The 113,452-nt window shown below is 70.3% G+C and carries 105 protein-coding genes and 1 riboswitch (2 of these 106 only partly in view); of the genes, 61 read left to right on the top strand and 44 right to left on the bottom strand.

The genetic code is table 11. From position 1 onward, the window contains the following. From MRBLWH7_RS08290 to MRBLWH7_RS08330, 9 genes are all read left to right on the top strand, one after another. On the top strand, window positions 1-80 hold the end of the coding sequence (locus tag MRBLWH7_RS08290) for a PTS sugar transporter (protein ID WP_342001020.1). It extends 274 nt beyond the left edge of the window; only the last 80 of its 354 coding nucleotides appear in the window; the start codon falls outside the window, past its left edge; it ends in the stop codon at window positions 78-80. A gap of 42 nt (window positions 81-122) precedes the next feature. Then, on the top strand, window positions 123-401 hold the full coding sequence (locus MRBLWH7_RS08295; protein WP_342001023.1) for an HPr family phosphocarrier protein: 279 nt from the start codon (window positions 123-125) through the stop codon (window positions 399-401). A 2-nt stretch (window positions 402-403) separates the two neighbouring features. Then, window positions 404-2,059: a phosphoenolpyruvate--protein phosphotransferase gene (gene ptsP / locus MRBLWH7_RS08300; protein ID WP_342001026.1), complete on the top strand. Its 1,656-nt coding sequence runs from the start codon at window positions 404-406 to the stop codon at window positions 2,057-2,059. A gap of 45 nt (window positions 2,060-2,104) precedes the next feature. After that, window positions 2,105-3,664 carry a PTS mannitol transporter subunit IICB gene (locus MRBLWH7_RS08305; RefSeq protein ID WP_342001029.1) on the top strand — a complete coding sequence of 520 codons (1,560 nt, stop codon included), beginning with the start codon at window positions 2,105-2,107 and terminating at the stop codon, window positions 3,662-3,664. A gap of 149 nt (window positions 3,665-3,813) precedes the next feature. After that, the gene (locus MRBLWH7_RS08310; protein ID WP_342001032.1) at window positions 3,814-4,251 is read left to right on the top strand and encodes a PTS sugar transporter subunit IIA; all 438 of its coding nucleotides are present in this window, start codon (window positions 3,814-3,816) and stop codon (window positions 4,249-4,251) included. Then, window positions 4,251-5,414, top strand: a complete 1,164-nt coding sequence (locus tag MRBLWH7_RS08315; RefSeq protein ID WP_342001034.1) for a mannitol-1-phosphate 5-dehydrogenase — start codon at window positions 4,251-4,253, stop codon at window positions 5,412-5,414. The genes MRBLWH7_RS08310 and MRBLWH7_RS08315 overlap by 1 nt, the downstream gene beginning before the upstream one ends. A gap of 152 nt (window positions 5,415-5,566) precedes the next feature. Continuing rightward, entirely contained in the window at window positions 5,567-6,922 is a 1,356-nt protein-coding gene (locus tag MRBLWH7_RS08320; protein ID WP_342001036.1) for an NAD(P)/FAD-dependent oxidoreductase, read from the top strand. Further along, complete coding sequence (locus MRBLWH7_RS08325; protein ID WP_342001038.1) at window positions 6,919-7,929, top strand: bile acid:sodium symporter family protein; 1,011 nt, start codon at window positions 6,919-6,921, stop codon at window positions 7,927-7,929. The genes MRBLWH7_RS08320 and MRBLWH7_RS08325 overlap by 4 nt, the downstream gene beginning before the upstream one ends. Further along, window positions 7,926-8,882, top strand: a complete 957-nt coding sequence (locus MRBLWH7_RS08330; RefSeq protein ID WP_342001041.1) for an SDR family oxidoreductase — start codon at window positions 7,926-7,928, stop codon at window positions 8,880-8,882. The genes MRBLWH7_RS08325 and MRBLWH7_RS08330 overlap by 4 nt, the downstream gene beginning before the upstream one ends. Before the next feature lie 152 nt (window positions 8,883-9,034). Here the strand turns inward: MRBLWH7_RS08330 and MRBLWH7_RS08335 are convergent, their stop codons facing one another. The 10 genes from MRBLWH7_RS08335 to MRBLWH7_RS08380 form a co-directional block, all read right to left on the bottom strand. Further along, a complete protein-coding gene (locus MRBLWH7_RS08335; RefSeq protein ID WP_342001043.1) occupies window positions 9,035-9,961 on the bottom strand; it encodes a hypothetical protein in 927 nt (308 codons plus the stop codon). A gap of 249 nt (window positions 9,962-10,210) precedes the next feature. Beyond that, window positions 10,211-11,326, bottom strand: a complete 1,116-nt coding sequence (locus tag MRBLWH7_RS08340; RefSeq protein WP_342001046.1) for an adenosine deaminase — start codon at window positions 11,324-11,326, stop codon at window positions 10,211-10,213. A 90-nt stretch (window positions 11,327-11,416) separates the two neighbouring features. Continuing rightward, window positions 11,417-12,709 (bottom strand): thymidine phosphorylase, encoded by a 1,293-nt coding sequence (locus tag MRBLWH7_RS08345; protein ID WP_342001049.1) that lies wholly within the window; start codon window positions 12,707-12,709, stop codon window positions 11,417-11,419. Next, window positions 12,706-13,107: a cytidine deaminase gene (locus tag MRBLWH7_RS08350; RefSeq protein WP_116194095.1), complete on the bottom strand. Its 402-nt coding sequence runs from the start codon at window positions 13,105-13,107 to the stop codon at window positions 12,706-12,708. The genes MRBLWH7_RS08345 and MRBLWH7_RS08350 overlap by 4 nt, the downstream gene beginning before the upstream one ends. Before the next feature lie 96 nt (window positions 13,108-13,203). Beyond that, window positions 13,204-14,484, bottom strand: coding sequence for an ABC transporter permease (locus MRBLWH7_RS08355; RefSeq protein WP_342001055.1), 1,281 nt, complete (start codon window positions 14,482-14,484; stop codon window positions 13,204-13,206). After that, window positions 14,481-15,848 (bottom strand): ABC transporter permease, encoded by a 1,368-nt coding sequence (locus MRBLWH7_RS08360; protein WP_342001067.1) that lies wholly within the window; start codon window positions 15,846-15,848, stop codon window positions 14,481-14,483. The genes MRBLWH7_RS08355 and MRBLWH7_RS08360 overlap by 4 nt, the downstream gene beginning before the upstream one ends. Next, window positions 15,845-17,359, bottom strand: coding sequence for an ABC transporter ATP-binding protein (locus tag MRBLWH7_RS08365; RefSeq protein WP_342001080.1), 1,515 nt, complete (start codon window positions 17,357-17,359; stop codon window positions 15,845-15,847). The genes MRBLWH7_RS08360 and MRBLWH7_RS08365 overlap by 4 nt, the downstream gene beginning before the upstream one ends. Before the next feature lie 112 nt (window positions 17,360-17,471). Further along, window positions 17,472-18,617 (bottom strand): BMP family ABC transporter substrate-binding protein, encoded by a 1,146-nt coding sequence (locus MRBLWH7_RS08370; protein WP_342001081.1) that lies wholly within the window; start codon window positions 18,615-18,617, stop codon window positions 17,472-17,474. Between the two features lie 178 nt (window positions 18,618-18,795). Then, entirely contained in the window at window positions 18,796-19,911 is a 1,116-nt protein-coding gene (locus tag MRBLWH7_RS08375) for a mannose-1-phosphate guanylyltransferase (protein ID WP_342001082.1), read from the bottom strand. 100 nt (window positions 19,912-20,011) lie between these two features. Continuing rightward, window positions 20,012-21,175, bottom strand: coding sequence for an endo-1,4-beta-xylanase (locus tag MRBLWH7_RS08380; protein WP_342001085.1), 1,164 nt, complete (start codon window positions 21,173-21,175; stop codon window positions 20,012-20,014). Window positions 21,176-21,583: 408 nt separating this feature from the next. On the opposite strand from MRBLWH7_RS08380, the gene sdhC reads away from it, so the two are divergent. The 7 genes from sdhC (at window position 21,584) to trpS (ending at window position 28,475) form a co-directional block, all read left to right on the top strand. Continuing rightward, on the top strand, window positions 21,584-22,015 hold the full coding sequence (gene sdhC, locus MRBLWH7_RS08385; protein WP_310289241.1) for a succinate dehydrogenase, cytochrome b556 subunit: 432 nt from the start codon (window positions 21,584-21,586) through the stop codon (window positions 22,013-22,015). Then, window positions 22,015-22,464: a succinate dehydrogenase hydrophobic membrane anchor subunit gene (locus MRBLWH7_RS08390; protein WP_342001092.1), complete on the top strand. Its 450-nt coding sequence runs from the start codon at window positions 22,015-22,017 to the stop codon at window positions 22,462-22,464. Before sdhC ends, MRBLWH7_RS08390 begins: the two co-directional genes overlap by 1 nt. 44 nt (window positions 22,465-22,508) lie before the next feature. Further along, complete coding sequence (gene sdhA, locus MRBLWH7_RS08395; protein ID WP_342001095.1) at window positions 22,509-24,332, top strand: succinate dehydrogenase flavoprotein subunit; 1,824 nt, start codon at window positions 22,509-22,511, stop codon at window positions 24,330-24,332. Further along, window positions 24,332-25,132, top strand: coding sequence for a succinate dehydrogenase iron-sulfur subunit (locus MRBLWH7_RS08400; protein ID WP_342001098.1), 801 nt, complete (start codon window positions 24,332-24,334; stop codon window positions 25,130-25,132). The genes sdhA and MRBLWH7_RS08400 overlap by 1 nt, the downstream gene beginning before the upstream one ends. A 74-nt stretch (window positions 25,133-25,206) precedes the next feature. After that, window positions 25,207-26,529, top strand: a complete 1,323-nt coding sequence (locus tag MRBLWH7_RS08405; protein WP_342001102.1) for a YihY/virulence factor BrkB family protein — start codon at window positions 25,207-25,209, stop codon at window positions 26,527-26,529. 41 nt (window positions 26,530-26,570) lie between these two features. Beyond that, entirely contained in the window at window positions 26,571-27,437 is an 867-nt protein-coding gene (locus MRBLWH7_RS08410; protein ID WP_342001105.1) for an exodeoxyribonuclease III, read from the top strand. Between the two features lie 30 nt (window positions 27,438-27,467). Then, the gene (gene trpS / locus MRBLWH7_RS08415) at window positions 27,468-28,475 is read left to right on the top strand and encodes a tryptophan--tRNA ligase (protein ID WP_342001107.1); all 1,008 of its coding nucleotides are present in this window, start codon (window positions 27,468-27,470) and stop codon (window positions 28,473-28,475) included. Window positions 28,476-28,794: 319 nt separating this feature from the next. Here trpS and MRBLWH7_RS08420 read toward each other — a convergent pair whose 3' ends face one another. Next, window positions 28,795-29,424, bottom strand: coding sequence for a hypothetical protein (locus tag MRBLWH7_RS08420; RefSeq protein WP_342001110.1), 630 nt, complete (start codon window positions 29,422-29,424; stop codon window positions 28,795-28,797). A 422-nt stretch (window positions 29,425-29,846) separates the two neighbouring features. On the opposite strand from MRBLWH7_RS08420, the gene MRBLWH7_RS08425 reads away from it, so the two are divergent. After that, entirely contained in the window at window positions 29,847-30,413 is a 567-nt protein-coding gene (locus MRBLWH7_RS08425) for a GNAT family N-acetyltransferase (RefSeq protein WP_342001112.1), read from the top strand. 41 nt (window positions 30,414-30,454) lie between these two features. Beyond that, window positions 30,455-31,315 carry a DNA-formamidopyrimidine glycosylase family protein gene (locus MRBLWH7_RS08430; protein WP_342001114.1) on the top strand — a complete coding sequence of 287 codons (861 nt, stop codon included), beginning with the start codon at window positions 30,455-30,457 and terminating at the stop codon, window positions 31,313-31,315. Window positions 31,316-31,321: 6 nt separating this feature from the next. On the opposite strand, the gene glpK is transcribed toward MRBLWH7_RS08430, so the two are convergent. Both glpK and MRBLWH7_RS08440 read right to left on the bottom strand, forming a co-directional pair. Further along, window positions 31,322-32,860, bottom strand: a complete 1,539-nt coding sequence (gene glpK / locus MRBLWH7_RS08435; protein WP_342001116.1) for a glycerol kinase GlpK — start codon at window positions 32,858-32,860, stop codon at window positions 31,322-31,324. 74 nt (window positions 32,861-32,934) lie between these two features. Then, window positions 32,935-34,662, bottom strand: a complete 1,728-nt coding sequence (locus MRBLWH7_RS08440) for a glycerol-3-phosphate dehydrogenase/oxidase (RefSeq protein ID WP_342001120.1) — start codon at window positions 34,660-34,662, stop codon at window positions 32,935-32,937. 91 nt (window positions 34,663-34,753) lie between these two features. Here MRBLWH7_RS08440 and MRBLWH7_RS08445 point away from each other — a divergent pair, with 91 nt between their 5' ends. From MRBLWH7_RS08445 to MRBLWH7_RS08475, 7 genes are all read left to right on the top strand, one after another. After that, window positions 34,754-35,713 (top strand): sugar-binding domain-containing protein, encoded by a 960-nt coding sequence (locus tag MRBLWH7_RS08445; protein WP_342001123.1) that lies wholly within the window; start codon window positions 34,754-34,756, stop codon window positions 35,711-35,713. Between the two features lie 330 nt (window positions 35,714-36,043). Then, on the top strand, window positions 36,044-37,081 hold the full coding sequence (gene ribD / locus MRBLWH7_RS08450) for a bifunctional diaminohydroxyphosphoribosylaminopyrimidine deaminase/5-amino-6-(5-phosphoribosylamino)uracil reductase RibD (RefSeq protein WP_342001126.1): 1,038 nt from the start codon (window positions 36,044-36,046) through the stop codon (window positions 37,079-37,081). Next, window positions 37,081-37,797 carry a riboflavin synthase gene (locus tag MRBLWH7_RS08455; protein WP_342001129.1) on the top strand — a complete coding sequence of 239 codons (717 nt, stop codon included), beginning with the start codon at window positions 37,081-37,083 and terminating at the stop codon, window positions 37,795-37,797. The genes ribD and MRBLWH7_RS08455 overlap by 1 nt, the downstream gene beginning before the upstream one ends. Beyond that, complete coding sequence (ribA, locus tag MRBLWH7_RS08460; RefSeq protein WP_342001132.1) at window positions 37,794-39,068, top strand: GTP cyclohydrolase II; 1,275 nt, start codon at window positions 37,794-37,796, stop codon at window positions 39,066-39,068. The genes MRBLWH7_RS08455 and ribA overlap by 4 nt, the downstream gene beginning before the upstream one ends. After that, window positions 39,065-39,541, top strand: a complete 477-nt coding sequence (gene ribH / locus MRBLWH7_RS08465; protein ID WP_342001135.1) for a 6,7-dimethyl-8-ribityllumazine synthase — start codon at window positions 39,065-39,067, stop codon at window positions 39,539-39,541. The genes ribA and ribH overlap by 4 nt, the downstream gene beginning before the upstream one ends. A gap of 50 nt (window positions 39,542-39,591) precedes the next feature. After that, entirely contained in the window at window positions 39,592-39,945 is a 354-nt protein-coding gene (locus MRBLWH7_RS08470) for a Fe-S protein (RefSeq protein ID WP_342001138.1), read from the top strand. A gap of 226 nt (window positions 39,946-40,171) precedes the next feature. Beyond that, window positions 40,172-41,653 (top strand): MFS transporter, encoded by a 1,482-nt coding sequence (locus tag MRBLWH7_RS08475; protein WP_342001141.1) that lies wholly within the window; start codon window positions 40,172-40,174, stop codon window positions 41,651-41,653. A gap of 172 nt (window positions 41,654-41,825) precedes the next feature. Here MRBLWH7_RS08475 and MRBLWH7_RS08480 read toward each other — a convergent pair whose 3' ends face one another. Genes MRBLWH7_RS08480 through MRBLWH7_RS08495 form a run of 4 tightly spaced genes read right to left on the bottom strand, consistent with a single transcriptional unit; the run spans window position 41,826 to window position 45,247 of the window. Next, entirely contained in the window at window positions 41,826-42,608 is a 783-nt protein-coding gene (locus tag MRBLWH7_RS08480; RefSeq protein WP_342001142.1) for a hypothetical protein, read from the bottom strand. 4 nt (window positions 42,609-42,612) lie between these two features. After that, on the bottom strand, window positions 42,613-43,440 hold the full coding sequence (locus MRBLWH7_RS08485; RefSeq protein WP_342001143.1) for an ABC transporter permease: 828 nt from the start codon (window positions 43,438-43,440) through the stop codon (window positions 42,613-42,615). After that, on the bottom strand, window positions 43,437-44,309 hold the full coding sequence (locus tag MRBLWH7_RS08490) for an ABC transporter permease (RefSeq protein ID WP_342001145.1): 873 nt from the start codon (window positions 44,307-44,309) through the stop codon (window positions 43,437-43,439). Before MRBLWH7_RS08490 ends, MRBLWH7_RS08485 begins: the two co-directional genes overlap by 4 nt. Continuing rightward, window positions 44,306-45,247, bottom strand: coding sequence for an ABC transporter ATP-binding protein (locus tag MRBLWH7_RS08495; RefSeq protein WP_342001146.1), 942 nt, complete (start codon window positions 45,245-45,247; stop codon window positions 44,306-44,308). Before MRBLWH7_RS08495 ends, MRBLWH7_RS08490 begins: the two co-directional genes overlap by 4 nt. A gap of 151 nt (window positions 45,248-45,398) precedes the next feature. Here MRBLWH7_RS08495 and MRBLWH7_RS08500 point away from each other — a divergent pair, with 151 nt between their 5' ends. Both MRBLWH7_RS08500 and MRBLWH7_RS08505 read left to right on the top strand, forming a co-directional pair. Beyond that, window positions 45,399-45,614 carry an AsnC family protein gene (locus MRBLWH7_RS08500; RefSeq protein ID WP_342001147.1) on the top strand — a complete coding sequence of 72 codons (216 nt, stop codon included), beginning with the start codon at window positions 45,399-45,401 and terminating at the stop codon, window positions 45,612-45,614. A 26-nt stretch (window positions 45,615-45,640) separates the two neighbouring features. Then, window positions 45,641-47,629 carry an ABC transporter ATP-binding protein gene (locus tag MRBLWH7_RS08505; protein WP_342001149.1) on the top strand — a complete coding sequence of 663 codons (1,989 nt, stop codon included), beginning with the start codon at window positions 45,641-45,643 and terminating at the stop codon, window positions 47,627-47,629. 250 nt (window positions 47,630-47,879) lie between these two features. On the opposite strand, the gene MRBLWH7_RS08510 is transcribed toward MRBLWH7_RS08505, so the two are convergent. Beyond that, on the bottom strand, window positions 47,880-49,760 hold the full coding sequence (locus tag MRBLWH7_RS08510; RefSeq protein WP_342001151.1) for a phosphoenolpyruvate carboxykinase (GTP): 1,881 nt from the start codon (window positions 49,758-49,760) through the stop codon (window positions 47,880-47,882). A gap of 116 nt (window positions 49,761-49,876) precedes the next feature. Between MRBLWH7_RS08510 and MRBLWH7_RS08515 the strand changes: the two genes are divergently transcribed. Continuing rightward, window positions 49,877-51,313, top strand: a complete 1,437-nt coding sequence (locus MRBLWH7_RS08515; RefSeq protein ID WP_342001153.1) for a helix-turn-helix domain-containing protein — start codon at window positions 49,877-49,879, stop codon at window positions 51,311-51,313. A gap of 46 nt (window positions 51,314-51,359) precedes the next feature. On the opposite strand, the gene MRBLWH7_RS08520 is transcribed toward MRBLWH7_RS08515, so the two are convergent. Then, window positions 51,360-52,439, bottom strand: coding sequence for a winged helix DNA-binding domain-containing protein (locus MRBLWH7_RS08520; protein WP_342001154.1), 1,080 nt, complete (start codon window positions 52,437-52,439; stop codon window positions 51,360-51,362). A gap of 82 nt (window positions 52,440-52,521) precedes the next feature. Between MRBLWH7_RS08520 and MRBLWH7_RS08525 the strand changes: the two genes are divergently transcribed. Genes MRBLWH7_RS08525 through MRBLWH7_RS08535 form a run of 3 tightly spaced genes read left to right on the top strand, consistent with a single transcriptional unit; the run spans window position 52,522 to window position 53,927 of the window. Beyond that, on the top strand, window positions 52,522-52,662 hold the full coding sequence (locus tag MRBLWH7_RS08525) for a hypothetical protein (protein WP_342001155.1): 141 nt from the start codon (window positions 52,522-52,524) through the stop codon (window positions 52,660-52,662). A gap of 6 nt (window positions 52,663-52,668) precedes the next feature. Continuing rightward, window positions 52,669-53,340, top strand: a complete 672-nt coding sequence (locus tag MRBLWH7_RS08530; protein ID WP_342001157.1) for a VOC family protein — start codon at window positions 52,669-52,671, stop codon at window positions 53,338-53,340. 44 nt (window positions 53,341-53,384) lie between these two features. Further along, complete coding sequence (locus MRBLWH7_RS08535; protein ID WP_342001159.1) at window positions 53,385-53,927, top strand: putative immunity protein; 543 nt, start codon at window positions 53,385-53,387, stop codon at window positions 53,925-53,927. Between the two features lie 182 nt (window positions 53,928-54,109). On the opposite strand, the gene MRBLWH7_RS08540 is transcribed toward MRBLWH7_RS08535, so the two are convergent. From MRBLWH7_RS08540 to MRBLWH7_RS08555, 4 genes are all read right to left on the bottom strand, one after another. Continuing rightward, window positions 54,110-54,478 (bottom strand): hypothetical protein, encoded by a 369-nt coding sequence (locus MRBLWH7_RS08540; RefSeq protein WP_342001161.1) that lies wholly within the window; start codon window positions 54,476-54,478, stop codon window positions 54,110-54,112. A gap of 75 nt (window positions 54,479-54,553) precedes the next feature. Beyond that, window positions 54,554-54,760: a dodecin family protein gene (locus MRBLWH7_RS08545; protein WP_342001163.1), complete on the bottom strand. Its 207-nt coding sequence runs from the start codon at window positions 54,758-54,760 to the stop codon at window positions 54,554-54,556. 94 nt (window positions 54,761-54,854) lie between these two features. Then, entirely contained in the window at window positions 54,855-56,324 is a 1,470-nt protein-coding gene (locus MRBLWH7_RS08550) for an NAD-dependent succinate-semialdehyde dehydrogenase (RefSeq protein ID WP_342001977.1), read from the bottom strand. 157 nt (window positions 56,325-56,481) lie between these two features. Next, a complete protein-coding gene (locus MRBLWH7_RS08555; RefSeq protein ID WP_342001165.1) occupies window positions 56,482-58,395 on the bottom strand; it encodes an FAD-binding monooxygenase in 1,914 nt (637 codons plus the stop codon). 164 nt (window positions 58,396-58,559) lie between these two features. Between MRBLWH7_RS08555 and MRBLWH7_RS08560 the strand changes: the two genes are divergently transcribed. After that, window positions 58,560-59,270, top strand: coding sequence for a helix-turn-helix domain-containing protein (locus MRBLWH7_RS08560; protein ID WP_342001167.1), 711 nt, complete (start codon window positions 58,560-58,562; stop codon window positions 59,268-59,270). A 41-nt stretch (window positions 59,271-59,311) separates the two neighbouring features. On the opposite strand, the gene MRBLWH7_RS08565 is transcribed toward MRBLWH7_RS08560, so the two are convergent. Continuing rightward, window positions 59,312-59,620 carry a hypothetical protein gene (locus MRBLWH7_RS08565; protein ID WP_342001169.1) on the bottom strand — a complete coding sequence of 103 codons (309 nt, stop codon included), beginning with the start codon at window positions 59,618-59,620 and terminating at the stop codon, window positions 59,312-59,314. A 151-nt stretch (window positions 59,621-59,771) separates the two neighbouring features. Here MRBLWH7_RS08565 and MRBLWH7_RS08570 point away from each other — a divergent pair, with 151 nt between their 5' ends. Beyond that, complete coding sequence (locus MRBLWH7_RS08570) at window positions 59,772-61,424, top strand: thiamine pyrophosphate-binding protein (RefSeq protein WP_342001171.1); 1,653 nt, start codon at window positions 59,772-59,774, stop codon at window positions 61,422-61,424. Window positions 61,425-61,618: 194 nt separating this feature from the next. Here the strand turns inward: MRBLWH7_RS08570 and MRBLWH7_RS08575 are convergent, their stop codons facing one another. The 10 genes from MRBLWH7_RS08575 to MRBLWH7_RS08620 form a co-directional block, all read right to left on the bottom strand. Beyond that, window positions 61,619-62,380 (bottom strand): enoyl-CoA hydratase-related protein, encoded by a 762-nt coding sequence (locus tag MRBLWH7_RS08575; protein WP_342001173.1) that lies wholly within the window; start codon window positions 62,378-62,380, stop codon window positions 61,619-61,621. Window positions 62,381-62,390: 10 nt separating this feature from the next. Then, window positions 62,391-63,587 (bottom strand): 1,2-phenylacetyl-CoA epoxidase subunit PaaE, encoded by a 1,197-nt coding sequence (gene paaE / locus MRBLWH7_RS08580; RefSeq protein ID WP_342001175.1) that lies wholly within the window; start codon window positions 63,585-63,587, stop codon window positions 62,391-62,393. Further along, window positions 63,587-64,084, bottom strand: a complete 498-nt coding sequence (gene paaD / locus MRBLWH7_RS08585; RefSeq protein ID WP_342001979.1) for a 1,2-phenylacetyl-CoA epoxidase subunit PaaD — start codon at window positions 64,082-64,084, stop codon at window positions 63,587-63,589. The genes paaE and paaD overlap by 1 nt, the downstream gene beginning before the upstream one ends. Window positions 64,085-64,203: 119 nt before the next feature. Next, window positions 64,204-64,968: a 1,2-phenylacetyl-CoA epoxidase subunit PaaC gene (gene paaC / locus MRBLWH7_RS08590; RefSeq protein WP_342001982.1), complete on the bottom strand. Its 765-nt coding sequence runs from the start codon at window positions 64,966-64,968 to the stop codon at window positions 64,204-64,206. 56 nt (window positions 64,969-65,024) lie between these two features. Next, complete coding sequence (gene paaB / locus MRBLWH7_RS08595; RefSeq protein WP_342001176.1) at window positions 65,025-65,330, bottom strand: 1,2-phenylacetyl-CoA epoxidase subunit PaaB; 306 nt, start codon at window positions 65,328-65,330, stop codon at window positions 65,025-65,027. Further along, complete coding sequence (gene paaA / locus MRBLWH7_RS08600) at window positions 65,327-66,337, bottom strand: 1,2-phenylacetyl-CoA epoxidase subunit PaaA (protein WP_342001178.1); 1,011 nt, start codon at window positions 66,335-66,337, stop codon at window positions 65,327-65,329. Before paaA ends, paaB begins: the two co-directional genes overlap by 4 nt. A gap of 158 nt (window positions 66,338-66,495) precedes the next feature. Further along, the gene (gene paaI, locus MRBLWH7_RS08605; RefSeq protein WP_342001180.1) at window positions 66,496-66,921 is read right to left on the bottom strand and encodes a hydroxyphenylacetyl-CoA thioesterase PaaI; all 426 of its coding nucleotides are present in this window, start codon (window positions 66,919-66,921) and stop codon (window positions 66,496-66,498) included. Next, a complete protein-coding gene (gene paaZ / locus MRBLWH7_RS08610) occupies window positions 66,918-69,053 on the bottom strand; it encodes a phenylacetic acid degradation bifunctional protein PaaZ (protein ID WP_342001182.1) in 2,136 nt (711 codons plus the stop codon). Before paaZ ends, paaI begins: the two co-directional genes overlap by 4 nt. After that, complete coding sequence (locus MRBLWH7_RS08615) at window positions 69,053-69,973, bottom strand: 3-hydroxyacyl-CoA dehydrogenase family protein (RefSeq protein WP_342001184.1); 921 nt, start codon at window positions 69,971-69,973, stop codon at window positions 69,053-69,055. Before MRBLWH7_RS08615 ends, paaZ begins: the two co-directional genes overlap by 1 nt. After that, entirely contained in the window at window positions 69,970-70,707 is a 738-nt protein-coding gene (locus MRBLWH7_RS08620) for an enoyl-CoA hydratase/isomerase family protein (protein WP_342001186.1), read from the bottom strand. Before MRBLWH7_RS08620 ends, MRBLWH7_RS08615 begins: the two co-directional genes overlap by 4 nt. A gap of 113 nt (window positions 70,708-70,820) precedes the next feature. Here MRBLWH7_RS08620 and MRBLWH7_RS08625 point away from each other — a divergent pair, with 113 nt between their 5' ends. After that, a complete protein-coding gene (locus MRBLWH7_RS08625) occupies window positions 70,821-71,429 on the top strand; it encodes a TetR/AcrR family transcriptional regulator (protein ID WP_342001188.1) in 609 nt (202 codons plus the stop codon). 316 nt (window positions 71,430-71,745) lie between these two features. On the opposite strand, the gene MRBLWH7_RS08630 is transcribed toward MRBLWH7_RS08625, so the two are convergent. Then, entirely contained in the window at window positions 71,746-73,128 is a 1,383-nt protein-coding gene (locus tag MRBLWH7_RS08630) for an MFS transporter (RefSeq protein WP_342001190.1), read from the bottom strand. Between the two features lie 122 nt (window positions 73,129-73,250). Here MRBLWH7_RS08630 and MRBLWH7_RS08635 point away from each other — a divergent pair, with 122 nt between their 5' ends. The 15 genes from MRBLWH7_RS08635 to MRBLWH7_RS08705 all read left to right on the top strand — a co-directional run bounded on the left by MRBLWH7_RS08635 (window position 73,251) and on the right by MRBLWH7_RS08705 (window position 86,854). Then, window positions 73,251-74,801, top strand: a complete 1,551-nt coding sequence (locus MRBLWH7_RS08635) for a fumarylacetoacetate hydrolase family protein (protein WP_342001192.1) — start codon at window positions 73,251-73,253, stop codon at window positions 74,799-74,801. Next, the gene (locus MRBLWH7_RS08640) at window positions 74,798-75,487 is read left to right on the top strand and encodes a GntR family transcriptional regulator (protein ID WP_342001195.1); all 690 of its coding nucleotides are present in this window, start codon (window positions 74,798-74,800) and stop codon (window positions 75,485-75,487) included. Before MRBLWH7_RS08635 ends, MRBLWH7_RS08640 begins: the two co-directional genes overlap by 4 nt. A gap of 59 nt (window positions 75,488-75,546) precedes the next feature. Continuing rightward, entirely contained in the window at window positions 75,547-77,079 is a 1,533-nt protein-coding gene (gene hpaE / locus MRBLWH7_RS08645; RefSeq protein WP_342001197.1) for a 5-carboxymethyl-2-hydroxymuconate semialdehyde dehydrogenase, read from the top strand. 44 nt (window positions 77,080-77,123) lie between these two features. Then, window positions 77,124-78,284, top strand: coding sequence for a 3,4-dihydroxyphenylacetate 2,3-dioxygenase (gene hpaD, locus MRBLWH7_RS08650; protein ID WP_342001199.1), 1,161 nt, complete (start codon window positions 77,124-77,126; stop codon window positions 78,282-78,284). A gap of 149 nt (window positions 78,285-78,433) precedes the next feature. Next, a complete protein-coding gene (locus MRBLWH7_RS08655) occupies window positions 78,434-79,219 on the top strand; it encodes a fumarylacetoacetate hydrolase family protein (protein WP_342001209.1) in 786 nt (261 codons plus the stop codon). Then, window positions 79,204-80,007 (top strand): HpcH/HpaI aldolase/citrate lyase family protein, encoded by an 804-nt coding sequence (locus MRBLWH7_RS08660; protein WP_342001211.1) that lies wholly within the window; start codon window positions 79,204-79,206, stop codon window positions 80,005-80,007. Before MRBLWH7_RS08655 ends, MRBLWH7_RS08660 begins: the two co-directional genes overlap by 16 nt. 58 nt (window positions 80,008-80,065) lie before the next feature. Beyond that, window positions 80,066-80,860 (top strand): transglutaminase family protein, encoded by a 795-nt coding sequence (locus MRBLWH7_RS08665; RefSeq protein ID WP_342001213.1) that lies wholly within the window; start codon window positions 80,066-80,068, stop codon window positions 80,858-80,860. A gap of 67 nt (window positions 80,861-80,927) precedes the next feature. Beyond that, window positions 80,928-81,491, top strand: coding sequence for a hypothetical protein (locus MRBLWH7_RS08670; protein ID WP_342001215.1), 564 nt, complete (start codon window positions 80,928-80,930; stop codon window positions 81,489-81,491). A 76-nt stretch (window positions 81,492-81,567) separates the two neighbouring features. Then, entirely contained in the window at window positions 81,568-81,948 is a 381-nt protein-coding gene (locus MRBLWH7_RS08675; protein WP_342001217.1) for a YciI family protein, read from the top strand. Beyond that, window positions 81,948-83,018 carry a DUF6596 domain-containing protein gene (locus MRBLWH7_RS08680; protein WP_342001219.1) on the top strand — a complete coding sequence of 357 codons (1,071 nt, stop codon included), beginning with the start codon at window positions 81,948-81,950 and terminating at the stop codon, window positions 83,016-83,018. The genes MRBLWH7_RS08675 and MRBLWH7_RS08680 overlap by 1 nt, the downstream gene beginning before the upstream one ends. A gap of 105 nt (window positions 83,019-83,123) precedes the next feature. Next, entirely contained in the window at window positions 83,124-83,978 is an 855-nt protein-coding gene (locus tag MRBLWH7_RS08685) for a transporter substrate-binding domain-containing protein (protein WP_342001221.1), read from the top strand. A 22-nt stretch (window positions 83,979-84,000) separates the two neighbouring features. Continuing rightward, window positions 84,001-84,846 (top strand): amino acid ABC transporter permease, encoded by an 846-nt coding sequence (locus tag MRBLWH7_RS08690; protein ID WP_342001223.1) that lies wholly within the window; start codon window positions 84,001-84,003, stop codon window positions 84,844-84,846. Further along, entirely contained in the window at window positions 84,843-85,577 is a 735-nt protein-coding gene (locus tag MRBLWH7_RS08695; protein WP_342001225.1) for an amino acid ABC transporter ATP-binding protein, read from the top strand. Before MRBLWH7_RS08690 ends, MRBLWH7_RS08695 begins: the two co-directional genes overlap by 4 nt. A 153-nt stretch (window positions 85,578-85,730) precedes the next feature. After that, window positions 85,731-86,210 (top strand): MarR family transcriptional regulator, encoded by a 480-nt coding sequence (locus tag MRBLWH7_RS08700; RefSeq protein WP_342001227.1) that lies wholly within the window; start codon window positions 85,731-85,733, stop codon window positions 86,208-86,210. Next, on the top strand, window positions 86,207-86,854 hold the full coding sequence (locus MRBLWH7_RS08705) for an NAD(P)H-dependent oxidoreductase (protein ID WP_342001229.1): 648 nt from the start codon (window positions 86,207-86,209) through the stop codon (window positions 86,852-86,854). The genes MRBLWH7_RS08700 and MRBLWH7_RS08705 overlap by 4 nt, the downstream gene beginning before the upstream one ends. A gap of 2 nt (window positions 86,855-86,856) precedes the next feature. Here the strand turns inward: MRBLWH7_RS08705 and MRBLWH7_RS08710 are convergent, their stop codons facing one another. Both MRBLWH7_RS08710 and glyA read right to left on the bottom strand, forming a co-directional pair. Further along, the gene (locus MRBLWH7_RS08710; RefSeq protein ID WP_342001231.1) at window positions 86,857-87,738 is read right to left on the bottom strand and encodes a bifunctional methylenetetrahydrofolate dehydrogenase/methenyltetrahydrofolate cyclohydrolase; all 882 of its coding nucleotides are present in this window, start codon (window positions 87,736-87,738) and stop codon (window positions 86,857-86,859) included. A gap of 151 nt (window positions 87,739-87,889) precedes the next feature. Next, window positions 87,890-89,164, bottom strand: coding sequence for a serine hydroxymethyltransferase (glyA, locus tag MRBLWH7_RS08715; RefSeq protein ID WP_342001232.1), 1,275 nt, complete (start codon window positions 89,162-89,164; stop codon window positions 87,890-87,892). A gap of 38 nt (window positions 89,165-89,202) precedes the next feature. Next, window positions 89,203-89,287, bottom strand: a riboswitch (ZMP/ZTP riboswitch). 58 nt (window positions 89,288-89,345) lie between these two features. Here glyA and MRBLWH7_RS08720 point away from each other — a divergent pair. The 5 genes from MRBLWH7_RS08720 (at window position 89,346) to MRBLWH7_RS08740 (ending at window position 96,254) form a co-directional block, all read left to right on the top strand. Next, on the top strand, window positions 89,346-90,974 hold the full coding sequence (locus tag MRBLWH7_RS08720) for a beta-N-acetylhexosaminidase (RefSeq protein ID WP_342001233.1): 1,629 nt from the start codon (window positions 89,346-89,348) through the stop codon (window positions 90,972-90,974). Window positions 90,975-91,001: 27 nt separating this feature from the next. Beyond that, the gene (gene nagA / locus MRBLWH7_RS08725) at window positions 91,002-92,138 is read left to right on the top strand and encodes an N-acetylglucosamine-6-phosphate deacetylase (RefSeq protein WP_342001234.1); all 1,137 of its coding nucleotides are present in this window, start codon (window positions 91,002-91,004) and stop codon (window positions 92,136-92,138) included. Between the two features lie 314 nt (window positions 92,139-92,452). Further along, the gene (locus tag MRBLWH7_RS08730; RefSeq protein WP_342001236.1) at window positions 92,453-94,345 is read left to right on the top strand and encodes a sigma-70 family RNA polymerase sigma factor; all 1,893 of its coding nucleotides are present in this window, start codon (window positions 92,453-92,455) and stop codon (window positions 94,343-94,345) included. 56 nt (window positions 94,346-94,401) lie between these two features. Then, window positions 94,402-94,866 (top strand): YrdB family protein, encoded by a 465-nt coding sequence (locus MRBLWH7_RS08735; RefSeq protein WP_342001238.1) that lies wholly within the window; start codon window positions 94,402-94,404, stop codon window positions 94,864-94,866. Beyond that, on the top strand, window positions 94,863-96,254 hold the full coding sequence (locus MRBLWH7_RS08740; protein WP_342001240.1) for an FAD-linked oxidase C-terminal domain-containing protein: 1,392 nt from the start codon (window positions 94,863-94,865) through the stop codon (window positions 96,252-96,254). Before MRBLWH7_RS08735 ends, MRBLWH7_RS08740 begins: the two co-directional genes overlap by 4 nt. Window positions 96,255-96,276: 22 nt before the next feature. Here the strand turns inward: MRBLWH7_RS08740 and MRBLWH7_RS08745 are convergent, their stop codons facing one another. From MRBLWH7_RS08745 to MRBLWH7_RS08770, 6 genes are all read right to left on the bottom strand, one after another. Beyond that, window positions 96,277-97,056 carry a glucosamine-6-phosphate deaminase gene (locus tag MRBLWH7_RS08745; RefSeq protein ID WP_342001242.1) on the bottom strand — a complete coding sequence of 260 codons (780 nt, stop codon included), beginning with the start codon at window positions 97,054-97,056 and terminating at the stop codon, window positions 96,277-96,279. A gap of 8 nt (window positions 97,057-97,064) precedes the next feature. After that, a complete protein-coding gene (locus MRBLWH7_RS08750; protein ID WP_342001244.1) occupies window positions 97,065-98,018 on the bottom strand; it encodes an ROK family protein in 954 nt (317 codons plus the stop codon). 43 nt (window positions 98,019-98,061) lie between these two features. Next, window positions 98,062-98,904: a carbohydrate ABC transporter permease gene (locus MRBLWH7_RS08755; RefSeq protein ID WP_342001246.1), complete on the bottom strand. Its 843-nt coding sequence runs from the start codon at window positions 98,902-98,904 to the stop codon at window positions 98,062-98,064. Next, window positions 98,901-99,866 (bottom strand): sugar ABC transporter permease, encoded by a 966-nt coding sequence (locus MRBLWH7_RS08760; RefSeq protein WP_342001248.1) that lies wholly within the window; start codon window positions 99,864-99,866, stop codon window positions 98,901-98,903. Before MRBLWH7_RS08760 ends, MRBLWH7_RS08755 begins: the two co-directional genes overlap by 4 nt. A gap of 87 nt (window positions 99,867-99,953) precedes the next feature. After that, on the bottom strand, window positions 99,954-101,222 hold the full coding sequence (locus tag MRBLWH7_RS08765; protein WP_342001250.1) for an extracellular solute-binding protein: 1,269 nt from the start codon (window positions 101,220-101,222) through the stop codon (window positions 99,954-99,956). A 136-nt stretch (window positions 101,223-101,358) separates the two neighbouring features. Beyond that, complete coding sequence (locus MRBLWH7_RS08770; protein WP_342001252.1) at window positions 101,359-102,558, bottom strand: ROK family transcriptional regulator; 1,200 nt, start codon at window positions 102,556-102,558, stop codon at window positions 101,359-101,361. A 219-nt stretch (window positions 102,559-102,777) separates the two neighbouring features. On the opposite strand from MRBLWH7_RS08770, the gene MRBLWH7_RS08775 reads away from it, so the two are divergent. Continuing rightward, window positions 102,778-104,973, top strand: coding sequence for a L,D-transpeptidase family protein (locus MRBLWH7_RS08775; protein ID WP_342001254.1), 2,196 nt, complete (start codon window positions 102,778-102,780; stop codon window positions 104,971-104,973). A gap of 85 nt (window positions 104,974-105,058) precedes the next feature. Here MRBLWH7_RS08775 and MRBLWH7_RS08780 read toward each other — a convergent pair whose 3' ends face one another. Continuing rightward, window positions 105,059-107,272: an NADP-dependent isocitrate dehydrogenase gene (locus MRBLWH7_RS08780; protein ID WP_342001256.1), complete on the bottom strand. Its 2,214-nt coding sequence runs from the start codon at window positions 107,270-107,272 to the stop codon at window positions 105,059-105,061. A gap of 146 nt (window positions 107,273-107,418) precedes the next feature. Between MRBLWH7_RS08780 and MRBLWH7_RS08785 the strand changes: the two genes are divergently transcribed. The 6 genes from MRBLWH7_RS08785 to MRBLWH7_RS08810 form a co-directional block, all read left to right on the top strand. Continuing rightward, entirely contained in the window at window positions 107,419-107,871 is a 453-nt protein-coding gene (locus tag MRBLWH7_RS08785) for a GNAT family N-acetyltransferase (protein WP_342001258.1), read from the top strand. A gap of 176 nt (window positions 107,872-108,047) precedes the next feature. Next, window positions 108,048-109,016, top strand: a complete 969-nt coding sequence (locus MRBLWH7_RS08790) for an acetylxylan esterase (protein WP_342001261.1) — start codon at window positions 108,048-108,050, stop codon at window positions 109,014-109,016. 49 nt (window positions 109,017-109,065) lie between these two features. Then, window positions 109,066-111,543: a glycoside hydrolase family 2 protein gene (locus MRBLWH7_RS08795; protein ID WP_342001262.1), complete on the top strand. Its 2,478-nt coding sequence runs from the start codon at window positions 109,066-109,068 to the stop codon at window positions 111,541-111,543. A gap of 124 nt (window positions 111,544-111,667) precedes the next feature. After that, complete coding sequence (locus tag MRBLWH7_RS08800; RefSeq protein WP_342001264.1) at window positions 111,668-111,844, top strand: hypothetical protein; 177 nt, start codon at window positions 111,668-111,670, stop codon at window positions 111,842-111,844. Further along, complete coding sequence (locus tag MRBLWH7_RS08805; RefSeq protein WP_342001269.1) at window positions 111,841-112,755, top strand: BadF/BadG/BcrA/BcrD ATPase family protein; 915 nt, start codon at window positions 111,841-111,843, stop codon at window positions 112,753-112,755. Before MRBLWH7_RS08800 ends, MRBLWH7_RS08805 begins: the two co-directional genes overlap by 4 nt. 252 nt (window positions 112,756-113,007) lie before the next feature. After that, a protein-coding gene (locus MRBLWH7_RS08810) for a DUF559 domain-containing protein (protein ID WP_342001270.1) crosses the window boundary here: on the top strand, window positions 113,008-113,452 show its 5' portion. 449 nt of this gene lie beyond the right edge of the window; the window shows 445 of its 894 coding nt (coding positions 1-445); the start codon lies at window positions 113,008-113,010; its stop codon lies beyond the right edge, outside the window.

A 113,452-nucleotide genomic window follows, 5' to 3' on the forward strand; every position in this document is an offset into this window, starting at 1 on the left:
TCGCGCTGGTCCGCGCCGCGATCGGGAGCCCCGGGGGGCCGCTCCCGGCCGCGGACGCGGCACCGCCGCCCACCCACTGAACTTCACCACGACGAACAAAGACCAGACAGAGAGGTCACGACATGCCACCCATCTCCCGCACCGTCCGCATCGGATCGACGCACGGTCTGCACGCGCGTCCGGCCAAGCTGTTCGCGCAGGCGGCGAAGGATGCCGGCATCCCGATCACCATCGCGAAGGATGCGGGAAGCCCGGTCAACGCGGCGAGCATCCTCGGCGTGATCGCGCTGGGCGTCGAGCAGGGCGACTACGTGACCCTCACCGCGGACGGCGACGGCGCCGAGTCGACGCTCGACACGCTTGCGGAGCTGCTCACCACCGACCACGACGCGGAGGCCTGAAGATGACCGAACTCCGTGGCGTGGGAATCGGCCTGGGCGTCGCTCAGGGACCCGTCGCACGCATGGCCGAGCCGGCGCCGCCGCCCTCGGACGCTGCCAGCACGCTGGGCGTCGAGGACGAGAAGTCGCGGGTGGCGGATGCTGTCGCCACCGTCGCGCGCGAGCTCGAGGCCCGGGGGCTGCAGGCGGGCGGCGCCGCGCAGGAGGTGCTCGAGGCGCAGGCGATGATGGCGGAGGACCCGACGCTCGCCGACGAGATCGGCGCGCGTCTGGCGCAGGGCAAGACGGGCGAGTTCGCGGTGTTCGACGCCTTCGCATCGTTCCGCGACCAGCTCACGGCGATGGGCGGCTACCTCGGCGAGCGCGCGGCGGACCTCGACGACGTGGCGCAGCGTGTGATCGCCCGGCTCCGCGGTGTGCCGGCTCCGGGTGTGCCGGACCCCGGGCATCCGTTCGTCCTCGTCGCGAAGGACCTCGCGCCGGCCGACACGGCACTCCTCGACCTCGACAAGGTGCTCGCCCTGGTGACCACGGAGGGCGGGCCGACCTCCCACACCGCGATCCTCGCGCGGGAGAAGTCGATCGTCGCGATCGTCGGTGCCACCTCGGCGACCGGGCTGCGCGACGGCGAGACCGTGATCGTGGATGCCGCCGCCGGTGTCGTGACGACCGAACCGACCACCGCCGAGCTCGAGCGGGCGCAGAACCGCGCCGACGCCCGCGCCGCGCAGGCGTCGGCGCCGATCACCGACGGCGCGCTCGCGGACGGCACCCCGATCCCGCTGCTGGCGAACCTCGGCAACCCGGAGGGCGCGACCGACGCGGTCGCACTGGGCGCCGAGGGCGTGGGCCTGTTCCGCACCGAGTTCCTGTTCCTGAGCTCGAACCAGGCGCCCACCGTCGAGCAGCAGCGCGAGGCGTACACGAAGCTGCTCGCCGCGTTCCCGGGCAAGAAGGTCGTCGTCCGGGTGCTGGACGCCGGCGCCGACAAGCCGCTCGCGTTCCTGAACGACGCGCACGAGGAGAACCCCGCGCTCGGGCTCCGCGGCATCCGCGCCCTCCGCGCCAGCGAGGACATCCTGCGCGAGCAGCTCACGGCACTTGCCGAAGCGGATGCCGCCACCGACGCCGACCTCTGGGTCATGGCGCCGATGATCGCCACGGTCGAGGAGACGGAGTACTTCGTCGACCTCGCGCGCGACTACGGCATCAAGACCGCGGGCGTCATGGTGGAGGTGCCGTCCTCGGCGCTGCTCGCCGATCGCATCCTGGTGGACGCGGACTTCGCCTCCATCGGCACCAACGACCTCACGCAGTACACGCTCGCCGCAGACCGACTCCTCGGGTCGGTCGCGTCGTTCCAGGACCCGTGGCACCCGGCGGTGCTGCGCCTGATCCGCGAGGTCGGCGAAGCCGGCGCCGCGAACGGCAAGCCGGTCGGCATCTGCGGTGAGGCGGCGGCAGATCCCCTGCTCGCCGTCGTGCTCGTCGGCCTGGGCGCCACGAGCCTGTCCATGGCACCCACGGCCCTCGCCGACGTGCGGGCCACCCTTCTCCAGCACTCCATCGCCCAGGCACGCGACATCGCCTCGGCCGCACTCGCCGCGAACGACGCGGCATCCGCCCGGTCCGCAGCCCAGCAGGCGGCCACCCGATAGGCCGTCGTGACGGCCTGGACACCCACACACAAGGGAGACAGCAAAATGACAACGGCGTCAGTGCCCGCTTCGGGCACCAGCAGGGCGCGAGTCGGAGTCCAGCGCTTCGGCACGTTCCTGTCCGGCATGATCATGCCGAACATCCCCGCGCTCATCGCGTGGGGCATCTTCACCGCGTTCTTCATCGCGGTCGGCTGGACCCCGGTCCCGGCGCTCGCGACGCTGGTGGGTCCCTTCATCCACTACCTCCTGCCGATCCTGATCGCGTATACCGGCGGCAGCATCATCTACGGTGTCCGCGGCGGCGTGGTCGCCTCGATCGGAACGTTCGGCGCCATAGCCGGGTCGGATTACCTGATCGCCCAGATCAACGCCGACCTGCCGGCGGACAACCAGCTGGGCCAGGTGCACATGTTCATCGGCGCGATGATCATGGCCCCGATCTGCGCCTACACCATGCGGTGGCTGGACAGCCTGTGGGAGGGCAAGATCCGTGCCGGCTTCGAGATGCTCGTGAACATGTTCTCGGCGGGCATCTGGGGCTTCGTGCTCGCGATCATCGGGTTCTACCCGATCGCGTGGCTCGTCAACGGCATCATGCAGGTGCTGAGCAACGCGGTGGACTGGCTCGTCTCGATGAACCTGCTGCCGCTCACGAGCATCATCATCGAGCCGGCGAAGGTGTTCTTCCTGAACAACGCGATCAACCACGGCGTGCTCACGCCGCTCGGCATCCAGCAGTCCGCCGAGACCGGATCGTCGATCCTGTTCCTGCTCGAGGCCAACCCCGGCCCCGGCGTGGGTCTGCTCCTCGCGTTCACGTTCTTCGGCATCGGCGCCGCGCGCGCCTCCGCCCCGGGCGCCGCGGTGATCCAGTTCTTCGGCGGCATCCACGAGGTGTACTTCCCGTACGCGCTGATGAAGCCGATGCTGATCCTCGCGCTGATCGCCGGCGGTATGACCGGCGTCACGACGAACATGCTCCTGGGCGGTGCCCTCCGAGCCCCGGCCGCACCGGGCAGCATCTTCGCGGTGATCGCCCAGGTCGCGAACAACTCCTATGTCGCCGTCCTGCTCTCGGTGGTGCTGGCGGCCACCGTGACATTCCTCATCTCGTGGGTCATCCTGCGTGCTTCGCGCAAGCGCGACCTCGAGGCGATGGCGGCGACCGACGACGCTTTCGGCGCGGCGATCACGCAGACCGCGGCGGCCAAGGGCAAGTCGTCGGCGGCACTGGACGGCCTGCGCGGCGGCGCGGCCACGAGCGCCGACGGCGGCATCGAGCCCGCGACCATGACGGAGCGCGAGATCCACAACATCGTGTTCGCGTGCGACGCGGGCATGGGTTCGTCGGCCATGGGCGCGAGCGTCCTGCGCAACAAGATCAAGAAGGCGGGCATCGAGGACGTCACGGTCACCAACAAGGCGATCGCGGCCCTGGACGCGTCGGCCGACCTGGTGATCACGCAGAACCAGCTCACGGATCGCGCACGGCAGAAGACGCCGAACTCGGTGCACGTGTCGGTCGACAACTTCATGAACTCGCCGCGATACGACGAGGTCGTGGACCTTGTCCGCACCCAGCACGAGGATGGAACCGCGTAGCTGAGACCGCGGTGGGGCCGGGCGGGCTTTCAACGCCCCCGGTCCCACCGCCCTCGGCACAGCCGCGCCCCGCTGCTCGGAACGGGCGGCGGGTCGCGGCATCCGTATCTCCTCCGGCGACACAGACGAACGACGAGAAAGGCGACAACATGGCACGCGAGGTTCTGAGCATCGGCCAGGTGCGCATCCACTCCGGGAGCGCTTCGCGCGACGAGGCGATGCGGGAGGCGGCGGACATCCTGCAGTCGGCGGGCGCCGTCACCGGCGCCTACTACGACGCGATGCTCCAGCGCGAGCAGACCGTGTCGACGTACATGGGGAACGAGCTCGCGATCCCCCATGGCACCAACGAGACCAAGGGCGAGATCCTCGAGTCGGCGCTGTCGGTGGTTCGCTACGACGGCGGCGTGGACTGGGACGGCAACCCCGTGACCTTCGTGATCGGCATCGCCGGCAAGGGCGACGAGCACCTCGAGATCCTGTCGCAGATCGCGATCCTCTTCTCGGACGAGGACGAGGTCGAACGGCTCAAGACCGCCCAGACGCCGGAGGAGCTGTTCGGCCTGGTGTCGGCGGCGGGCGTCTGATGAAGGCCGTCCACTTCGGGGCCGGCAACATCGGGCGAGGGTTCGTCGGGCTGCTCCTGCACGAGGGCGGGTACGAACTCGTCTTCTCGGACGTCGCCGCACCGCTCGTCGACGCGATCAACCACGTGTCCCGCTACACGGTGCACGAGGTGGGCGAGGGCGGTCGCGACACGCTCGTCACGGGCTTCACGGCCATCAACAGCGCCGAGCACCCCGACAAGGTCATCGACGAGATCGCCGGGGCGAACGTCGTCACGACGGCGGTGGGGCCGACGATCCTCAAGTTCGTCGCGCCGCACATCGTCGCCGGGCTCGCCCTGCGCGACCCCTCGAGCCCGCCGCTGCAGATCATGGCGTGCGAGAACGCGATCAACGCCACCGACCTCCTCCGTGACGAGATCAAGGCGCTCGCCGGCGACGCGTGGGACGCGCTCTCATCACGCGCGGTGTTCGCCAACACCGCCGTCGACCGGATCGTGCCGGCCCAACCGGAGGGCGCAGGCGTCGACGTCACCGTCGAGCCGTTCTTCGAGTGGGCGATCGAGCGGCCGCCGTTCGGCGACGACCCGCCGAACATCCCCGGCGCCCACTTCGTCGACGACCTCGCGCCGTACATCGAGCGCAAGCTCTTCACCGTCAACACCGGGCATGCGGCCACGGCGTACTTCGGCGCTCAGGCCGGAGTCGAGGCGATCGCCGGCGCGCTGGCCGATCCGGCGATCGCGTCGCGGGTCGAGGCTGCTCTGGAGGAGACGTCGGCGCTGCTGGAGGCCAAGCACGGACTCGACGCCTCGTCGCTCGCCGACTACCGCGCGACGATCCTCGGTCGCTTCCGCAACAAGGCCCTGCCCGACACGGTGTGGCGCGTCGGCCGCCAGCCGCTGCGCAAGCTCTCACGACACGAGCGGTTCGTCGGCCCCGCAGCCGAGGCCGCAGAGCGCGGCCTCGGGGTGGACGCGCTGGTCGCCGCGATGGGCGCGGCTCTCGCTTTCGACGACAGCGAGGACGCCCAGTCGGTGGACCTGCAACGGATGCTGCGGGAACAGGATGCCGCGTCGTTCACCGCGTCGGTCACGGGCCTCGAGCCGCAGCATCCGCTCTTCCCGAAGGTCGAGGCGATCGTCGCGGCCCGGCAGGCGGAACTCGGCAGCGCGAACGGGTAGATTCCCGCAGACGACGCTCGTGAGGTCTCTTCGTGTGAGGCGACGGTGGAATTTCGGTTAATTCCGACTAACGCTTAGGGTTGCTCTCGAACCTGGGGTCGGCACCGTCGCGCCGACGACACGACGATGTGTGGAGACGGAATGAAGGACGCATGAGCGCGCACCGCTATGCCATCATCGGCGCCGGTCCGTCGGGCCTGGCCGCCGCACGCGGACTCCAGAGGGCGGGGATCGCCTTCGACGGCTACGAGGCGTCGCGCGGCGTCGGCGGGCTCTGGGACATCGAGAATCCGCGCTCGACGATGTACGAGTCGGCGCACCTGATCTCGTCGCGCACGACCACGGAGTTCGCCGAGTTCCCGATGCGCACGACGGCCGACTACCCGGGCCACCGCGAGCTCATCGCGTACTTCCGCGAGTTCGCCGACCATTTCGGGCTGACCGACCTGTTCCGGTTCGGCACGAAGGTCACCTCGCTCGAACCCGCAGACGACGGCGGTTGGATGCTGCGCGCCGACGCACCTGACGGCACCCTCGAGCACCGCTACGCCGGCGTGATCCTCGCGAACGGCACGCTCGCCGAGCCCAACGTCCCGGCGTTCCGCGGCGAGTTCACCGGGGAACTCCTTCACACCAGCGCCTACAAGTCCGCGATGCAGCTCACCGGCAAGCGGGTGCTCATCATCGGCGCCGGCAACTCGGGCTGTGACATCGCGGTCGACGCCGTGCACCACGCGGCCTCCGTCGACATGAGCGTGCGCCGCGGCTACTACTTCGTGCCGCGGTACCTGTTCGGCAAGCCGTCCGACACCCTCAACCAGGGCAAGCCGCTCCCGGCGCGCATCAAGCAGTTCGTCGACACGCGCGTCCTGCGTGCGTTCACCGGCGACCCCGTGCGGTTCGGGTTCCCCAAGCCCGACTACAAGATCTACGAGTCGCACCCGATCGTCAACACGCTGATCCTCAACCACCTCGGCCAGGGCGACCTGCGGATCGTCCCCGACATCGACCGCTTCGACGGCCGCACGGTGCACTTCCGCGACGGCTCGTCGGGCGAGTACGACATCGTCCTCCTCGCGACCGGCTACAAGCTGGACTATCCGTTCGTCGACCGCGCCGCGCTGGAGTGGTCGGGCATGGCGCCCCACCTGTTCCTCAACACCTTCACCCCGACGTTCAACGGCCTCTACGTGATGGGCATGATCGAGGCATCCGGAATCGGCTGGCAGGGCCGCTACGAGCAGGCCGAGCTCATCGCCGCCTACCTCGCCGCGCTCGAGCGCCACCCCGATCGCGCCGCCGCCTTCCGCGCCCGCGTGACCGGCGAGCCCTGGCCCGACGTGACGGGCGGCTACAAGTACCTCGGCCTCGAGCGCATGTCGTACTACGTCAACAAGGACGCGTACCGCAGCGCCGTGCGCACCGCCACCGAGGCACTGAAGACGGATGCTGCGGCCCGAGGTCCGCGACGCGGCCGCGGCACCGCGCGCAGGAAGGTGACGGCATGAACCCCGACGACGTCGTGCTCAACTTCAATCCGGGCACACTCGTGATCCTCAACGTGGTGCTCGGGCTCATCATGTTCGGCATCGCGCTCGACACGACGCTGGAGGACTTCAAGGTCGTCGCGCGCAAGCCGAAGCCGTTCGTCATCGCGATCCTCGCGCAGCTCATCGTGCTGCCCGCCGTGACGTTCGCGCTGACGCTCATCCTGCCGGTCACGCCGTCGATGGCGCTCGGCATGATCCTCGTGGCCTGCTGCCCGCCCGGAAACATCTCGCAGGTGCTCACGCATCGCTCTGGCGGCAACGTGGCGCTCTCGGTGTCGATGACCGCGGTATCGAACGTGATCTACATCTTCGTGCTGCCGCTGTCGGTCGCGTTCTGGGGATCGCTGCACCCGACGGCGCGCGACCTGCTGGTCGCCGTCGAGCTCAACCCGTGGACGATGTTCGCCGACATCCTCCTCATCATCGGCGTGCCGTTCGCCCTCGGACTGTTCATCCGCCATCGCTTCCCTGCTTTCGCGAAGCGCGTGCAGCCGTTCGTGAAATGGTTCTCGCTGCTGGCGCTCGTCGGCTTCATCGTCGCCGCGCTCGCGGGCAACTGGGCGTACTTCGTCGCGTTCCTCGGCATCATCGTGCTGGTGGTCACGATCCACGACGCCGTCGCCCTGGCGATCGGCTACAGCACCGCGGTCGTCGGCGGCCTGGGCACCCGCGAGCGCAAGGCGATGACGTTCGAGGTCGGCATCCGCAACGCGGGACTCGGCCTCGGCCTCGTCTTCGCGTTCTTCGGCGGCCTGGGCGGCATGGCGATCGTCGCCGGCTGGTGGGGCATCTGGGACATCATCGCGGGGCTCGTCGTCGCCGCGCTGTGGGCGCGGCATACGAAGAGGCGCACGGGGTCGGCCAAGGGCGATGCATCGCGCCGCGCGCTGCGCGCGGCAGCGGCCGACGGCGGGCCAGGATACGCGACGACCGACTCCGCCGATCCCGCGGAGCCCGTCGCATGAGCCATCGCGTCCTCATCACCGGCGGCTCCGGCTTCCTCGGATCCCACGTCGCCACCGCCCTCGCCGCCCGCCCCGATGTCGGACTGGTCGTGGCCGGCGACGTACGGCGGCCGCAGCATCCCATCGACGGAATCGTCTACGACGACTGCGATGTGACCCGCCCCGAGGGCCTCGTGCCGCTGCTGCGCCGGCACGACATCGACGTGGTCGTGCACCTCGCCGCCATCGTCAACCCCGGGCGCGACCACGCTCTCGAGTACCGGGTGGACGTCGACGGCTCGCGCCACGTGCTCGAGGCGTGCGTCGAGGCGGGTGTGAGACGAATCGTCGTGTCGTCGTCCGGCGCCGCGTACGGGTACCACCCCGACAACCCCGAATGGCTGCGCGAGAGCGACCCGGTGCGCGGCAACGACGAGTTCCCGTACTCCCAGCACAAGCGCCTCGTCGAGCAGCTGCTCGCCGGCCACCGCTCCGCGCACCCCGAGCTCGAGCAGGTGGTCTTCCGGATCGGCACGATCCTGGGGCCCACTGTGCGGAACCAGATCACCGCGCTCTGGGACGGCCCCGCCCTCCTCAAGGTGCGCGGCTCGGAGTCGCCGTTCGTCTTCGTGTGGGTCGACGACGTCGCGGCCGCGATGGCGCGTGCCGCGACCGACGGCCCGGCAGGCGTGTACAACGTCGCCGGCGACGGGCGCGTGACGGTGCCCGAGATCGCCCGGCGCCTCGGCAAGCCGGTCGTGACCATGCCCGCCGGCGTGCTCGGCTTCCGCCTCCGGGTCGGACGGATGCTGCGCCTCACCGTCCACGGACCGGAACAGGTCGGATTCCTCCGCTACCGCCCCGTGCTCGCGAACGCGCGCCTGAAGGACGAGTTCGGCTTCACCCCCTCGAAGACGTCGTCCGAGGCCTTCGAGGCCTACCTCGCGTCGCACCCCGGCGTCGCCCGCCGCTGAGCGCCTGGTCGCCCCGTCTCACAAACGCATCCCTGAAGGCCTCTCGCCCTGCATATCCGGGACCTGCGCGGGGATGGATGCCGGGGCCACACCCCGCGTGTCTCAGAAACACACGCCGACGCGTACCCCGCCCTGCAAATGTGAGACCTGTGTCAGTGGGTGGCGCCCGCGCGCTGCAGAGCGGCTCGCACTTTGCCGACGGCCGCACCACCGTCGCCGTCGAGGTGGTGGCTGAGGATGCGGACGAGGTGCCAGCCGTTGTCGCGCAGATCGTCCCAGCGATCGGCGTCGCGCGCGAACTGCTCGGCGCTCTCAGCGTGGCCGCGCCCGTCGTACTCGATCGCGATGCGCAGGGCGGGGTAGGCGAGGTCGACCCGGGCGATGAATCGCCCGTCGGCGGCCACGACGTCGACGTTGAGCTGCGGCTCGGGCAGTCCCGCGCGCACGAGCACCAGCCGCAGCCTGGTCTCCCGCGGCGACTCCGACCCGACCCGCACGAGGTCGACGACACCGGCGAGGGACTGGCGGCCTAGGAAGGCGACCTCCGCCCGCAGCTCCTCGATGGTCGCGAGCCTGCGCCGTCGGGCGACGAGGTAGTCCGCGGCGGCGACGAGGTCGTCGGCGTCCCACAGGGCCCCTGTCTGCACCCACGCGCGCGCCGGGTGCTCGAGGGGAAGCCCGAACGCGCTGGTGCGAGCGGGCGTGCGAAGGCCGAGCCGATGACCGACGACGCCCTTGGTCCGCGGGGGGCTCGCAGGGCGGTACACCGACACGTGGACCACCGGCGTCCACCCGTCGGGAGCCGGTGCCCCGCGCAGCACAAGCGCCGTCTCGTGGCTGAAGAACTGCCCCGGGCGCAATCGCACCGCGTACTGCTGGCACATCCGCTTCAGCAGGTCCCGGTCCGACGGCTTCCGCGTCGGGTCGTCGCCCGGCAGCGCCCGCTGCCGCACGCCGTGGAACGGCTTGTCGTAAGATCCCCCGGCGAGGGCGCCCCTCCCCAGGCCAGCAGCTCGGCCCTGGGAGACCGAGAACGGCTCGAAGCCGAACGGATGCGCGGGGCTTGGCGAGGTCGTCACCCTCTCGAGCAAACCGCACCACGTCGGCGCGCCCTGGAGTTATCCACAGCCGAGCTCGCCGGGTGGCTCCGCAGGTCTTACAAACCCACCCGCGCCGCCCTCAAACCCTGCATTTCTGAGACACGGAGAGGGACCGATGCAGCGAACCGCGGCATCCGTTCCTCCCGGGTCTCAAAAAAGCCACACCGGAGAGAGCAGCGACCTGCGATTCTGGGACGCAGATCGAGACGGGAGCGGCGCGAGGGCGGGCTACGCGTCGAAGCCGTCGGCGATGAGGTCGATGAGCTCCTCACGCTCCTCCACGGGGAGGAAGGCGCCCGCCGCGGCGTTGAGCTGGAAGGCCTCGAGGTCGTCGAGGCCGTACTCGAAGGTCTCGGCGAGGAGCGCAAGCTCGCGCGTCAGCGACGTGCGGCTCATCGTGCGGTTGTCGACGTTCACCGTGACCGAGAACCCGAGCTGGTAGAGCAGGTCGAAGGGGTGGTCCTCGAGGGTCGAGCCCCAGCGCTCGATGGCGCCGGTCTGCAGGTTCGACGAGGGCGAGAGCTCGAGCGGGATCTCGCGGTCGCGCACCCAGCGCGCCAGCTCGCCGAACTGGACGAGCACCTCCTCACCGGCGCGCGAGACGACCTCGAGGTCCTCGGCGAGGCGCACGCCGTGGCCGAGGCGCAGGGCGCGGCCGTCGATGAGGGCCGAGCGGATCGAGTCGAGGCCAGCCGCCTCGCCGGCGTGCACGGTGACCGGGAAGAACTCGGAGGCGAGGTAGTCGAACGCGTCGCGGTGGTTAGAGGCCGGGAAGCCGTCTTCGGCGCCGGCGATGTCGAAGCCCACGGCGCCGCGATTGCGCCATTGCACCGCCAGTCGCGCGATCTCGAGCGAGCGGTCGGCGTGGCGCATGGCCGTGATGAGCTGGCCCACGCGGATGTCGTGCCCGCTGCGCTCGGCCGCGTCCTCGCCCTCCTCGATGCCTTCCTGAACGGCGGCCACGACCTCGTCGAGCGACAGTCCGCGCCCGAGGTGCTGCTCCGGCGCCCAGCGCACCTCGCCGTAGATCACGCCGTCGGCGGCGAGGTCCTCGACGAACTCGCGCGCGACGCGTGTGAGCCCCTCGCGAGTCTGCATGACCGCCGTGGTGAGGTCGAACGTCTTCAGATACTCGACCAGCGAGCCCGAGTCGCTCTTCTCGGCGAACCAGTCCGCGAGATCGTCCGGGTCGGACTCGGGAACCGCGAGCCCGATCGCGTCGGCCAGCTCGATGATCGTCGCGGGACGCACGCCGCCGTCGAGGTGATCGTGCAGCGAGACCTTGGGCAGGCTCCGCAGCGAGACTCCGTCGAGGATAGCGTCGCCGTGCTGGTCGATGGGCATGAGTTCTCCTCGGTTGCGGTCGCAAGTTGGGGTGTGGACGGATGCTGCGGCCCGGGCGCCGCGTCGGGTCCGGCGCGGGACTGCCCCAGCCTAGGCCGTGATGCGTTCCAGGACGAGAGGAGTGCGCTCCGGTGCGTCCGGGCCGATCTCCCACGCGCCGTCGAGGGCCTCGAGAGCGCGGTCGAACCGGGAGGCATCCTCGCCGAGCAGGGTGAACAGCGGCTGACCGGCGGTCACCCGATCCCCGGGCTTCACGTGAAGGTCGATGCCCGCGGCGTGCAGCACGGGGTCCTGCGCTCGCGCGCGTCCGGCGCCCAGGCGCCACGCGGCGATGCCGAAGGGGAGCGCCTCCATGCCGGTGACGAAGCCGCTCTCGGTCGCGGTCACCGTGTGGGTCTCGTTCGGGGCCGGGAGCGCAGCATCCGGGTCCCCGTCCTGCGCGATGATCATCGCGCGCCAGGCGTCCATCGCGCGGCCGTCCTGCAGTGCCGCCTCCACATCGGCGTCGGGCCGGCCCGCGAGCGCCAGCATCTCGCGCGCGAGCGCCACCGTCAGTTCGACCACGTCGGCGGGGCCGCCGCCGGCGAGCACCTCGACCGACTCGCGCACCTCGTTGGCGTTGCCGATGGCGAGGCCGAGCGGGGTGTTCATGTCGGTGAGGAGGGCCGTCGTCGAGACTCCCGAGTCGGTGCCGAGGGCGACCATCGTGCGGGCGAGCTCCCGCGCACGGTCGGCGCTCTGCATGAAGGCGCCGGAGCCGAACTTCACGTCGAGCACGAGCGCGTCGGTGCCCTCGGCGATCTTCTTGGACATGATGCTCGACGCGATGAGCGGGATCGCCTCGACCGTGCCGGTGACGTCGCGCAGTGCGTAGAGCTTCTTGTCGGCCGGCGCGAGGCCGGAGCCCGCGGCGCAGATGACCGCGCCGACGCCCTGCAGCTGCGCGAACATCTCGTCATTGGACAGTGCGGCACGCCAGCCCGGGATCGACTCGAGCTTGTCGAGCGTGCCGCCGGTGTGGCCGAGTCCGCGGCCCGACAACTGCGGCACCGCGACACCGAAGCTCGCCACGAGCGGGGCGAGGGGAAGCGTGATCTTGTCGCCGACGCCGCCGGTCGAGTGCTTGTCGACCGTCGGCTTGCCGAGCCCCGAGAAGCTCATCCGCTCCCCCGACGCGATCATCGCGTCGGTCATGACGCGGATCTCGTCGCGCGTCATGCCGTTGAGGAGCACCGCCATCGCGAAGGCGGCCATCTGCGAATCGGCGACGTAGCCGCGCGTGTAGGCGTCGACCATCCAGCGGAGGGCGGGCTCGGGGACCGCCCCGCCGTCGCGCTTCGCGCGGATGACGTCGACCGCGTCGAACGCCTCGACAGCGGTCATCGCGCCGCCTCCTCGAGGTCGCGCGGGCCGAACGCGTCGGGCAGCACCTCGTCCATGGTGCGGATGCCCGACACCGTCTCGAGCAGCATGCCCGGGATCGCGAACTCGTACAGCAGCTGCCGGCAGCGGCCGCACGGCATGATCGTGTCGCCGTGCCCGTTGACGCACACGAACGCCACGAGGCTTCCGCCGCCCGAGTTCGCGAGTTCGCTCACGAGACCGCACTCCGCGCAGAGGCTGATGCCGTACGACGCGTTCTCCACGTTGCAGCCCGTCACGATGCGTCCGTCGGTCACGAGGGCGGCGGCGCCGACCTTGTAGCGCGAGTACGGGGCGTACGCCCGCTGCATCGCATCCGTCGCCGCGGCGCGCAGCTCATCCCAGTCGATATCGGTCATGAGCGCGCTCCGTTCGCGGGGGTTCGGGTATCAGGAGGGTCGACGGATGCCGCTCCCCGGCAGCCGTCGGCCTTCATCGGCACAGCAGGCACGGCGTCATCCCTTGACGTACGGTTTGCCCGCCGCCGCGGGACCGCGGATCTGCCCGGCGAACCCGGCGACGGCGATGATCGTCACGACGTAGGGCAGCATCAGCATGAACTCGCTGGGGATCGGCGTCCGCAGCACGGTCAGGAGGTTCTGCAGGTTCGTCGCGAAGCCGAACAGCAGCGCCGCGAGCGTCGCGCGGATGGGGTCCCAGCGGCCGAAGATGACCGCCGCGAGGGCGATGAAGCCGAGGCCCGCCGTCATCTCCTTGGTGAACTGACCCACCGAGACGAGGGTGAAGTACGCGCCGCCGATGCCGGCGATGGCGCCCGCAAGCGAGACGTTCCAGAAGCGGCTCGTGTTCACCTTGATGCCCACGGTGTCGGCGGCCTGCGGGTGCTCGCCGACCGCGCGGAGCCGCAGGCCCCAGCGGGTGCGGTACAGGCCCCAGGCGACCACTGCGACCGTGATGTACATGAGGTAGACGATGAACGTCTGGTTGAACAGCACCGGTCCGATGATCGGGATGTCGCTGAGCAGCGGGATCTCCCACCGCGTGAAGCGCACCGGGCGGTTGAGCTCCGCCTCGTTCGGCACGAGCAGCGCGCCGTAGAGGAAGCCGGTCAGGCCGGTCACGAGGACGTTGAGCACGACACCGACGATCACCTGATCGACGAGGTACTTGATGGAGAACGCCGCCAGCACGAATGCCACGAGCACACCGCCCACCATCGCGCCGACGAGGCCGACGAACGGGTTGTGGGTGATGCTCGCGAGCAGGGCGGCGCTGAACGCGCCGAACAGGAACTGCCCCTCGATGGCGACGTTCACGACGCCGACCCGCTCGCCGATGACACCGCCGAGCGCACCGAAGATCAGCGGGACCGACAGCGACAGCGCGCCGAACAGCAGGCCGGTGACGGGCACGAGCCCGCCGGCGGCCGCCCACACGAGGAACGCGAACACGGCGAGGAGGCTGAACACGATCGGCAGCCAGAGGCCGGTGCGGCGATAGTTCGCCGAGTCCCAGAACGCCCAGAGTGCGAGGAGCACGAGGACGCCGACCAGGATCCAGCAGGTCACGGCTGTCGGGACGCTCACGTTCGGCAGGGCGATCGTCGAGGTCGGGTCGCTCAGCCGGAAGGTGCTGATTCCGTTGCGTGGGACGAAGAAGAAGAGGAGCGCGAGCAGCACCGTGGCGATCGCCAGGGTCACCGGCAGCTTGAAGTGACGCACCTTCACGGTCGCCAGCTGGATCGTCCCGTCGGGAGCAGGAGCGAGCGCGGTCATGCGGACACCGCCTTCTTCGCAGCCTTGGCTCTCGCCTTGGCGGCCTTCTCGGCATCGGTCTTCGGCAGGAAGAAGATCGTGCGGATGAGCGGCGGCGCCGCGATGAACAGGACGATGAGCGACTGCACCACGAGCACGATGTCGACGGGGATGCCCTGTGAGGCCTGCATCGTGAACGAACCGGCCTTCAATGCACCGAACAGGATGCCGGCGGCGAACACGCCCCATGCCCGGCTGCGGCCGAGGAGGGCGACAGTGATGGCGTCGAAGCCGATGCCCGCGTCGATGTACCCGTCGAAGCCGGTGGTCACCGAGCCCTGGATCTGGTTCATCCCGGCCAGACCCGCGAGGCCACCGGCGAAGAGCATCGCGTAGATGTACATCCGCTGCACCGAGATACCGGACGCCCGCGCCGCGTGCGGGTTCTCGCCGACGGCCCGGAGGCGGAAGCCGAGGCTCGACCGCTCGACGAGCCACCACACGAAGACGGTCGCGGCGATCACGATCACGAAGCCCCAGTCGAGGAGCGGGAAGCGGGGTCCGAGCAGGTCGGGGAACTGCGCGTTCGCCGGCGTCGCCGCCGAGATCGGCTGATCGCCCGCGGGGCGCTGCAGGATCCCGGGGGTGCGCACCATCCACGTCACGAGGTAGAACGCGACGTAGTTGAGCATGATGGTGAGGATCACCTCGTGGGCGCCGGTGCGTGCCTTCAGGACACCCACAATGCCACCCCAGATCGCACCGCCCGCGATGCCCGCGGCGAGCGTGAGAGGCAGCTGGAGGAACATCGGCAGGTTCAGGTTGAACGTGAACAGAGCCGCCGTCGCGCAGGCGATGAGGATCTGTCCGCGGCCACCGATGTTGAACAGGCCGACGCGGAACGCCAGCGCGACGCCGAGGCCCGCGGCGATGAGCGGCGCGGCGAAGCCGAGGGTGTTGGTCAGCGGGCGGATCTGCGTCGCGAAGTCGTTCGCCCGAGGGTTGAAGATCGCCCCGCGGAAGAGGGCCTCGTAGCCGCCGTACACCGCGTTCCAGATGGCCCCGAGGGTGTCGGCAGGCCGCGCGAAGAAGTAGCCGGACGCCGCCTGAACCTCCTCGTCGGTGAGCGCCATCAGGATGCCGCCGACGATCATCGCGACCACGATCGCGAGCACGGTGGTCACCCAGTTGCTGCGCAGCAGCTCTTTAATGAAGACGTTCTGGCGCGGCGGCGGGGGCACCTCGCCGTCGACGGCACCGGGCGCATCGGGTGTCGGTGCGGGGAGGTCCGGCGAACCCGTGAGCGGGCCCGACACCGGCGGGAGCTGATCTGCGGGCAACCCCTTGAGCGGTTCGCCGCTCGCAGCGGGGTTCTGGTCGTTCACGCGACCGCCTCCTCGGACTTCTCGCCGGCCATCATGAGGCCGAGAACATCTCGGGGCGTGTCGCCGGGCACGATGCCGACGATCGCTCCGCGGTACATGACCGCGATGCGGTCGGCGAGAGCCGCGACCTCGTCGAGCTCGGTGGAGACGACGACGACCGGGATGCCGGCATCCCGCGTCTCGACGATGCGCTTGTGGATGAACTCGATCGAGCCGACATCGACGCCGCGCGTCGGCTGCGCCGCGACGAGCAGCTTCAGCTCGCGGCTCATCTCTCGGGCGATCACGACCTTCTGCTGGTTTCCGCCTGACAGCGTCCCGGCGGGGACGTCGGGCCCCTGAGTGCGGATGTCGTACTCCGAGATGCGGGCCTTGGCGAAATCATCGAGCACACCGCGGCGAATCGTGCCGCCCGACACGAACGCGCTGTCGCCCGATCGATCGAGGATGAGGTTCTCCGCGACGGTGAAGGTGCCGACGAGGCCGTCTTCGGTGCGGTCCTCCGGGACGAAGCCGACGCCCTCATCGAGGATGCCGCGCACGCTCTTGCCGACGAGCTCGACGCCGCCGAGCTCGATGGAGCCGCTCACCCGGTCGCCCAGGCCGACCATCGCCTCGATGAGCTCGGTCTGGCCGTTGCCCTGGACGCCGGCGACCGCGAGGATCTCGCCCGGGCGCACATCGAAGCTCACGTCGTCCACGACGACGGTGCCGTTTGCGGTGACGACGCGGAGGTCGCGTACTTCGAGGCCGCCCTCGGCCAGCTTCGGCGGACCCTTGTGAACGGTCAGCTCGACCGCGCGGCCCACCATGAGTGACGCCAGCTCCGCGTTCGATGCGGTCGGCGACGCCTCACCGACGACCTTGCCGAGCCGGATGACCGTGATGCGGTCGGCGACGGCGCGGACCTCGCGCAGCTTGTGGGTGATGAACACGATCGACGTGCCCTCGTCCCGCAGCTGCTTCATGATCGCCATCAGCTCGTCGGTCTCCTGCGGGGTGAGCACCGCGGTGGGCTCGTCGAACACGAGCACCTTGGCGTCGCGCGAGAGCGCCTTGATGATCTCGACCCGCTGCTGGACGCCCACAGGGAGATCACCCACGATGGCATCAGGATCCACCTCGAACCCGAAGCGGTCGGCGACCGAGCGGACGTGCTGGCGGGCCCTGGCGAGGTCCAGGGCGCCGAGCGCCTTGGTGTTCTCATGGCCGAGCATCACGTTCTCGGCGACGGTGAAGACGGGGATCAGCATGAAGTGCTGGTGAACCATGCCGATGCCGGCGTTCATCGCGTCACCTGGGCCGCGGAAATGCTGGACCGCGTCGTCCAGCAGGATGTCGCCCTCATCGGCCTGGTAGAGGCCGTAGAGCACGTTCATGAGCGTGGACTTGCCGGCGCCGTTCTCGCCGAGAAGAGCGTGGATCTCACCCGGCTGGACCACGAGATCGATGTGGTCGTTCGCGACGAGGGACCCGAAACGCTTCGTGATCCCACGGAGCTCGAGCTTCATATCTGCACCTTATATATGCGGTCGGGCGCGGCGCCATCACCGGGCCGTCGGGTCGGAAGAACGCGGCCGGGTGGAATCGTCCACCCGGCCGCGTTTCGTGTCTCCTGCTGCCTTACGGCGAGCTGGGCGAGGTCACCTCGAGCTCACCCGAGATGATCTGCTCCTGCAGGGCGGCGAGCTCGTCGAGCAGGCCCTCCGGGAGCTCCGACTCGAACGAGCCGAAGCCCGACAGGCCGACGCCCTCGTTCTCGAGCGTGCCGATGTAGGTGGTGACGTCGAAGTCACCGGTCGCCGCCTCCATGGTCGCCGCGTAGACGGCCTCGTCGATGCGCTTCATGATCGAGACCAGCACCATGTCGGCGACCGAGGGGTCGGCGGCGGCGAGGTCGGAGTCGACACCGAGCATGACGGTGCCGCTGCCCGCGTCGGTGATCGCGTCGCGCGCGCTCTGGTAGATGGGGCCTCCGACCGGGAGGATCACGTCGACGCCCTGGTCGAGGATGCCCTGCGCGGTCTGCTTGGCCGTGTCGTTCGCGGCGAAGCCACCGGTCATCGAGCCCTCTTGCGCGTCGACGTCCCAGCCGTAAGTCTCGACCGCTGCGCCCTTGTCTTCGTTGTACTTCTCGACGCCGTCGATGAAGCCGTCCATGAAGATCGTCACGGGCGGGATCGGGATGCCGCCGAAGGTGCCGACCTTGTTGACGCCGGCCTGCTCCGACCACGCGGCCGCGGCGTAGCCGCCGAGGTACGCGGCCTGGACCGTGTCGAACAGGAGGGGCTTGATGTTCGGCGCGTCCGTGGTGCCGTCGCCGGTCTCCTTGCCGTCGTCGCCCGTCGCGCCGCTGTTGTCGGCGCGGTCGTCGATGATGGCGAAGTTCACGTCGGGGTTCGCGGTCGCCGATGCGACGGTGTCGGCCGAGAGCTTGAAGCCGACCGAGACGATGAACGTGCAGCCCTCGGCGATGAGATTCTCAAGGTTCGGGGCGTAGTCGTTGGCCGAGCTGGACTCGACTTCGATGGCCTCGACGCCGAGCTCCTCCGCGGCGCGATCCATGCCCTCCTTGGCGGACTGGTTGAACGACTTGTCGTTGAAGCCGCCGTCGTCCGACACGAGGCAGGGGGTGAAGCCCTCGACGACGTCGACGGCGTCTCCCGTGGATTCCGTCTCCTCAGGGGCGGAGCCGCAGCCGGCGAGGGCGATCAGCATGCCCGCGGCGACGGTGACGCCGACGAGCTTCTTGGTGCGTGAGATGGTCAACTCAGCCTCCACTACGTTCCCCCCGCGTCCTTCACGGGGACTGCACAAAGTTACCCAGTGTGACGACGCAGTTGCATGCGCGGCCGCCCCTTGGACCCGAATGGTTACAAAGACGCAATATCCCGCTCGGATGAGCAGACGATCAGGGAAAACGGATGCCGCGGGCCGCAGCATCCGTTCACAGAACCTCGCCGCGCCCGCTGAGCTTGAGGGCGTCGACGACGCCCTTCACGCGCTGCGCGTGCTCGCTCGTGGTGACCAGGAGCGCATCCTCGGTGTCGACCACGACGATGTCGCGCACGCCGATGAGGCTGATCACGCGTCGCGTCTGGCTCACGACGATGCCGCTGGCGGCGTCGGAGAGGATGCGGGCGTTCTCGCCGAGGATGGCGAGGTCGTTCTTGCGGCCATGGGAGTTGAGCTTGGCGAGGCTCGCGAAGTCCCCCACGTCGTCCCAGTCGAAGTGCCCGGGGATGACGGCGAGGCGCCCCTTCGCGGCGGCGGGCTCCGCCACCGTGTAGTCGATCGCGATCTTCTTGAGCGTCGGCCAGACCCGGTCGACCACCGGTCCGCGCTGGTCGCGGTCGTCCCATGCCTCGGCGAGGTCCATGAGGCCCGCATAGAGATGAGGCTCGTTCTCGGCGATCTCGCCGAGCAGGACGTCGGCGCGCGCGATGAACATGCCGGCGTTCCACAGGTAGTTGCGGTCGGCGAAGTACTCCTTCGCCGTCTCGAGGTCGGGCTTCTCGACGAAGCTCTCGACGAGCGCCGCCTCCGGAGCCCCCTCGACCTTCAGCGCGTCGCTCTTCTTGATGTAGCCGAACCCGACCGACGGCTCGGACGGCTGGATGCCGATGGTGCAGATGTAGCCCTCGCGGGCGGTCGCGACGGCCTGGTTCACCGCCCACTCGAACAGCTGCGGCACGCGGATGACGTGGTCGGCGGCGAACGAGCCGATGATCACGTCCGGCTCGCGGCGCGAGAGGATCGCGGCGGCGAGGCCGATCGCCGCCGTCGAATCGCGGGGCTCGGACTCGAGGAACACGTTGCTGTCGGCGATGCCGGGCAGCTCCTTCTCCACCGCAGCCCTGTGCGCGCGGCCTGTCACGACCGCGATGCGGTCGGCGCCGGCGAGAGGCTCGAGCCGGTTCCAGGTGTCACGCAGCAGCGTGTTGCCCGAGCCGGTGAGATCGTGCAGGAACTTCGGTGCGTCGGCGCGCGACAGCGGCCACAGCCGGCTGCCGATGCCGCCGGCGGGGATCACGGCGTAGAAGTCGTCGATGGGTCCGGACATGGCACCAGGTTATCGGGCGGGATTTCGAAGGGATGGCGAACATGTGGCCGGGACGTGACGACGGCGGCGAGCCTTCGGCCCGCCGCCGTCGCGGTCGCGCTCAGCCCCGTCGCGGCGAGGTGCCCGGTGTCGCGTCGCGCAGCGACTCGAGCATGGCGTCGAAGGCGGGCTTGGGCGAGAAGTCGTCTTCGAAGATCGTCGCCCACCCCTCGCCGGGGAAGACGTCCGGAACCCACGAGTTCGCATCCGGGAAGCCCCACACGGTGAAGGAGGAGCAGGCGGGCACGTTGAGGCACGCCTCGAGCATCGCGTCGTAGCGTTCTGCCTGCACGGCGACCTGCTCGGGCGTCGGTCCCGTCTCGCCCGGCTGCAGCGGGATGCGCACGTCCGCCTCCGTCACCGCCACCTTCAGTCCCAGTGCGGCGAAGCGCTCGAAGTTCGCCTGGATGGAGGTGTCGAAGCCGTAGAGCAGGCTGAGATGGCCCTGCGCACCGAATCCCCCGAGGGGAACGCCGTCGGCGAGCATGCGCTGCGCCAGCTCGTAGTACGCATCCGTCTTCTGGTTGATCCCCTCCGCGTTGTAGTCGTTCAGGAACAGGGTCGCGTCGGGGTCGGCCTCGTGCGCCCACCGGAAGGCGTCCTCGAGGAGTGCGACCGGGTCGGCGGCGCAGGCCTTCAGGAAGGGATTGGCCTCGGTGCGCAGCCGAACGCCGCCAGCGTCCCACGTGTCCTGGAAGATCTCGTTCGCGACATCCCACTCGTAGATCTGGCCCTTGAAATGACCGACGACGGTGCGGATGTGGTCCTCGAGAACGGCGCGCGCCTCGTCGCACGTCCACGTCTGGCTCGCGTCGCGCACCCACGCCGGGTTCTGGCTGTGCCAGAGCAGGGTGTGGCCGCGGACCTGCTGGTGATTCGCCTCGGCGAAGGCGACCAGCGCGTCGGCGGACGAGAAGTCGTAGACGCCGGGAGCGGGGTGGACGGCGTCCCACTTCATGTCGTTCTCGGGCGTCACGGACGAGAACTGGGCGCCCAGCACCCGCTGCAGCTCGGTGGGCGACGCGGGGTCGTAGGCGAGGAGGTCCCGCTCACCCCAGACGGCGCTGCCGATGGCGAGGTCGCGCGGGGCCTGATTTCTCAGGGCGTCCTTGTCGGCGTTGCTGAATCCCGGGGGCGCGGCGTTCGCCGCGGTGGCGGCGCAGAGCGGCAGAACCAGGGCTGCGGCGGCCGTGGCCACCAAGAGCGATCGGATCGATCGGCGCATGGAGTACTCCTGACATCATCGTCGTCGTGCATATGCCGCCCATCGGCGGTACATATGTTTCTTTGCCCAACAAAAGCTAGGCGCGTGAGTCGACGCGGGCAAAGAGTTTCGAGGGGTTTTCCACGATCCGCGCATGCCGGCGAGGGCGGCGGTCACCGAGAGCCTTCGGGTTCCGCCGCGACGCCGCACGAACCGCAAGAACGTCGGTTCTTTTCAGACGCGAAGATCCCTCCGGATGGAGGGATCGTAAGGGTGGCCTTCGTCGCCTGCCCGCGAAATGCGGGAATAGGATGGACGCAGCGCCCGCGTGACGCCGACGGCCCGAAGCCACGATGACGGGCCCTCTTCGGGGGCCGTCCTCGCAGTCCGAGGCCAGCCCCATCGTGTTTCGATCCAAGGAGGACGGACGTGTCTGCACCAGCACGCGTCACACCGTCGGTATCCGAGACCACCTCCCGAGTTCCCCGCGGCACGCTGTACCGCGGGAACGAAGGCATGTGGTCGTGGGTGCTGCACCGCATCACCGGCGTCGCCATCTTCTTCTTCCTGCTCGTCCACATCCTCGACACAGCACTCATCCGGGTGTCGCCCGAGGCGTACGACGCAGTGATCGGCACGTACAAGAACCCGGTCATGGCCCTGGGAGAGGTCGCCCTGGTCGGCGCCATCGCGTACCACGCGTACAACGGCCTGCGCATCATCCTGGTCGACATGTGGTCGTGGGCTACTCGCCACCAGCGCCAGCTGTGGTGGGGTGTGCTCGGGCTGTGGGTGGTGACGATGCTCGGCTTCGTCCCGCGTCACCTCATGCTCGCCTTCGCTCCGGGAGGGGGCCACTGATGACCGCCATCGCCGATCCGCGCGCACCGCGCGCCGCCGTCCGCCGCCGGGGCGCCAACCTCGAGAAGTGGGGCTGGGTCTACATGCGCGCCTCGGGCGTGCTCCTCGTGGTCCTCATCTTCGGGCACCTCTTCGTGAACCTGATGGTCGGCGAAGGCATCCACGGCATCGACTTCGCGTTCGTCGCCGGCAAGTACGCCACGCCGTTCTGGCAGTGGTGGGACGTGCTGATGCTGTGGCTCGCGCTGATTCACGGCGCGAACGGCATGCGCACCATCGTCAACGACTACGTGACGCACGCCGGCACGCGCCGTGTGCTGGTCTGGGCGCTCGGCCTCGCTGCCGCGTTCCTGATCGTGCTCGGCACGCTGGTCGTGTTCACGTTCGATCCGTGCATCGGCTTCGACCGCGACACCGCGTCCGACGTCATCATCGGAATCTGCGCCTAAGCGTTCGGGCGACCCCCGAGCATCGACCATCGAAAGCACACAGCGTGAGCACTGAGACCACCGCCAGCTACGTCAAGGACGGCGTCCACTACCACCAGTTCGACATCGTCATCGTGGGCGCCGGCGGCGCCGGCATGCGCGCCGCCATCGAGGCGGGCCCCGGGGCGAAGACAGCCGTCATCTCGAAGCTGTACCCCACCCGTTCGCACACCGGCGCGGCGCAGGGCGGCATGGCGGCGGCCCTCGCCAACGTCGAAGAGGACTCGTGGGAGTGGCACACCTTCGACACCGTCAAGGGCGGCGACTACCTCGTCGACCAGGACGCGGCCGAGATCCTCGCCAAGGAGGCCATCGACGCGGTCATCGACCTCGAGAACATGGGCCTGCCGTTCAACCGCACACCCGAGGGCAAGATCGACCAGCGCCGCTTCGGCGGTCACACGGCCGACCACGGCAAGACGCCCGTGCGCCGTGCCTGCTACGCCGCTGACCGCACCGGCCACATGATCCTGCAGACGCTGTTCCAGAACTGCGTCAAGCTCGGCATCAACTTCTTCAACGAGTTCTACGTGCTCGACCTGATCACCGTCGGCGACGGGAAAGACAAGCAGATCGCGGGCGTCGTCGCCTACGAGCTCGCCACGGGCGACCTGCACGTCTTCCAGTCGAAGGCCGTCATCTTCGCGACGGGCGGCTTCGGCAAGATCTTCAAGACGACCTCGAACGCACACACGCTCACCGGTGACGGCGTCGGCATCATCTGGCGCAAGGGCCTCCCGCTGGAGGACATGGAGTTCTTCCAGTTCCACCCGACCGGCCTCGCCGGGCTCGGCATCCTCCTCACCGAAGGCGCCCGCGGTGAGGGCGCGATCCTGCGCAACGTGAGCGGCGAGCGGTTCATGGAGCGCTACGCGCCGACCATCAAGGACCTCGCTCCCCGAGACATCGTCAGCCGTTGCATGGTGCAGGAGGTCGCGGAGGGCCGCGGCGCCGGTCCGCACCGCGACTACGTGCTTCTGGACTGCACCCACCTGGGTGCCGAGGTGCTCGAGACGAAGCTCCCCGACATCACCGAGTTCGCCCGCACGTACCTGGGCGTCGACCCGGTCGTCGAGCCGGTGCCCGTCATGCCGACCGCGCACTACGCGATGGGCGGCATCCCGACCAACAACGACGCGCAGGTGCTGAGCGACAACACGACGGTCGTCCCCGGGCTGTATGCCGCCGGTGAATGCGCGTGCGTCTCGGTGCACGGCTCGAACCGCCTCGGCACGAACTCGCTGCTCGACATCAACGTCTTCGGCAAGCGCGCCGGCCGCAACGCGGTCGCATACGTCCAGACCGCCGAGTTCGTGCCGCTCCCCGAGGACCCCGCGGCCGAGGTGCGCAACCTCATCGAGGGCCTCCGCAACAACCAGGGGACCGAGCGCATCGCCGTCCTTCGCAAGACGCTGCAGGACGAGATGGACCGCAAGGCCCAGGTGTTCCGCACCGACGAGTCGCTGAGCGAGGTGCTCCTCACGATCGAGGAGCTGCGCGAGCGGTACAAGAACGTCCACGTCGACGACAAGGGCAAGCGGTTCAACACCGACCTGCTCGAGGCCGTCGAGCTCGGCTTCCTCCTCGACATCGCCGAGGTCGTCGTCGTCACCGCGAAGAACCGCCAGGAGAGCCGCGGCGGCCACATGCGCGACGACTTCCCGAAGCGCGACGACGACAACTACATGCAGCACACCATGGCGTACCTGTCGGGCGACCCGCACTCGTCGAACGCCGAGGACCACATCCGCCTCGGCTGGAAGCCGGTCGTCTTCACGAAGAACGAAAAGGGCGAGTTGAACTACCCGCCGATGGAGAGGAAGTACTGATGGCGACCTCGGTCACCGACGTCATCGAGCGCACCGACGCCGACGCTCCCGCGAAGGCCGAGGAGGCCGCGAACGACACCGGCATCCAGTCGTTCCTCGTCACGTTCATCATCCGGCGCTTCGACCCCGAGGTCGACGAGGAGCCGCGCTGGGTCGACTACGACGTCGAGCTCTATTCGACGGACCGCGTGCTCGACGCCCTGCACAAGATCAAGTGGGAGGTCGACGGCTCGCTGACGTTCCGTCGCTCGTGCGCGCACGGCATCTGCGGCTCCGACGCGATGCGCATCAACGGCCGCAACCGGCTCGCGTGCAAGACGCTCATCAAGGACCTGGACATCTCGCAGCCGATCTACGTCGAGGCGATCAAGGGCCTGCCGCTCGAGAAGGACCTCGTCGTCGACATGGAGCCCTTCTTCGCGTCGTACCGCGAGGTGCAGCCGTTCCTCATCGCGAACTCGACGCCCGAGAAGGGCAAGGAGCGCATCCAGTCGATCGTCGACCGCGAGATCTTCGACGACACGACCAAGTGCATCCTCTGCGCCGCGTGCACGTCGTCGTGCCCGGTCTTCTGGACCGACGGCCAGTACTTCGGCCCGGCCGCGATCGTGAACGCGCACCGGTTCATCTTCGACTCGCGCGACGACGCGGGCGACGTGCGCCTCGACATCCTCAACGACAAGGAAGGCGTGTGGCGCTGCCGCACCACCTTCAACTGCACCGAGGCGTGCCCCCGCGGCATCGAGGTCACCAAGGCGATCGCCGAGGTCAAGCAGGCGGTCCTGCGCGGGCGTTCGTAACCCCGGTCCTCTTTTGACAGACGGATGCCGCATCGCTGGGCGATGCGGCATCCGTCTGTCGCTACTCTGAAAACGTGACGCACACTCCCCCGCCCGACGCCCGCGCGGCGGCGGACGCCGCGCAGCGTGAGGAGGAGTCGCTCCGCGAGCGCTGGGAGGCGACGGAGCACAGCCTGCGCCAACGATTCGATGCGCCGATCAGCCGTGCCACGCGACTCACCGAGGCCACGATGGCGTGGTTCCCGGTACGCGTGTGGCGGCATTTCCTCATCGAGAACGGGTTCCTCCTCGCGGCGGGCGTCAGCTACGTCGCACTCTTCGCGTGCTTCGCCGCGATCTACCTCGTCTTCGCGATCGCCGGCATCTGGCTGGGCGGCAGCCCCGAGGCGGTCCAGGCGCTCATCGACCTGATCAACGTCTACATCCCTGGTCTCATCGCCGATTCCGGCGGCATCGCCACGCCTGAGCAGGTGCAGGAGATCGCATCGCGGAACTCGGGCGTGCTCGGCTGGACGGGCCTCATCGCGCTCGGCGCCCTCATCTGGACCGCGATCGACTGGGTCACCTACTCGCGGCGCGCCGTGCGCGAGCTCTTCGCCATCCCCCCGGACCGACGCAGCTATTTCCTCCTCAAGGCCCGCGACTTCGTCGCGGCGCTGATCTTCGGCGCGGCGCTCATCCTCGGCGCGGCGCTCAGCACGGTCGGCACGTACGCCGTCGAGTGGATCTTGTCGCTCCTCGGGTGGAAAGACACCAGCGTCCTCACCGACATCAGTGTGAGCATCGGCTCGCTGCTCATCGGCTTCGCGGTGACCTCGACCGCGCTGGTCGGCCTCTTCCGCTTCCTCACGGGAACGAAGCTGCCGTGGCGGCGGATCTGGCCGGGCGCGATGCTCGGCGGCCTGGGCATCTCGGTGCTGCAGCTCGGTGCGGGCCTGCTCCTCAGTTACACGCCCTCGAACCCCCTGCTCGCGACTTTCGCCATCTTCATCGGGATGCTGCTGTGGTTCCGGCTGCTCGGGATCGTCATGCTGGTCGCCGCCGCGTGGATCGCCGTGGGGGCCAAGGACCACGACGTCGTGATGCTGCCGCCGACCGAGGCCGAGCGCGTCGCCGCCGAGCACGCGGCGCTGCTGGTCGCCGCGCGCGTCCGCCTGCGGACCGCTCAGGACGCACGGGACCAGGCGCCCTGGTACCGCGCGTGGATCGCCGACCGGGCGGTACGCGACGCCGAGGAGGAGCTGCGGCAAGTCGAGGCCGCGACGCCCGCCGTGCCGCAGCATCCGTCCCGTGTCGATGCGCCGCCGACCGCTCCGTCGCCGAACGGCAAGCCAGGCAGGTCCGAGAAGAGGAAGAAGGCGTCGAAGGGGAACGGTAGGCCGCCCGCTGGGCCCTGATGTGCGCGGCGGTGTCGGTGGCCACGGATAGTCTTGCCGTCGTGTCTCGCCGTGTTCGCATCGCCTCTGTCAACGTCAACGGTATCCGCGCGGCGACGCGCAAGGGCATGCTCGAGTGGCTCGACGCGGCCGACATCGACGTGATGGCCCTGCAGGAGGTGCGCGCGACCGAAGAAGAGCTGCGCGCCGCCCTGCCCGGCTGGGAGATCGTGAATGACGAGGCGCTCGCCAAGGGCCGCGCCGGGGTGGCCGTCGCGAGCCGCATCCCGTCCGTCGAGGTGCGCCGCGTACTCGGGCCGGCCGCCGAAGACGCGGTCGAGGTGCTCGACAGCGCCGGCCGCTGGATCGAGGCCGACTTCGACATCGACGGCGAGCGGCTGATCGTCGTGAGCGCCTACGTGCACACGGGTGAGGCCGACACGCCCAAGCAGGACGCGAAGTGGGCCTTCCTCGACGCGATGGAAGCACGGATGCCGCAGCTCAAGGCCGCATCCCCGCTCGCGCTCGTCATGGGCGACCTCAACGTCGGGCACCGCGAGTTCGACATCCGCAACTGGAAGGGCAACGTCAAGAAGGCCGGCTTCCTCCCTCGCGAGCGGGCGTACTTCGACCGCTTCTTCGGCGAGGAGGGCGCGGAGGTCGCCGGTGTCGACGGCTCGACCGGGCTCGGACTCGGCTGGGTCGACATCGGCCGTCGTTACCACGGTGACGTCGACGGACCCTACACGTGGTGGTCGATGCGCGGTCGCGCATTCGACAACGACAGCGGGTGGCGCATCGACTACCACCTCGCGACGCCCGAGCTCGGCGCCCGCGTGGCGGATTACCGCGTGGTGCGCGCGCCCTCGTGGGACACGCGCTGGAGCGACCACTCCCCCGTCGTCGCCGACTACTCGATCGGGCGCTGAGGCGCAGCATCCGCTCTATAGACTTTTCGGATGAGTAGATCGCGCCTGTACTCCGGCATGCAGCCCTCCGCCGACTCGCTTCAGATCGGCAACTACATCGGGGCTCTCATGCAGTGGCGCGACCTGCAGGAGTCGTACGACACGTTCTTCTCGGTGGTCGATCTGCACGCGATCACGGTCGCACAGGACCCCGAGCACCTGCGCGAGAAGACGCGCCGCACGGCCGCGCAGTACATCGCCGCCGGCATCGAGCCGTCGAAGTCGACGCTGTACGTGCAGTCGCACGTGCCGGCGCACGCCGAGCTGGCGTGGATCCTGTCGACGATCACGGGCTTCGGTGAGGCCGGGCGCATGACGCAGTTCAAGGACAAGTCCTCGCGCTACGGCTCGGAGGCGACATCGGTCGGGCTGTTCACGTACCCGGTGCTGATGGCCGCCGACATCCTGCTGTACCAGACCGACATCGTGCCGGTCGGCGACGACCAGAAGCAGCACGTCGAGCTGACCCGCGACCTCGCAGAGCGCTTCAACAGCCGCTTCGGCGAGGTGTTCCGTGTGCCGATGCCGGTCATCCAGCAAGAGACCGCCCGCATCTACGACCTGCAGAACCCCACCGCCAAGATGTCGAAGTCGGCGGAGTCGGAGGCGGGCGTGCTGTGGCTGCTCGACGACCCGGCTGTCTCGGCGAAGAAGATCATGCGCGCCGTGACCGACTCCGAGGGATCAGTGCGGTACGACCGCGAGGCCAAGCCCGGCGTGTCGAACCTGCTCGTGATCTACGCAGCGCTGACCGGCCGCCAGATCCCGTCCATCGAGGACGAGTACGCCGGCCGCGGCTACGGCGACTTCAAGAAGGGCCTCGCCGAGGTCGTCGTGAACGAGTTCGGCCCGGTGCGCTCGCGCGCGCTCGAGCTGCTCGCCGACCCCGCCGAGCTCGACCGCGTCCTCGCCGTCAACGCCGAGAAGGCGTCCCAGGTCGCCGAACGCACCCTCGCCGACGTCTACGACAAGGTCGGCCTCCTCCGCCGCGCCCGCTGACGCCGGACGGATGCTGCGGCCCCGAGCCGCAGCATCCGTCCCATGGCGTCCGGGCGGGGTCCTGCCCGCGACGTCCGGCCCGCGGCGTGCGGCCGGCCGGGTCTGGTCGGCGGCGTCCGGTCGGCCGCGTCCGGCCCGCGGCGTCCGGCCCGCGGCGACCGTTTGCAGGACGGATTTCCCGGCGCACCTGTAGACGGGCGGCTCTGGACCGTTTGGGCGCATTCGTCCTGCAAACGGTTGGAGTCAGGCCGATCGTAAGGAGAGCCGAACAGCCAGGAGCGAAGGCTCGATTGGGCTCAGGACTGGCGGCGGGAGTCGATCAGGCCCCGGAGAGCCGCGAAGACATCGTCGGCGCGGTACATGATGTCCGATGCGGGCAGGCGCAAGGTCGCGTAGCCGAGGGCGGCGAGCGCCATGTCGCGACGGTGGTCGCGCAGCTGCGCGGCCCAGTCTTCGTGGAACGGCTTGCCGTCCACTCGACCACGAGCCATCCGTCCAGCACGAGGTCGACCCGCCCGGTCTCAGCGAACTTGACTTGGAGCTGGATGTCGCAACCCAGGCGCCGCGCCATCAGCCGCACGAAGGTCTCCGGTCCGGACTCGGCACGAGCGTCGACGAAGCTCGCGAGCACCTGGAATCGGGCGGGGAGGGCGGCGAAGACGCGCGCGAGGTCGGCCTCGGCGATGAGTTTCTTGTTGAGCGCGCTGTCAAGTGTGGCAACTGCGGCCGTCGGGTTCTGGCATCGGATGGCGTGCGCGAGCGCGTCCAGTACGCCTGTCGCGCAAGCCCGGCCGCACTCATCCAGAAGATCCGTCCAGTGCAGCTTGACCCCACGACGCCGCAGCGCGGTGATCCGCTTGCGCCGATCGTGCGGGGATCGCAGCCTGCTCGCGGTCGGCCGTACGTGGACGTGCAGGTTGCGGTTCTCGAGTACGAAGACGCCGAGCACTGCAAGATACGACAGGCAGGTGAGCCGACCGCCCACCCTCACAGCGCGGACGAAGGCGTCCTCTGCACCGGGAAGCAGATATCGATCGCGCCGTACGTGCACGAGTCGACCCGTGCGCAGCGCCTCGACGATGGAGTTCCGTGTGTGCCCTTGCTCGAAGAGCTCGGCGCGCGTGAGGTAGTCCGGAGCCATTCCCAGAGCATCGCCGGGCGAGCCTGTCGGCTGGCTTCCGCTCCCGTGGATTGGTGGAGGACCGCCCTTCTGAGGCCGCTGGGGAGGACCCGCACACCGCCGCGCCCCACCGTTCTCAGGAGTACTTGGCTCACCGATGAACCGATCGCGCCCGAATCACGCGGCCAGCACCCTCCACACCGCGGGGTAATCCTGCAAACGGCCCTCATGAGGACTCGTAGGGTGGGCGGATGGAGCCCGTGACCCTGCGCACCGCGCGCCTCGAGCTGTCCGCACCGCGCGTCGAGGACGTCGACGCCATCTTCGCGGCGTGCCAGGACCCTGACATCCAGCGGTACACGCGGGTACCGTCGCCGTACGCGCGCGAGGACGCCGAGAAGTTCATCGTCGCGGTGGCAGAGCAGTGGGCGGGAGAGCTGCATCGCACGTGGGTGATCCGCGACGGCGCGACGCTCGTCGGCACGATCGGGTTCTACCGCCTCGACGGGCAGGGTGGCGGCGAGATCGGCTACTGGATCGCCCCGGATCAGCGCGGTGGTGGGCGTCTGCGCGAAGCGGCGACGGCTGTGATCGACTGGGCCTTCTCGCCCGAGGGCGCAGGCCTCACGCGCATCGAGTGGCGAGCCGTCGTGGGCAACGAGGCGTCGGCCCGCGTCGCCCGCGCCCTGGGCTTCCGCTTCGAGGGCACCCTGCGACAGGCGCTGGTGAGCGCCGCGCGCCGCGACGACGGCTGGATCGCCGGACTCCTGAAGACGGACGAACGGATGCCGCATCCCTGGCCCATCTTCGCGGACTGACGTCCCGTCCGCGTGTCGCCGCGGCATGGCAGGATGAGCGCATGCCCGAGATGCCCGAGGTGCAGGGGCTCGTCGACTTCCTCCGCGAGCGGCTCACCGGCGTGCAGATCACGCGGGCGACCGTCGCGAACATCGCCGCGCTGAAGACGTACGACCCGCCCATCGATGCCCTCCAGGGCCAGGAGATCACCGGCGCAGCGCGCCACGGAAAGTTCGTCGACCTCTCGACCACCGGCCCCCACCTGGTGTTCCACCTCGCAAAGGCCGGGTGGCTCCGCTGGTACGACGAGTTGCCGAAGACGATCATCCGCCCCGGCAAGACGCCCATCGCCCTGCGCGTCGCCCTGTCAGACGGCGCCGGGTTCGACCTCACCGAGGCCGGCACAAAGAAGTCTCTCGCCTACTACGTCGTGCGCGAGCCCGCCGATGTGCCCGGCATCGCGCGGCTCGGCCCCGACCCTCTCGACGCCTCCTTCACTCGCGACACCTTCGCCGAGCTGCTCGCGGGCCGTCGCACGCAGATCAAGGGCGTGCTGCGCGACCAGACGATCATCGCGGGAGTCGGCAACGCCTACTCCGACGAGATCCTGCACGCGGCGAAGATGTCGCCGTACGCGCTGGCCTCGTCGCTCTCCGACGACGACATCACGCGCCTGTTCGACGCGATGACGGTGACCCTGACGGATGCTGTCGCCGAGGCATCCGGCAAGCCACCGGCCGAGCTCAAGGACGCCAAACGCCGGGGCATGCAGGTGCACGGGCGCCGGGGCGAGAAATGCCCCGTCTGCGGTGACGAGGTGCGGAGCGTCTTCTTCGCCGACAACTCGCTCGAGTACTGCCCGACGTGTCAGACCGGCGGCAAGATCCTCGCCGACCGCCGCCTCTCGCGCCTGCTGAAGTAGCCGCGGTCAGCCGCCGGTCGTGCCCATGAGCAGCCGGGCGTCGTCGTCCACCCAGTCGAGCGACTTCGACACCGCCTTGCGCCACTGCCGGTAGCGGCGTTCGCGCTCGTCCACGGGCATCCGCGGCTCGAAGCGGACGTCCTCACGCCAGTGCGCTCGCAGCTCGTCGAGGTCGTTCCACACGCCGGTCGCGAGGCCGGCGGCGTACGCGGCGCCGAGCGCTGTCGTCTCCACGACCTTCGGGCGTACGACGGGGATGCCGAGGATGTCGGCCTGGAACTGCATCAGCAGGTCGTCGCGGGTCATTCCGCCGTCGACACGCAGCTCGTCGAGCGTGCGGCCGGTGTCGGCGACGACGGCGTCGATGACGTCGCGCGTCTGGAAAGCCGTCGACTCGAGCGCTGCACGCGCGATGTGCGCCTTGTTGACGTAGCGGGTGAGGCCGACGAGCGCGCCGCGTGCGTCCGGACGCCAGTAGGGCGCGAACAGTCCCGAGAACGCCGGCACGAAGTAGGCGCCGCCGTTGTCGTCGACGCTTGCGGCGAGCGTCTCGACGTCTTCGGAGCGCTGGATGATGCCGAGGTTGTCGCGCAGCCACTGCACGAGCGATCCGGTCACCGCGATCGAGCCCTCGAGCGCGTAGCGCGCCGGCTCATTCCCGATCCGGTACCCGACGGTGGTGATGAGACCGCTGCCGGAGCGCACGATCTCGGTGCCGGTGTTCACGAGGAGGAAGTTGCCGGTGCCGTAGGTGTTCTTCGACTCCCCCGCCTCGAAGGCCGCCTGGCCGAAGGTCGCCGCCTGCTGGTCGCCGAGGATCCCGGCGATCGGCACGCCGTCGAGCACCGACGGGAGCGAGGAGTGTCCCACCACCTCCGACGAGGAGCGGATCTCGGGCATCATCGCGCGCGGGATGCCCCACACCGCGAGCAGGTCGTCCGACCAGTCGAGGGTGCGCAGATCCATGAGCAGCGTGCGCGACGCGTTGGTGACGTCGGTGACGTGGATACCGCCGCGCGCGCCGCCCGTGAGGTTCCACACGACCCACGTGTCGGGGGTGCCGAACAGCAGCTCGCCCGCCTCGGCCGCAGCGCGCGCGCCGGCCACGTTGTCGAGGATCCACGCGACCTTCGAGGCCGAGAAGTACGTCGCCAGCGGAAGTCCGGTCGACTGGGCGAATCGGTCGGCCCCGCCCTCGCTGGCCAGCTCGTCGATGCGCGGCTGTGTGCGGGTGTCCTGCCACACGAGCGCGTTGTGCACGGGGCGCCCGGTGCGCTTCTCCCAGACGATCGCCGTCTCGCGCTGGTTCGTCACGCCGATCGCGGATACTTCGGACGCCGCGAGCCCGGCGCGAGAGAGACACGAGGCGATGACCCACTCGGTGTTGGTCCAGATCTCGACGGGGTCATGCTCGACACGGCCGGCCCGGGGGAAGATCTGCTCGTGCTCCCGCTGAGACACGGCGACCACGGCACCGGCGGCGTCGAACACGATGGCGCGCGTCGAGGTCGTGCCCTGGTCGATGGACAGCACGTGGTCGGACAACGAAAGTCTCCTTGCTCGGCGGACGACATCGCCCGCACGGGGTCGGCCGCGCGCCGAGCGCGCGTGCGGTCAGGCTATCGCGCGGCGGCGGGGATCCAGGACGGGTCCGCGGCGTGGATCCGGTCCAGCGCGCGCCCCACCTCGAGTGCGGTGCGTGCGGGGTCCCAGTCGAGCACGGGCGCGACCGCGTCGGCCGCGTCGGCGACCGCCTCCGGCGTCGCCTCGCCGATGAACGCGATGCTGGTGCGCCGCAGCAGGAGGTCGTCGAGATGCGTGACGTCCTCCGTGGCTGCGAGATGACGCAGCTCCCCCGAGCTGTAGCCAGGCAGGTGCTCGAGCAGCGCGTCGTCCGCGTCCTCCTCGATCGCATCGACGACGGCCGCGGCGACCGTGCCATAGCGGTCGAGCAGCGTCGCGACGCGAGCTGCCGGCACGGTTGCGGCGTGCGCCGAGATCCACTGCCGGCGCGCGCGCTCGGTCATGGGGTAGCCGCGGCCGCCGCCGATCGGCACTCCCCGGGTCGAGCTGCGGCGCGGCCGGGCCAGCAGCTGCAGGGCGCGGTCGGCGAGGTGCTCGGCCGAGGCGCGGAAGGTGGTCCATTTGCCGCCGATGAGGCTCAGGACCGTGGCATCCCCGCCGACCAGCGGTGCGGACTCGATCCGGTAGTCGCGCGAGACGAACCCCGGCGAGACGTCGTCATGGCCGGGGAGCGGCCGCACGCCGGCGAACCGGTAGACGATCTGAGACCGCTCGACCGGGATGTCCGGGAGCACCTGCCCGATGAGCTCGATGAAATAGTCGACCTCCGCCTCGGTGCACACGATCGGGTCGGCCATGTCGTGTTCGAGGTCGGTCGTGCCGACGAGGACGCGTCCCTTCAGCGGGTAGATGAGGACGATGCGCCCGTCCTCGTTCTCGAAGAACAGCTCCCGCCCGCCGGTCGCGGCGAGCAGCTCGGGGTGATCGAGGACTACGTGCGAGCCTTTGGTGCCGCCCATGTACCGGGTCGGGTCGCCGAGGGCGAGGTTGGTGAAGTCGGTCCACGGGCCACTGGCGTTCACGACGACGGATGCTGAGAACCGCGTCTCTTCGCCGGTCAAGGTGTCGCGCAGTACCACCCGCCCGCTGTCGACGCCGACGGCGGCGGCGTAGTTCGCGGCGCGGGCACGATCGCCGCCGGCGGCGCGGCCATCGCGCAGCACATCGATGGCGAGGCGCTCGGGGTCATGGAGGGATGCGTCCCAGTACGTCGCGGTGTACTTCACGTCGGGGTTCAGCCGCGGCAGCTGCGCGAGCGAGCGCTTGCGCCCGTGGAAGGTGTGCCGCGGCACCGTGCCCTTGCCCAATACGCCGCCGCCGCGCGAGAACGAGTCGTAGATGACGAGCCCGATCTTGATGAGCGCGGCCCCGCGCTCATGGTGCTTTCCGCCGCCGTGGCGGAGGAACCGCAGCGGGGCCGACAGCACCCCCGAGAACGTCGAGAAGATGGGGATGGTGGTCTGCAACGGCCTCACGAAGTGCGGGGCTGTGCGCAGCAGTGCGTTGCGCTCGGTAACGGCCTCGTGCACGAGACGGAACTCGCCGTTCTCGAGGTAGCGGATTCCGCCGTGGATCATGTGCGACGACGCCGCCGACGCGCCGCTCACGAAGTCGTCGCGCTCGACGAGAGCGACGTCCACCCCCTGCAGCGCGAGGTCGCGGAACGTCGCCAGACCGTTGATCCCGCCGCCGATGATGAGCACGTCGGCGTAGGGCCGCTCCGCGAGCGTCGTCCATCCTCGTTCCGCAGCCCGGGCCGTCATCGCATCCCCCATCGTCGTGCTGTCCGCATTCCCATCATGACATCGCTGGACGTCCTTGCAGGCGAGATGCACATACGTGCACGATGGAGCGATGGATCAGATCGGCGATGCCCGCACGATGCAGCGCGCGCTCACGGCGGCGCATCTGTACTACGTGCAGGATCGCACGATGGATGCGATCGCTCGTGAGCTCGGCACGTCGCGCTCGACGGTGTCACGGCTGCTCACCCACGCGCGCGCGACGGGGATCGTCGACATCCGCATCCGGTCTCCGTTCGCGGCTCCACAGCGCCTCGAGGAGCGGCTGGCCGAGCGCTTCGGCATCCTCGCCCAGGTGGTTCCCGCCCCTGACGACGCCACCGAGGTCGACCGGCTTCAGCGCGTCGCTGTCGCGGCCGCGCACGCGCTCGTCGACCTCGTCCAGGACGACATGACGGTGGGCGTCGCGTGGGGATCGACGACGGCAGCCGTGAGCCGTCACCTCGTCCCGAAATCGGTGCACGGAGCGACGTTCGTGCAGTTGAACGGCTCCGGCAACACCCACTCGACGGGCCTGCTCTACGCGAGTGAGATCCTCAGCCGATTCGCCGCCGCCTACGACGGCAGCGCGCAGCAGTTCCCCGTTCCGGCGTTCTTCGACGACCCCGCCACGAAGGACGCGATGTGGCGCGAGCGCAGCACGCGGCGCATCCTCGACATGCTGCACACCATGGATCTCGTGCTGTTCAGCACCGGCTCCGCCGGGTCGCGCGTGCCGAGCCACGTCTACAGCGGCGGCTACCTCGAGCCCGCCGAGCTCGATCAGCTCGCCGAGGAGGGCGTCGTCGGCGACGTGGCCACGGTGTTCTACCGCGCCGACGGCTCGAGCGACGGCATCGCCCTGAACGACCGCGCCACCGGACCCAGCCTCGACCTGCTGCGCGGCATCCCCCGGCGCGTCTGCATCGTGTCGGGGGTGTCGAAGCTGGCGAGTCTGAAGGGCGCGCTCGCGGCGCGCATCGCAACGGACCTGATCGTCGACGAGGCCACCGCGCGAGCACTCGTGGAGTGAGGTCCGGGCGACCCCGGTGCGCGCGCCGCTTCATGCGAAGACATGGAATGAATGGACGGATGCCGCGTTGACTACACTCGAGAGCAGCAACGTGCTCCGGGGTCGGTGTGAATCCGAACCGGCGGTGACAGTCCGCGAGCCAAGGCATCAGCATCCGTTCGGATGCCGCCACGGCCGATCCGGTGGAATTCCGGAACCGACGGTGATGCGACAGGTTTCTTCAGGGAGGCCGGTCGCTAGTCCGGATGGGAGGCAGCACCAAGGCGTCGCCATGCGCGCCCTCGCTTGCCAGTGCCCCGGGGCGTCGAGATCGACGAGACGAGGGGCCGGATGGCGAGCACAGCGGAACACGACGCGATGCGTCGGGCGCTGGCGATCGCACGCCGCGGCCCCCGCGGCGTGAACCCACAGGTCGGCGCCCTGCTCCTCTCCCCGAACGGCGAGGTCCTCGCCGAGGGCTGGCACCGTGGTGCCGGCACCGCGCACGCCGAGGTAGACGCGCTGTCGAGGCTCGGGCCGGGGGCCGCGCGCGGTGCGACCGCGATCGTGACCCTCGAGCCGTGCAACCACACCGGTCGCACCGGCCCCTGCTCCGAAGCGCTCATCGCCGCCGGCGTCACGCGCGTGGTCTACGCGATCGCGGATCCCGGCGACAACTCCTCCGGTGGCGGCACGCGGCTGCGCGCGGCCGGCGTCGACGTCGAGGCCGGCCTGCTCGCCGACGAGGCAACCGAGCTGCTCGACTCGTGGCTCACGGTCCAGCGCCTCGGCCGTCCGCACGTCACTGTCAAGTGGGCCCAGAGCCTCGACGGCCGGGCCGCCGCATCCGACGGCAGCAGCAAGTGGATCACCGGCGCGCAGGCCCGGGCCGATGTCCACCGTCGCCGCGCCGAGGCCGACGCCATCGTCGCCGGCACCGGCACGGTGCTCGCCGACGACCCGGCGCTGACCGCCCGCGCCGAGGACGGCTCGCTGCTGCCTCACCAGCCCGTTCCCGTCGTCGTCGGCGCCCGCACCGTGCCCGATGCGGCGGCCGTCCGTCACCATCCCCGCGACTTCCTCCAGTACGCGGGCGACGATGCCTCGGGCGGGCTCTCCGCCATGCTGGAGGATCTGCGCCACCGCGGCGTCCAGCGCGTGTTCGTCGAGGGCGGCCCTGCCGTCGCGGCGTCGTTCCTGCGCGAGCGCCTCGCCGACGAACTGCTCGTGTACGTCGCACCTGTGCTGCTCGGCGGCGACCGGCTCGCAGTGCAAGACATCGGGGTGACCACCATCGGCCAGGCGCGACGCCTGGCCGTGGCATCCGTCATCCCTCTCGGCGATGATCTCCTGTTCGTCGCCCAGCCCGCTTCGGAAGGAGACGCCTGATGTTCACCGGAATCATCGAGGAGATCGGCGAGGTCACCGCTGTCGAGCCGTCGGGAGACGGCGTGCGCGTGACGGTGCGCGGACCGAAGGCCGTGTCGGATGCCGCGCACGGCGACTCCATCTCCGTCAGCGGCGTGTGCCTCACCGTCGTCGAGCAGGGCCCCGACTGGTTCACCGCCGACGTCATGAAGCAGACGCTCGACATGTCCACGCTCGAGGGCGTCGCTGCCGGTCGCGCGGTCAACCTCGAGCGCGCGACGGCCGCGCACGGCCGCCTCGGCGGGCACATCGTGCAGGGCCACATCGACGGAACGGGCGAGGTGCTCGAGGTCCGCCCGGGCGTCGAGTGGCAGGTGCTGCGCATCTCCGTTCCCGGCGAGCTCGCCCCGCTCGTCGTCGACAAGGGCTCGATCGCCGTCGACGGGGTATCGCTCACCGTGAGCGGTGCGAGCGCCGCCGCCCCCGGCGACGGCTGGTTCGAGGTCTCGCTCATCCCGGAGACGCTCGCCGCCACGACGCTCGGTGCCCGCGTGCCGGGCGACCGCGTCAACCTCGAGACCGACATCCTGGCGCGCCACGTGCAGCGATTGCTCTCGTTCTCGTCCTCGGCACCGGCCGCACCCGCCCTCCGCGAGGCCGCATCCACGGCACCCGCCGGAGCGAACCCCGAACTCCCCGCGGACGCGTCCGCATCCACGGAAGGAGGCTCGAAATGAGCCTTGCCACCATCCCCGAGGCCCTGGAGGCACTGCGCGCCGGCCGGCCCGTCATCGTCGCAGACGATGAGAACCGCGAGAACGAGGGTGACGTCATCCTCTCGGCTCAGCTCGCCACCCCCGAGTGGGTCGCGTGGACGGTCCGCTGGACGAGCGGCTTCCTGTGCGCACCGATGCCCGCCGACTGGGCCGACCGCCTCGACCTGCCTCCCATGGTCGAGAACAACGAGGATGCCCGCGGCACCGCGTACACGGTGAGCGTGGATGCCGCCGACCGCGTCTCGACGGGAATCAGCGCCTCCGACCGCGCCCACACGCTCAACGTGCTGGCGAATCCGGAGTCGACGCCCACCAGCGTGATCCGTCCCGGCCACATCCTGCCGCTGCGCGCGGTGGACGGCGGCGTGCGCGAGCGCGCCGGCCACACCGAGGCGGCCGTCGAGCTCATGAAGCTCGCCGATCTCGCACCGGTGGGCGTCATCGGCGAGGTCGTCGCCGATGACGGCAGCATGATGCGCCTGCCCGGGCTGCAGGAGCTGGGCGGCGAGTACGACATCCCCGTCATCACGATCGAGCAGCTCACCGGCTACCTCGACGAGCACGTGCCTTGCGACCCTGCGGTCCGGGGGGCGCACAAGCGGCGCGTGAGCCTGCGCGCCGAGGCGCACGTGCCGACCTCGCACGGCGAGTTCCGGTTCCTCGCCTACAAGGACCGCGTCACCGGCACCGATCACATCGCGGTCGTGTCGGGCGAGCTCTCCGACGCACCGCTCGTGCGCGTGCACTCCGAGTGCCTGACGGGCGAGGCGTTCGGCTCGCTCAAGTGCGAATGCGGCCCGCAGCTCGAGGCCGCGCTGGACGCGATCGAGCAGGACGGCGGCGTGGTCATCTACATGCGTGGCCACGAGGGCCGCGGGATCGGCCTCATCAACAAGCTGCGCGCCTACTCGCTGCAGGAGCGCGGCCTCGACACCGTCGACGCGAACCTGGCGCTGGGCCTGCCCGCGGACGCGCGCGACTACGCGGCGGCCGCCGGCATCCTCGCGGACCTGGGCATCGAGAAGGTGCGCCTGCTGACCAACAACACCGACAAGGTGAAGCAGCTGCGCGAGCTGGGCCTCGACATCGTCGAGCAGGTGCCGCTGCTGGTCGGCGTCGGCCCGAACAACCACCAGTACCTCGAGACGAAGCGCGACCGCATGGGGCACCTCATCGCGGAAGAAGACCTGGCCGAAGCGCTGGCCCAAATGCACGAAGGAGCAGAACGATGAGCGGCAAGGGCGCGCCCGAGGCGACCGCACCCGTCGACGGCACGGGACTGGACGTGGTCGTCGTCGCGGGCACCTGGCACCAGGCGATCACCGACGGTCTCATCGCCGGTGCCGCGCGCGCCGCAGATGCCGCCGGAGCCTCGCACCGCCTCGTCCGCGTGCCCGGTTCGTTCGAGCTTCCCGTGGTGGCGAAGGCGGCGCTGGAGGCCGGAGCCGACGCAGTCGTGGCGCTGGGCGTCATCATCCGCGGGGGCACGCCGCACTTCGAGTTCGTCTCGAACGCGGCGACCGACGGCCTGACCCGCGTCGCACTCGACACCGGCAAGCCTGTCGGTTTCGGCGTGCTGACGCTCGACGACGAGGCGCAGGGCATCGCCCGCGCGGGCCTCGAGGGCTCGGTCGAAGACAAGGGCTTCGAGGCGGCGGACGCGGCCATCCGCACCGCGGTGGTGCTGCGCGACCTGCGCCCCTGACCCGGGGATCGCGGCCTGGCGCCGAGGGAACCTTCAGCTAGACTGATGGCATGGAAATCCTCCGCCACATCGTCGTGCTCGTCCACCTCGTGGGCTTCGCCATCCTCTTCGGCGCCTGGGTCGTCGAAGCGGTGAACGGAAAGCACCAGGTCACGCGCCTCATGAACTGGGGCCTCGCGATCGCCGGTCTCGCCGGCCTCATCCTCGCCGCCCCGTGGGGCATCGAGTACGAGCTGAACTACGTGAAGATCGGCGTGAAGCTCGTCATCCTCGTCATCATCGGCGCCCTCCTCGGCATCGGCGCCGGCCGTCAGCGCAAGACCGGCTCGGTGCCCGGCGCCATCTTCTGGTCGATCGGCGTGCTGACCTTCGCGAACGCCGCCATCGCGGTGCTCTGGCGCTGACCGACGGACACGTGAGACGGATGCTGCGGCCCTGGGCCGCAGCATCCGTTCTCCGTCTCCGGATCCGGGACGCAATCCCGGGACTAGGCTGAATCTTCGTGTCGGGCGACAACGCTCGACCCACGGTGACCCAGTGCAGTGCCGCCCGGCGCGTGACCCTGCGCCTTGCGGCCGCCCACCGCCGCATCCCATCCGGATGCCCCGCTCCGCGCATGCCCAGGTGAATATGTCCTCCCCCAGCACGACTGCCGCGACCACCGCGGTACCCGCAAACCCCCGCTCCCGCGTCATCCTCGCGAGCCTCGTCGGCACGACGATCGAGTTCTACGACTTCTACGTCTACGCGACCGCCGCCGTCCTCGTCTTCCCCATCCTCTTCTTCCCGACCGGCAACGACACCACATCGCTGCTGCTGTCGTTCAGCGTCTTCGGCGCCGCGATGATCGCCCGCCCCCTCGGCGCGATCGTGTTCGGCCACTTCGGCGACCGGTTCGGCCGCAAGGCGACCCTGGTCGCGTCTCTCCTCACGATGGGTGTCGCGACCTTCCTCATCGGGTGCCTCCCGACCTTCAACGAGATCGGCGTCTGGGCGGCCGTGCTGCTGCTCGTGCTGCGCCTCGCGCAGGGCTTCGCCCTCGGTGGTGAGTGGTCGGGCGCGGCGCTCGTGGCGACCGAGAACGCGCCGAAGGGCAAGCGCGCCTGGTACGGCACGTTCCCGCAGCTCGGCGCCCCGCTCGGCTTCATCATCGCCAACTCGGTCTTCCTGGCGATCAACTACCTGCTCCCCCACCCCGACGGTGCAGGCCAGCGCTCCGCCGAATTCCTCGCGTGGGGGTGGCGCGTGCCGTTCCTGTTCTCGGCCGTCATGGTGATCATAGGCCTGTGGGTGCGCCTGCGCCTCGTCGAGTCCGAGACGTTCGTCAAGGCCGAGGAGAAGGGCGCGATCCGCAAGTTCCCGCTCGGCACCGTCATCCGCCACCACTGGTGGCACCTGATCCTCGGCACGTTCATCATGCTGGCGACCTACGTGCTGTTCTATCTGATGACGAACTTCACGCTGTCGTACGGCACGAAGGCCGCTGACCTCGAGGTCGCGTCCGCGGCGGCGCAGAAGGCGGCAGAGGCCGCGGGCGCCACGTTCGACCCGGCAGCGTTCGCCGCGCAGTTCTACCCGGGCCTCGGGTTCGGCTACACCGACTTCGTGCTGATGCAGATCATCGGCGTCGTGTTCTTCGGCATCTTCACGCTGCTGTCGGGCCCGATCGCCGACGCGATCGGCCGCCGCCGCCTGCTGCTGTGGGTGACGGGCCTCATCATCGTGTTCGGCCTCACGTTCAACCTGTTCCTGTCGCCGCAGCTCGACCCGAAGTTCACCGGTGCGCTGACGCAGGCGTTCCTCATCTTCGGGTTCATGCTGATGGGCTCGACGTTCGGCCCGATGGGCGCCGTGCTGCCGGAGCTCTTCCCGACGAACGTCCGCTACTCCGGCTCGGCCATCTCGTACAACGTGTCGTCGATCCTCGGCGCCGCGCTGGCCCCCATCGTCGCGGTGGCGCTGTGGGCCGGCGCCGACGGAAGCCCCTGGCTCGTCGGCGTCTACCTCTCGGCGATGGGCGTGCTGACCTTCATCGCCCTGCTCCTCTCGCCCGAGACGAAGGACGTCGACTACGACGCCGACCTGGGCGTCGGAGCCACCGGCTCGCTCTGACCCGGCTCGCGCAGAACGACGGATGCCTCGACCCGGCCGGTCGAGGCATCCGTCGTCTTCGCGCAGACCACCCCTTCTGACGGGGACCGCCCGCCATGGTGCGACGACCGCGGATTCGGCGAGAAGGGGTGATCTGGGCGACAGACATCTTCAGGCGCTGCGGAGCGGTGGGTCAGGACGGGTCGGCACTGTCGCGCAATGCGCGATCACGGGCGAGCTGAGCCTCTCGCCGGGCGGCGCCACGCTGCCGCAGGGTGTCACGGTCCGCCGCGCGCTCCGACTCTTCGCGCTCCCGCTGCGTACCCCCGAAGTGCGCCGACGCGAGGAGCATCGCCGTCAGGACGAGCGCGAGCGCGCGGGCGATCCAGAGCAGCGTCTCGGACTCGACCGTGTACCCGAACGGGATTCCGAGCAGCGCGAACAGGACCGGCAGAGCACCCGCGCGACCGGGCGGCAGGTCATCGAGCGCGAAGGCGCCGACGAACACGAACGTGGTGAGCAGCGCGCCGGCGGTTCCCCAGAACAGCAGCCAGCCGCCGCCGGGCTTGCCGGTCAGAAGACGCAGGACGCCGCGCCCGAGCGCCTCGAGCGGCAAGAGGAAGAGGAACAGCGACAGGAAGCCCAGGAGCGCCGCGAGGTAGGCGAACACGAGGAACCACAGCACATCGACGAAGGGCGGCCAGTTCGCGCCGGTGCCATCGGAGAGCAGCCCGGGGGTGATGACCGCCGTCATCGCTGCGGGGAGGTACCAGATCAGCCTCGTCCGGGCGTCGCGCCCATCGCCGGTTCGAGCCCACCAGATGCGGATGTACACGGCGACGAGCACCATCAGGACCCCGAAGGCGCCCACGATCTCACCCAGGCTGTCATCCCACGGCATGCTGCCGAACCCGATCGAGACGACGAGGGCCGACGCGATGCCGATCGCGCAGAGGACGAGTTCGACGACCAGCACGGGATCAGTCGAGGAACAGCGCGCGGAGACGCTTCGTGGTGAAGACCAGACCGATCGCGATCATCACGACGTAGTAGAGGACGTGCCACCACATCTCGGGGGTGAGGATGCCGGTGGTGAGTCCGCGGACGAGCTCGACGCCGTGCCAGAGCGGGAAGGCCATGATGATGTGCTGGATCCACTCGGGGTAGATCGTGATCGGGTAGAGCGTCGCCGAGAACAGGAACATCGGCAGCAGCACGAAGTTGATCCAGTCCATCTGCTGGAAGGTCTTCATGTAGCTCGTGACCGCCATGCCGAGGCTCGCGAACCCGAAGGCGATGAGCAGGACCGCCGGAAGCGCCAGGATCGCGGTCCACGCCAGGTTGAGGCCGAGGATCTGCATGATGATCATGAAGCCGGTCGCGTACAGCAGGCCGCGCAGCAGCGCGTAGAGGATCTCGCCCAGGGCGACATCGAGCGGGCCCAGCGACGTCGCGAGCATGCCCTCGTAGAGCTTGCCGTAGTTGAGCTTGAAGAAGACGTTCCACGTCGAGTCGTAGATCGCGCCGTTCATCGCCGAGACGGCGAGGAGCGCCGGGGCGATGAAGGCCGCGTACGGCACCTCGACGCCGCTCGACGTCTGCACGTCGCCGATGAGTGCGCCGAGGCCGATGCCCATCGAGGCGAGATAGAACACAGGCTCGAAGAAGCCCGACAGCACGACGGCCCAGCTCGACGAGCGCGCGGCGATGAGGCCGCGCTGCACGACCGACTGCGGGTTGCCCGCCCACAGCGCGCGCACCCCGCCGGCGCGGATCGCGCTGGTCTCGGTTCCGGTCGCGACGGTCATGCGCCGAGCCTTGTCTGGAAGATGCGGCGGCCGATCAGGTACCCGCCGATCGAGAGCAGGAGCAGGTAGCCGACGTGCACGACGATCGCGAACGGATCCATCGGAAGGCTGTAGGTGGCGACGCGGCCGAGCTCGGTCGCGTGCCACAGCGGCGACACCCAGCCGATCCACTGCAGCCACAGCGGCAGCGTGTCGAGCGGGTAGAAGGTGCCCGAGAACAGGAACATCGGCATGAAGATGAAGCGCTGAACGAGGGCGACCTGCCCCTTGTCGTCGGTGATCGACGCAGCGTAGGCCATGTACGGGATGCCGAAGGCGAGGCCGGCGAGCAGGCCGATCGGAATGGTGAGCCATCCCGTCTGCGGGTCGGGAACCGCCTGGAACAGCCACAGGAACAGGCAGTACGCGACCGTGACGACCATGATCCGCGCCGACGCGCCGGCGATGACGCCACCGGCGATCTGCCCCGGCGACAGCCCGGTCGCGCTGAACCCGAAGAAGTACCGCCGCCACTTGAACCCCGCCATGACCGGGTACGAGAACTCCTCCGACGCGACGGAGATCGCGGCCGTCATCAGCAGCGCCGGCGCCACGAACACGAGGTACGAGACCTCGACGCCGTTCTGCGTGATCGGGGCGTCGATGAGGGCGGCGAGACCGACGGCGAGCCCCAGGAGATAGAGGATCGGCTGGCCGAGCGCCCCGACGATGATGGTCCAGCCGTACGCGCGCATCGCGCGCAGCATGTGCTCGGTGACGTACCAGGTGCCCAGGGCGCGGGGCTTGCGGCCCCAGCGCATCGCCTCTTCGCGCAGCTCGTCGAGCGTCGGCTGCACGCGTGTCGGGGCGCCTTCGGAGGGGAGGCTCATTCGATCAGCGACCTTCCGGTGAGCCGGAGGAAGACGTCCTCGAGGCTCGAGCGGCGCACGAGCGAGGTCAGCGGCGTGAGTCCACGATGCGTCACGGTCTCGAGTGCTGCTTCGCCGTCGCTCGCGTAGACGAGGATGCGGTCGGGCAGCACCTCGACACGGTCGCCGATGCCCTCGAGCTGCGGGGCGACCTGCTCGTTGCGGTCCGAGCCGAAGCGCACCTCGAGCACCTCTCGGCTGGAGTGCTCGCGGATGAGCGAGGCCGGCGTGCCCTCGGCCATGATGCGGCCCTTGTCGACGACGATGAGCCGATCGCAGAGCTGCTCGGCCTCGTCCATGTAGTGCGTGGTGAGCACGAGCGTCGTGCCACGCTCCTTGAGACGGAACAGGCGGTCCCACAGCACATGGCGGGCCTGCGGGTCGAGGCCGGTGGTCGGCTCGTCGAGCAGCAGGATGCGGGGATCGTTGATGAGTCCGCGCGCGATCGTGAGCCGCCGCTTCATGCCGCCCGAGAGCTGCTCGACCTTGCTCTTCGCCTTGTCTTCGAGCTGGGCGAACGCGAGCAGCTCGTCGGCCTTCTGGTGGCACACCTTGCCGGGCAGGCCGAAGTAGCGGCCGTAGATATAGAGGTTCTCGCGCGCGTTGAGCTCGCCGTCGAGGTTGTCCTGCTGGGGCACGACGCCCAGCCGCGACCGGATCTCGGGGCCATAGCGATCGGGGTCGAGCCCGAGGATCTCGAGCTGACCCGACGTACGCGTGGAGACCGCGCCCACCATCTTCATCGTCGTGGACTTGCCCGCACCGTTCGGGCCCAGCAGGCCGAACGACTCTCCTGGCGCCACCTCGAACGACAGGCCGTCGACGGCGAGGAAATCCGGCTTCCCTTTGACTTTGTAGGCCTTGACGAGGTTCTCGGCGGTGATCACGGGGGCGGGCACCGGACTACCCTAACGCCCTGCTCCGACACCGCCCAGTGGCCAGGACGAACGCGCATCCGTCAACGTGAGTTGACACCCCTCCGGCCGTCAACTACGGTTGACACGGATGCCGCGGCCCGCGGCATCCGTCTCCAGAACGAGAGGCTGCGCGATGAGCGGCGACGAACTGACCACCCTCATCGGGGCGGCAGGCGGTCGCGAGCCGATCGCGGAGCTGCACCGCCTCGCCGAGGTGCGCCGCGAGCTCGCACGCGCCGAGGAGATCCAGGTGCGCAGGGCCCGCAACCTGGGCTTCTCATGGCAGGCGATCGCGAGCGCCCTGGGCGTGAGCAGACAGGCCGTCCACAAGAAGTACGGTCGAAGGTAAGCCCCCTTCACGAACGAGGTACACCCATGCCCTCCGCCGATCTCGACGATGCCCCCGCCGCTTCCCGCGCGGCGCCCCCGGTCTCCCGCGCCCGCCGCGGGCGGCGCGGCAAGGCGGAGGAGGGGCCGCGCGCGACCTTCTCGCAGCTGCTCCCCTACCTGTTCGAGCACAAGCGCACGCTCGCCGTCGTGGTGGTGCTCAGCATCCTCAGCGCGGGCGCGTCGCTCATCCAGCCGCTGCTCGTCGGCCAGGTCATCAAGCGCGTGCAGGCAGAGCTCGACCTCGGCCTGCTCGTCTGGGCGCTCGTCGGGTTCGTCGTGCTGGCCTCGCTCATCTCGGGATGGCAGCACTACCTGCTGCAGCGCACCGGCACCGCCGTGGTGTACTCGAGCCGGCGCCGGCTGATCGCACGCATCCTGCACCTGCCCATCAGCGAGTTCGACGCGCGCCGCACCGGCGACCTCGTCTCGCGCGTCGGCAGCGACACGACCCTCCTGTACGCGGCCCTCACCCAAGGTCTCGCGGACTCCGTCGGCAACGCCCTGCTGTTCGCAGGCGCACTCGTCGCGATGGCCATCATCGACCCGCTCCTGCTCGCGATCATCGTGCTCGTCATCGGCATCTCGGTGCTGGGCGTCGTCGCCCTCAGCGGTCGCATCCGCACCGCGTCGACCGAGCAGCAGGAGAAAGTAGGCGCCCTCGCTTCGGGCGTCGAGCGCGCCGTCGGCTCCATCCGCACCGTCCGGGCCTCCGGGGCGACAGCCCGCGAGGTCGCCTCCGTGACCGCGCAGGCGACGGAGGCATACACCGTCGGCGTGCGCATCGCGAAGGTCTCGGCACTCGTGGTGCCGATCGCCGGCATCGCGCTGCAGGTGTCACTGCTGGTGGTCATCGGACTGGGCGGCTTCCGCGTCGCGACGGGCGCGCTGTCGATCGCGAGCCTCGTGACCTTCATCATGTTCCTCTTCATGCTGATCGCCCCGCTCGGCTCGTTCTTCGGTGCGATCACGTCGGTGAACCAGGCGCTCGGCGCCCTCGGCCGCATTCAGGAGGTGCTCGACCTGCCGGCCGAGTCGCAGGACGACGCCGCCATCGCCGCGCGCGCCGTGAAAGCATCGACGCCGGCGGCGCGCGAGCCCGCCGCGATCGAGTTCCGCGACGTCCGGTTCCGCTACCCCGAGAACGTCGTGGCCGCGCGGCGCAAGGCAGAGTCCGAAGCGCTGGCCGTGCTCGAGAGCGCGCACGTCGACACGTCGACGATCGTGCTCGGCGACGGGGCGGGCGAGACAGGCCCCGACGGAGCGGCGGATGCCCCAGCATCCGTCTCCGCCGATCCCGAGGTGCTGCGGGGCGTGTCGTTCTCCGTCCCGCGCGGGGCGCGGGTCGCGCTGGTCGGCCCGTCGGGCGCGGGCAAGAGCACCACCCTCGCCCTCATCGAGCGCTTCTACGACCCGACCGACGGGACGATCCTGCTCGACGGCACGGACGTGAGAGCGCTCGACCGCGATGACCTGCGCGCGCAGCTCGGGTACGTCGAACAGGACGCCCCGACCCTGGCCGGAACCATCGGCGACAACCTGCGGCTGGCCTCGCCCGAGGCATCCGATGAGGAGTGCGAGGCTGTGCTCCGCGCGGTCAACCTCGGTGAGGTGCTCGACCGCAACCCGCTCGGCGTCGACGCGCCGGTCGGCGAGTCGGGCGTGATGCTCTCGGGCGGCGAGCGTCAGCGTCTCGCGATCGCGCGGGCGCTGCTGGCCGCTCCCCCGATCCTGCTGCTCGACGAGTCGACGTCGTCGCTCGACGGGCTGAACGAGCAGCGCATGCGCGAGGCGATCGACGCGGTCGCGGCCGGGCGCACGCTCCTCGTGATCGCGCACCGCCTGTCGACCGTCGTCGACAGCGACCACATCGTGGTCATGGAGCACGGCCGGGTCGTCGGCCAGGGCACGCACTCCGAGCTCGTACAGACCACGCCGCTGTATCGCGATCTCGCGAAGCACCAGCTGCTCGTCTGAGCGGGCGGGGCGACAGGCCCCGCATCGCGGACCGCGTCGGAGATTCAGGAGAAATACCGCCGCGGGGCGGCCTAAGGCTGCGCTGGGACGCATCCTTCCTGAGTTCTCAACGGCCAGCGGCCCCACCGCGAACAGGCGCCCGGCCCCTCTGCCAAGAAGAGGGCCGGGCGCCGGTCGGTGCGACGGTCACGTCGCGCGGAAGCGGATGCCGCGACCCCTGCACAGGCGGGGCCGGGGCATCCGGTCTGGCTCAGGCGCGCTGCAGGCGGTACCGGAGCGCGGCGAGCTCGGCCCAGAGGGGGGCGGGCACGCGACCGTCGAAGGTGCGGTAGAACTCCTCGGTGAGGTCGGCCTCGCGCAGCCACGACTGCGGGTCGATGGCGAACAGCTCGTCGAGGTCGGTCTGCGACACCTCGATGCCGTCGAGGTCGAGGTCCTCGGCGTTCGGCAGGCGGCCGATCGGGCTCTCGATGGCGCCGACCTCGCCCTCGATGCGGCGGATGATCCAGTCGATGACGCGCGAGTTGTCGCCGAAGCCCGGCCACAGGAACCGGCCGTCCGTGCCCTTGCGGAACCAGTTGACCTGGAACACGCGCGGGGCGCGGTCGAAGCGCAGCTGCTGGCCGACCTTCAGCCAGTGGCCGAAGTAGTCGGCCATGTTGTATCCGCAGAACGGCAGCATCGCGAACGGGTCGCGGCGCAGTTCGCCGACCGTGCCCTCTGCCGCGGCGGTGCGCTCACTCGACACGTTCGAGCCCATGAAGACACCGTGCGTCCAGTCGGTGGCCTCGACCACGAGCGGGACGTTGGTGGCGCGGCGGCCGCCGAACAGGATCGCGTCCAGCGGCACGCCCTGCGGCGCGTCCCAGTCATCGGCGATCTGCGGGCACTGGGCCGCGGCGACGGTGAAGCGCGAGTTCGGGTGGGCGGCGGGACGACCGGATGCCGGGGTCCAGGGGTTGCCCTCCCAGTCGGTGAGCTGCGCCGGCGGCTCGTCGGTGAGGCCCTCCCACCACACGTCGCCGTCCGGGCGCAGCGCCACGTTCGTGAAGATCGTGTTGCCCCACAGCGTCTCGACCGCGGTGACGTTGGTCGACTCGCCCGTTCCCGGTGCGACGCCGAAGAAGCCGGCCTCGGGGTTGATGGCCCACAGTCGCCCGTCCTCGCCGGGACGCAGCCACGCGATGTCGTCGCCCAGGGTCTCGACGCGCCAGCCCGGGATCGTGGGGCGGAGCATGGCGAGGTTCGTCTTGCCGCACGCCGACGGGAACGCCGCCGCGAGGTGGTATGCCCGGCCGGCCGGGTCGATGACGCGGATGAGGAGCATGTGCTCGGCGAGCCAGCCCTCGTCGCGACCGATGACCGAGGCGATGCGCAGCGCGAAGCACTTCTTCGCGAGGATCGCGTTGCCGCCGTAGCCGGAGCCGTACGACCACACCTCGAGCGTGTCGGGGAAGTGCACGATGTACTTCTCGTCGTTGCACGGCCACGCCACGTCGGCCTGGCCCGGCTGCAGCGGGGCGCCGACCGAGTGCACGGTCTTGACCCATGGCGCGCCGCCGGCGATCTGCCGCAGCACCTCGGTGCCGACCCGGGTCATGATGCCGATCGACGTGACGGCGTAGGCGCTGTCGGTGATCTGGACGCCGATGTGCGACAGCGGGCCGCCGACCGGCCCCATCGAGAACGGCACGACGTACATCGTGCGGCCCTTCATCGACCCCTCGAACAGCGGCGTGATGGTGGCGCGGATCTCATCGGGCGCGACCCAGTTGTTGGTGGGGCCGGCGTCCTCCTCGCGCTCGGACGCGATGAACGTGCGCGCCTCGGTGCGCGCAACGTCGCTCGGGTGCGAACGGGCCAGGTACGAACCCGGACGCCACTCCGGATTGAGCTTGATGAGCTTGCCCTCGTCGACCATCTCGCGAAGCAGCGCGTCGTTCTCGGCACGCGACCCATCGACCCAATGCACCCGCGCCGGCTGCGTCAACGCGGCGATCTCGTCGACCCATGCGCGCAGCGCGGCCATGCCCTCGCCCTGAACGGTCGGCGCCTCGCCATACGTCCGGGTGAGGGTGGGACGGGCAGATGTGGAGCCTTCGGTTCGGGTGAAGATGTCGGCAAGGGCCATGGTGTCGCTCCTCGTTGATGCAGATTCGTGCTCTTCCTCTACTTTCGGGTGTAACAGAGAGCTCTTCCCACGAAATCTTGTGTCAAGAGTTGCAATTCTTTCGCTAGCATCAAGGAATGCCCCCCACGTCACTCGAACTGTCGACCCTGGGCCACCGCATCCGTCATCAGCGTCTCGCCCACGGCTACACGCTCGACGAGCTCGGAGCGCTGGTCGGGGTCGCCGGAAGCCAGCTCAGCCTCATCGAGAACGGCAAGCGCGAGCCGAAGCTGTCGCTTCTCCAGGCGATCGCCTCGACGACCGGCGTCGAGGTCGGCGACCTCCTCTCGGCCGAGCCTCCCAACCGCCGGGCGGCGCTCGAGATCGAGCTGGAGCGCGCGCAGTCGGGTTCGGTCTTCCGCCAGCTCGGCGTCGCGCCGATCAAGGTGACGAAAGGCATGTCCGACGACACGATCGAATCGATCCTGGGTCTGCACCGCGAGCTGCAGCGACGCGAGCGCGAGGCGATCGCGACGCCCGAGGAGGCGCGCCGCGCCAACACCGAGCTCCGGCTCATGATGCGCGAGCGCGACAACTACCTCCCCGACATCGAGAAGCTCGCCGAGAAGCAGCTCAAGGCGGCGGGTCACGTGTCGGGCGCCCTCACGCACCGCACCGTGAGCATCATGGCCGAGAAGCTCGGGTTCGAGCTGATCTATGTGAACGACCTCCCCCACTCGACGCGGTCGGTGACCGACCTCGAGCACGGCCGCATCTACCTGCCGCCGGCGTCCATCCCCGGCGGGCACGGCCTGCGGTCGATGGCGCTGCAGGCGATGGCGCATCGTCTTCTCGGCCACAAGCGCCCGACCGACTACGCGGACTTCCTGCAGCAGCGGCTCGAGATCAACTACTACGCCGCCTGCTGCCTCATGCCCGAGACGGCATCGGTGTCGTTCCTCCAGCAGGCGAAGAAGGACCGCAATCTCGCCGTAGAGGACTTCCGCGACGCGTTCGGCGTGACGCACGAAGCGGCCGGCATGCGACTCACCAACCTCGCGACGCACCACCTCGGCATCAAGCTGCACTTCCTGCGCGTCGACGGCTCGGGTGCGATCTCGCGCGTCTACGAGAACGACGATCTGCCGCTTCCGATGGATGTCACGGGCGCCGTCGACGGCCAGATCGCGTGCCGCAAGTTCTCGGCCCGCGCCGCCTTCTCGGAGCAGAACCGCACCACCGAGCACTACCAGTACACCGACACGCCCGCCGGCACATACTGGTGCTCGACGCAGACCGGCACCACCGCGGAGGGCGAGTTCTCGATCACGGTCGGCGTTCCCTTCGACGACGCACGGTGGTTCCGCGGCCGCGAGACGCAGAAGCGCGCGACCTCGACGTGCCCCGACGAATCGTGCTGCCGTCGCGTCGCCTCCGACGTCTCGGACCGCTGGTCGGGCAAGGCCTGGCCGAGCGCGCGCGTGCACATGCAGATGTTCTCGCCGCTCCCCCGCGGCGCGTTCCCAGGGGTCGACGACAACGAGGTCTACGACTTTCTCGACCGTCACGCCTGAGGATGGCAGGACGGACGGATGCCGCGGGCCGAGGCATCCGTCGCCTTTATGCCGTGATGAAGTCGCGGTAGCGGTCGAGCGCGGCCGCGACCTCCTCATCCGTCGCGGCGCCGGGCGTGAACAGCTCGGGCACCGGGGATTCCGCGTGGCGGCCGACCGCCAGGGAATGCGTCCACACGCCGACGGCTTCGCCGCGCGCGACGAGGATCGGCCGCACGATGCCGTTCATGCTCGGTCCGATGGCGCGCAGGAATTCCGGCGCACACGGCACGGTGCGGTCGACGTACGACAGGTAGTACTCCTCGAACGGCGGCAGCGCGACGACCTCCGGGGCCGCGGCGCTGCGGCGCGGCGCGGGCCCCGCGACGACGTACTGCGGCTCGGGTTCGTCGGCGACGACACGGACGCGATCGGATGCCGCCTCCGCCGCCGCGCGCGATATCCCGAGCGGAAGCCCGGTCCACCACGCGAAGTCCCGCGCGCCGGCGGGCCCGTGCGAGGCGATGTAGCGGACGAAGAACTCCGCCATCGGATCCGCCGGGGTCGCAGCATCCGTGATCCACTCGTCGGCCAGCACGAAGAACTGCTCGCGCGTCGGCCCCTTCTCCCGCGGCACGACCGGCCCCTGGCACAGCACGACCCGAAGAGACAGCGCGACGAGCAGGTGGTAGCCGCGCTGGCGCAGGGTCGAGACGCCGCCCTGCTCCCAGACCTCGAACAGCTCTTTGCGGGTGAGACGGTTGCCACCGCCGAGCGCGGCGCGGGCGAGACGCTCGGCACGATCGGCCTCGTCGGCGTCGATCCCCTCGTTGCGGTGCACGGCCGCCGCCTGGCGGCGCTGGCGCTCGGCGGTGAGCGACAGCACCCACGCCATGTCGGCGGTGGGGATCGTGTGAATGGTCCCTCGCATCGTCCACGTGCGGACGATCTCGCCGCGGCCGTAGGCGGCGTCGACGTCGCGCACCGTCGTTCGGCCCCGCACGCGCGTCGCGAGCGCCCAGCGCCCGCCCCAGAACTCCTGGCTCTGCGTCGCGAGCATGTGTCGTGCCGCGTCGGCGACGGTCGCCGCGGGCGCGCTCAGGCGATGCGACCGGAGCCGCTCGTTCCGGAGGGTCGAGGCATCCACCCGCCCATCATGGCCCAGGCCGCGGACGCGCGGTGTCCGCGACGCACTCCCGGCACCCGAGCCGGGTGCCTATGCTGACGACATGACGGTGCCCGCCGCGGATGCGCGAATCTGCCCCACGTGCGGGGACGCGCTTAATTTCGAGATCCTCGACGACGAGCGGTTCCTCGTCGCCTGGTCGTGCGTGAACTGCGGCCTGATCCGCACCACCGAGCCGGTATAGCAGTCCATGGGTGAGTCGACGAGCGGATCGGGCTGGATCTCTCCGGCTGCATTTCACCGTGCGCCCGGCGTCTCGGACTGGCGTGTCACCGCCACCAGCCCACAGGCGGTCTTCGCCGCGACCTCGCTCGCCCACGCCGCGGAGCTCCTCAGCCCGATCCTCACGGCCGCCGAGCAGCTCGACATCCTGCCCGACATCGATGTGCGCCCTGAGGCGGTCATCGTGCGCATCCCGTACCGCGGCCCTGAGGGCATCCCGGCAGCCGCGGTGGAGTTCGCGGCCGCCGTGTCCCAGGCGGCCGCCGAGTGCCGCCTGCTGCCGGATCCATCGCGCGCGCAGTCCATCGGCATCTACGTCGCCGAGCATTCCCAGGCCGACGTGCGCCCGTTCTTCATCGCCGCACTCGGCTATGAGGCCTTCGGCGACACGGATGCTGCGGACCCGCTGCGGTGCGGACCGCAACTGGCTTTCAACCCGCTCACGGGAGATTCGCCGTCCAGGGGCCGCACCCACTTCGACGTCTTCGTGCCGGCCGACCAGGCCCAGGCGCGGGTGGACGCCGCACTCGCCGCGGGCGGGAGACTCGCCGATGATTCGCACGCTCCCGCGTGGTGGTCCCTCGCCTCGCCCGACAACCACGGCGTGGACATCGCGTCCTGGACGGACACCTACGACTGATCGCCGGCGGGGCGACTTCAGCGCTCATGTGGCAGAGTGCTGGCGTGCCGTCACCCCAGTCGCTCAGTGAAGAAGACCGTCGGCGGGTGGCGGCGTGGGCCGCGGACTGCGCCGAACGCGTGCTCGCGGTGTTCGAAGCCGAGGTGCCGGCGGACGAGCGCGCCCGCGACGCCATCGACCGTGCCCGCGCCTTCGCGCGGGGCGAGCTCGCGGCGGCGGGTGAGATCCGGCGCCGTTTCGTCGCCGGCCGGGCCGCACACGCGGCGGCCTCCCCCGCTGGTGTCGCCGCCGCGCGCGCCGCCGCGCAGGCTGCGGGTGTCGCACACATGGGGGCACACGCTCTGGGCGCTGCCGCCTACGCCGCGCGAGCCGCGAGGCTGGCGCCATCGGGCAGCGATGACGCCGCCGAGGACGAGCTCGCGTGGCAGCTGCAACGCATCACCCCCGATGTCGCGTCCGCGCTCAGGCTGCTGCCGCGACTCGGCGACGACTCCGCCGGCCCGCTCGGTCCCGGCCTGCTGGCCCGGGGCGACCTCGGTGAGCACATCCGCCGGATCCAGGCGGCGCTGCTCGGCACCGTCGCCTGACCGTGTCGACAGCGGGCCCACTCGGGGTCAGGCACGTGCCGGCGGGACCGTCTTTCGCATCACGGTCTTGTTCTTCCCGATGCGGCGCTCGAACGTGAACCCGGCCTTCTCGAACATCGCCCTCGTCCCGTTGTGGAGGAATGACGACGACGTCTTCTTGCCGGCGGGCAGGGTCCTACGTCCTACCTGCGACCCGACCTCGCCGCGGTGATGATCCGCGCCAGCGCCCAGCCGGCGGCGGACACGAGCGGCACGCTCACGATGATCATCGCCACCGGGTTCGGCTGGAATCTCGGGCCATCCGGGCCGCTCACGTACGCACCGATAGGCAGCACGTAGCCGCCACCGCCTCCGCCGCTGCCTTCGCCCTCACCCTCGGGCAGCGCTCCCCGCTGCGGCCACTTGCCCGACCCACCGCCGCCACCGAACCCGAAGACAACGAGCGCCGCCGGGGTCATCTGCCGCCCGCCGACGTCGACGGTCTCGCCGAACGCCAGCTTCGCGCCCCACGACGGCGCGGAGCTCGTCAGACTCTCGATCGGTGACTCCATCAGCGACTCCTCCGGTTGCGCCCGCCACCCCCAACTTAGAGAGCGCGACAGACCACCACCAGAGGGGGCGCGGCGTTACTCAGGCGCGTACTTGAACGAGAGCTGGATCCGCGAACGGAACAGCAGAGTCCCGTCGTCGCTGACGACGACGTCTTGCTTCGTCACCTCGGCGATGCGCAGATCGTGCAGCGATCCCGCCGCGGTGCTGATGGCTTCTCGGGCGGCCTCCTCCCAGGACGAGGCACTCGTGCCGATGACGTCGATCACTCGGTAAACGCTCATCTTGACCCCTCATCGCTTCATCGTCGATGCCGACAGGTCCATAGTGACCGCGCTCCCGCGCGGATGGAAGGGGTGCCCCTGCGACGGGCGAGCGTCAGAACGGGTTGGGCGTCAGCGTGTACTTGGTCTGCAGGTACTCGTGGATGCCTTCCGCGCCGCCCTCGCGGCCGAGGCCCGACATCTTCCAGCCGCCGAACGGCGCGGCCGCGTTGGAGACGACACCCATGTTGAGGCCCATCATGCCGGTCTCGAGGCGCTCGATCATGCGCTGGCCGCGCGCGAGGTTCTCGGTGAAGACGTACGAGACGAGCCCGTACTCGGTGTCGTTGGCGAGACGGACGGCCTCGTCCTCGTCGTCGAAGGGGACGATCGCGAGCACCGGTCCGAAGATCTCCTCGCGGAGGATCTCCGACCCCGCCTGCACGTCGGTCACGACAGTGGGCTCGTAGAACGTGCCGGGACCCTCGACCTCGTTGCCGCCGGTGGCCACCTTCGCGCCGCGCGACACCGCGTCCTGCACCAGCTGTGCCGCCTTCGCGACCGCGCGGTCGTCGATGAGCGGGCCGATCACGACGCCTTCTTCGGTGCCGCGACCGATCTTGAACCCGCTGACGCGCTCGGTCACCCGCTTCGCGAACTCGTCGGCGACGGAGCGGTGGACGATGAAGCGGTTGGCCGCTGTGCAGGCCTGGCCGATGTTGCGGAACTTCGCCGCGATCGCGCCGTCCACCGCCTTGTCGAGGTCGGCGTCGTCGAACACCACGAACGGCGCGTTGCCGCCGAGCTCCATCGACGTGCGCAGCACGCCCTGCGAGGCCTGCTCGAGCAGACGCTGGCCGACCTGGGTGGATCCGGTGAACGACAGCTTGCGCAGGCGAGGGTCGCGGATGATGGGCTCCGACACGGCGCCCGACGTCGAGGTCGTGAACACGTTGACCACACCGGCCGGGAGGCCCGCGTCTTCGAGGAGCTTCGCGAAGGCGAGCGTGGTGAGCGGAGTCAGCTCGGCCGGCTTGATGACCACGGTGCAGCCGGCGGCGAGCGCGGGCGCGATCTTGCGGGTCGCCATCGCGAGCGGGAAGTTCCACGGGGTGATGAGGAAGCACGGGCCGACCGGGTGCTGCGACACGATCATGCGGCCTGTGCCCTCGGGGTTCGCGCCGTAGCGGCCCTGGATGCGGGCGGTCTCCTCGCTGAACCAGCGGATGAATTCTCCCCCGTACGCGACCTCTCCGCGCGCCTCCGCGAGCGGCTTGCCCATCTCGATCGTCATCAGCAGGGCGAAGTCCTCCTTGCGCTCCTGCAGCAGATCGAACGCGCGGCGCAGGATCTCGGCCCGCTCCCGGGCCGGCGTCGCCGCCCACGCGGGGAACGCCTCGACGGCGGCGTCCAGGGCGGCGGTGCCGTCCTCGGGCGAGGCGTTCGCGATCTCCTTGACGACGTCGCCGGTCGACGGGTCGTAGACCTTCAGCGTCTTGCCGCCGGACGCCGCGCGCCACTGTCCGCCGATGAACAGTCCGTCGGGGACGGACGCCAGCAGCTCGGACTCACGGGTTTCGGTGATCGTCGTCGTCACGAGGACTCCCTTGTCGGTTCCGGACGCCGCGGGTCGCGGCATCCGTTCTGTCGATGTCTACCGGGCCATTGTGACCCGCCGCCGCCGGAGCGGCCGATATACGCGGTGTACAGCAACGAGGGTTGGTTCGCCACCGCGGACTCATTCAGCCGACGACGCTCGCCGGCTCGCGCTGGGGAAGGAACGACTGCGCGAAGAACGCCGTGAGCTCCTCGGTCGCCTCGAGCGGAAGGACCGCCGCGACGTACTGGTCGGGACGCACGACGACGACGACACCGTCGCGCGAGAGGCCGCGCTCCTCGAAGATGTCGTCGGTCGTCCAGGCGCTGGGCGCCGCCGCGTAGACCTTTTCCCAGTCGGTGAGACCGAGGGGTCCGGTCTTCGGCAGGAACAGCTCGGGCACGCGGTTGACGTCGACCTCGTCATGACGCTGCTGGTACACGACCTTGACGTCGAAGACGGCGTCCGCGTCGGCGCCTTCGGGCGTGAAGCGCTGCAGCGGCGACTCCGGCGAAGCCATGAACGCGGCCCAGTCGGAGAGAGCGGATGCCTCTCCCGCGGCAGGCGCGTCGGCGAAGGCGTACACACGCCACCGACCGTCAGCCTTGGCGTGGTGTCCGAGGTGCACGGCATTGCCGTCGCACACGCGGACCACCTCGACCGACTTGAAGCGCTTGCCCAGCGGGAAGCCCTCGGCGAGCGCCTGGTGCGCAGCATCCGTCACGATCATCGACTCGCCGTACTGCGTCATGAAGCCCGACGGGAACTCGGCGGTGCCGAGGTAGAACGTGGCGAGCTCCTGGGGGTCGGAGATCTCCTCGGGCTTGCGGGCCATCAGAGCCGACCACTCGCGATCGAAGTCGATGAGCTGCTGCGCGACCGGCTGACGCTCGGCCGAGTACGTCGACAGCAGCGATGCGGGACTGAGCCCGGTGAGCACGTGACCAAGCTTCCAGCCGAGGTTGAAGCCGTCCTGCATCGAGACGTTCATCCCCTGGCCGGCCTTCGCACTGTGCGTGTGGCAGGCGTCGCCCGTGAGGAAGACGCGCGGGTCGTGGCCCTGGTCGACGTCGACGTCGTCGAACTTGTCGGTGACGCGGTGGCCGACCTCGTAGACGCTGTGCCACGCGACCTGCTTCACGTCGAGGGTGTACGGGTGCAGGATCTCGTTCGCCCTGCGGATGATCTCCTCGATCGGGGTCTGGCGCACGTGGTGGTTGTCGTCCTTCGCGACCTCGCCGAGGTCGATGTACATGCGGCTGAGATAACCGCCCTCCCGCGGGATGTGGAGGATGTTGCCCGCCTCGGAGTTGATCGCGCACTTGGTGCGCCAGTCGGGGAAGTCCGTGTTCACCAGGACGTCCATCACGCCCCAGGCATGCGCGGCGAACTGCCCGACGTGCTTGCGGCCGATGGCCTGGCGAACTCCGCTGCGCGCGCCGTCGCAGCCGACGACGTACTTCGCGCGTACGGTGCGCTCCTCGCCCGCGCGGTCGCCGGCGATGTGTCGCACCCGCACCTCCACGGGGTGCTCCCCGTCCTCGTGCACGGTGAGGCCGAGGAACTCGATCCCGTAGTCGGGCAGGATGCGGCCCGGGCCGAGCGCGGCGGCCTCGGCGAAGTAGTCGAGCACGCGCGCCTGATTCACGATGAGGTGCGGGAACTCGCTGATCTTGAACGCGTAGTCCTCGGTGCGCGCGGTGCGGATGATGTTGCGGGGGTTCTCGGGGTCGGGTCCCCAGAAGTTCATCCAGGCGATGTTGTAGGCCTCGGCGATGATGCGCTCCGCGAACCCGAACGCCTGGAACGTCTCGACGCTGCGCGGCTGGATGCCGTCGGCCTGGCCGAGCACGAGGCGCCCGTCGCGGCGCTCGATCAGTCGGGTCGTGACACCGGGGAACTGCGACATCTGCGCCGCGAGCAGCATGCCCGCGGGGCCCGAGCCGACGATGAGCACGTCCGTCTCGTCGGGCAGTTCGGCCGGACGGTCGATGCCCGTGCCGGCGGCGTCCTGCACGCGCGGGTCGGCGGAGACGTAGCCGTGGTGGTGGAACTGCATCGGTGTGTCCTCCTCGGACGACGGTGTCGAGGGCTCGTCGCGTCCGTGCTTGCTGCGAGCGGGGGCGTGTTCTATATTCGAACACACCGTTCTACTATTGAACAGATCGTATATGACCGGTGCGCGCGCGGCAAGACGCCGGAGCGCACAGACTGCGAGCCGCCATGCCCACCGCCGCGCCCACACCGCCCGCATCGCAGACGCTGAGCCGCGGCATCCGAATCCTCGAACTGCTCGCCGACGCGCGCGGGCCCCTCTCGATCGACGAGCTCGCCGGCCGACTGGAGGTGCACCGGTCGGTCGCCTACCGACTGCTGCGCACTCTCGAAGACCATGGGCTCGTCGAGCGCGACGCGGCCGGCCGCATCGAGCTCGGAGCACGCCTCGCCGCCCTCGCCGCCGGCGTCGCGCACGACCTGCAGGCCGAGGCGCTCCCCGAGCTCACCGCGGTCGCGGGTGACCTCGGCGTGACCTGCTTCCTCGCGGTCCTCGATCACGAGGAGTGCGTCACGCTCTCGAGCGTCGAGCCGCGCCACGCCGTGAACCCCGTCGCACAGCGGCCGGGGACGCGGCATCCCGTCACGCGCGGCGCCCCAGGCAAGGCGATCCTGTCGCTGCTGCCCAAGGCGTCGTGGCCCGCAGCCGTGTCACCGGCGCTGGCGGAGGAGGTGACGGATGCCGCGACCCGCGGCTACGCCACCAGCCACGACGAGGTCATCCCCAGCCTGCGGGCGGTCGCCGTGCCGTTCGTGGTGCGCGGGCGCGGGCCCGCGGCGATCGCGGTCGTGTTCGTGGCCAGCACGCACACGGACGACGAGATCGCGACGCGTCTCACCCGTTCGGCGACCGCGATCCGCGAGGCGCTCGGCGGCTGAGCCTTCTCCGCTCAGCGCTCTCCGGCCGCTGACCGGTGCTTTCAGGCGGTGGTCGGGTACTCGGTCACGAGGCGGATGTTGTACTCCGCGACCCGCTGCGGAAGGCCGGCGAAGGCCTCACCGCGGGCGCCCGACGCGAGGTACTCCTTCTCCAGGGCCAGAAAGGCCTCTTCGTCGCCCTCTGCGCTCACCGCCCAGACGAACTCGTTGGTCTCGGGAAGGCCGTAGGCGAACTCGATCGTGAAGCCGGCCGCGGGCCGCACCCGCGGCATCCACTCCTTCCACCACGCGACGAAGTCGTCGTACTCCCCTTCGACGAGCGTGTACCGACGGAGCTGAGTCGTCTTCATGACTCCCATCCTGCCCGAAGACCTATACTCGTCACGTCCGGTGGCACCGTCGCTCGCCGGTGCTCGAAAAATGGGCACGCAGCGCGCACGCGCGAGACACATACGGCTCTTGATCCGTTCCGTCTCGAAAGGCATCGCCATGTCTCCCGCCATGAGCACCGTCTCGGCGCACGTCGCCCTCACCCTCGCCCGCCACATCGATCACGTCTTCGGCGTGATGGGCAACGGCAACGCGTACTTCCTCGACGCGCTCGAGCGCTCCACCGACGTGCACTTCACCGCCGTCCGCCACGAGGCCGGCGGGGTCGTCGCCGCCGACGCGTACCACCGCGCCTCCGGGCGCCTGGCCGCTGCGACCGCCACCTACGGTGCCGGCTTCACCAACACCCTCACCGCGCTTGCCGAGGCGGTGCAGGCTCATGTGCCCCTCGTGCTCGTCGTGGGCGACGAGCCGACCTCCGGGCCGCGCCCGTGGGACGTCGACCAGATCGCCCTCGCATCGGCTGTCGGCGCGCGCACCTACACGGTCGGGCGAGCGGATGCCGCGGCCACGACGATCATCGCCATCGAGCACGCGCTCACCTACCGGGTGCCGACGGTGCTCGCGATCCCCTACGACGTCGCCGCGCGCGACGCAGGCCCCCTCCCCGAGGCCCCGGAGCCGCGCCTGCCCGCGCCTCTCGTGCCCGCCGGACCGTTCGCCGAAGGCGCGGTCGAGGGACTCGTCGAGGCGCTCGCCTCAGCGGAGCGGCCGTTCCTGCTCGCCGGCCGCGGAGCGTGGATCTCGGGCGCCGGCGAGGCCCTGGGCGACGTCGCCGATGCGGTCGGCGCCGTCACGGCGTCCACCGCCCTCGGCCGCGGCATCTTCCCCCGCGGCGAGTTCGACCTCGGCGTGACCGGCGGCTTCGGCGCCGAAGGGGCCATGGCGCTCGTGCGCGAGGCGGATGTCGCCGTCGTGTTCGGAGCGTCGCTGAACCAGTTCACGATGCGGTTCGGCGACCTCTTCGCGCCCGGCACCCGGGTGTTCCAAGTCGACGTCGCGCCCGCCGCGACCCATCCCCACGTCGGCGGCTACGTGCGCGGCGACGCGGCCGTGGTGGCCCGCACGGTCGCCGACGGGCTGGCCGCCCGGGCCGGCCGGGCCAGCGGCTGGCGGGAATCCGTCGATCTCATGCCGCTGCGGGCATACGAGCCCGGCGACCACCTCGCCCCCGACGGTCGGCTGGACCCCCGCGCAGTCGCGGCACGCGTCGGCGAACTCCTGCCGGAGGACCGGGTCGTCGTCTCGGACGGCGGCCACTTCATCGGCTGGGCGAACATGTACTGGCCCGTCGGATGCCCCGACCGCATGATGATGGTCGGCACGGCGTTCCAGTCCATCGGGCTCGGCTGGCCGTCGGTGCCCGGCGCCGCACTCGCGAAGCCCTCGGCGACGGTCGTGCTGACGACGGGCGACGGCGGCGGGCTCATGGCCCTCGCCGACCTCGAGACCGCTGTCCGCGTCGCCGGCGGCCGGGGGGTCGCGGTGGTGTGGAACGACGCCGCCTACGGTGCGGAGATCCACCTCTACGGGCTCAAGGGTCTCGCGCAGGAGCCCATGCTCATCCCCGAGGTCGACTTCGCCGCGCTCGCGGCCGGCGTCGGGGCCGAGGGCGTCGTCGTGCGCACCCTGGCCGACCTCGACCGGCTGGCGGAGTGGACGGCCGAGCCCGCAGCATCCCGTCGATTCCTCGTGCTCGACTGTCGCATCTCGGGCTCGGTGATCGCGCCGTACCAGCGCGAGATCATCCGCGTGAACTCCTAACGGTTTTGGCGACTCGCCAAGACACGTCGGTCACAAGGTGTGATCCTGGCGAGTCGCCCTGATGCGGTGAAGCGGCAGCGGTGGTCGATTGGTGGCGAGTCGCCAAAAACGTCGGCCGCGCCCGCGAATTCTGGCGAGCCGCCAAAAGCCGGGAGGGAGGCAGCAGCAGGCAAGCAGGCAAGCAGGCGCGGCGCTCACTCGCCCGTGAAGTCGGGCTTGCGCTTCTGCTGGAAGGCGGCGAAGCCCTCGCGGTAGTCGGCGGTGCTGCGCAGCGCCTCCTGGCCGCGGGCCTCCTCGGCGACGGCGTCCCACAGCCGCTCGCCGCGCAGGCGCGCGATCAGGCGCTTCGAGGCGACGAACGCGGCCGTCGGTCCCGATGCCGCGAGCGTCGCCCGCTGCAGCGTGAAATCGAACACCTCCTCGACGGGCATCGCGCGGCTGAACAGGCCGGCAGCGACCGCCTCGGCGCCCGACATCATCGCGCCGGTGTAGATGAGGTCGAGCGCGCGGTGCGCACCGAGCCGCTCGTAGAGGAGGGCGTGGCCGCCCGAGTCCAGCATCGCTCCGAGGCTGGCGAACGGCGAGCCGATCTTGGCGTCGTCCGCGACGTACACGACGTCGGTGGCGATCGCGAGTCCGAGACCCACGCCGAGGCACGCGCCGTGGACGGCCGCGAAGGTCGGCGCCGGGAACGCGGCGATCCGCCTCATCAGCGTCTCGACGCCGGCGAGGTACTCGGGCACGTCGTCGGTCACCGGGTCCACGCCGGCGATGTCGCGGCCCGCGCAGAACGCCCGGCCCTCGGCGCGCAGCACGAGCGCACGCACCCCGGACTCCTCGGCGCTGCGGTACGCGGCATCCATCTCCCCCAGCTCGCGCAGCGACAGCGCGTTGAGCTTCTCCGGCGCGTTGAGGACGACTTCGGCGACGTCGCCGGTGATGGACAGTTCGATCATTCGTTCCTCCTCAGACGTCGTAGTCGACGACGACGGTATCGGTCGTGGGATGAGACTGGCACGTGAGCACATACCCGCGCTCGAGTTCGTCGGGCTCGAGAGCGTAGTTCTCCGTCATCGTGACCGATCCCTGCAGCAGGCGCGCACGGCACGTGCCGCACACGCCCCCGGCGCACGCGAACGGCACGTCAGGACGTACTCGCAGCGCGGCGTTGAGGATCGACTCGTGCGCGGCGACCGGGCTGTCGACCGCCTGCGACTGCCCGTCGAGCGTGAACTCGATGCGCCTCACCGGCTCGTCCTTCGCGACGACCACCGGGCGCCCCGCCGACGGCTCGGCGCGATCCCCCTCGCCGGTGGTGAAGAGCTCGTAGCGCACGTGCGCGGGGTCGACGCCGATGTCGGCGAGCGTGTCGCGGCAGAGCTGCACGAGTTCGAACGGCCCGCACAGGAACCACTCGTCGACGGTGTCGGGCAGCACGAGGTCGCCGAGGATGCGGCGCAGCCGCGGCTCGTCGATGCGGCCCGAGAGCAGTGGCGCGGTGCGCTGCTCGCGCGACAGCACGTGGTGCAGGGCGAGCCGGGTCGGGTAGCGGTCCTTGAGGTCGGAGAGCTCGTCGAGGAACATGACGTCGAGGCTCGAGCGGTTCGTGTACACGAGCGTGAACCGCGACGTGCGCGACCGGGCGAGCACGGTCGCGGCGAGCGCCATGAGCGGCGTGATGCCTGATCCGGCGGCGATCCCCGCCACGTGCGTGTCGTCCAGGTCGGCGAGTTTCGAGGTGAAGGTGCCCTGCGGGCTCATCACGTCGATCTCGTCGCCCACCTTCAGCTCGGTCTGCGCCCAGGTCGAGAACCGACCGCCGAGATCGCGCTTGATCGCGACGCTGATCGTGCGCGGTCCGTCGCCCCCGCCGCCGGAGTCCTCGGCGCGGCACAGCGAATAGGAGCGGCGCACCTCGTGCCCGTCGAGCACCTTTCGCAGGGCGACATGCTGCCCGGCGAGGTAGTCGAACTCGTCTCGTGCCTGCTCGGGGATCGCGAACGTCACCTCGACCGAGGCGTCCGTCAACGGATGCACCGCCGCGACCCGCAACGTGTGGAAGCGCGCGCGGTGCTTGGCCCCGCGCGGACCGCCGACGGCGGTCGTGAGCAGTGTCTCGGCGATGCGCTCGTTCTCGCTCGCCGCCGCCTCGCCGGGCCGCATCAGTGCACCTTGAAATGGTCGAAGGGCTCCAGACAGGCGCGGCACTCGTAGAGGGCCTTGCACGACGTCGAGCCGAACCGCGCGAGCTCGCGGGTGTCGAGCGACCCGCAGCGCGGGCACCGCACCGACAGCTGAAGGCGGATCGGCCCGCTCACCGCCGCACGCCCGGTGGGCGCAGCGATGCCGTACTCGACGAGCTTGCGCTTGCCGGCATCCGTCATCCAGTCCGTGGTCCATGCGGGGGCGAGCACGAGCCGCACGTCGACGTCGTCGAAGCCGGCCGACGTGAGCGCGAGCACGAGGTCGTCGCCGATCGCGTCCATCGCCGGGCAGCCCGAGTACGTCGGCGTGATCGTGACGGTCACGCGTCCCTCGTCGACCACGACGTCGCGCAGCACGCCGAGATCCTCGATCGTGAGGACAGGAACCTCGGGATCGAGGACGGATGCCGCGACCTCCCACGCGCGATCGGTCAGGGCATCGGCAGCCGGCCGCAGACCGGGGTTGCTCGGACGCTCAAGGCGTTTCGGCTCTGCGTTCCGACTCGCACGCTCGCTCAACGACCGCGTTCCTCGCTCGCTCAACGACCGGGAAACTGGCTGGGGCGGCGGTGCGGTCACCATGTCGCCCCCGGGTGCCGCCGGGCGAGCACATGCATCTCGGCGAGCAGGTAGCCCAGCGTCGGGAAATGCGATCCGCGCCGCCCGCCGGCCGACGACATCGGGGTGGCAGGCGCCTCGAGCTCGGCCTCGGCGAAGACCGCCGCGATCACGGTGTCGAACGGCGCCTGAAGTGTCGATGGCCGCACGGCGATGCCGTCGAGGCGCTCGGTCAGCGGCTCGTCGCGGAACAGCTCGCCCACGTACGGCCACACATCGCCGATCGCGCGGAGCATGCGCCGGCGCGACTCGTCGGTGCCGCCCGCGAGGCGCAGCGTCCACTGGACGGCGTGGTCCCGGTGGTACTCGACCTCCTTGACCGCCTTCGCGGCGATCGCGGCGAGCGTCTCGTCGGACGACCCCTGCAGCGCCGTGTACAGCTCGAAGAGGTAGACGGATGCTGCGAGCTGACGCGCGATCGTCTGCGCGAAGTCTCCGTTGGGCTGCTGGAAGAGCCACGCGCACCGGAACTCCGGCTCGTCGCGCCAGTAGGCGAGGTCGTCCTCGGTGCGATCGTCGTAGGTGCCGGCGTACCGCAGGAACGAACGCGCGTGACCGAGAAGGTCGAGCGCGATGTTGGCGAGCGCGACGTCCTCCTCAAGCTCGGGAGCCCGGGCGATCCACGCGCCGAGCTGCTGCGAAAGGATGAGCGCATCGTCGCCGAGCCAGAGCGCGTAGTCCGCGACGTCCGCCGTTGCGGCGTGCCCCTCGGCACCGGCCAGCTCGGCCGAGAGCTCGACCTGCTCGACGGTCACGTCGCCATGCGGGAGTTCCTCGATCACAGGTGCGGCACCCCCTCGGACGCCGTGTAGTACGTGGCGTGCCGGTAGTTCTTGCCCGCGGGGCTCTCGAAGAACGCCCCCTTCGAATCGGGATCGCTCGTCGTGATGGCGTCGGCGGGCACGACCCAGATCGACGTGCCCTCCCCCCTGCGCGTGTAGAGATCGCGGGCGTTGCGCAGCGCGAGCTCCGCATCGGGCGCGTGGAGCGACCCGGCGTGCACGTGGCTGAGTCCGCGGTTCGCGCGGACGAACACCTCCCACAGCGGCCAGGACTCTCGCGGCGAAGCGCCCGGTGTGGTCATGATCCAACCTCCATCGTCGGCTCGGGGCGTTTCGACTCGCTTCGCTCGCTCAACGACCGGGAGGCGAGCTGCTGCTTGCGGGCGTACTCGGCGGCGGCCTCGCGCACCCAGGCGCCGTCCTCGTGCGCGTTGCGGCGATTGCGGATGCGCTCGACGTTCATGGGGCCGCGGCCGGCGAGCACCTCGTGGAACTCGGTCCAGTCGATCTCGCTCGTGTGCCACCGCTCTGCCTGCTCGTCCCACCGCAGCTCCGGGTCGGGAAGCGTCACGCCCAGCACTTCGGCCTGGGGCACCAGCATCCCGATGAACCGCTGCCGCAGGTCGTCGTTCGAGAAGCGCTTGATCTTCCACTGCATGGACTGCGCCGAGTTCGGGGACTCGTCGTCAGGGGGCCCGAACATCATCAGCGACGGCCAGTACCAGCGGTCCACGGCATCCTGCGCCATCTCGCGCTGCGCGGGCGAACCCTGCATCAGCGTCAGCAGGATCTCGAACCCCTGCCGCTGGTGGAACGACTCCTCCTTGCAGATGCGCACCATCGCCCGGCCGTAAGGGCCGTACGACGCGCGGCACAGCGGCACCTGGTTGCAGATCGCGGCGCCGTCGACGAGCCAGCCGATCGCGCCCATGTCGGCCCACGTCGGTGTCGGGTAGTTGAAGATCGACGAGTACCGGGCCCGCCCCTCGATCAGCTGCTCGGTCATCTCGTCGCGGGTGATGCCGAGGGTCTGCGCCGCCGAGTACAGGTACAGCCCATGGCCCGCCTCATCCTGCACCTTCGCCATCAGGATCGCCTTGCGCTTCAGGCTCGGCGCCCGCGAGATCCAATTGCCTTCGGGCTGCATCCCGATGATCTCCGAGTGCGCATGCTGCGAGATCTGCCGGATCAGCGTCTTGCGATATGCGGCCGGCATCCAGTCCCGCGGCTCGATGCGCGAGTCGGCCTCGATGATCGCATCGAACGCCGCCTGCTCGGCGGCTTCGTCGATCAGCATCTCGGTCGTCATCGTCGACTCCTTATTTACAGACCGTTCGTTCAGTAAGTCTACTACGGACTTCGCCACGGTGCGGAAAGACGGGTGCGTCACGGCGACGCGCCGGAAACGGATGCTGCGCCCCAGCGCGTCGCGTCACCGGCCCGTGTTTCGGCAGCCCGTTGCAGAGGTCAGTCGGTTCGGTTGGTTCGGCGCGTGGTGAAGGACCGACCGCGGAACTCGGCGACCACATCGCCGGTCTCGTCGGTGACGGTGACGTCGTACAGGCCGTTGCGGCCCGAGAGGATGCGTCGCCGCGCGTGCGCGGTCAAGGTCTGGCCGGCGTGGGTGGCCTTGAGGAACGTGATGTCGGCGCCGGCGGCCACCGTGACGTCGTCGTCTTCGTTGCAGGCCATCGCGAACGCGGTGTCGGCGAGCGCGAACACCATCCCGCCGTGCGTGATCGCGAACCCGTTGGTCATGTCGTCGCGCACCCGCATCGACACGACGGCCTCGCCCGGTTCGTCGCGCTCGACGAGCATGCCGAGCGCGGCCGAGGCGCGGTCGCGCTGCAGCATGCGGCGCTGCCCGACGAAGTGCGCGGCGGGGTCGCTCATGCGCCCACCCCGGCGGACTCGGGAGAGACGGATGCTGCGGCGGTGGCGGCATCCGTGTCCGCAGACGTCTTCGCGACCAGGGTGAGGACGTCGTACGTCGCGACGATCTCCTCGCGCTGGTTCAGGATGACCGCGTCCCAGCGCACCTCGCCGTACTCGTCGGTCTCGCGCGGGGTGATCTGCTTCGCCGTGAGCACCACGCGGATCTCGTCACCGGGCGACACCGGCGTCATGAACCGCAGGTTCTCGAGGCCGTAGTTGGCGAGCACCGGACCGGGCTCGGGGTCCACGAACAGGCCGGCCGCCCACGACACCAGCAGGTAGCCGTGCGCCACGCGACCCGGGAAGAACGGGTTCGCGGCGGCGGCCTCCTCGTCCATGTGGGCATAGAAGAGATCGCCGGTGAAGTTCGCGAACGTCTCGATGTCGTCGAGGGTCACCGGTCGCAGCGGCGACGCGATCTGGTCGCCGATCGCGAGTTCGGCGAGTGACTTGCGGAACGGGTGGCGATCGGAACGGGATGCTGCGCCCTGGTGCCACACGCCGGTCAGCGCCGTGAGCATCGCAGGTGAGCCCTGCACCGCGGTGCGCTGCATGTGGTGCAGGACCGCGCGGATGCCGCCGAGCTCCTCGCCACCGCCCGCGCGGCCGGGTCCGCCGTGCACGAGGTGCGGCACCGGGGCGCCGTGGCCCGTCGACGTGCGGGCGTCGTCGCGGTCGAGGAACAGCAGGCGCCCGTTGTACGCGGCGGTGCGCGCGAGCAGGGTCGCCGCGACGGCGGGGTCGGCGGTGGCCACGCTCGTCACGAGAGATCCGCCGCCGCGGCCGACGAGATCGGCGGCCTCGTCCACGGTGCGATACGCGAGCACGCTCGCCACGGGCCCGAACGCCTCGACATCGTGCACCGCTTCGGGCAGCGCGTCGGCGGCGCCGTCGAACCCGATGACGATGGGCATGACGAAGGCCCCGTCGGGGGCAGGACCGGTCGAGCCGTCGGCGTGCGTCACGTCCGGGGCATCCGTCGATCCGAGCAGGATGCGACCGCCCGCCGCCTCGAGCGCGCCGACGGCGCGCAGCACCTCGTCGCGCTGGGCGAGCGAGACGAGCGGGCCCATCGTGACGCCTTCGGCGTGCGGGTCGCCGACGACGACGCGCTCGGAGAGCTTGTCGCTGAGGGCCCGGACCAGAGGCTCGACGGCGTCGGCCGGCACGATGGCGCGCCGGATCGCGGTGCACTTCTGGCCGGCCTTGGTGGTGAGTTCGACCATGAGCTGCTTCACGTACGCGTCGAACTCCGGGGTGCCGGGCACCGCATCGGGGCCGAGCACCGACGCGTTGATCGAATCGGTCTCGCTCGTGAACCTGACGCCCGGCGCCGCCTGCTCGCGAAGCCGGGACGCGGTCGACGCGCTGCCGGTGAAGCCCACGAGATCGCCGAGTCCGAGGTGGTCGAACAAGCCTGGCACGGCGCCGCTCACCAGCTGCAGCGAGCCGGCGGGCAGGCGTCCCGTCTCGACGAGGATGCGCACCCAGGCCTCAGCGACGTACGCCGTGGGCGTCGCCGGTTTCACGATCGTCGGCACGCCCGCGAGGAACGCGGGGGCGAACTTCTCGAGCGCGCCCCACATCGGGAAGTTGAAGGCGTTGATCTGCACGGCCACGCCCGGAAGGCGCGTGTACACGTGGCGCCCGAGGAACGAGCCGTCCTTCGAGAGCGGCTCGACCGGTCCGTCGAGGTACACCTGCGCATTCGGCAGCTCGCGCCTGCCCTTCGACGAGTACGTGAAGAGCACGCCGATGCCGCCGTCGACGTCGCTCAGCGAGTCGCGCGTGGTCGCGCCGGCCCGCTTCGAGAGCTCGTAGAGCTCCTCCTTGCGCGCCGTGAGTGCGATGCCGAACTCCTTCAGCAGCAGGGCGCGCTGGTGGAAGGTGAGCGCGCCGAGGCCCGCCTGGCCCACCGTGCGAGCGTGGGCGATCGCACCCGCGAGATCGATGCCCTCGGTGCTCACGAGCGTCACGACATCGCCGGTCGACGCGTCGCGCACGGTCGCGGCGCCGGCTTCGGATGCAGGCGTCCACCATGCATCGCGCAGGTAGCTGGGGAGGATGCCGGTCGCTGACCGCTCGATCATCACTGTTCACTCCATTCGTAGAAGCCGCGGCCGGTCTTGCGGCCGAGTCGTCCGTCGGCGACGAGGCGCCTGAGCAGCTCCGGGGGTGCGAACCGCTTCCCCAGCTCGCGGTGCAGCTCCTCGGCGATGCCCAGCCGCACGTCGAGGCCGACGAGGTCGGTGGTGCGCAGCGGGCCGACGGGATGCCGGTAGCCGAGCTCCATCGCCGCGTCGATGTCGGCGGCCGACGCGACACCTTCCTCGAGCATGCGGATCGCCTCGAGCCCGAGGGCGACCCCCAACCGGCTCGACGCGAAGCCCGGACTGTCGCGCACGACGATGGGCGTCTTGCCGAGCGCCGCGATCCAGGCCCTGGCGTCGTCGACGAGCGCGAGGTCGGTCGCCGCACCGGTGACCACCTCCACGAGCTGCGACGCCGGCACGGGGTTGAAGAAGTGCAGGCCCAGGAAGCGTTCGGGGCGGTCGAGGCCGGATGCGAGGTCGTCGATCGAGATGGACGAGGTGTTGGTGGCGAGCGCCGCATCCGGTCCGAGAGCGCGTTCGGCGCGCGCGAGCGCGTCGTGCTTCAGTTCCCGATCCTCCGGGACCGCCTCCACCACGAGGTGGCAGCCGGTCAGGGCCGCAGCATCCGTCGCCGTCTGGATCGCGGCGGCGAGCGCGTCGTACCCGATCTCGGTGGTGCCGCGCTCGACGCTGCGCCGCACGCTCTCGAGAAGGCGAGCGGATGCTGCGGCCGCCGCCTCCTGGTCGCGCTCGACCACGACCACCTGAGCGCCGGCGAGGGCGAACGCGTGTGCGATGCCCGCGCCCATGCGCCCGCCGCCGATCACCCCGACGCGACCGGGCAGTCTCGCCGGCTCGGCGCGTTTCGACTCGCTTCGCTCGCTCAACGAACGGGAACTGCCCTCGGCCGCACTCATCGCTTCCCCCTCTCGAGGAAGGCGGTCATGCGCCGGTCCTTCTCGGGGCTCTCGAAGAGCTGCGCCTGCAGCTCGAGCTCGATCTCGGGGTGCGCCGCGCGCGGGGCGAGCAGCGCCGTCTTCGTGTGACGCGTCGCCAACGGGTCGTTGCGGGCGATGCGATCCGCGAGCGCATGAGCAGCGGCGAGCAGGTCTGCGGGCTCGAACAGCGACGACACGAGCCCCCACGCGACGGCGGTGTCGGCATCCAGGATCCGCCCTGTCAGCAGCATCTCGGCGGCCCGGGCCTCACCGACGATCTCGGGCAGGCGCCACGTCGCACCGGCCGCCGCGATGATGCCCAGGCCCGTCTCGGGGTTGCCGATCTGGAGACCCGGAGTGCCGATGCGGATGTCGGCCGCGTACGCGAGCTCGGCCCCGCCGCCCAGCGCGTAGCCGTCGATCGCGGCGATGACCGGCATCGGGAGGCCCCGCACCCGCGTGAACGCCCGGGTGTTGATGCCCCGGCGGGCGTCGGCGGCGCGGCGGTCACGCAGCTGTGCGATGTCGGCCCCCGAGGCGAACACGCCGTCGGAGCCCGTGATGATGAGCGTGCGCGGCTCGCGCTCGAGCTCGCCGCAAAGCTCGTGCAGGCGGTCGATCGTGTCCTGGTCGATGGCGTTGCGCACCTCCGGCCGCGACAGCGTCGCGACGACGCGGTCCTCGCGGCGCTCGATCTTGAGCGGCTCAGGCATCGGCATCCTCTCGATCCGCTCCGTCGCGGTCTCGCGCCCATAATATCTGATCGATCGTTCAGTAATGCCATCGTCCTGCACGCCATGGACCCGACCGGTGCGAGACTGGGCGCATGTCCGCGAGCACCGACGCCTTCCCCGCGCGACGCGGACGGCCTGGCTACGACCGCGATCAGGTGCTCGCGGTCGCAGTGGCCCTCTTCAACGAGCAGGGATACGACGCGACATCGGTGGCCGATCTCGCCTCGCGCCTCCGGCTCACGAAGTCGGCGCTGTACCACCACTTCGACTCGAAGGAGCAGCTGCTCGCGCTCGCCCTCGACGAAGCGCTCGACGGGCTCGAGGGGGTGCTCGACGAACCGGACGCGGCCGTCGCGGATCCGGTCGAGCGGCTCGGCGCGGTGCTGCGCGGCGCGGTGCGTGTGCTCGTCGACAAACTCCCGTACGTCACGCTCCTGCTGCGGGTACGCGGCAACAGCGACGTCGAGCGCGCCGCCCTCGAGCGCCGGCGCGCGTTCGACCACCGGGTGACGGCGCTCGTGGCCGAGGCGCAGCGCGCCGGTCAGGTGCGCGCCGACGTCGACGACGCCGTGGCCACGCGCCTGGTCTTCGGCATGGTCAACTCGATCGTCGAGTGGTACCGGCCGAGCGGGCCTGTCGACCGGGAGCGCCTCGCGCACGACGTCGTCGCGGTCGCGCTGGACGGCATGCGCACCCGCTGACCCATCCCCGCTGACCCGGCCATCCCCGCTGACCCGGCCATCCCCGCTCACCCGGCCATCCCCGCTCACCCGGCCATCCCCGCTGACCCGGCCATCCCCCTGACTCAGCCGTCCCCGCGGCCTCCCTGCTGCCGAAACACGGGCGCGTCACGCGACACGCCGTGCGGCGGCATCCATCACCGGCGTGTCGCCGTCACCGACCCGTCTTTCGGCAGAGTGCGCCGAGGCGGGGACCCGGAAAGAAGGGACGAACGGATGCCGCGGCCCGGGGCCTGCGGTCAGACCGGGGACGCGGCATCCGTCTTCGAAACGAGACTCAGGCCTTCGAGAGGCCGTAGATCGGGCTGACCGACTGCTCGGCCTCGTGGTCGGGGCCCAGCGGGATGCCGGAGCGGTCGCGCAGCAGCAGCGTCGCGATGAGTCCGATCACCGTCATCGCGGCGAGGTACCACGTGACCGACAGCGTCGAACCGGTCGCCTGCACGAGCGCCGTCGCGATGGTCGGGGCGAACGCGCCGCCGAGGATCGCGCCGATCGCGTACGAGATCGAGACGCCCGAGAAGCGGATGGATGCCGGGAACAGCTCGGAGTAGAGCGCAGCCTGCGGTCCGTAGGTGAAGCCGAGGCCGATCGTGAGGATCGCAAGCCCCAGGAACAGCAGCCCGATGTCACCCGTGTTCACGAGCGGGAAGAGCAGGAAGACGCCCGCGAGCTGCAGGATCCAGCCGATGATGTACGTCGTGCGGCGGCCGATGCGGTCGGAGATGAAGCCGGCGGCCAGCGTCGACAGCAGCCAGGTGACGGCCGATCCCGCGACCGCCCACAGCACCGGTCCGCGCTCGAGGCCGAGCGGTCCCTCGGGGTTCGTCGAGTAGCCCTGGATGTATCCGCCTGTGGTCATGTAGCCGACGGCGTTGTTGCCCGCGAAGACCAGCGCGGCGATGATCACGAGGAGCAGGTGCTTGCGGAAGAGCGTGACGATCGGCATGCGCGCCTTCTCCTTGCGCTCGGCGAGCTCGGCGAACACCGGGCTCTCCTCGACGCGGCGGCGGACGTAGTAGCCCACGAGGATCAGCACGACGCTGAGCAGGAACGGGACGCGCCAGCCCCACACGAGGAATGCGTCGCCGGGGGCGATCATCGCCATGAGCGCCATGACGCCCGAGGCCAGCAGCAGTCCGAGCGGCACGCCGATCTGCGGCGAGGCGCCGAAGGCACCACGACGCTTCTTCGGGGCGTGCTCGACGGCCATGAGCACGGCGCCACCCCACTCGCCGCCCGCGGAGATGCCCTGGATGATGCGCAGCAGGACGAGGAGGATGGGCGCCGCGATCCCGATCGCCTCGTAGGTCGGCAGCACGCCGATGAGCGCGGTCGCCGCACCCATCAGGATCAGCGTCCACATGAGCACGACCTTGCGGCCGTACTTGTCGCCGAAGTGGCCGGCGAGGAACGCGCCGAGGGGGCGGAACAGGAAGCTCACGCCGACCGTCGCGAAGGCCACGATCGCGCTGTTCGCGCCAAGCGGCGCGAAGAACAACTGGCCGAAGACCAGCCCGACCGCGGTCGCATAGATGAAGAAGTCGTACCACTCGACGGTGGTGCCGACGACGGTCGCGAAGACGACGCGACGGCGGTCGGTGGGGGACGCGATGGTTCCGGTGGGGGTGAATCCCTGCGGGGATCGTGAGGTGCTCATGGTGACTCCTGTGTCGGGGCTGACGGCGTCGTCGCCGGCGACTTCTGGGTGGTTGCCGGATGCTGGTCGATCATATACGATTTCGGATACGACGCAACAGGTCACTTCGAGTGAGGGAGCTCATGGACGAGATCACGGATGCCGCAGACCGCCGTTTCGCTGCCCTCCCCGGCCGGCCCGGCAAGATCGTCGCCATCCACCTCAGCTACGCGTCGCGTGCGGATCAGCGCGGGCGGCGGCCGCAGCATCCGTCGTACTTCTTCAAGCCGTCGAGCTCCGTCGCGGCTTCAGGCGAGACCATCGAGCGTCCGGCAGGCACCGAGCTGCTCGCCTTCGAGGGCGAGATCGCGCTCGTGATCGGCACGCCCGCACGGCGCGTGCGGCTGGCGGACGCATGGGACCACGTGGCGTGGGTCACGGCGGCGAACGACTTCGGCCTCTACGACCTCCGCGAGAACGACAAGGGCTCGAACGTGCGGTCGAAGGGCGGCGACGGCTACACGCCTCTCGGTCCCTCGCTCATCGACGCCCGCACCATCGACCCCGACGCCCTGCGTGTGCGCACGTGGCTCAACCGCGAGCTCGCCCAGGATGACACCGCTCGGGGCATGATCTTCCCCCTCGCGCAGCTGGTCGCCGACCTTTCGCAGCACTTCACGCTCGAGACGGGCGACGTGATTCTCACGGGCACGCCGGCGGGGTCGTCGGTGGCGCAGCCCGGCGACGTGGTCGAGGTCGAGGTCGACGTGCCCGGCGGCCCGTCCTCGGGCCGACTGGTCACCACGGTGGTGCAGGGCTCGGCCGCGTTCGACGCGGAGCTCGGGTCTCTGCCTGCCGTCGACGACCTGCAGCGCAGCGAGGCGTGGGGCTCGCGCGAGGCGGCCGGGCTTCCGCCCGCAGCCTCTCCCGAATCAGGAGATCTGACGGAGGCAGGACGTTCCGCCGCGGATTCTCCCGCCTGGGCCACATCTCCTGTTCTGGGAGACGCGCTGCGCGCGAAGCTCGAGGCGGTGCCCGTGGCGGGGCTCTCGGCGCAGCTGCGCAGGCGCGGGCTCAACAACGTGCATGTCGACGGCGTTCGGCCGTTGCATCCGGAAGCGAAGCTCGTCGGCACGGCCCGCACACTGCGGTTCGTGCCGAACCGCGAGGACCTGTTCGCGTCGCACGGCGGCGGCTACAACGCGCAGAAGCGCGTGTTCGATGCCGTCGGCGATGGCGAGGTCGTGGTGATCGAGGCGCGCGGCGAGGCCGGCTCCGGCACGCTCGGCGACATCCTCGCGATCCGCGCACACGCCCGCGGCGCGGCCGGCATCGTCACCGACGGAGGGGTGAGGGATGCTGCGGCCGTCGCCGCGGTCGGCATCCCGGTGTACTCCTCCGGCGCCCACCCCGCCGTGCTCGGTCGCAAGCACGTGCCGTGGGACGCCGACATCACGATCGCGTGCGGCGGCACCACCGTCCAGCCCGGCGACATCATCGTCGGGGACGCGGACGGGGTCGTGGTGATCCCTCCCGCGATCGCGGAGGAGATCGTGGACGCGGCCCTCGCCCAGGAGGATGAGGACGCCTGGATCGCCGACCGCGTCGCCGAGGGACATCCCGTCGACGGACTCTTCCCGATGAACGCCGAATGGCGCGCGAAGTACGACGCCCGAGAGGAAGGCCGCGCATGAGCCCGACCGAAGCCGACACGCTCAGCAAGTCGCAGCAGGCGTACCGCTGGATCAAGGAGCGCATCGCGAACCAGGAGTTCACGCCGGGATACCGCCTGGTGCTCGGCAGCATCGCCGGCGAGCTCGACATGAGCGTCGTGCCGGTCCGCGAGGCGATCCGCCAGCTCGAGGCCGAGGGGCTCGTCACGTTCGAGCGCAACGTCGGTGCCCGCGTATCGATGGTCGACGACTCGCAATACCGCTACAGCATGCAGGCGCTGTCGATCCTCGAGGGCACCGCCACCGCGCTGGCCGCGCGCCGGCTCTCGGCCGACGACATCCGCAACGCGCGTCGTATCAACGAGCTCATGATCGAGACGCTCGAGCACTTCGACCCTCGAGCATTCACCGCGCTCAACCAGGAGTTCCACGCGGCGCTGTTCGAGAAGTGCGCCAACCCGCGCATGCTCGACCTCGTCCACGCCGAGTGGGCCCGCCTCGGCCACCTGCGCGACTCGACCTTCAGCTTCGTGCCGGGCCGGGCCCAGGAGTCGGTGCGCGAGCACGAGAACATCCTCGTGCTCATCGAGACCGGCGCCCCGCTCGGCGAGATCGAGAAGGCGGCCCGCCGGCACCGGTCGGCGACCCTCGACGCCTACATGATCCATGAGCACCCCGACGAGGCCCTGGGCCTCCCCGCGTTCTGAATCGCGGATGCTGCGGGCCGCAGCATCCGTCTCCACAGACCTCCGACGAAGGAGCAGCAATGACCGACACCCAGACAGTCCTCGCGACCCGACACGTGCCCGAGGGCCTGCCGAGCCGCATCCAGCACTACATCGACGGCCAATTCGTCGACTCGCAGGGCGGCGACACGTTCGACGTGCTCGACCCGGTGACGAACGAGACGTACGTGCAGGCCGCGGCCGGCAAGAAGGCCGACATCGACCGGGCCGTCGCCGCCGCCCGGCGCGCGTTCACCGAGGGGCCGTGGCCGCGGATGCTGCCGCGCGAGCGCTCGCGCGTGCTGCACCGGATCGCGGACATCGTGGAGTCGCGCGACGCGCGTCTGGCCGAGCTGGAGTCGTTCGACTCGGGCCTGCCGATCACGCAGGCGCTCGGTCAGGCCCGTCGCGCGGCCGAGAACTTCCGGTTCTTCGCCGACCTGATCGTGGCGCAGGCCGACGACGCCTACAAGGTGCCCGGCCGGCAGATGAACTACGTCAACCGCAAGCCGATCGGCGTCGCAGGGCTCATCACTCCCTGGAACACGCCGTTCATGCTCGAGTCGTGGAAGCTCGGCCCCGCCCTCGCCACCGGCAACACCGTGGTGCTCAAGCCCGCTGAGTTCACACCGCTGTCGGCGTCGCTGTGGGCCGGGATCTTCGAGGAGGCAGGCCTCCCGAAGGGCGTCTTCAACCTCGTCAACGGACTCGGCGAGGACGCCGGCGACGCGCTGGTGAAGCATCCCGACGTCCCCCTCATCTCGTTCACGGGCGAGAGCCGCACCGGGCAGATCATCTTCGGCAACGCCGCGCCGTTCCTGAAGGGCCTGTCGATGGAGCTGGGCGGCAAGAGCCCAGCCGTGGTGTTCGCCGACGCGGACCTCCAGGCGGCCGTCGACGCGACGATCTTCGGTGTGTTCTCGCTCAACGGCGAGCGCTGCACCGCGGGCTCGCGCATCCTCGTGGAGCGCCCGATCTACGACGAGTTCGTGAAGCGCTACGCGGCGCAGGCCGACCGCGTCGTGGTGGGCTACCCGCACGACCCTGCGACGGAAGTGGGTGCACTGGTCCACCCGGAGCACTACGACAAGGTCGTCTCGTACATCGAGATCGGCAAGGCCGAGGCGCGCCTGGTCGCCGGTGGCGACCGCCCCGAGGGCTTCGAGACCGGCAACTTCGTGCGCCCCACGGTGTTCGCCGACGTCGCCCCCGACGCCCGCATCTTCCAGGAGGAGATCTTCGGCCCGGTCGTGGCGATCACCCCCTTCGACACCGACGAGGAGGCGCTCGAGCTCGCCAACGGCGTGCGCTACGGCCTCGCGGCGTACGTGTGGACCAACGACCTCAAGCGCGCCCACAACTTCTCGCAGGCGATCGAAGCGGGCATGGTGTGGCTCAACTCGAACAACGTGCGCGACCTCCGCACACCGTTCGGGGGCGTCAAGGCCTCCGGCCTCGGCCACGAGGGCGGCTACCGCTCGATCGACTTCTACACCGACCAGCAGGCCGTGCACATCACGCTCGGCCCCGCTCACAACCCCACCTTCGGAAAGGCGGATGCCGCCGGCCACTGAGGGCCGCGGCATCCGTTCTCCTCGAGACCACGCAAGGACGCGACATGACCCACCGTGACCAGATGACCCGCACCTCCTCCGGCTTCTACGTGAGCCAGGAGGCGCCGATCCTCTCCGACAACCCGATCCCGACGCCCAGCGCGCCGGCGCCCGACATCCTCCGCTGCGCGTACATGGAGCTCGTCGTCACCGACCTGCTCGCGTCCCGCGAGTTCTACGTCGACGTGCTCGGCCTGTACGTCACCGAGGAGGACGAGAGCACGATCTACCTCCGTTCGACGGAGGAGTTCATCCACCACAACCTCGTGCTCCGGCAGGGGCCGGTCGCCGCGGTCGCCGCGTTCTCATACCGGGTGCGCACCCCCGAGGACCTCGACAAGGCGGTCGCCTTCTACGAGGAGCTCGGCTGCCGCATCGAGCGCCGCCAGGACGGGTTCACGAAGGGCATCGGCGACTCTGTACGTGTGACCGACCCGCTCGGCTTCCCGTACGAGTTCTTCTACGCCACCGAGCACGTCGAGCGCCTGTCGTGGCGATACGACCTGCACACGCCTGGCGAGCTGGTGCGCCTGGACCACTTCAACCAGGTCACCCCCGACGTGCCCCGTGCGGTGAACTTCATGCAGTCGCTGGGCTTCCGCGTCACCGAGGACATCCAGGACGAGGAGGGCACCGTCTACGCGGCCTGGATGCGCCGCAAGCCCACCGTGCACGACACCGCCATGACCGGCGGCGACGGGCCCCGCATGCACCACGTCGCATTCGCCACCCACGAGAAGCACAACATCCTGGCGATCTGCGACAAGCTCGGGGCGCTCCGTCGGTCCGACGCGATCGAGCGCGGCCCCGGCCGCCACGGCGTCTCGAACGCGTTCTACCTGTACCTGCGCGACCCCGACGGCCACCGCGTCGAGATCTACACGCAGGACTACTACACCGGCGATCCCGACAACCCGGTCGTCACGTGGGACGTGCACGACAACCAGCGCCGCGATTGGTGGGGCAACCCCGTCGTGCCGTCCTGGTACACCGAGGCCTCCCTCGTGCTCGACCTCGACGGCAACCCGCAGCCCGTCGTCGCCCGCACCGACTCGTCCGAGATGGCGGTCACGATCGGCGCCGACGGCTTCTCGTACACGCGCCCCGACGAGGACTCGATGCCCGAGTACAAGCAGGGCGAGTACAAGCTCGGCCACCAGCTGTAGTCACGGCATACGACCGCCCTGCTCCTCCGCAGGCGGCGCATGTCCCGATTTCGCCGAAGCATGTCCCGATTTCGGTCGCTCCCGGTTCTCGGAATGACCGAAAGTGGGACACGAACCGATACCCGCCAGGTTTCGAGAGGAAGAGACGGATGCTGCACCCCGACGACATCGCCGCGATCGCGGCCGAGCTGGCCGAGGCCGATCGCACGTACAGCGTGATCCCGCGGATCACGGCGCGCTACCCGGACGCGACGGTCGAGGACTCGTACGCGATCCAGGGCGTGTGGCGCGACCAGAACATCGCCGCGGGACGCACGCTCGTGGGCCGCAAGATCGGGCTCACGTCGAAGGCGATGCAGCAGGCGACGGGCATCACCGAGCCCGACTACGGCGTGATGTTCGACGACACCGTCTACGAATCGGGCGCCGAGATCCCGGTCGAGAAGTTCTCGAACGTGCGCATCGAGGTCGAGCTCGCGTTCGTGCTGAAGACGCCGCTCGAAGGCCCCGACTGCACGCTCGACGACGCCCTCGCGGCGATCGAGTACGCGGTTCCGGCACTCGAGGTGCTGAACTCGCACATCGAGCTGGAGGGCCGCACGATCGTCGACACGATCAGCGACAACGCCGCCTACGGTGCGATGGTGCTCGGCAGCGTGCGCAAGCGTCCCGACGAGATCGACCTCCGCTGGGTGCCGGGGGTGCTCTCCCGCAACGGCGAGATCGAGGAGACGGGCGTCGCCGCCGGCGTTCTCGGCCACCCGGCGACCGGCGTCGCCTGGCTCGCGAACAAGTTCCACCAGCACGGGGCACGGCTCGAGGCGGGCGAGATCATCCTCGCGGGCTCGTTCACCCGCCCCATGTGGGTGTCGCGGGGCGATACCGTCAGGTGCGACTACGGACCCATGGGAGTGATCGAATGCCGCTTCGTCTGAGCCCGACCTTGAGCGCCGCCCTCGCGTCCGCCGATCGCCCGCTCGCGGGTATGTGGGTGTGCACGGGCTCGCCGCTCGTGGCCGAGATCTGTGCCGGCTCGGGTCTGGACTGGCTGCTCATCGACATGGAGCACTCCCCCAACGGCCTCGAATCGGTGCTGGCCCAGCTGCAGGCCGTCGCCGCGTACCCCGTCACCCCGCTCGTGCGGGTGCCGATCGGGGACGTCGCGACGATCAAACAGGTGCTCGATCTCGGAGCCCAGAACCTGCTCGTGCCCATGATCTCTTCGAAGGCGGATGCCGAAGCCGCCGTCGCAGCCGTGCGCTATCCCCCGCGGGGAACCCGGGGTGTGGGCTCCGCGCTCGCACGGTCGGCGCGCTGGAACCGCGTCGACGGCTACCTCGCCGATGCCGACGACCACGTGTCGCTCTTCGTGCAGATCGAGACGGCGGCCGGCGTCGATGCCGCCGCCGAGATCGCCGCGGTCGACGGCGTGGACGGCGTCTTCGTCGGCCCATCCGACCTCGCCGCATCGATGGGCGTGCTCGGCCGGCAGACCCACCCCGACGTCGTGGCCGCCGCGCTGCGCACGTTCGAGGCCGTGCGCGCCGCGGGCAAGCCGGTCGGGGTCAACGCGTTCGACCCGGCCGCCGCCGACGCCTACCTCGAGGCGGGTGCCTCGTTCATCCTGGTCGGCGCCGATGTGGCGCTCCTCGCGCGCGGCTCCGAAGCCCTCGCGGCCCGTTTCATCCCCTCCGACGCCGCGGAGGATCGCGCTTCTTACTGACCCCGCCCGGCGTGTCAAGGCCACCCGGCGGGCGACGGCGGGATGAGACGCTGGGGCCATGAAGCGCGACGTCACCAGCCGCATCGCCCTGAACGTCGCCGAGCCCGCGGAACTCGTCTTCGCCATCGCGGCCTCCGGCCACTACATCACCGAAGCCGAGAGCCTCACCGCGACGGTGGACGGCACGCCCCTCCGGATCGAGGAGCTCGCCGATGCGCACGAGACTCGCCTGCACCGCGTCATGGCGCCGGCCGGCGAGTTCGTGATCACGTACAGGGCGACCGTCACAGGCGGCGAGACCGCCCGAGGCGACGACGTCGAGCGGCTCGTCTGCCTCCGCCAGAGCCGCTACGCCGAGTCCGACGCCTTGGCCCCGACCGCGGCAGCCGAGTTCCGGGGCATCGACGGGGCCGCCGAGCTGCTCGCCGCGGTGTCGTCGTGGGTCGGCACGCGGCTCTCCTACGTGCCCGGCTCCTCGCTGTCCACCGACGGAGCCGTCCGGACCCTGCTCGCCCGCAAGGGCGTCTGCCGCGACTATGCGCACCTGTGCATCGCGCTGCTGCGAGGACTCGGCATCCCGGCGCGCATGGTTGCCGTGTATGCGCCGGGGCTCACCCCGATGGACTTCCACGCGGTCGCCGAGGCATGGATCGACGGCGCCTGGCGGGTGGTCGACGCCACCACGCTCGCCCCGCGCCCGAGCCTGGTCCGCATCGCGACGGGGAGGGACGCGGCCGACACGGCGTTCCTCACCGTGGTCTCCGGACGCGCCGACCTCGTCGACATGGCCGTCACCGCCACCGCCGACGCGCTGCCCGACGACGACCTGACGCAGCTGGTCTCCATCGCCTGAGCGCGATGCGGGCGCTGCGGCGCAGCATCCGTTCCGCTCCGTCGTCCCGACATGGCACAGTGAATCCATGAAGAAGTGGGTCGTGCGGTTCGCGTCGCTGCTGGTGTTCAACATCGTCGTGCTGCTGATCGTCGGCTGGCTGACGCCCGCGCGCGTCGGCTGGGCCGCCCTCTGGGCGGGCATCGTGCTGACGGCGCTCGTCATCTGGATCAAGCCGCTCGTCGAGAAGTGGTTCCGCTCCATGGCGGCGAGGTCCGCGAACCAGCGCACCAGGGCCGGCGAGAAGCTCGTCGAGTTCCTGCTCGCGTTCGCCGTCGCGTTCCTCGTCTGGATCGTCACGGTCGTCTTCACCGGCGTCTCGATCGGCGGCGGCATCTTCGGAGCTTTCTGGGGGTGGGTCATCCCGCCGGTGATCCTGCTCATCGGCTGGGCGATCTACGGCGCCATCGACGACAGGGTCCAGACCCACGCCGGCACGCTCTACGACAAGGCCACCGGTTCGAAGGTCGGATCGACGGATGCTGCGGCCCCGCCGATCCCGAGTCCCGAGGCATCCGCCGCCCGCAGGGAGCTGTACGACGGGCTCACCGACGAGCAGCGACGCATGCTCGACGAACTCGGCAACGGCTGATCTCGCCCGATCTGTCGATCGGGACGCGCTCGCATCGTCAGAGGGGTGTAGCGACCCCTCCAGAAAGGACGACACCATGCGGTACGCACTCCTCCTCCACTACCCCGAGATGACCCCCGAAGACATGGGAGACGACGCCTGGGCCGAGGGCATGCGCGAGTTCGACGAGTACGCGAAGGCGCTCGACGACGCGGGCGTGCTGATCTCGGCCGAGGTGCTGCAGCCCTCCGCCGTGACCACCACGGTGACCGCACCCGACGGCACGCTGCGCGTGCAGGACGGCCCGTTCGCCGACACCAAGGAGCAGCTCGGCGGGACGTTCGTGATCGACGTCGCCGACCTCGACGCCGCCATCGGCTGGGCCGGCAAGGCGCCGTCGATCGGCTGGGGCACCGTCGAGGTGCGGCCGAGCGCCACCCGCTTCGAGAACGGCGCCTGGACCCAGTTCGCGAGCTGATGCCGAGCGTCGACGATTCCCGCGCGGTCGCCGCGCGCACCGCGCGGGAATCGTACGGCCGCATCCTGGCCGTCGTCGCGACCTCCACGCGCGATGTCGCCCTCGCCGAGGACGCGCTCGCCGACGCTTTCGAGCGGGCGCTGCGCACCTGGCCGGACGCCGGCATCCCCGCCAATCCCGAAGGGTGGCTGGTCACCGTGGCTCGAAATCGGCTGCGCGACGCCCTCGCATCGGCGGCCCGCCGGACCGGCGTGCCGCTGGACGAGGGGATCGCCGCGGTGCGAGCGGACGAGCGCGAGGTCGATGCGCTCACTGCACTGGAGCGTGCCGAGGCGATCCCCGACCGCCGGCTCGAGCTGCTCTTCGCGTGCGCGCACCCGGCGATCGACCCGGCCATCCGCACACCGCTCATGCTGCAGACGGTGCTGGGATTCGAGGCGACCGAGATCGCCCGCGCGTTCGGTGTGGAGCCGTCGGCGATGGCGCAGCGTCTCGTTCGCGCGAAGCGGCGGATCCGGGATGCCGGCATCCCGTTCCGGGTGCCCACGCGCGCCGACATGCCGTCTCGGCTGCCCGCCGTGCTCGAGGCGATCTACGGCGCCTACGCCATCGGATGGCTCGATCAGGGCGATGAACCGCGCGAGTCGCTCGCCGATGAGGCGCGCTGGTTCGCGGTGCTGACAGCGACGCTGCTCGGCGACGAGCCCGAGGCCTGGGGGCTCGCCGCCCTGCTCACCTACGCGCAGTCGCGTGCGCCGGCCCGCGCCGACGTGCCCTGGACTCCGCTCGACGAGCAGGACCCGGCGCAGTGGGATCGCGGGCTCATCGCGGAGGGCGCCGCGCTGCTGCGCCGCGCCTCGGCACTCGGGCGTCCGCTCGGGCGCTTCCAGCTGGAGGCGGCGATCCAGGCGGTGCACTGCGACCGCGCCCGCAGCGGCATCCTCGACGTCGAGGCCCTCGTGAAGCTCTACCGAGGGCTCGTCGCGATCGCACCGACCGATGGTGCACGACGAGCCCTGGCAGCGGCCGAGGCGCGTGTGTCCGCGGCCGGCGAGGCATCGGACCTGTAACAAACCGACCCGCAACGGACCGCTTCGCGGAACCCGTGACCAAGATGGAGGGATCCCCGCAGCGACAGCACGCATGCGCGGGCACACCCGACTCATGGAGGCACCATGTCGCGCCGCATCCGTCTCATTCGCATCGCCGCCGTCGGCGCCGTCGTCGCGGCCCTCACCCTGAGCGGCTGCGCCTCGGGCTCCGATCCGGCGAGCAGCGAGTCGCCGGCCGCCGAGGCGGGGTACGTCACGCCCGGCAAGCTCACCATCGCGACCGGCGAGACGGCCTACGAGCCCTACGTGATCGACGACGACCCCGAGTCGGGTGAGGGGTTCGAGGCGGCCGTCGCCTACGCCGTCGCCGAGGAGCTGGGCTTCGCCCCCGAGGACGTCGAGTGGGTGCGCACGAGCTTCGAGTCGGCGATCGCGCCGGGACCGAAGAGCTTCGATTTCAACATCCAGCAGTACACGATCACCGACGAGCGCAAGCAGGCCGTCGACTTCTCATCGCCGTACTACGAGGCGAGCCAGTCGGTGGTCGCGCTGCAGGGCGGCGCGGCCGAGGGCGTGACCGACATCGCGGGACTCAAGGATCTGGTGCTGGGCGCGATGTCGGGATCCACGAGCGCGACGACGATCGAACAGGCCATCGCCCCGACCACTGCGCCTCAGCTCTACGGCTCGAACGAGGATGCCGTCGCCGCGCTCAAGGCCGGCCAGATCGACGCCATCGTGCTCGACACCCCGACCGCGTACACCGCGGTGAACTTCTACATCGACGACTCCTTCACCGTGGGCGAACTGCCGGCGGCGGGAGTCCCCGATCAATGGGGCCTGCTCCTCGCGAAGGATTCCCCGCTGACCGCAGACGTCACTGCGGCCGTCGACACCCTCCGCGAGAACGGCACGCTCGATGAGCTCGAGGCGGAGTGGCTCTCGGTGCTCAGCGAAGGCGTACCGCAGCTGAAGTGACCGCGTCGGCTACGTTCGTTCGGTGACCCTGCACCAGCCCAGCGCGCTCGAGCTCGACCGTCGCGCCTACCGGCGCCGCCGCTCGCAGCGGTCGGTGCTCATCGCGATCGCGTCATCGCTCGCGTTCGCGGTGATCGTCTGGGTGACGGTCATCAACACCGAGGGCTGGTCGAAGGTCCAGCAGTCGTTCTTCAACCTCGACGTCGCGATCCAGGCGCTGCCGAAGGTGTGGGACGGCTTCCTGATCAACCTGCAGGTCCTCGCCTACTCGGTCGTCACCGTCGCGGCGGTCGCACTCGTGATCGCCGTGCTGCGCACGCTCCGCGGGCCAGTCTTCTTCCCCGCGCGCGTGCTCGCCGCCGGCTACACCGACCTCTTCCGCGGCCTGCCGTTCATCATCGTGCTCTACCTCATCGGCTTCGGCCTGCCGACCATCACGAACACGCGCATGCCGGTGGTGCTGCTCGGGGTCATCGCGGTGACCCTCACGTACTCCGCGTACGTCGCCGAGGTGATCCGCGCCGGGATCGAGGCCGTCCATCCCTCGCAGCGCCTCGCGGCGCGCGCGCTCGGGCTCGGGTACGTGCAGTCGCTGCGTCGCGTCGTGCTGCCCCAGGCCCTGCGCAAGATCACGCCGCCCCTCATGAACGACTTCATCTCGATGCAGAAGGACGTCGGACTGATCTCCATCCTGGGCGCGGTCGATGCGATCGCCGCCGCCCGATCGGTGGCGTCCCTCACGTACAACTTCACGCCGTACGTCGTCGCCGGCGTCCTGTTCATCCTGCTCGCGATCCCGACGATCCGCCTGACCGACTGGTACACCGCGAGGCTGCGCGAGCGCGAGCAGGCGGGGGCGATCCTGTGACCGCCCTGCTGCGCGCCAGCGGCATCCACAAGTCGTTCGGCGAGCGCGAGGTGCTCCGCGGCGTCGATGTCGCTCTCGCGTCGCACGAGGTCGTCGCGCTCATCGGCGCGAGCGGGTCGGGCAAGTCGACGCTGCTGCGGTGCCTGAACCTCCTCGAGCCGATCGACGACGGGCAGATCTACCTCGACGACGAGGACATCTCCGATCCGCGCGTCGACGCCAACCGCGTGCGAGCACGCTTCGGTGCGGTGTTCCAGAGCTACAACCTCTTCCCGCACCTGTCGGTGCTCGACAACGTCACCCTCGCTTCGCGGGTGGTGCACCGGAAACCCCGCCGTGAGGCCGAGGCGCGCGCCCTCGAGCTGCTCGGCCGCATCGGACTCGCCGACCTCGCCCCGGAGCACCCCGACCGCCTGTCGGGGGGCCAGCAGCAGCGCGCCGCGATCGTTCGGGCCATCGCGACCGATCCCGAGGTGCTGTTCCTCGACGAGATCACCTCGGCGCTCGACCCCGAGCTCGTCGGCGAGGTGCTCGAGCTGGTGCGGCAGCTCGCCGCCGACGGCGCGACGATCCTGATGGCGACGCACGAGATGGCCTTCGCGCGCGACGTCGCGCACCGAGTGGTCTTCCTCGACGCCGGCACGATCGTCGAGCAGGGGCCTCCGTCCGAGGTCCTCGCGGCGCCCCAGGAAGCTCGCACCCGGGCGTTCCTCGCCCGCTTCACCGCGTGACCCCGCATCGGCTGTTCACTTCATGTGCTCTCACCGAGCGCACACGTCGTTGGCGCGCACAGCGTGTCGCCTCGGCGAGAGCACACGATGTGAACACCGGCACAGTGTGTCAACCTGTTGACTCACCGTGAGTCAACTGGTTTACTCGTTCATGTGTCCGACCGCCTGACCTTCACCCTCCACGAGTTCATCGCCGAGCTCGATGCGTTCGCCGACGCCGCCCTGCAGGCGGGGTACGGCGTCACGTTCAACCACTTCCAGTTCCTGGCGGTGCTCTACGACCACGAGCCCGTGGACATGACGACGCTCGCCCGCTGCCTCGGCGTCACCAAGGCCGCCGTGAGCAAACGGGTCCCGGCGCTCGTCGAGGACGGGTGGATCACCGCGGCATCCCAGCCCGGCGCAGGCCGCAGCATCCTGCTCGCCCTCACTCCCCAGGGCACAGCGCTCGTGCGCGATGCGGGGGAAGTGCTCGAGCGCGAGTTCGCCGCGATGCTGACGCATCCCTCCCTCGGGGGCGATCCCATCGACGCCCCGCGCCTGAACGCCCAGCTCGTCGCCCTCACCGCCTTCATCCAGCAGCAGCCGGCACCCGCGCAGGGCGCCGCGGCCCCACAGGAGACCCTCGCATGAACGCCCCCCGCATCCTCGTGATCGTCGGCACGCCCTTCGCCGGCAGCCTCAACCACGCCCTCGCCCGGTCGTACGCCGATGCCGCACGCACCGGCGGCGCCGATGTGCGGGTCGTCGACCTCGCGAAGGACGCCGTGCCGCAGCATCCGTCCCAGCGCGACGACGTGCGGCTTCCCCGCACCGAGGCGGACGTGCAGCTCCCGCCCGAGGTCGCCGCCTCCGTCGCCGACGTGGACTGGGCCGACCACCTCGTCTTCTTCTTCCCGCAGTGGTGGGGGTCGCTCCCGGGTGCCCTCAAAACGTGGATCGACCGCGTGTTCGTGCGCGGCTTCGCGTACCGCTACCGTCCGACGGGTCGACTGTGGGACAAGCTGCTGACCGGTCGCAGCGCGCGCATCGTCATGACGATGGACTCCCCCGCCTTCTGGAACGCGTGGGTCTACCGCGACGCGCCGATCCGGTCGCTGCGCACGGCGACGCTCGAATACTGCGGCATCAAGGTGCGCGGCGTGACGCGCCTCGCGGAGGTGCGGCACAGCTCCGAAGCCGACCGCGAGCGCTGGGTCCTCGGGATGGCGTCGTTCGGAGCGACGGATGCCGGGTCCGTCGCCCCGCGCGCACGCGACGAGCTCGTCGCGGCCTGACGTCAGGCGAGCGAGCGCTCCGCGGCTTCGACGACGTTCGTCATGAGGAGCGCGACCGTCATCGGGCCCACCCCGCCGGGGTTCGGCGAGAGGTAGCCGGCGACCTCGGCGACGTCGGGGTCGACATCGCCGTGGACGCGGGACTTGCCCGTCTCGGGGTCGTCCTCACGGGTGACGCCGACGTCGAGCACCGCGGCGCCCGGCTTGACGTCCTCGGCGCGGACGATGTGCTTGACGCCCGCCGCAGCCACGATGACGTCCGCCTGGCGCAGGTGGTGCGACAGGTCGGCGGTGCCGGTGTGGGTGAGGGTCACCGTCGCGTTGATCTCGCGGCGCGTGAGCAGCAGGCCGATCGAGCGGCCGATGGTCACGCCGCGACCGACGACGACCACGTCCTTGCCCTTGAGGTCGTAGTCGTTGCGCAGCAGCAGCTCGATGACACCACGGGGGGTGCAGGGCAGCGGCGTGGTGATCGGCGAATTGACGTTGAGCACGAGCCGTCCGAGATTCGTCGGGTGCAGGCCGTCGGCGTCCTTCGCGGGGTCGATGCGCTCGAGGATCGCGTCGGTGTCGAGGTGCTTCGGCAGCGGCAGCTGCACGATGTACCCGTGGCACTCCGGGTCGGCGTTGAGCTCGTCGATCAGCGCCTCGACCTCTTCCTGCGTGGCGTCGGCGGGAAGCTCGCGCTGGATCGAGTTCATCCCGATCGCCTCGGACTCGCGGTGCTTCATCCCGACGTACAGCTGGGACGCCGGATCGGCGCCGACGAGCACCGTCGCGATGCCGGGCGTGACGCCGCGGTCCTTGAGTGCCGCCACGCGCTCGCGCAGCTCGTCCTTGATCTGGGCCGCGGCCGCGCGCCCGTCGAGCTTCTGTGCGGTCATGTCCGCCCTTTCGTTCGGTTCGCCTCGGCGGTGCGGTTCCCGTCGGCGAAGAGCTGAGTCTCGAACGGATGCCGCGGCGCGATGTCCGGCCGCGGCACCCCTGTCGACAGTGGTACCAGACGGTACGGCCGCCCTGCGGCGGCTTTCCCGCTCAGTGGCGGAAGTCGGGGTACAGCGGGAACTTGGCGGTGAGGGCCGCGACGCGCAGGCGCAGCTCTTCGACGTCGGCACCGGGCAGCAGTGCGAGCGCGATGATGTCGGCGACCTCCGTGAACTCGGCGTCGCCGAAGCCGCGGGTCGCCAGCGCCGGCGTGCCGATCCGCAGGCCCGACGTGACCATCGGCGGGCGCGGGTCATTGGGGACCGCGTTGCGGTTCACCGTGATGTGGATCTCGTGCAGCAGGTCCTCGGCCTGCTTGCCGTCGATCTCGGCGTTGCGGAGGTCGACCAGCACGAGGTGCACGTCGGTGCCACCCGAACGGACCGCGATGCCGGCGTCCTTCACGTCCTGCTGGGACAGACGCTCCGCGATGATGTGGGCGCCGCGCAGCACGCGCTCCTGGCGCTCCTTGAACTCTGGGGTCGCGGCGAGCTTGAACGCCGTCGCCTTGGCCGCGATCACGTGCATGAGGGGGCCGCCCTGCTGCCCCGGGAAGACGGCGGTGTTGATCTTCTTCGCGATGTCGGCATCGTTGGTGAGGATGAAGCCCGAGCGGGGGCCGCCGATCGTCTTGTGCACGGTCGACGACACGACGTGGGCGTGCGGCACCGGGTTCGGGTGCAGACCCGCCGCGACGAGACCGGCGAAGTGCGCCATGTCGACCCACAGGGTCGCGCCGACCTCGTCGGCGATCGCGCGGAAGGCGGCGAAGTCGAGCCGGCGCGGGTACGCCGACCAGCCGGCGATGATGACCTTGGGCTTGTGCTCGACGGCGAGGCGGCGCACCTCGTCCATGTCGATCGTCGAGGTCTCGGGGTCGACGCCGTACGCGACGATGTTGTACAGGCGGCCCGAGAAGTTGATCTTCATGCCGTGCGTGAGGTGGCCGCCCTGGTCGAGCGAGAGGCCGAGCAGCGTGTCGCCCGGACGGGCGATGGCGTGCAGCACAGCGGCGTTCGCGGTGGCGCCCGAGTGCGGCTGGACGTTCGCGAACTCGGCGCCGAACAGCGCCTTGGCGCGGTGGATGGCGAGTTCCTCGGCGACGTCGACCTCTTCGCAGCCGCCGTAGTAGCGGCGGCCCGGGTAGCCCTCGGCGTACTTGTTGGTGAGCACCGAGCCCTGCGACTGCAGCACAGAGACCGGAACGAAGTTCTCGGAGGCGATCATCTCGAGATAACCGCGCTGGCGGTCGAGCTCGCGGTCGAGCACCTGGGCGATCTCGGGATCGACCTCGGCGAGCGGGGCGTTGAAGAACTGATCGGTCATGCGATCTCCAGACTCACGGCTTTCGGATAGGGGTGTTCCACATCGGCCCAGGCGTGCGGTCGAATGCCGTAGTCGGTCGCTCCCCGGTGGTGGCCCACCTCAACGCCAGTCGCGACACACCGAGCATAACGGAACACGAACCGCTAGGCTGAGTCCGATCCCTTTTGTTAGGACTCTTTACATGAATCGTCGACGAGGACGAGCGGTCGCCGCAGTCGTCCTCGCCGCCGCGCTGCTGGCCGGCTGCACCCCGGTCGCACAGAATGGAGACACCGTGTCGCTTCCCGCCGTCGTCCCCGCCCCGACCTCGATCGAGGCCGGCTCCGGCGCGCCCTTCCGGCTCGCGTCCACCACGGTGGTGAAGGGAGACACGGATGCTGCCACCGCCCTGTCCGCGATCGTCGAGGCCCGCACGCGGCTGAGCCTCGCGACCGGCGACGGCGCGGTCATCGAGCTGCGGGTCGACGCGGGTTCGGGCGCGCCCGAGTCGTACCGGATCGCCGCGGACGAGGCATCCGTGGTCGTCACCGGCGCCGACGCGGCAGGGCTGTTCTACGGCGTGCAGACGCTGGGCCAGCTCATCGCCCGCGATGGCGACGGGTGGGTCCTGCCCGCCGTGACGATCGAGGACGCCCCGCGCTTCGCCTACCGCGGCCTGATGCTCGACGTCGCCCGCCACTTCCACTCGGTCGACACCGTCAGGGCCTACATCGACCGCGGGGCGTCCCTCAAGTTCAACGCACTGCACCTGCACCTCACGGACGACCAGGGCTGGCGCATCCAGCTCGACTCGCGTCCCGAGCTCACCGAGAAGGCGTCGGGCACGTCGGTCGGCGGCGGCAGTGTCGTCGGGCAGGGCCGGGGTGGCGGCTTCTACACGAAGGCCGACTACCGCGAGATCGTCGAGTACGCGGCATCCCGTCACATGATCGTCGTGCCCGAGATCGACATGCCGGGCCACACGCATGCGGTGGGCCTCGCGTATCCGGAGCTCACCGAAGCCCCTACCGTCAGCGAGCATATGCGCGAGACCATCCGCGACTACGGCGGCGAGGAGCCGCGCACCGGCACACCCTACGACGGCATGGCCGTCGGGTTCTCGTCGCTGAAGATCCACGACGAGGCGACCTACGATTTCGTTGCCGACGTGTTCGGCGAGCTCGCCGCGATGACGCCCGGGCCGTATCTGCACTTCGGCGGCGACGAGTCGCTCTCGACGACCGACGACGACTTCGCGGTCTTCGTCGCCCGCGCGAGCGCAATCATCGCCGACCTCGGCAAGACGCCCGTCGCGTGGCACGAGGCGGGCGCGGCGCCCGACATCGCCGACATCACGATCGGCCAGTACTGGGGCTTCCTCACCCCGCAGGAGGGCGCCGCGGAGAAGGCGATCGCATTCGTCGACAACGGCGCGCAGCTGATCCTCTCGCCCGCCGACGCGATCTACCTCGACATGCAGTACCCCGACCTGCCCGGGCACGGGCTCACATGGGCGAATGGACCGACGAGCGTCGAGCGCGCGTACTCGTGGGAGCCTTCGGACGTGGTCCCCGGCGTCGACGACTCCGGCATCCTCGGCATCGAGGCGCCGCTGTGGACCGAGACGATCCGCACCGCCGCCGACATCGACACCATGGCCTTCCCGCGCGCCGCCGCGGCCGCGGAGGCCGCCTGGTCTCCTGCAACAGGGACGAGCGAGTTGCGCACCTGGGCGTCGTTCCGCGAGCGCGTCGGCGCCCTCGGGCCGCTGTGGACGAGCATGGGCATCGGCTTCCACCCGTCCGACGAGATCCCGTGGGCCACCGAGTGACCGCCGCCGACTGATCCGGAGCACCGCATGAGCACCCTCGTCCACTCCGTCCGCCTGCTGGGCTCCGTGTCGGTCGACAGCGACAACGCCGACGCATGGGCGTTCTTCGAGGGCGATCGCGTCGCCGCAGTCGGAGTCGGCGCAGGGTTCCCGCGCGCGGACGCGACGGTCGACGGAGGGGGCGGATGCCTCGCCCCCGGTTTCGTCGACATCCACGGGCACGGCGGCGCGGGCGCGAGCTTCGACGACGGGCCCGAGGCCGTCGCCACGGCGCGCGCCGTGCACCGCGCCCACGGGACGACGCGCGCGGTGCTCTCGCTCATCACCGCGCCGATCGACGACCTCGCAGCGCGCGTGGCGATGGTCGCGGACCTCTGCGACGCCGATCCCACGGTCCTCGGCTCGCACCTCGAGGGTCCGTTCCTCGACCCGGGCCACAAGGGTGCGCACACAGCGTCGCTGCTGCGGGCCCCGGACGCGGCATCCGTCGACCGTCTTCTCGAGGCCGGACGCGGGACGATCCGCCAGGTCACGCTCGCGCCGGAGCGCCAGGGCGCCTTCGACGCGATCCGGCGGTTCGTCGAGGCGGGCGTCGCCGTCGCGGTCGGCCACACGAACGCCGACGCCGACACGACTCGGCGCGCCTTCGACGCCGGCGCGACGCTCATCACGCATGCGTTCAATGCGATGCCCGGCATCCACCACCGCGCTCCCGGCCCCGTCGTCTCGGCTCTGCGCGACGAGCGCGTGACTCTCGAGGTCATCGCCGACGGCGTGCACGTCGACCTGGAGCTGATCGCGACGCTCTTCGCGGTCGCCGGCGACCGGATCGCGCTCGTCACCGACGCGATGGCCGCGGCCGGCGCGCAGGACGGCCGGTACGAGCTGGGCGGCCTCGCGGTGCGCGTGACCGCCGGGGTGGCACGGCTCGAAGAGGGCGGTGCGATCGCCGGCTCCACGCTCACGCAGGATGCCGCGCTGCGCCACGTCGTGGCCGCAGGCGTCCCGCTCGAGGTCGCGTCGCACGCGCTCAGCCGGCAGCCCGCGCACGCGATCCACCGCGACGACCTCGGCACCCTCGACGTCGGCGCGCTCGCCGACGCGGTGCTGCTGGACGACGCACTCGCGGTGCGCCGCGTCTGGATCGGCGGCCACGACGCCTGAGCGGGCTCGCGCGCACGTGAAAGGCGGGGCCGAAGGTCCCTCCCCCGAGATACCTCCGAGCCCCGCCTTATCCGCGGGAGTCCCGCGGGGGGCCGGCCGCCGTCGTGCCCCACACAAGGGCGGCCAGCCACTCTGACGAAAGAGACTGCGGGACCCCCGATCTATTACGCGGGTTCCGAGAATTCGCTCGGAACGGATGCTGCGCCTTCGAGTTCAGCCCTGGTCAAATCCGGAGGCGGCGACGACAATGGAACCTGCCGCGGTCCGCACCCGGGATCGACGTCGTCGATGTGCGCCGCGGAACTGGGGGACCGATGGACCACGAAGACGTGCACCAGGACGAGACCGACGTCGTCACCGACGCCGACGGCGATCTCGTCCTGCGGACGAGATCGGGCGACAGCGACGCCTTCGCGGAGCTGTGGCGGCGCCACTACCGCGCGGGCGTCACCGTCGCCCGCAACATGACCTCGAGCCTCGATGCCGACGACCTCGTGCAGGAGGCGTACACGCGCATCTACCAGTCCATCGTCCACGGCGGCGGGCCGACCGGGTCATTCCGCGCCTACCTCTTCACCAGCATCCGCAACACCGCGGCCGCGTGGGGACGCGCCCGCCGCGAGACCGCGTACGAGGAGCTCGACGGCGTCGAGGACCCCTCGGGCGTCGAGCACGAGAGCGAGGCCGCACTCGACCGCGGTCTCACGCATCAGGCCTTCCGCAGTCTTCCGACGCGGTGGCAGGAGGTGCTCTGGTACTCCGAGATCGAGCGCATGAAGCCCGCCGAGATCGCGCCGCTCTTGGGCATGAAGCCGACGGCGGTCGCGCAGCTGACCTTCCGCGCCCGGGAAGGGCTGCGTGAGGCCTGGATCCAGGCGCACCTGCGGTCGGTGGCCGACGGCTCGGACTGCGAGTGGACCATCGAGCGCCTCGGCGCGTACTCGCGACTCAACCTCGGCCGACGCGACCACGCGAAGCTCGAGCGGCACCTTGCCGGCTGCGTGCGGTGCTCGATCGTCGCGAGCGAGGCCAAGGAGGTCTCGAGCCGTCTCGCGCTCGTCCTGCTGCCCATCGCCCTCGGCGCGGTGGGCACCGCCGGCTACCTCGCGACCGTCCAGGGCGGCGGCACCTCGCTCGTGGCGCTGGCCTCGATGCCCTCGAGCGTCGTGCACGGCACCGTCACCGTCGCCCCGGCTGGAGTCGTGGGCGCGGGCGCGAGCGCGGGTGGGAGTGCGGGTGCGGGCGTAGGCGCGGGTGCCGCTGCCGGTGCGGCGGCGACGTCGGCCGGGGTCGGATCGGCGGGGGCGGTCGGCGCAGCAGGGGCGGCGACCGCCGTCGCTTCGTCGGCGACGGTCTTCGGCGCGTCGGCGGTCGCCGGCATCGGGGCGGCCTCCGGGCTCGCCGCGGCCGGCCTCGTCGTCGTCAGCGGCGTGGTCGCCGCAGCGGTGATGCTGCCGGCCACAGCCGGTCCCGAACCGGCGCCGACTCCCGCACCGACGACCGAGGTCGCGGCGGAGAACGCGAACGCGCCGGCGCTCCTCGAGGACGACAGCGATGACGACGCGCTTCAGCTTCCGGCCGAGGCGGGTCCCGCCCCGGCGGACATCCCCGTGGTCCTCGACGCCTCGGCCGGCGCCGGGGACGCGCAAGACGGGGGCAGCTCGGAGTCCGGCGGCGGCGAGGCTGGCGGAGAGACCGGCAACGCTCAGGGCGCGAACAGCGGCGTGTCGGTCAGCGACGGCAACCCGACGAGCAGCAACGGCAAGCCGACGAGCAGCAACGGGAACACGCAGGGCAACAACGGCACCGCCTCCGGCAACAACGGGAGCTCCACCGGCGACGACGCAGACGCGCCGGGCAACAGCGGGAACGGCAACGCCGGCGGCTCCAGCAACGGGAAGCCGACCGACGGCACGGGCAGCGGCAACGCCGGCGACACCGGCAACGACGGTTCGACCGGCAACGGCACGCCGACGAACGGCACCGGCAGCGGCAACGGCAACGGCGGCACCACCGGAGCCGGCAGCGGCGTCACGAAGGGCAGCGCGCCGGTTCCGCGCGGAATCGGCCGGGGTCTCGCGGACCGTCAGGAGGCCCCACCCCTCACCGACGACGTGCCGGCGGACGCCGAACTGCCCGAAGTGACGGAGACCATCCCCGCCGAGACCGTCCCTGCCGAGACCGTCCCGGCCGACGGCAGCGACTGATCAGCCCCGCACCGGTTCGGCCGGCGCGGGCTGCCCGCCGCCGTAGACTGGAGGCCATGTCCGACACGCCGAACGTCACTCCCGCGCGCCCTGCCGAACCGGCACCCGGAACACGCGCACCGCTGACCGATGGCAAGGCTGCGCCGCTGGCCGATGGCAAGGCTCCGCCGCTGGCCGATGGCAAGGCTGCGCCGCTGGCCGCAATCGACATCATCGCGTTCATCTGCGAGATCTTCGCGTTCGGCACGCTCGCGCTGTGGGGCTTCACGATGTGGCCGTTCCCATGGAACATCGTCGCCGGCATCGGGGCTCCGGTGATCGCGATCCTTCTCTGGGCGCTCTTCGTGTCGCCGCGCGCCGTGTTCGCGGTGCACCCCTTCGTGCGCGCCGTCGTCGAGCTGCTCGTCTACGTGTCCGCGACCGCCGCCTGGTGGTCGATGGGCAACGCCTGGATCGGCCTCGCGTTCGGTGTCGTCGCCGTGACCGCCGGGGTCGTCGCCGGCCGGCGGCGCCTGTCGTGACCTCCGGCGCCGACGCGCTGGCTCTCCTCCGCGCGGCGCTCGGCGACCGCGTCGACACCTCCCCGGCTTCACTGGCCGCCGCGCGCGCCGACAAGTCCGGGCACGCGGCATCGGGTCTTCCTCTCGCCGTCGTGCACGCCCGCAGCGTCGACGACGTGCAGCAGACGCTCCGCATCGCCGCCGGCACACGCACGCCCGTGGTCACCCGCGGCGCCGGCACGGGTCTGGCCGGCGGCGCCAACGCGGGAGACGGCGAGATCGCCCTGTCGGTGCGCGGCATGGACCGCATCCTCGAGATCCGCCCCGACGACCTCCTGGCGGTCGTCGAGCCGGGCATCCTCAACGCCGACCTCAACGCCGCGCTCGCCCCGCACGGCCTCTGGTGGGCGCCCGACCCGGCGAGCCGCGCCATCTCGACGGTCGGCGGCAACATCGCGACCGGCGCGGGGGGACTGCTGTGCGCCAAGTACGGCGTCGTGCGCGACGCGGTGCTCGGCGTGGATCTCGTCCTCGCGGACGGCCGCCTGCTCCATCTCGGCCACCGCACCGTCAAGGGCGTGACAGGTCTCGACCTGACGTCCTTGGTCATCGGGTCAGAGGGCACCCTGGGCGTCGTCGTCGGAGCGACGCTGAAGCTGCGCCGTCTGGTTCCCGGCGAGGTGTGCACGGTCGCCGCCACCTTCCGCGACGTGCGCACGGCGGCCGAGGCATCCGCGGCCGTCACCGCGTCCGGTGCGCAGCCCGCGATCATGGAGTTGATGGATGCTGCGTCCCTCGCCGCCGTCCACGCGCTCCTGGGGCTCTCGGCACCCACTCCCGGGGCGGCGCAGCTCACCATCCAGACCGACGGCCCTGCCGCGATCGCCGAGGCCGAGGCGATCGCCGGGGTGCTCCGCCGGGTCGGCGGGACAGTCGCCGTCTCGCACGACCGCGACGAGGGCGAGCGGCTGCTGACGATCCGCCGGGCGATGCATCCCGCGATGGAGACTCTCGGCACCGCGCTCATCGAGGACGTCTCGGTGCCCCGCAGCGCTCTCCCTGCGATGTTCGACGAGATCGCCCGCGTCGAGCGTGAGCACGGCGTCGTGATCCCCACCGTCGCTCACGCCGGCGATGGCAACCTGCACCCCAACTTCATCTTCGACGCCCAGCCCGACGAGTTCGGCGTCGTCGAGGCGCCGGACCACATCTGGGCGGCCGCCGACGACCTCTTTCGTGCCGCGCTCCGCCTCGGCGGAACGCTGACCGGCGAGCACGGTGTGGGCGTACTCAAGCGCCGATGGCTCGCCGACGAGCTCGGCGACGCCCAATGGGAGCTTCAGCGGCAGATCACCCGCGTCTTCGATCCCCAGGGCATCCTCAACCCCGGCAAGGTGTTCGCGCGCTGAGCCGCGGCATCCGTCGCCCCAGTCAGATGCCCTGCCAGTCGGGCTTGTTGTCGTAGGCGTAGCGGTAGTAGTCGGCACGGGCGAGCTGCGATGCCGCCGCCTCGTCGACCACCACGGTCGCGTGCGAGTGGAGCTGGATCGCCGAGCCGGGCAGCGACGCCGAGAGCGGGCCCTCGACGGCGCCGGCGACCGCGGCCGCCTTGCCCTCGCCGAAGGCCAGCAGCACCAGGTGGCGGGCGCGCAGGATCGTGCCCAGGCCCTGTGTGATGCAGTGCATCGGCACCTGGTCGACCGAGTCGAAGAAGCGCGCGTTGTCGCGGCGGGTCTGCTCGGTGAGCGTCTTCACGCGCGTGATCGACGAGAACGACGAACCCGGCTCGTTGAAGCCGATGTGGCCGTCCGTGCCGATGCCGAGGATCTGCAGGTCGATGCCACCCGCATCGCGGATGGCCTCGTCGTACTCCTCGCCGTGGTGCTCGATGCCCTCCGGCGTGCCGTCCGGCGTGCGGATGAGCTCGGGGTTGAAGCCCAGCGGCTCGACGACCTCGCGCGTGATCACCGAGCGGTAGCTCTCGGGATGGGCCGGGTCGATGCCGACGTACTCGTCGAGCGCGAAGCCGCGCACACGCGAGACGTCGACGCCCTCCAGGCGCGAGCGCAGCGCCTCGTACACCGGCAGCGGCGTGGACCCGGTGGCAAGACCCAGGACCGTCTCGGGGTTCGAGCGGATGAGTCCGGCGATGTGGTCGGCGACGAGCGCACCTGCGGCCTGCTTGTCGCGGACGATGACGATCTCAGCCATGGAACATCTCATCCATGAATCAGAGCCTCCTGGGTGTCGTGTGTGGCGTCGCCCTCCGCGCCCACCAGCGCGGCTCCGAGCGCAGCGGCCGGTGAACCCGGCGGCAGCAGCTCGACCCGGTCGGCGAGGTGCAGCGAGCGCATGAACGGGGATGCCTCGGCACTGGCCGCGAGCTCGGCCGCGACATCCGTCATCAGTCGGTCTCCCAACGCCGTCACACCCCCTCCGAGGACCACGATATCGACGTCGGCGGTCAGCACCAGCACCCGGATCGCTGCGGCGACGCCGCGGGCGAGACCGGCCCGCAGCTGTCGCGCCGACGGGTCGCCGGCATCGGCGGCGTCGAAGACGTCGCGCACGGGCAGCGCGGACCGCTTGGCCCAGCGCTCGGCGATCGCGCCGCCGCCCGCGAACGCCTCGATGCAGCCGCGCTGACCGCAGCGGCACAGGGGTCCGTTCGGGTCGACGGAGATATGGCCGACCTCGCCGGCCGTGCCGCGCGCGCCGCGCCACAGCACCCCGTCGGAGACGATGCCCGCGGCGATGCCGGTGCCGAGGTTGAGGTACGCCATCGAGCCCGGCGCCGGTGCGCCGCCCCGCGTGTGGAGCGCATGCGCGCCGAGCGCGGCCGCCTTCACGTCGTTCTCGACCTGCACCGGCACGCCCAGCGCGGGCGCGACCGCGGCGGCGAGGTCGAGCTCGTCCACGCCGAGGTTGACGGCGTGCACGACGCGGCCGGTGCCCGGCTCGATCTGACCCGGGATGCCGACCCCGACCGACCGCACGGCCGAGAGGTCGACGCCGGCCTCGGAGCCGAGCGCACGCACGGCGTCGAGGACGGTCTGGGCCACAGCATCCGGTCCCCAGCCCGTGGGGATGCGGAGGCGGCCCGCGATCCCGCCCTCGGCGTCGACCGCCACGGCGTCCGTCTTCGTCCCGCCGACGTCCAGCCCGACCTTCATCGGCCGACCTCCCCGTGGGAGGCGGCGTGGTCCTTCGTGCGCATCAGCCCTTGACCGCCCCTGAGACGAGACCGCTCGTCATGCGATGCTGGACGATGAGGAAGAACACGATCACCGGGATGGCCATGATCGTGGATGCCGCCATGACGACCGCCCAGTCGGTGGCCTTCGTCGCCTGCACGAAGGCGCGCAGCCAGATCGGGAGGGTGAGCGACTCCGGCCTCGTCATGATGACGAGGGCGAAGACGAACTCGTTCCAGGCCTGGATGAAGGCGAACACGCCCGTCGCGATGAGGCCGGGGGCCAGCAGCGGGAACGTGATGCGCCAGAAAGCGCCGGTCCGGCTGCATCCGTCGATCATCGCGGCCTCCTCCAGGTCTGCGGGGACGCCGTTGACGAATCCGCGGAGCGTCCAGATGGTGAACGGGAGCACGAAGGCGATGTAGACGAAGCTCAGACCGATGATCGAGTTGAGCAGATACCAGCCGTCGAGCACCCGGAACACCGAGACGATCATCGCCTCAGCGGGGATCATCTGGATCACGAGGATCGCGATGATGAACGACGTCCGGGTGCGGAAGCGGTAGCGCGACACGGCGATCGCGCCGAGGAAGGCGAACCCGAGCGCGGCCACCAGCGTGATCCCGGTGACGGCGACCGAGTTGAAGAGCGCGTTGAGCAGGCTGTCGTCGGTGAGGGCTTCCTGATAGTTGCTGAGCGTGAACTCGTCCGGCCACCAGTGGGGGGTCGTCGAGCGCACGGCCGATGCGGGCAGCAGCGAGGTGTTCACCATCCAGTAGACGGGGAACAGCGAGGCGACGATGACGACGACGGCCGCGACGTTCAGGAACACCCGCGAGATCACGCGGCGAGGACCGGCGGTCATGATTCCTCCTTGAGCATGGTGCGGATCCAGTACCCGGAGATGGCGAGGAGGATGACGACGAGGATCACAGAGATCGCGCCGCCGGCGCCGAGGTCACCCGAAGCCATGGAGACGCTGTAGATGTAGACGCCGATCGTGTTGGTCTCGGCGCGTACGCCGCCGATGGACTGCAGCGCGTAGATCTGCGCGAAGACGCGGAGGTCCCAGATGACCTGCAGGACCAGGAGCACGAGGAGGATCGAGCGCACATAGGGGAAGACGATGAGGCGGAACCGTGCGAGTCCTCCGGCGCCGTCGAGCGAGGCGGCCTCGAGCACCTCGTCGGGCACCTGCGAGAGCGCGGCGTACGTGCTGAAGGCGACGAACGGGATCGCACCCCACGTGATGATGATCGCCGCGACGGCATAGAAGCTCGTCGGGTCGATGAGCCAGCTGTGGCCGATCCAGTTCTCGCCGGTGATCTGGGTGAGCACCCAGTTGACCAGACCGTACTGGGTGTCGAAGATCCAGCCCCACACGATCGTCGCGGTGAGCGCGGGCATCGCCCACGCGAGCAGCAGCGAGACGGACACCGCCGTGCGCATCACCTTGCCGAGCTTGGTCATCAGGACGGCGATCGCGACGCCGAGGAGCATCGTGGCGACGACGCTCACGACGCACAGCGCGACGCTGCGGCCGAGGACCGCCCAGAACTCGGGATCGGTCAGCACGGCGATGTAGTTGTCGATCCCGATGAACTCGGGCGGCGCGCCGAAGATCTGCGCGCGGCCGAACTTCTGGAACGACATGATCACCAGCTGCACGAGCGGCCAGCCGATGAAGACGACGAGCATGATGAGGGCCGGCGTCAGCAGCGCGAGCGGCGCCCAGGGGAAGCGGCGCTTCTTCGGCCTTTCGGGGTCTGGCCGTGACTCGGGTGACGGGGCCGGCGGAGCCGACGCCTCTGCGGGGATTGTCGTCATGGCAAACCTCCTCTCAGGAATTGTGTCGAGCCCGGTGCGGGCACGGAACGGGGTGCCCCGCGGCACGGAGCACCCCGTTCAGTGACGTCAGCCGTTCAGGATCGATTCGATCTGCTCGTCGGCTGCGGTGGCGAGCTCCTTGACGTCGCCGCCGTTCGCGATGTTGACGAACAGGTCCTGCATGATGCCCTGCGCCTCGACGTCCGCCCAGTTCGGCGAAGCCGGGGTGAGCTTCGAGTTGGCCGCGGCCTCGGCGATGACGCTCGCGAGCTCGGGGGTGGCTGCGGCGACCTTGTCACCGAGCGAGACGAGAGCGGGAACCAGGCCGTTCTCGGCGAGGATCGTCTGGTACTCGTCGCTCAGCATGATCTCGAGCGCGCTCTTGGCGAGGTCGGGGTTCTTCGACTTCGCGGCGATGCCGACGTTCGAACCGCCCGCGAAGACCTGGGCGGCGCCGCCGTCCATGCCCGGAAGGGCGTAGTAGCCGGTGATGTCGGCGACGGCAGTCGGCTGCTTGTCCTCGTCGGCGACGATCGACCAGTAGGCCCAGCTCGGAGCCGAGTACGTGGCGGACTGCTCGGTGCGGAAGGGCACCCAGCCGTCGGCCTCGTCGCCGTCCTTCGGGGCGAGCGACGCCTGGGTCATGAGCTCCTGGACCTGCGCGAGGCCGGCGACCGACGCGTCGCTCGACAGCTGCGCGTCCCACTCGTCGCCGTCCTGGACGGCGATCTCGCCGCCGTTCTCCCAGATGAAGGGCAGGCCGTTGTACCAGTCCTTGCCCGGGAAGTAGACGCCCGAGACACCCGGCAGCGCGCCCGCGAGGGCCACGCCGTTCGACACGTACTCGTCGAGCGTGGTGGGCACCGCGACGCCCGCCTGCTCGTACATCGCCGTGTTGTAGAAGACGACACGGGCACCCGAGTAGTACGGGGCCGCGTACAGGGTGCCGTCCCAGCTGCCGGCCTCGACGAAGCCGGGAAGCAGGTCGTCGCCGCCGAGCTCACCCTCGATGTCGGCGAGGCTCAGGAGGGCACCGCTGGAGGTGAACGCGGGGGCCTGCGTGTTGCCCATCTCGACGATGTCGGGGCTGTCGTTCGACGACAGGCTCGTGGTGAGCTTGTCGACGAGACCGGTCCACTGCTGCTCCTCGATGACCAGCGTCGACCCCGGGTTCTCGTCCTCGAAGGTCTTCTTCAGGTAGTCGCGAGCGTCCTGCGGAGTGTCGGTGCCGACCAGCCACACGCGGATCTCGGCGCCCTCTTCGGACCCCGAGCCGCCGCCGTTGCCGCCGGCGCAGCCGGCGAGCACCAGTGCCGAGGCGCCGATGAGCGCCACCGCTCCAAGCGTCTTCTTCATGGTGTCTTCCTTCGTTTTCGGTGTTCTCTTGGTGTCTCGGATGGGCCGGGTGACCCATCCGCGGGTGGGGAGGCTCCGCGGGGAGCTTCCGTGTTGTTGTGGGATCCGGGGGGATCCGCCGGGGAATCGCGCTGTGTCAGGACACCCCGAGTTGTCCGGACAGGACCATGACGGCGGCGCCGCGCAGGACGATGTCCTGGCCTTGCTCCGTCATCCGCACTCGCACGCCTTCGTCGACGGACGGCGCGAGCGTGCGCGCACGGAGTGTCTCGACGGTCTGCTCCGCGAGGGATCCGCCGAGGAGTTCAGGGGGGCCGGAGAGGACGATCTCCGACACGTCGAGGGCGCCGACCACGGGGGCCAGCGCGATGCCGAGCCGCTCCCCTGCGTCGCGGAGGATGCCCTCGTGGTCGGCGGGATCGGCCGCCGCGCTCAGCCGCGAGGTCAGCGAGGGCACCGAGAGCCACGCCTCGAGGCATCCGACCTTGCCGCACGCGCACTGCGGGCCGCCATCCGTGCCGACGGTGACGTGCCCGATCTCGCCCGCGGCGAAGCGGCTGCCGCGCATGGGCTGACCGGCGAGCAGCAGACCCGAGCCGACACCTCGGCCGACCTTGACGAGGAGCACGTCGTCAGGTGCGCCGCCGAACGTGTACTCGGCCAGGACGGCGGCGTTGGCGTCGTTCGCGACGAGGACGGGGACCCCGAGCGCGCCGCGCAGCGCGCCTTCGAGATCGAACCCGGCCCAGCCGAAGTTCGGCGCCGTGAGGATGACGCCGCGGTCGTCGACGACACCGGGGGTGCCGACGCCGATGCCGAGCACGGGCGCGTGGGAGTCGGTGACGAGGGCGCGGGCGAGCTCCACGACGGTGTCGACGAGGGCATCGGCGTCGGGCACCGCGACCTCGCGACGCGCGACGATGCCGCCGTCGAGCGTGAGGACGGCGCCGATGAAGGTGTCGCTCCCCGAGAGGTCGAGCCCGATGATCCGGTGCCCTGCGTGGTCGAGGTCGACGAGGATCGCCGGCTTGCCAGGCCCCGAGGCCTCGCGCACGCCCATCTCGGCGACGAACCCGTCCGCGATGAGCTCGGCGACGAGGTCGGAGATCGTGACCCGGGTGAGCCCTGTCTCGCGGGACAGGTCGGCGCGGCTCATCGCGCCCTGGTGGAACAGGGTCTGCAGCACGAGCGAGCGGTTGTGGCCGCGAGCGTGCTCGGGCAGAACCTTCGCGCCCTGGCGGAGCGTGCGTCCAGGGGCGAATGCGCGGGTGTTCGTGGTGGTGCTCTGCGGCGTGTCGATAATGGATGGGCCGCGCCGCGCTTCCGTATTGGACATGTTTGTTAGTAGACCTTACGAACTAACTTTCCGCAAGTCCTTGAATTGATTTGGGCGGATGCTTTACAAAACCGTGATCCGCCGTGTCGCGATCGTTACACAACTGCGTGCGGTTTTCCGACCGTGACCGGCGGTTCGTGCGTGACCAGGACGTGACCTCAGCACCCGGGCGAGTCGCCTACGATGGGGGGAAGCATGGATCACAGTCGGGGGTGTGGCGTGACGAATCTGGCGACCGAGTCGCAGGCCGGAAAGGCGTCCGTCGGCGACGCCGTCCAGGCCGAGCAGGCCGTCGAGGACGAGCTGTCCGCACCGGCGGAGACTGCGGCACCCGATGCCGTGGACGAGACGGATGCTGAGCCCCCGGCGGATGCCGAGACGGCAGAGTCCGTCGCGCCCGTGGTCGCGGACGACTCCCCCGCCGCCGAGGGTGCGGACGAGCCGGCGCAAGCCACCGACGCCGACCCGGAGGCGGAACTCGACGCAGAGGTCGAGCCCGAAGGTGAGGCCGAGCCCGACGACGAGCTGGAGCCGGAAGCCGAACCGCAGCCGGAAGCCGAGCTGGAGCCCGAAGCGCAGCCGGAGGCGGAACTCGACGCGGAGGTCGAGCCCGAAGGTGAGGCCGAGCCTGTTGACGACGAGCTGGAGCCCGAAGCCGAACCGCAGCCGGAAGCCGAACTGGAGCCCGAAGCGCAGCCGGAGGCGGAACTCGACGCGGAGGTCGAGCCCGAAGGTGAGGCCGAGCCTGTTGACGACGAGCTGGAGCCCGAAGCGGAGCTGGAGCCCGAAGCGGAGTTGGAGGCCGAAGCGGAGTTGGAGGCCGAGCCCGCCGACGAGCCCGCTGCGGACGAAGACGGCCAGGCCGAGGCATCCGTCACCACCGACACCGACACCGACGCAGAGACCGTCGTCGTCGCGACCGCCGTGCTGACGCAGGCAGCCGCGACCCCGCTCGCGCCGACTGCGAACCTCTCCGCCGAGACGGCGACCGCCGCCGGCACCGCTACCGGTCCCGCGGACGGCTCACCCGCCTTCGCGTGGGCGCCCGCCGAGCCCAAGCCCAAGAAGAAGCACACGGCGCTCTGGATCAGCGCGGCTGCCGGCGTGGCGGTGGTGGGACTCGTCGTCTCGTCGCTCGTGCTCATCGCGCCCGGCACCGCGGTCGCCGGCGTGCCGGTCGGCTGGCTCACGCCCGCCGCGGCTGCGGCGGCCATCGAGCAGCGCCTCGGCGAGACGACCGTCGTGCTCACAGGCGCAGGCGAGGACGCCGAGGTCACCGGTGCCGAGCTCGGCGCCGCAGTCGATGCCCGGGCGCTCGCCGACGCCGCTTTCGCGCAGCATCCGATGTGGAATCCGACGGCATGGTTCGCCACGACCGACGCGGAGATCGAGCTCGACCCTGTGGCGGCCACCGAAGCACTGCGCGAGGTCGCGCCGCAGCTCTACACCGACGCCACCGACGCGACGCTCGCGTTCGACGCAGCAACCGCGTCGTACGTCTCCACGCCCGCGGTCGCCGGCACCGGGATCGACGTGGCCGCCGTCCAGGACGCGATCCAGGCGGCATTCGAGGCCGGCGAGACACGCGTTCAGCTCGACCCGGTCTCGGCCGACGTCCCTGCCGCCATCTCGACCGAGACCGCCGATGCCACCGTCGCGCAGCTGAACGGCATGCTCGACACCGCCGGCTTCTACGTGGGCGAAGAGCGCACGGTGCCGATCGATCGTGCGACGCTGGCCGCCTGGCTGACCGTCACGCCCGACCCTGAGAATGCCGCCTACGAGATCACCGCCGACGAGGCGGCCATCCAGACCGTGGTCGACGGGCTTCCGGCGGCGGTCAACCGGCCGGCCGAGAACGGCGCCGTCATCACCAACTCGGCGGGCAAGGTGCTCCGCGAGGAGGCGCCGGGGATCTCGGGACGCGAGGTTGGCGACACCTCGGGCCTGGCCTCGGACTCCGCCGCGCAGCTGGCGACGGGCGACGCGGTGTTCCAGACGCCCGTGACCGAGGTCGCGCCCGTCGTCGCGACGCTCGCCCGCACGATCGAGGTGGACCTGTCCAGCCAGACAGCGACCCTCTTCGAGAACGGCAGCGCCATCCGCTCGTACCCGATCTCTTCGGGGCTGTCCGGCACGCCGACGCCCACCGGCCACTTCACCGTGAACGCCTACACCCGCGTCCAGGACATGGGCGCGCTGTGCTACAACCCGGCCGCGGTGAACAGCTATTGCACGAAGGACGTGCCCTGGATCACGTGGTTCGCGCCGGACATCGCCTTCCACGGCGCCTCGGCGTTCCGCAGCCGTCTCGGCGTGCCGCAGAGCCACGGCTGCGTCAACATGTGGAACGACGACGCCAAGTTCGTCTACGACTGGACGGCGCGCGGCACCGAGGTGTGGGTCCACGCCTGATCGCGGACCGCGCGCGGCCGGCGTGAACAGTCCCCGAGACGACGGAAGGACGGATGCCGAGGCATCCGTCCTTCGTCGTCAGTGATTACAGCGCGTCGATGAGCTCGTTGAAGGTCTGCGACGGGCGCATGACACCGGCGACCAGGTCGGCGTCCGGGCGGTAGTAGCCGCCGATCTCGACGGCCGAGCCCTGAACCGCGAGGAGCTCCTCGACGATCTTCTGCTCGTTCGCGGCGAGTGCCTCGGCCACCGGGGCGAAGGCCGCCGCGAGCTCGGGGTCGGCCTGCTGCTTCGCGAGCTCCTGCGTCCAGTAGAGCGCGAGGTAGAAGTGGCTGCCGCGGTTGTCGATCGTGCCGAGCGCTCGGCCGGGCGACTTGTCGTTCTCGAGGAACGTGCCGGTCGCGGCATCCAGCGTGTCGGCCAGCACCTGCGCCTTCACGTTGCCGGTGAAGTCGGCGAGGTGCTCCAGCGACGCGGCGAGCGCGAAGAACTCGCCGAGCGAATCCCAGCGCAGGTAGTCCTCGGCGAGGAGCTGCTGAACGTGCTTGGGGGCGGAGCCACCCGCGCCGGTCTCGAAGAGGCCGCCGCCCGCGAGGAGCGGGACGATGGACAGCATCTTGGCGCTGGTGCCGACTTCGAGGATCGGGAACAGGTCGGTGAGGTAGTCGCGCAGCACGTTGCCGGTCACCGAGATGGTGTCTTCGCCCTTGCGCAGGCGGTCCAGCGAGTACTGGGTCGCCGCGGCCGGCGCGAGGATCTCGATCGTGAGGCCATCGGTGTCGTGGTCGGCGAGGTACGTCTTCACCTTGGCGATGAGCGCTGCGTCGTGCGAGCGGTTCTCGTCGAGCCAGAACACGGCGGGGGCGCCGGTCGCGCGAGCGCGCGTGGCCGCCAGCTTCACCCAGTCGCGGATCGCGACGTCCTTGGTCTGGGTCGCGCGCCAGATGTCCCCCTGCTGCACGGCATGCTCGAGGAGCACGTCGCCGGCCTGGTTCACGACCTGGACCGTGCCGGCGGCGGCCAGCTCGAACGTCTTGTCGTGGCTGCCGTACTCCTCGGCGGCCTGCGCCATGAGACCGACGTTCGGGACGGTGCCGATGGTCGCGGGGTCGAGCGGGCCGTGCGCGATGACGTCGTCGATCACGGTCTGGTAGACGCCCGCGTACGACGAGTCGGGGATGACGGCCAGGGTGTCGGCCTCGCCGCCGTCGGCGCCCCACAGCTTGCCGCCGTTGCGGACGAGCGCGGGCATGGACGCGTCGACGATGACGTCGGACGGCACGTGGAGGTTCGTGATGCCCTTGTCGGAGTTCACGTACGACAGGCGCGGGGTGTCGGTCGCGGCCGCGAAGGCGGCGGCGATCTCGTCACCGCCCTCGACGTTAGCCAGGCCCGCGAGGATCGCGCCCAGTCCGTCGTTCGGGGTGAGGCCCGCCTCGGCGATCTTGACGCCGAAGTTGTCGAACACGTCGGCGTAGTACGCCTTCACGACGTGACCGAAGATGATCGGGTCGCTGACCTTCATCATCGTCGCCTTGAGGTGCACCGAGTAGAGCACGTCCTCAGCCTTGGCGGTCTCCAGCGTCTCGGCGAGGAACGCGTCGAGCGCGGCCGCCGAGAGGAATGTGCCGTCGACGATCTCGCCGGGGAGCACCTTGATGCCGGTCTTCAGCTCGGTCGTGGTGCCGTCGGCGGCGACGAAGCGGATCGAGAGCACGTCGTCGGCGGGGATGACGGTGGTCTTCTCGTTCGACTTGAAGTCGTCGTGGCCGAGCGTCGCGACGCGCGTCTTCGAGCCCTCGCTGAACGCCTTGTTGCGGTGCGGGTGCTTGCGCGCGTAGTTCTTCACCGACAGCGGCGCACGGCGGTCGCTGTTGCCCTCGCGCAGCACCGGGTTCACGGCCGAGCCCTTGATGCGGTCGTAGCGCGCGCGCACGTCCTTGTCTTCGAGGGACTCCGCCTCGTCCGGGTAGTCCGGGATGTCGTAGCCCTGCGCCTGCAGCTCGGCGATCGCGGCCTTGAGCTGAGGGATGGAGGCCGAGATGTTCGGCAGCTTGATGATGTTGGCCTCGGGGAGCGTCGCGAGACCGCCGAGCTCGGCCAGCGCGTCGCCGACCTGCTGGTCGGGCATCAGGCTCTGCGGGAACGCCGCGAGGATGCGGCCCGCGAGCGAGATGTCGCGCGTCTCGACGTCGACTCCCGCCTGGCGGGTCACGGCCTGCACGATCGGCAGGAACGAGGCGGTCGCGAGGGCCGGTGCCTCGTCGGTGTAGGTGTAGATGATGGTCGAGTCGGTCACCAGTCACGTCCTTCTTGCGGGTCGGCGTTCAGCCTATCGCAAGCATCCGAGATATCTCGACGTCAAGATACTTCTCCGTATGAACTCCGTGTTAATCCGAGACTCCGACGATGCCGGATGTCGTCATGGGGGCTAGCCTGTGGTCCATGGGTGAACTGCGACTCGTCGAACTGTCCGCCGCGACCATCGTGGCGGTCAACAATATGTCGCTCAAGCCCGGCCAGGAGGAGTACCTGTCGCCGGTGAGCTACGGCATCGCCGCGACGGTCGTGAACCCGCAGACGACCTGGCAGCGCGTGGTCCTCGACGGCGAGGAGGTGGTCGCCTTCGTCAGCGGCAACTTCGACCCCGACGATCCGCAGGAGCACTTCCGCTCGGTGCTGTGGCGCATCAACGTCGACGCCGACGACCAGGGCCGGGGCGTCGGCCGCTTCGCGGTGGCCGGGCTCCTCGAAGAGGCCCGCAACCGCGGAATGGACCGCGTGAACGTCATCTACGAGGCCGGCGAAGGCGGTCCGCAGGCATTCTTCGAGCGCGTGGGCTTCACACCGGTCGGCGAGACCGAGTACGGTGAAGTCATCGCAGAGATCCGTCTCTGACGCGAAGCCGCACGATCGACCCGAAGACTTCCCCACACAGCGCCCGCCGGGCGCTCAGAGACCGGCGGCGGGGCCTCGAATACCCCTCCCCCATCGAGACCCCGTCGCCTTCTCGGTCCGCGCCTTCTCGGTCCGCCGCGTCGAAACGCTTCCGCGCGACGCGCTAGGGTGAGCGGATGCCGAGATTCGATCTGTCCCCCGCGGAACTGGCCGACTACATCCCCGACGTTCGCGAACCCGCCGACTTCGACGCCTTCTGGGCCGAGACCCTCGGGCAGTCGCGGCAGTGGGATGCCTCCCCCGACGTCGTTCGCCTCGATACGCCGTTCACGCTGGTCGACATCTTCGACGTGACGTTCCCCGGCTTCGGCGGCGACCCGGTCAAGGCATGGCTGACGCTGCCCGCGGGCGCCGAGGGCCGGCTCCCCGCGGTCGTCGAGTACCAGGGCTACGGCGGCGGCCGCGGTCTCCCGGGCGAGCGCCTCGGCTGGACCGCAGCGGGTTACGCGCACCTCCTCATGGACACGCGCGGCCAGGGCTCGATGTGGGGCTCCGGCGGCGACACGCCAGATCCGCACGGCACCGGGCCGTCGTCGGCGGGTTTCATGACGCGTGGCATCGAGGACCCCGAGACGTACTACTACCGTCGGGTTTTCACGGATGCGGTTCGCGCCGTCGACGCCGTCCGCGCACTGCCGCAGGTCGACGCCGACCGCGTCGCCGTGTGCGGGGCGAGCCAGGGCGGTGGCATCGCGATCGCGGCTGCCGGGCTCTCCGACGGTCTCGTTGCCGTCATGCCCGACGTGCCGTTCCTCTGCCACTTCGAGCGCGCCGTCGGCTTCACCGGCGGCGACCCCTACGAGGAGGTCGTGCGCTACCTGGCCGTCCACCGCGGCAAGGACGACCGGGTGCTCGAGACCCTGTCGTACTTCGACGGCGTGAACATGGCGAAGCGGGCGGATGCCGCGGCCCTCTACTCCGTCGCGCTCATGGACACCACCTGCCCGCCGTCGACCGTGTACGCGGCGTTCAACCGCCACACGACCGCGACGAAGCAGATCGAGGTCTACACCCACAACGGCCACGAGGGGGGCCAGGCGTTCCAGTTCCCGAAGCAGGCCCGCTTCCTCGGCGGCCTGATCTAGCCGCGCCTCGGCGCTGGATCTGCGCGGGCATCACCGCAGGAGCCGTCACATGACCTCATCCCTCTCCCTCCGCCCGATCGACGCAGGCTGGACGCTCCGTGCATCCGCGGGACCCGTGCCGGACGGATGGACGGATGCCGTCACCGCGGTGGTGCCCGGGTGCGTTCACACCGATCTCCTCGCCGCCGGACTGATCCCCGACCCCTTCCTCGACGACAACGAGTCGGCGCTGGCGTGGATCGGACTCGTCGACTGGACGTACGCGACGACGTTCTCCTGGACGACGGATGCTGCGGACCGCACCGATCTCGTCTTCGAAGGCCTCGACACCGTCACGGCGGTCCTGCTCAACGGGAACGAGATCGGGGTGACGGCGAACCAGCACCGCTCGTACCGGTTCGACGTCCGCGACCGGCTCGTCGAGGGCGAGAACGAACTCGTGGTGCGCTTCCGCTCCCCCGTGAAGTACGCGAACGAGCAGAGCGTCGCGCTCGGCGTGCGGCAGCGCCCGTACCCGCTGCCCTACGACGCCATCCGCAAGTCGGCTTGCAGCTTCGGCTGGGACTGGGGCATCGCAACGTACACGAGCGGCATCGTCAAACCGGTCGGGCTGGAGTCCTGGTCGGTCGCGCGCCTCGCGCGGACGCGCGTGGCCGCTGCTCCCGTGGGCGACGGCGGCACGATCACGGTGGATGTCGAGCTCGAGCGCTCGCGCGAGGGCGCGGTGACGGTGACCGTGGGTTGCGGCGGGGTCGAGGCATCCGTGAGTCTCTCCGCGGGCGACGCGAACGCGACCGTCGTTCTCACGCTGGCCGAGGTCGAGCGGTGGTGGCCGGTCGGGTACGGGGCGCAGCCCCTGTACGACGTGGAGGTCGAGGTCGCTGCATCCGATGGCACGGTCCTCCATCGCACCGCGCGCAAGGTGGGCTTCCGCGACGTGCGGTGGGACATGACGCCCGACGAGGAGGGCACGCCGTTCAGCCTCGTCGTCAATGACCACCCGGTCTTCGTGAAGGGTGTCAACTGGATCCCCGATGACGCACTCACCGTGCGCGTGACGCGCGATCGCCTGCGGCGCCGCTTCGAGCAGGCGCTCGACGCCAACCTCAACCTCCTCCGGGTGTGGGGCGGCGGGCTGTACGAGTCCGACGACTTCTACGAGCTCGCCGACGAGCTGGGTCTGCTGGTGTGGCAGGACTTCCTGTTCGCGTGCGCCGCCTACGCCGAAGAGGATCCGCTGCGGTCCGAGATCGAGGCGGAGGCGCGCGAGAACATCGTGCGACTCGGCCACCACGCCTCGCTCGTGCTGCTGACGGGCAACAACGAGAATCTGTGGGGTTACGAGGACTGGGGCTGGAAGCTGCGCCTCGACGGCAGGACGTGGGGTGCGCATTACTACTACGAGCTGTTCCCGGCGCTCGTCGCCGAGTTCGCGCCGCACGTGCCGTACGCGCCCGGCAGCCCGTTCAGCCCCGGCATGGGCTGGGACGGCGAGGCGCAGACCGGCCCGCACCCGAACGACGAGCAGCACGGTTCGGTGCATCTGTGGGAGCAGTGGAACCGCCGCGACTGGCCCACTTACCGCGAGCACCGACCGCGCTTCGTCGCCGAGTTCGGCTGGCAGGGACCGCCGGCGTGGAGCACGCTCGTGCGCTCCGTGTCGGACGCGCCGCTGACGCCCGAATCGCCGGGCATGATCGTGCACCAGAAGGCGATGGAGGGGAACACCAAGCTCTCGAACGGTCTCATCCCCCACTTCCGAATGCCGGAGGCCATGGAGGACTGGCACTGGGCCATGCAGCTCAACCAGGCGCTGGCGGTGCGCACCGCCCTCGAGCACTTCCGCTCCTGGGCGCCGCGCACGCAGGGAGCGATCGTGTGGCAGCTCAACGACTGCTGGCCGGTCACGTCGTGGGCCGCGATCGACGGCGACGAGCGTCCGAAGCCGCTCTACTACGGGCTGAAGAACGCGTTCGCCCCGCGCCTGGCGACGATCCAGCCTCGCGAGGGCGGGCTCGCCGCGGTGCTCGTGAACGACACCGCCGAGAAGTGGTCCGGCGAGGTCGTCGCGCGGCGTGTCGCGTTCACCGGCGAGGAGCTCGCACGGTACTCGACCCCGGTCTCGCTGGACCCGCGCGAGACCGTGACCGTCGCGCTGCCCGCCGACGTCGCGGTCGCGGCCGACGCGGCCGCGGAACTCGTTGTGGCGGGCGTCGACGACGTGCGCGGCTTCTGGTTCTTCGCCGAGCCCCGGGATTCGGCGCTCGGTGCCGCCGAGGTCGAGGTGCGCACGCAGCCGGTCGAGGGTGGCACGCGGGTCACGTTCACGGCCTCGACGCTGGTGCGCGATCTCACGCTGCTCGTCGACAAGATCGATCCCGATGCCGTCGCGTCCGACGCGCTCGTGACCCTGCTGCCGGGCGAGAGCACGACGCTCGTCGTTCGTCACGACGGCGAGGGGCTCGCAGCATCCGTCCTGTCCGATCCGCGGGTGATGCGCACCGCCAACGAGCTGGTCGTCTCGTGAGCGGGATGCCGTTCTTCGTCATGGGGCCGGATGCCCTTCGCGGGAGGGAGCCCTCGACCGGCCGAACAGCTGGTCCTTGCCCGGTGGGGTTCCGGGCGACGAGCAACTGCGGTACGACAGGGTCATGTTCGAGGCGCGCGCAGAGCGCGCGTGGATGGAGGGATTCATGATGTGGGACGTGCCCGCCGGCGTGCACTCCGCGGAGGAAGCGACCGCGAAGGACGACTGCGCCTACGGCAAGCCCGCGGGAGAGTATCTCCGCGCGGAGTGCACGGCCCTCGCGGCGGGGGTCCCGCGATGAGCGCCGCGGTGCTCGCGATCGACGCGGGCCAGACGGGCATCAAGGTGCGGGTGCGCGAGCACGACATCGTGTTCCCGGGCATCCGCACCGGCGAGCCGCTCATCCCCCAGCTCGCGGCCGTCGCCCGCGCCGCGATCGAGCGGACGGGCGCCGAGGTCTCCGTCGTGAGCGCGGGTGTGTCGGGCCTCACCACGCGGGAATCGGATGCTGCCGCCTTCCTCGCCCGCATCGACGACGCCGCCGTGCGCGAGGTGATCCTCGCCCACGACTCGACGACCTCGTTCCTCGGCGCGCTCGGCGACGCGCGGGGCGCCGTCGTCGCGGCGGGCACCGGCGTCGTCACGCTCGCTGTGGGCGCGTCGCGGGTGGCGCGGGTCGACGGGTGGGGCTACCTGATGGGCGACGCGGGCAGCGGATACTGGATCGGGCGCGAGGCACTCGACGCCGTGATGCGCGAGTACGACGGTCGCGGACCGGCGACGGCGCTGCGCCCGGTGGCCGAGGAACGCTGGCCCGACCTCAGCCAGGCGTACATCCACCTGCAGTCCGACCCCGAGCGCGTGAGCGTGATCGCCTCCTTCGCGGCGCACGTCTCGCGCCTCGCGACGGAGGGCGACGCGGTGTCGCAGGACATCACGGTGCGAGCCGGCGGTGAGCTCGCGCACAGCGTCGAGACGGCGCTGCGCCGCGTGCGCTCCGACGAGCCCGGCGAGCACTTCGCCGCCTGCGCGATCGGCGGTGTCTTCCGCTCCCCGCGGCTGCGCGAGGCGTTCGCATCGCACATCGCCGCGAGCGAGTTCGACGTCACGCTCGTCGAGCCCCTCGGCCACGGCATCGACGGCGCCGCGGCCCTCGCGGGCCTCGCGCCGCAGCATCCGCTCGCCCACGCGGTCTCGATCGCCCACGCCTGACGCTCCACGCGTCGTGGAGTCCCCTCCGTCGCGGATCCGGAATTCGGACGATCGCACAGTTTCCGGTACGCCAGAAGTCGACTGATCCGGAAAGCGGCTGAAAGTCCGAATTCCGGATCGGGGAGGATGTGGCCGATCGAAGAGCCGAGGCGTCCGGCGCGCGTTCCTCCCCAGGGAGGGGCTGAGCGGCAGGAGCGGTCGCGCCTGTGGAGTTCCTCTTTGAGCAGCCGCGACGGCGGAAGGATGCTGCGGGTGAGCCTCGTCCGAAACGCTTCCCGAGACACCACCCAGCGCATGGCCCGCCAGATCGAGCAGCTTGTCGTGTGGGTGATCGCCTCCGGCGGAATCGCGCACCGAAACGCTGCCGGGAACGCGGGGTTCCCACTGCCCGTGCGCCGAGCCGCAGTGCGCTGCGGAGCTCTGCGTCGCGTCCGCCGTGAATGGCTGGCGACGGATGCCGCACCCGCCGACCTCCTGATCGCGGCCGAGAACGGGGGCAGCCTCACCTGCGTGTCGGCTGCGCGGCGCCGGGCATGGTGGATACCCGAGGGCGTGGACGACTCCATTCACGTTCGGCTCGAGCCACACGCTGCGTCGCCCGTTTCGCCTGTCGTGGCACATTGGACGCAGCGCATCGCACCAGCGCCGGGCTACGGGCTTCTAGAGTCGGTCGAAGACACACTCGCCCACATCTCGG

This window comes from Microbacterium sp. LWH7-1.2 (assembly GCF_038397755.1).
GTDB lineage: Bacteria > Actinomycetota > Actinomycetes > Actinomycetales > Microbacteriaceae > Microbacterium.

Bases quoted from the DNA above. Each gene is read 5' to 3' on its own strand.
- MRBLWH7_RS08675 (WP_342001217.1), top strand. From the start codon at position 81,568: ATGCGGTACGCACTCCTCCTCCACTACCCCGAGATGACCCCCGAAGAC.
- MRBLWH7_RS08760 (WP_342001248.1), bottom strand. From the start codon at position 99,866: ATGACGACAATCCCCGCAGAGGCGTCGGCTCCGCCGGCCCCGTCACCC.
- MRBLWH7_RS08490 (WP_342001145.1), bottom strand. From the start codon at position 44,309: ATGAGCCTCCCCTCCGAAGGCGCCCCGACACGCGTGCAGCCGACGCTC.
- MRBLWH7_RS08510 (WP_342001151.1), bottom strand. From the start codon at position 49,760: ATGGCCCTTGCCGACATCTTCACCCGAACCGAAGGCTCCACATCTGCC.
- MRBLWH7_RS08765 (WP_342001250.1), bottom strand. From the start codon at position 101,222: ATGAAGAAGACGCTTGGAGCGGTGGCGCTCATCGGCGCCTCGGCACTG.
- MRBLWH7_RS08665 (WP_342001213.1), top strand. From the start codon at position 80,066: ATGAAGCGCGACGTCACCAGCCGCATCGCCCTGAACGTCGCCGAGCCC.
- MRBLWH7_RS08325 (WP_342001038.1), top strand. From the start codon at position 6,919: ATGAACCCCGACGACGTCGTGCTCAACTTCAATCCGGGCACACTCGTG.
- MRBLWH7_RS08575 (WP_342001173.1), bottom strand. From the start codon at position 62,380: ATGATCGAACTGTCCATCACCGGCGACGTCGCCGAAGTCGTCCTCAAC.
- MRBLWH7_RS08685 (WP_342001221.1), top strand. From the start codon at position 83,124: ATGTCGCGCCGCATCCGTCTCATTCGCATCGCCGCCGTCGGCGCCGTC.
- MRBLWH7_RS08390 (WP_342001092.1), top strand. From the start codon at position 22,015: ATGACCGCCATCGCCGATCCGCGCGCACCGCGCGCCGCCGTCCGCCGC.
- MRBLWH7_RS08630 (WP_342001190.1), bottom strand. From the start codon at position 73,128: ATGAGCACCTCACGATCCCCGCAGGGATTCACCCCCACCGGAACCATC.
- glyA (WP_342001232.1), bottom strand. From the start codon at position 89,164: ATGACCGATCAGTTCTTCAACGCCCCGCTCGCCGAGGTCGATCCCGAG.
- MRBLWH7_RS08375 (WP_342001082.1), bottom strand. From the start codon at position 19,911: ATGTCCGGACCCATCGACGACTTCTACGCCGTGATCCCCGCCGGCGGC.
- MRBLWH7_RS08790 (WP_342001261.1), top strand. From the start codon at position 108,048: ATGCCGAGATTCGATCTGTCCCCCGCGGAACTGGCCGACTACATCCCC.
- MRBLWH7_RS08345 (WP_342001049.1), bottom strand. From the start codon at position 12,709: ATGACCGCTGTCGAGGCGTTCGACGCGGTCGACGTCATCCGCGCGAAG.
- ptsP (WP_342001026.1), top strand. From the start codon at position 404: ATGACCGAACTCCGTGGCGTGGGAATCGGCCTGGGCGTCGCTCAGGGA.
- MRBLWH7_RS08445 (WP_342001123.1), top strand. From the start codon at position 34,754: ATGGATCAGATCGGCGATGCCCGCACGATGCAGCGCGCGCTCACGGCG.
- MRBLWH7_RS08430 (WP_342001114.1), top strand. From the start codon at position 30,455: ATGCCCGAGATGCCCGAGGTGCAGGGGCTCGTCGACTTCCTCCGCGAG.
- MRBLWH7_RS08710 (WP_342001231.1), bottom strand. From the start codon at position 87,738: ATGACCGCACAGAAGCTCGACGGGCGCGCGGCCGCGGCCCAGATCAAG.
- MRBLWH7_RS08380 (WP_342001085.1), bottom strand. From the start codon at position 21,175: ATGCGCCGATCGATCCGATCGCTCTTGGTGGCCACGGCCGCCGCAGCC.
- paaI (WP_342001180.1), bottom strand. From the start codon at position 66,921: ATGAGCGACCCCGCCGCGCACTTCGTCGGGCAGCGCCGCATGCTGCAG.
- MRBLWH7_RS08785 (WP_342001258.1), top strand. From the start codon at position 107,419: ATGGGTGAACTGCGACTCGTCGAACTGTCCGCCGCGACCATCGTGGCG.
- MRBLWH7_RS08720 (WP_342001233.1), top strand. From the start codon at position 89,346: ATGAATCGTCGACGAGGACGAGCGGTCGCCGCAGTCGTCCTCGCCGCC.
- MRBLWH7_RS08635 (WP_342001192.1), top strand. From the start codon at position 73,251: ATGGACGAGATCACGGATGCCGCAGACCGCCGTTTCGCTGCCCTCCCC.
- MRBLWH7_RS08530 (WP_342001157.1), top strand. From the start codon at position 52,669: ATGGGTGAGTCGACGAGCGGATCGGGCTGGATCTCTCCGGCTGCATTT.
- MRBLWH7_RS08560 (WP_342001167.1), top strand. From the start codon at position 58,560: ATGCCCACCGCCGCGCCCACACCGCCCGCATCGCAGACGCTGAGCCGC.
- MRBLWH7_RS08525 (WP_342001155.1), top strand. From the start codon at position 52,522: ATGACGGTGCCCGCCGCGGATGCGCGAATCTGCCCCACGTGCGGGGAC.
- ribA (WP_342001132.1), top strand. From the start codon at position 37,794: ATGAGCCTTGCCACCATCCCCGAGGCCCTGGAGGCACTGCGCGCCGGC.
- MRBLWH7_RS08440 (WP_342001120.1), bottom strand. From the start codon at position 34,662: ATGACGGCCCGGGCTGCGGAACGAGGATGGACGACGCTCGCGGAGCGG.
- trpS (WP_342001107.1), top strand. From the start codon at position 27,468: ATGAGTAGATCGCGCCTGTACTCCGGCATGCAGCCCTCCGCCGACTCG.
- hpaE (WP_342001197.1), top strand. From the start codon at position 75,547: ATGACCGACACCCAGACAGTCCTCGCGACCCGACACGTGCCCGAGGGC.
- MRBLWH7_RS08620 (WP_342001186.1), bottom strand. From the start codon at position 70,707: ATGCCTGAGCCGCTCAAGATCGAGCGCCGCGAGGACCGCGTCGTCGCG.
- MRBLWH7_RS08340 (WP_342001046.1), bottom strand. From the start codon at position 11,326: ATGCCCATCGACCAGCACGGCGACGCTATCCTCGACGGAGTCTCGCTG.
- MRBLWH7_RS08800 (WP_342001264.1), top strand. From the start codon at position 111,668: ATGTTCGAGGCGCGCGCAGAGCGCGCGTGGATGGAGGGATTCATGATG.
- MRBLWH7_RS08315 (WP_342001034.1), top strand. From the start codon at position 4,251: ATGAAGGCCGTCCACTTCGGGGCCGGCAACATCGGGCGAGGGTTCGTC.
- MRBLWH7_RS08515 (WP_342001153.1), top strand. From the start codon at position 49,877: ATGCCCCCCACGTCACTCGAACTGTCGACCCTGGGCCACCGCATCCGT.
- MRBLWH7_RS08500 (WP_342001147.1), top strand. From the start codon at position 45,399: ATGAGCGGCGACGAACTGACCACCCTCATCGGGGCGGCAGGCGGTCGC.
- ribH (WP_342001135.1), top strand. From the start codon at position 39,065: ATGAGCGGCAAGGGCGCGCCCGAGGCGACCGCACCCGTCGACGGCACG.
- hpaD (WP_342001199.1), top strand. From the start codon at position 77,124: ATGACCCACCGTGACCAGATGACCCGCACCTCCTCCGGCTTCTACGTG.
- MRBLWH7_RS08425 (WP_342001112.1), top strand. From the start codon at position 29,847: ATGGAGCCCGTGACCCTGCGCACCGCGCGCCTCGAGCTGTCCGCACCG.
- MRBLWH7_RS08485 (WP_342001143.1), bottom strand. From the start codon at position 43,440: ATGACCGTCGCGACCGGAACCGAGACCAGCGCGATCCGCGCCGGCGGG.
- MRBLWH7_RS08655 (WP_342001209.1), top strand. From the start codon at position 78,434: ATGCTGCACCCCGACGACATCGCCGCGATCGCGGCCGAGCTGGCCGAG.
- MRBLWH7_RS08615 (WP_342001184.1), bottom strand. From the start codon at position 69,973: ATGAGTGCGGCCGAGGGCAGTTCCCGTTCGTTGAGCGAGCGAAGCGAG.
- MRBLWH7_RS08365 (WP_342001080.1), bottom strand. From the start codon at position 17,359: ATGAAGCTCGAGCTCCGTGGGATCACGAAGCGTTTCGGGTCCCTCGTC.
- MRBLWH7_RS08310 (WP_342001032.1), top strand. From the start codon at position 3,814: ATGGCACGCGAGGTTCTGAGCATCGGCCAGGTGCGCATCCACTCCGGG.
- MRBLWH7_RS08565 (WP_342001169.1), bottom strand. From the start codon at position 59,620: ATGAAGACGACTCAGCTCCGTCGGTACACGCTCGTCGAAGGGGAGTAC.
- MRBLWH7_RS08505 (WP_342001149.1), top strand. From the start codon at position 45,641: ATGCCCTCCGCCGATCTCGACGATGCCCCCGCCGCTTCCCGCGCGGCG.
- MRBLWH7_RS08555 (WP_342001165.1), bottom strand. From the start codon at position 58,395: ATGCAGTTCCACCACCACGGCTACGTCTCCGCCGACCCGCGCGTGCAG.
- MRBLWH7_RS08295 (WP_342001023.1), top strand. From the start codon at position 123: ATGCCACCCATCTCCCGCACCGTCCGCATCGGATCGACGCACGGTCTG.
- ribD (WP_342001126.1), top strand. From the start codon at position 36,044: ATGGCGAGCACAGCGGAACACGACGCGATGCGTCGGGCGCTGGCGATC.
- MRBLWH7_RS08305 (WP_342001029.1), top strand. From the start codon at position 2,105: ATGACAACGGCGTCAGTGCCCGCTTCGGGCACCAGCAGGGCGCGAGTC.
- MRBLWH7_RS08640 (WP_342001195.1), top strand. From the start codon at position 74,798: ATGAGCCCGACCGAAGCCGACACGCTCAGCAAGTCGCAGCAGGCGTAC.
- MRBLWH7_RS08470 (WP_342001138.1), top strand. From the start codon at position 39,592: ATGGAAATCCTCCGCCACATCGTCGTGCTCGTCCACCTCGTGGGCTTC.
- paaB (WP_342001176.1), bottom strand. From the start codon at position 65,330: ATGACCACACCGGGCGCTTCGCCGCGAGAGTCCTGGCCGCTGTGGGAG.
- MRBLWH7_RS08670 (WP_342001215.1), top strand. From the start codon at position 80,928: ATGAAGAAGTGGGTCGTGCGGTTCGCGTCGCTGCTGGTGTTCAACATC.
- MRBLWH7_RS08705 (WP_342001229.1), top strand. From the start codon at position 86,207: ATGAACGCCCCCCGCATCCTCGTGATCGTCGGCACGCCCTTCGCCGGC.
- MRBLWH7_RS08400 (WP_342001098.1), top strand. From the start codon at position 24,332: ATGGCGACCTCGGTCACCGACGTCATCGAGCGCACCGACGCCGACGCT.
- MRBLWH7_RS08540 (WP_342001161.1), bottom strand. From the start codon at position 54,478: ATGGAGTCACCGATCGAGAGTCTGACGAGCTCCGCGCCGTCGTGGGGC.
- MRBLWH7_RS08730 (WP_342001236.1), top strand. From the start codon at position 92,453: ATGGACCACGAAGACGTGCACCAGGACGAGACCGACGTCGTCACCGAC.
- MRBLWH7_RS08355 (WP_342001055.1), bottom strand. From the start codon at position 14,484: ATGACCGCGCTCGCTCCTGCTCCCGACGGGACGATCCAGCTGGCGACC.
- MRBLWH7_RS08805 (WP_342001269.1), top strand. From the start codon at position 111,841: ATGAGCGCCGCGGTGCTCGCGATCGACGCGGGCCAGACGGGCATCAAG.
- MRBLWH7_RS08570 (WP_342001171.1), top strand. From the start codon at position 59,772: ATGAGCACCGTCTCGGCGCACGTCGCCCTCACCCTCGCCCGCCACATC.
- MRBLWH7_RS08795 (WP_342001262.1), top strand. From the start codon at position 109,066: ATGACCTCATCCCTCTCCCTCCGCCCGATCGACGCAGGCTGGACGCTC.
- paaZ (WP_342001182.1), bottom strand. From the start codon at position 69,053: ATGATCGAGCGGTCAGCGACCGGCATCCTCCCCAGCTACCTGCGCGAT.
- MRBLWH7_RS08545 (WP_342001163.1), bottom strand. From the start codon at position 54,760: ATGAGCGTTTACCGAGTGATCGACGTCATCGGCACGAGTGCCTCGTCC.
- MRBLWH7_RS08455 (WP_342001129.1), top strand. From the start codon at position 37,081: ATGTTCACCGGAATCATCGAGGAGATCGGCGAGGTCACCGCTGTCGAG.
- MRBLWH7_RS08350 (WP_116194095.1), bottom strand. From the start codon at position 13,107: ATGACCGATATCGACTGGGATGAGCTGCGCGCCGCGGCGACGGATGCG.
- MRBLWH7_RS08770 (WP_342001252.1), bottom strand. From the start codon at position 102,558: ATGTCCAATACGGAAGCGCGGCGCGGCCCATCCATTATCGACACGCCG.
- MRBLWH7_RS08735 (WP_342001238.1), top strand. From the start codon at position 94,402: ATGTCCGACACGCCGAACGTCACTCCCGCGCGCCCTGCCGAACCGGCA.
- MRBLWH7_RS08625 (WP_342001188.1), top strand. From the start codon at position 70,821: ATGTCCGCGAGCACCGACGCCTTCCCCGCGCGACGCGGACGGCCTGGC.
- MRBLWH7_RS08750 (WP_342001244.1), bottom strand. From the start codon at position 98,018: ATGAAGGTCGGGCTGGACGTCGGCGGGACGAAGACGGACGCCGTGGCG.
- MRBLWH7_RS08755 (WP_342001246.1), bottom strand. From the start codon at position 98,904: ATGACCGCCGGTCCTCGCCGCGTGATCTCGCGGGTGTTCCTGAACGTC.
- MRBLWH7_RS08475 (WP_342001141.1), top strand. From the start codon at position 40,172: ATGTCCTCCCCCAGCACGACTGCCGCGACCACCGCGGTACCCGCAAAC.
- paaE (WP_342001175.1), bottom strand. From the start codon at position 63,587: ATGCGGCCCGGCGAGGCGGCGGCGAGCGAGAACGAGCGCATCGCCGAG.
- nagA (WP_342001234.1), top strand. From the start codon at position 91,002: ATGAGCACCCTCGTCCACTCCGTCCGCCTGCTGGGCTCCGTGTCGGTC.
- MRBLWH7_RS08680 (WP_342001219.1), top strand. From the start codon at position 81,948: ATGCCGAGCGTCGACGATTCCCGCGCGGTCGCCGCGCGCACCGCGCGG.
- MRBLWH7_RS08660 (WP_342001211.1), top strand. From the start codon at position 79,204: ATGCCGCTTCGTCTGAGCCCGACCTTGAGCGCCGCCCTCGCGTCCGCC.
- MRBLWH7_RS08330 (WP_342001041.1), top strand. From the start codon at position 7,926: ATGAGCCATCGCGTCCTCATCACCGGCGGCTCCGGCTTCCTCGGATCC.
- paaA (WP_342001178.1), bottom strand. From the start codon at position 66,337: ATGACGACCGAGATGCTGATCGACGAAGCCGCCGAGCAGGCGGCGTTC.
- MRBLWH7_RS08320 (WP_342001036.1), top strand. From the start codon at position 5,567: ATGAGCGCGCACCGCTATGCCATCATCGGCGCCGGTCCGTCGGGCCTG.
- MRBLWH7_RS08745 (WP_342001242.1), bottom strand. From the start codon at position 97,056: ATGGCTGAGATCGTCATCGTCCGCGACAAGCAGGCCGCAGGTGCGCTC.